Here is a 115,343-nt window from a genome sequence, read left to right as displayed (position 1 = left end):
GGCGAGGACCTGGGTCATGAACATCACCTGGATCAGCGCGGTGTTCCTCCTGCCGGTACGCAGGCCGGCCCAGATCAGCAGCGGATAGACCCAGGTCAGCCCCAGCGGCTCGTTGAGGGTGATGCCGGGCAGCCTCCAGCCGAGGAAGATGTTCTGCCCGACGACAAAGGAGAGCACCCACAACGCCCCCATTTCCCAGGTCCTGCGAACCTTGAAGAATCTCGACTGCTGCCTGGCGAACACCAGGATGATCGGGGCAACAAAAGCGATACCCAGGACGTCGGCCCGCCACCATTGCCACATGACGTCGTGCAGGATATCGCGGGTGACCATGCCCGATGCCAGCAGCCCCAGCGGGCTGAGCACGGCACTGATGAGGGACGGGACCACCCCGCCCAGCAGGATGAGCAGGTAAAGGTCGCGCAGGCGGCTCAAAGAAAGATCGAGATTGCCGTAACGCCTGATCAGGCTATAGCCTACGTAGGCCTTCAGCGTAGCCCCGACCGAGAATGCCGCAGCAAAGATCAGCGGCGCATGGATCATCACGGTGGTGAGGTAGGCCCCCAGGAATACCGCCGGCAGGTAGCGCCCGCCGCCCAGCAGCAACGCCACCAGCACCAGCCCGCCCGGCGGCCAGAAGATCGTGGCACTGCTGCTCACCGCGCCGAACACCAGGCCTATCTTGGCCAAGGCAAGGTAGGCAATGACCAGACCGGCAGATTTGGCAATGTATGGCACCTTCACCTCTCACGCTTCGACGTGCAAGTCCACACCACCCCTCCGACCACCTCTTCTTGTTTGACCAGCCACTGAGGTGTGGCCGGACTATATAAGCCAATGCCGTGCTTGTCCATGTCGGCCGGCATGCCAGGCCATGTGCGCCGGGCAGGACCAGGCATGCTGCCGTCCTGCCGGCGAGTTAGAATGCCATGCACACCATGCACGCAAGGAGAAGCGAACATGAGAAGACTGATCGCGATACTGATGCTGGCCTCGCTGGCGGCTTGTGCGACATTGCAGCACCAGGAATCCTACCGGCAGGCCGCACCCGCCAGGTACCCGCCCACCACGAACGTGCTGCTGTTCGAATACCGCAACGTCAACATCCGCGACATATACGAATTGCTCTACAGCGATTTCCTGATCATCGGCCGCTCCGAATTCAATGGCGCATACGAGGATCCGCGAGCCTCCGTCGGATTCGCCAAATCGATAGGCGCCGACGTGTTCGTGACCACCTCGCAGTTCAGGGGCAGGCAGACATCTTTCGTGCCCGCCATCGCCCCCACCAACAGCACCTCGTACGTCAGCGGCTTCAGCGGCAATGCACCGTTCTACGGCACCTCGTACAGTTACGGCACCACCACGACCATGATCCCCGTCCAGTACAACCGCTATGAACAGAGCGGCCTGTACCTGAAGAACGTGAACCACGTCGTGCCGCTATGGGAAAGAAAGAGCGCGGATTACAAGGAGACCGCCGCAAATGCGCTCAGCGGCATCTGGTACAACGAGGATTTCGACCTGAAGATCTATCAATCCGGGGCGCAGATGGTGGCCTTCTTCGATACCGCCCCCAGGAACGGGGGCAAGATCAGGGAATCCGGAACGGTCGACGAACTCAAGATGATCTTCAACCCGCAAACGGGGGCCGGCGTTTACCTGATGGCGGACCGAGCACCGCAACCCGCAGAAATCAAAGTGAACAAGTTCGGCTTCCTGCAGGTGGACATCGCGTCGCAAGGCGAACTGGTGTCGTTTGCGCGCAGGAAATGACCGCCAGGCTCAGAGGTTGCGGCTCTTCTTGATCAGGTCGTAGGCGACCTGGATCTCCTTGGCCTGCTCGGTCGCCATGGCGACCATATCCTCCGGCATGCCCTGCCCGATCAGCTTGTCGGGATGATACTGGCTCATCAGTTTGCGGTAGGCGCGCTTGATCTCGGTATCGCTGCTGTCTTTGCTCACGCCCAGCGCCTTGTAGGCATCGTTCAGCGCAGCGGCCGGGTCGGCCTGCTGGCCGGCAAAATGGCTCTGGTTCAACACCATGTCCATCATGCGGCGGAAGGTCGCCTGGTCGTAGCCGAGGCGTGCGGCGATGTCGATCAGCAACGCCTCTTCGGCCGGGTGGAAATGGCCGTCCGCCAGCGCCATCACGATCAGGTACACCAGCAGCACATCCTTCAGGTTCCGCGTGTGCCCGCAAACGGCCATGAACCGCGCATAGGTCGGCGCGATGTCGAAGGCCGGGTCGGCCCCCTGCTTGAACAGGGCGATCGCCTGCAGCCGATGCTCGGCGGACATGCCGAGCTTCTGCATGAACTGTTCGACATGGTCGATCTCATCCTGCGACACGTGCCCGTCCGCCTTGGCCAGCTTGCCCATCGAGATGAACACGGTCTCCAGGAACACCGCCTGGCGCAATGCGTTCTGCAGCGGATTCATGCCGCCCGAGCCGTACACCCTGACGCGATCGATGAATGAACCGATGAAAAATCCCAGCAGGCCGCCCCAGAAACCAAGCAGCCAATAACCCGCAACGACACCGATAAGTTTGAACAAGGCAACTCCAGAAATGAACGCGCGGCCGGCAGCCGCAAAAAGGGGGCGCATTATACCCTCGCCCCGGCGGGGCGGAGCCCATGCGCGGCTGCTACATCTTCTGCTTGATGGCCAACACCGCCTGGTTGCGCAGAGTGCGCAACAGGGACAACTGGCGCTCCGAGAGTTTCAGGCTGTTGGCCTGTTGCATGTCGGCATAAAACAGGCCGAGCGTCTTCTTGTTGATGACGATGGGCAGCAGGATGAAACTCTGCGCATCGATCAGTCCCCGGTACCATGCCGGCACCTTGCTCGCGATGCTCTCCGCGCGCAGGTCCTCGATCACGATATCGACGCCCTTGTCGACCGCCAGATGGAACACATCCGGTTCGAACGCCAGGTTGAAACGGAAACGCGGGATCACCGCATCGACATCCTCGCCGAGTCCCATGCGCGCCACCATGGCATTGCTCTTGTTGTCGCGGATACAGATGATGGCGCGCTTGAATCCCAGCCCCCGGTAGATGGTCTCCAGCACCATCAGCAACACATCGTTGAGATTGAAATCCTCCACCAGCGAATTGGTCACGTCCTGGATGCCGGCGCCCATCACGGTCTCGGGATCGGGTCTCGCAGATGCATCTTCCTGCGCCTCCGCGTTCAGGACCGACTCGATGCCATGCACACCGTTCATCCCTTCGCGCTGTTCCCTGTGTTCAGCGGCCGGCTGCTCTACCGGGAGCCCGCTCCATTGCCGAACCTTCTTCACCAGCGGGCTGCGCGCCGTGTTGATCTCCAGCGTCATCGCCCGGCGCGACAGTTCCTTCAACCCGCTTTCCAGCGCATCGTTCAGCTTGCGCTCGGAAATGTCGATGGCATCCTGGTAGCGCAAACGCAGCCGGTTCAAGGCCTGCGCCTTCTCCTGGGTCGCCGTCGCTGCGGCGATCACGCACAGTTCGTTCGCCATGTTCACCGTGGCTTTCATGTGTTCCGCCTCGGTCTTGGGCTTCTTCACCGCTTCGCCCTGCGGCAGCTTCTCCATGCCGTCCAGCAAGCGCTTCGGGAAACTCCAGCTCCTGGCCACCCCGATGCCGATCTCGTTATGGGTCAGCCCCAGCACCTTGATCGCAGCCTGCTCCTCCGTCAGCCCCTGTTCGATCAAGCGCGCGATCTCCTGGCTCTCTTCGAAGAAATAGTAGGTCACCAGCATGCGGCCGAGATTCTGGAACATCGCGCAGATCATCAGCTCCTCGGCATCGCGGATGTTGCGGCCCACGGCCAGCTGCGTCGCCACCACGCCGGCGAAGAACGCGGCGATCACCTCGTCCTTGAGCTGGTGTGCCAGCGACTTGTTCTGCATGAATTCGAGCATGATCAGCGACATCGCGATGTTGCGCACCGTCTCGAAACCCATGATCACCACGGCTTTGGAGATCGTGCTGATGTTGCCGCCGAACTGACCGTACGAGACCGTGTTGACCAGCCGCAGCAGCTTGTTGGTCAGCGCGAAATCCTGCAGGATCACGCGTGCCAGCTTGTTCGCGCTGTCCGATTCCGAAGCCACGATCTGGTTGATCTCTGTGATGATGTTGGACAGCGCGGGGAAATCGCTCTTGCTGCGCATGCGCCGCAACAGGAAATCCAGCGTGCTGTGGCTATCGTTGGCGGCCGCCTCGCCGATCCCGCCGAGATACTCCTTCAGTGCGGCGCGCATGGCAGCCGCATCCGGATAGCGCTCTTCCCTGCGCTTGCCGACCGATTTCAGAATGATGGCCTCCAGCTTTTCGTCCAGTTCGGCGTTATGGGCGGAGGGTGCAGCCACGGGTTCATGTGCGACGCGATTCAGTATCTGCATCACGTTCTCGCCCTGGAAGGCGACCACCCCGGTGACCATCTCGTACAGCACGATGCCGAGCGAATAGAGGTCCGAGCTGGCATTCACTCCTTCGCCGTTGATGCTCTCCGGTGCCATGTATTGCGGAGAACCGACCACCTCTCGGCTCGCTTCGCTCTGCCCCTGGATCAGCCTGGCGATACCGAAATCCGTCAGCATGGGCTGGCCGCGCTGTCCGATCATGATGTTGGCGGGCTTGATATCGAGGTGCATCACACCATGCTGGTGGGCATATTCCAGCGCATCCAGCAGGTAGCAGGCGATCTCGGCCGACTTCACCGCAGGCAAGGCCCCGTGCTGCAGCATGGTCGCCAGCGTGCCGCCTTCGATATAGGCACAAACCAGGTAGGCCGAACCATCGCTCTCGCCTGCGTCGTGCAGGGGCACGATATTGGCGTGCTGCAATTTGCTGACGATACGCGCCTCGCGCAACAGGATCTCGGTCTGTGCGGCGCCCGGACGCAGCGTCTTGATGGCCACCTGGCGATCCAGCTGGGGATCGTATGCGAGATAGACCGCTCCCTGGGCTCCCCGGCCAAGTTCGCGAATGATGGTGAAGCGACCTATTCTTTTTATTGTCATGTCAAACGATATCAACCCTGTCCCTGCCGCTATGATAACAGTTCTGTCGCAGGCCGCCGCGGGCGAACATGCCGGCACGTCCCCCGCTCGTTGATTGACACGGCACCGCCAACTCCCCTACAGTTCGTACACTTGCAAATCCGCCCCCCACGGCACATCTCATCGCACGTACGGTAAGAGGTCCGGGGCGGCATCCCCAGAACAGGAGCTGGCGCAAGGCGATGGTCCCGCAACAGCGGGACGCGGGGATCTGCAACTCTCCCCGCTGCAAATGGGGAAAACACTTGTCAGACAAAAAGATAGCGACACAGGCTGCACTGATCCGGCAAATGCTGGGCACGTGTCACGCATCCATCGTTACCAGCACCCTGCTCGCCGCAGTTCTTGCCTATGTACAGCGCGACGTGATCGCTCCTGGCGTGATCGTGGCCTGGCTCACCCTGGTCGTACTGGTCGCACTCGTCCGCGCCATGATGGCGGTGGTTTGCAAGCGCTCCGCACTGGACGAGAGCGCCGCCACATGCGCACAACTGAACAGATTCCGGCTCGGCGTACTCGCCGCCGGCATCGTGTGGGGATCGGCCGGCATCGTGATGTTCCCCGCCAACGACCCGTATCACCAGATTTTCCTCATCTTCATGCTGGCCGGCCTGACGGCAGGTGGCGTGATCTCGTACGCAGCCGACCTGATCGGCGCGACCGGATTCTCCATCGCCGCGCTGTTGCCGGCCATCGTCCGCCTGTTTGCCGCGGGAGACCGCACTTCCCAGGCGATGGGCATGGCCAGCCTGCTGTATCTCGCCTTCATGATCGTGAGCTTGCGCCACATGCACCGGCACATTCGCGAGAACATCGAATTGCGCCTTGCCGCCTCGACGCGCGAGGAAGCCGCGAGAGCCGAGGAAGAACGCTACCGTTTGCTGCTGAACCATTCACCCGTCGGCATCCTCCACTACGACCCCGACCTCGTCATCACCTATTGCAACCAGCGCTTCGCCGACATCCTGCACGCCCCGCTCGAACGCCTCATCGGACTGGACATGAAAACGCTCAGGGACCAGGTCGTCCTGCCCGCCCTGAAGCAGGCCCTGCAGGGGGAACTGGGTTATTACGAGGGACCTTATACCTCCACTCTCAGCGAAGTGCACAAGTGGGTGACCATGACCTGCGCTCCTTCGCGCAACGGCAGCGGCAAAATCGTGGGCGGGGTGGGCATCGTGCAGGACGTCACCGCCTTGCGCGAATCGCACCAGCGCATGTACTCGCTGCTCAACTCGATGGCGGAAGGCGCATACGGCGTCGACACCGACGGCAACTGCACCTTCGTGAACCGGGCGTTCCTGCGCATCCTCGGCTACGACCACGAAGACGAGGTCATCGGCAAGCATATCCATGAGCTGATCCATCATTCCCATCCCGATGGCAGCCACTACCCGGCCTCGGAATGCAGGATGTACAGCGCCTATCGCAACAATCAGGAGATCCACGCCATCGACGAGGTATTCTGGACCAGGGACGGCAAACCCATATCCGTGGAATACTGGTCGCAGCCCCTGCTGGAGAAGGGCGTCATGCAGGGGGCGATCGCCACCTTCGTCGACATTTCCGAACGCAAGCAGATGCTGGCCGAATTGCGCGAAAGCGAAGAGCGGTTCCGCCAGATGTTCGAACGGCACAGTGCCGTCATGCTCCTGATCGAACCCGGCTCCGGCATGATCGTCGACGCCAACCCCGCAGCAGCCAGATTCTATGGCTACCCGCTGGAAAACCTGCGCGGCAAGCTGCTGAGCAGCATCAACACGCTGTCGGAAACCGAGATCGCCCGCGAAATGCAGCATGCGATCGACGATCATCGCGATTATTTCGTCTTCGACCACCGCCTGGCGAATGGCGATATCCGTACCGTGGAAGTGCATTCGTCCTCGGTGCATTACAGGACCGCTCCGCTGCTGTTCTCCATCATCCATGACATCACCGAACGCAAGCTGGCGGAAGCCCAGATACGCAATCTCGCTTTCTACGATGCACTGACGCAACTCCCCAACCGTCGCCTGCTGAACGACCGCCTGGGCATAACGGCCGCCGCCAGCATGCGCAGCGGCCGTTATGCCGCAGTCATGTTCCTCGACATGGACAACTTCAAGCCGCTAAACGACATGTACGGGCATGCCGTCGGCGACCTGCTGCTGGTCGAAGTGGCAAACCGGCTGAAAAGTTGCGTACGCCAGATGGACACCGTCGCGCGCTTCGGCGGCGACGAATTCGTGATCGTCCTGAACGAACTGGATACCGGCAAAACCCAGTCGGTCGCACAGGCCCGCAGCGTTGCGGAGAAGATCTGCCGGGTCGTGTCCGAACCGTATACGATCAAGTTCCAGACCGACAAGGAACCGGAGAAGACCGTCACCCATCATTGCACCACCAGCCTGGGTGCGCTCGTATTCACCGGCAACAAGGCCACGCCGGACGACCTGATCAAGTGGGCCGACAAGGCGATGTACCTGGCCAAGGAAGCGGGTGGCGATTCGATCCGCTTCGTCGACTCCGAAGCCTGATCGCCCCGGGCGTCCGCGAAATCCGATCTGCAACACCGTTTCCGCCGCGCACAAAAAAGGCGGCCATACGGCCGCCTTCTGCTTTCCGCACAAAGCGAAAGTCACTGCAACGTCGCTTCCTCGATCAATACCTTGTAGGAGTAGCCCGCACCGAAATCCTTGTCGACACGGACGACGCCTTTGGCCGTCACGATATCGCCAGGTTTGGCTTCGTCCGCGGTCGTCACCAGGATGTCGTTGGTACCGTCGGCCGCGCTGCCCGAACCGTCGCGCAAGTGCACCCAGTTCCTGCCCATGATGCCGGGGTTGTATTTGACGACCTTGCCGCGAACCCGCACCGTCTTGTCCTTGAGTTTTGCCCCCTTGGTCATGACCTCGGCCACGCTCCACGCATTCTCCCCTTTTGCCCTGGCGACGTGTTCGTCGTTGATCGCATCCTGTTTCTTCGCAGGGAGCGTGGCGTAAGACGTGCCCAAGGCATTGGCCGGACGCTCGCCGCCCATGGCCGGCTCTTCGCCCATGCCCGCATCGGCAGCCCCCCCGGTACCGCCCAACCTGCCGAAAATGATCGACGGGAAGGTCTTTTTCAGCGACTTGCTTTCGAAATCGGTCATCACGATCGCGTGCTCGATCGCAATGGTATCGCCGACTTTCACCGGCGCCTTGATGATCGCAGCCCAGGTCTCGCCATCCTGCGTCTTCAGCCGCAGATAGGTGAAGTTCTCGACCTCCTTGACCTCAAGCACCTCGCCGTGGACAGTGCCTGTTGCTGGCGGGTTTGCGGCAGGCGCTTCCCCAGCCCAGGCGCAGTGGACTGCAACAAACATGAAGATCGCTAACAGGGCTTTCATGGTCTGGATACTCCCGTGTGATAAGGATGACGATTCTAGCAGTTGCAGCCGTACCGCTCGCATGCCATACGGCGCAGGTCGGCAAAACCACTATCGGCAGCAGTGACAATTGAATTAAGCACGATAAAAGCGTATGTTATGCGAGCAGTCGTCAGGAAAGGGGGATCGTCATGCCAAGTCCAGCATCCATTACAGCCGGTGCCAGTTCCTTGTGGCAGCAGGGCCAATCGCAGCAAGTCCAACGCGCTGCCGACCAGGCCGCCCAGACAGCACAGTCCCTGCAAGCACAAGCCAGAGATGCCAGAGCCGTTGCCGACCGCGCGCAAGACGACGCGCGCTCGCTTGAAATGAAAGCCGCACAGGCACAAGCCACAGCCACCCAGGCCAACCTCAGCGTCCAGACCAGCACTGCGTTCCAGAGCATGCAGGCGTCATCCAGCGACGTCTACACCGTCGTTCCCAAGTTGATCTCGTTCGACAACAAGCTGCCCGCCCAGATATCCACGCCCACCTCAAGCACCGGGCAAATAATTGGCAGCATGATCAACACGACCGCCTGACCGGGGCGACCGACGGTACCCTCCCGACAGGACGGGCGGCAGAATCAATCCCTGGATCTCCAGTCAGACGTTTGCCCGCAATTGAGCGGGTAAAACGCAATGTCATATTCAGCGATGACATAAAGGAGGTTCAACATGACATACCATGACAGCAATGACACCGAGAAAGAGGATGCCGCCTTCAGCGTGGCCTTGGGCTGGCTCGCAGCATTGGCCACGGTAATTGCCAGCATCGCCGGGGTGGTCAGTTTAGCTTGATGTCCATCCTTCTGGCTGGTTGCAACACGGAGGCGGTGAGAACCGCCTCTTTTCATTTCACGCGGCGACCTCCGGGGCGGAAAACATGCCAGGTTGGACAGGTCGCAACAGTAACCACTTCATCATCATTGACTTTGCCCGTATCCCTCCCTACAGTTCTTCCCGCTTGTGCGTCTGCCACAGCGTGACCGGCCGGCAAGCAGGCACCCCGTCAATGCGATACGGAGCGACCGGATGAAAAACCTCACATTGCTGCTGGTGCTGGTATCCGGCTTGCTGGCCGGATACCAGATCGGCGACTACCGCGGCAAGCACGCCCGCGAAGCTCTGCAACAGGCGATCGAAACCGGCAAGAGCCTGGATCTTGAACGCCGGACTGCACTCACCCGGCTCGAACACCAACTGGACGACATCAACGCCAACCACCGGCAGCAACTCGAAGCGATACGCCGCAACAGCGCCAACAGGGAAGCCGCATGGCATCGCGCCCGCAACGAACTGGGCGAACAGGCCACACGCTCGAAAGCACAACTCGCCGCAACCGACTCAAGACTGGAAGCCCTTACCGCCAGGCGCAATTCTGCAACCGGCGATGAGCAAGCCAGCCTCGATCAGCAGATCGCGCGCCTGCAACAGGAGCGCAACGAGCTGCGCAGCGAAATCGAGGGCAATGCATGCCTGCAAACCAGGGTACCGCATGGCGTAGCCGAGGCATTGAACGAAACCGCGGCAAACGGAGGCTGACGATGAATACACCACACACCAGGCGCTTTACCCTGCTGGCCAGCCTGTTCCTCTGTGCTTGCCAGGCCGTGCCCGTCGTCCCGCATGCCCTCAATTGCAACGTGGATGCGGCACTGCTCGACAGCACTTGCGCGCCCCCCAGACCGATCGCCAACGATGCCACCTACGCAGCGCTGGTCGACACCATGCAGGCCGATCGCAAGGCGCTGCAGGAGTGCGGCAGCACGACGGACGCACTGATTGCAGCCATCAAGCGCTGCAATCAGGCGACCGCCGCATACAACGACAGGATCGACGCCCTCAACAAAGCGCATTAGCCCGCCAACTTAGCCCTTGCGTGCAATGGGAACAGCCTGCCTTGCAATACCCATTTCCAGTGCAATCAGGGATTCCACTAATTCCCGCACCCCGCTGTTTTCTTAACGTTTTTTTGACAACACTGCTGATAGGATTACCGTCAATAAAAGCAAAGTTGTCGACGAAGAAAATTCGATCCGCAATGTGCAGGAACACGGCAGCAATTCATTGAGCGGCCGTGCTTTTGAATGTTAAAACCATTAGGGGAGTTGATACATGATGAATTACATCCTGGCAGCAGTACTGGCACTGGCGTCGGCGAATGCGATGGCCGATCGTGAAGTATCCGGCACGAACGGAAACAAGAAAGGCAGCAGCGAAGCCGAAGCTTGCGCCGCCGCCAAAGAGGATATCCTGGACAAGAGGACCTACAACGAACAAGTGGCAAAGTACATGCCGTGCAATTGCAAACAGAACGAAAAAGGGAACTGGTCCTGCACCGTCAATGCGACGCTGCAGAAAGTCCGCTAACCGTTCCTCTGACTCCGGCAAAGGCGACACCAGTCGCCTTTTCTTTGGACTCCCTGACGCACCTGTCGCAATGCCACTCATTCCCGGCATATCCGGGGCATATGGCAAGACCGGGCACGTGAATGCAAAGCAGGAGCATCGACTGTTGCAGAAGGCCAGAAGACTTGACGATCTGGCAAAAATATCGCGAAACGTTATCGACGATTTCTCTTCGGGTGATTGAGTGTCAGAACAGTACAAACGGATGATTGAGAACGCCCGCGACGGCTGCTGGTTGGTGGACCTGCAGGGCAGACTGCTGCATGCCAACCACATCTATGCGGCGATGTCCGGCTATTCGATCGACGAACTGGCAAACATCCACGTCACTGAGCTCGATGCGCAAGACGACCCACAGAAAGTGACAGCCCGCATCGAACGGGTGCTTACTCATGGTTATGACCGTTTCAGATCTCGGCATCGCCATAAAAACGGTCACCTTTTCGAAGTCGATGTGGCCATCAATCTCATACCTGACGCGAATCACTTTCTTGTTTCCCTTCGCGATATCTCCGAACAGATCAAATACGAGCAGGCTCTGCGCGAAAGCGAAGAAAAATACCGCCTGTTATTCGAGAACGCAGGCGACCTTGCCTACGGTACCGACCTGAACGGCGCATTTACCGCCGTCAGCGAATCGCTGCTGACCGTCACCGGCTACACGCGGGAAGAACTGATCCATGCCCCCATCAGCAAACTGCTGACACCAAAGAACTTGGAGCTGGCGCGCAGCATGACCGCAACCAAGCTCGCCGCGGAAAAACAGGTGACCCGCTACGAACTGGAGATCACCGACAAACAGGGGCGCCAGATACCGCTGGAACTCGTCACCACCCTGACCTACCGCGATGGCGTGCCGGTCGGCGTGCAAGGCATCGGTCGCGACATCAGCGAACGCAAGCGCCTGGAGAACGACATGCGCCTCGCCGCTGCCGCCTTCGAATCCCAGGAACCCATCGTCATCACCGACGCCAACAGCGTGATCCAGCGGATCAACAAGGCCTTCACCGAATCCACCGGCTACACCGCCGAAGAAGCGATCGGCAAGACGCCGCGCATACTCAAATCCGGCCTTCACGACGAATTTTTCTACCGTGCGATGTGGGAAAGCATCAATGAGACCGGAACCTGGCAAGGAGAGATCTGGGACCGGCGCAAGAACGGGGAGGTTTATCCCAAGCTGCTCACCGTCTCCGCTGTGAAAGGAACGGACGGCATCGTCACCCATTATGTCGGCTCGCACATCGACATCACCGAACGCAAGGTGGCCGAAGAGCGGATACGCCAACTGGCATTCCACGACCCGCTCACCCGCCTGCCGAACCGACAGCTGCTGCTCGACCGCCTGCAGCACTCGCTGGTCACCAATGCCCGCAACGGCAACAAAGGTGCCTTGCTGTTCATCGACATGGACAACTTCAAGAACCTCAACGACACGCTGGGACACGCCATGGGCGACCTGCTGCTGCAACAGGCCACCGACCGGTTGACCTCCTGCGTGCGCGAGGGCGACACGGTCGCCCGCCTGGGCGGCGACGAATTTGTGGTGATGCTGGAAGATCTGAGCAACCAGACCATCGAGGCCGCCGAACAGGCCGAAGCGGTGGGAGAGAAAATCCTGGCCACACTGAGCCAGCCATACCAGCTGGGTGCGCACACCTTCCGCAGCTCGGGAAGTATCGGTGCAACCATATTCAGCGGTGACCACCAGGACACTGAGGAACTGCTGAAACAGGCCGACATCGCCATGTACCAGGCCAAGAAGGCTGGCCGCAACACGCTGCGTTTCTTCGACCACAGGATGCAGCACACCATCAACACTCGCGCCGCGCTGGAAGGCGAATTGCACAGAGCACTCGATCAGCGACAGTTCGAACTGTATTACCAGATCCAGGTAGACCGCGACGACCGCATTCTCGGCGCCGAGGCGCTGATCCGCTGGAACCATCCGCTGCGCGGGCTGGTATCCCCTGCCGAATTCATCCCTCTGGCGGAAGAGACTGGACTGATCCAGCACATCGGTAACTGGGTACTGGAAACCGCCTGCGCGCAGCTCAAGGCCTGGGCGCACGACGCACACACACGCCACCTCGTGCTGGCGGTGAACATCAGCGCACGACAATTCCACCAGGCCGATTTCGCCGACCAGGTACGCGCAGCGGTGCAGCGCAACGCCATCGATTCGAACCTGCTCAAGCTGGAGTTGACTGAGAGCCTGCTGCTGGAGAACATCGACGACACCATCGCCACCATGAACGCACTGAAGGCTACCGGCGTCCAGCTCTCGCTGGACGACTTCGGCACCGGCTATTCTTCCCTGCAATACCTCAAACTGCTGCCGCTGGACCAGATCAAGATCGACCGCTCCTTCGTGCGTGACATCGCCACCGACGCCAACGATGCGGCCATCGTGCAGACCATCATCGCCATGGCCGAGACCCTGGGCCTGGACGTGATCGCCGAAGGCGTCGAGACCGAAGAGCAGCTGGAATTCCTCGACCTGCGCGGCTGCCATACCTACCAGGGATACCTGTTCGGCAAACCGGTACCGGCTGCAGAATTCATGTTGGCCCCGGTTTCGGCATGACCATTCATATAAGAGGGATACTAAAAACAGCTATACCTCATTGACACCGCGCGAACGCGTCCCATAAAGTTCGCCCCACCTTGCAAATCCGCCGCAAGTACATCGCACCCACGGTGCGGGACAGGCGGCGGAATCCCCGCAGAGGCCAGAGGGAGGTTGGCAGCAGCCATGCGGCCATTGCAAAGCAGCACGCCTCGATCCAACAACTAAAACATCGATATCTCAGGAAGGGAAACATGAAAAGAATCATCGCAATTTCGATCTTGTGCGCATCCGTCATGCCTGCAGCACACGCTGAAGAACAGGCAGAGAACTACGTCGGCGTATCGGCCAGCAAGCTCATCGCTACGCCCTCCAGCACCGGCGCCGGGGTCGTGCTCGGGCACCGCTACAACGAACACCTGGCTGCCGAAATCGCCTATGAAGACTCCGGCGCACTGAGTGCCGCTCCGGACAGGACCACCGCCCTCTCCGTCGCCGTCCTCGGCTTCGTGCCGCTGTATGGCGAGTTCGAGGGCTTTGCCCGCGTCGGCTATGCCTCCGCGCATTCCAAGGATGCCACCGGCGTCACTGCCAACCACGGCGATGTCACCTATGGCGCCGGCATCGAGTATCACCTGAACGACAAATACTCGGTCGATCTGGGCTGGAACCGTCTGCGCATCGGCGACAACGTCGGCATCCCGCGCGGCAACGAGAACTCCTATGTGCTGACCGTATTGCGCAGTTTCTAAGGCAACAACGATCCAGACAAGGCGACCATCCGGTCGCCTTTTTCTTTTCCCTTGAAACCGCGACATCGCCCCCGCTACAGCATATCCGCCTTGCGGCACATCACCTGTCGGGGTCGTTGACAGCCGCCGAACAAGTCCCATACAGTTCGCCCGGACAACAGCTTCACGCAGCCCTCGCCTACCCAACTCCACATGCAAAAGGAAATCGACAATGTATAACCTCTTCAAACCCGAACAACCCGTCGGCCTGATGGACTTCGTGCGCGCCGCCAAATCCTGCATCACCGAGATCACGCCGGCCGAGCTGAAGGCCAGGCTGGATGCCAGGGAAGACCTGTTGCTGGTCGACGTGCGCGAGGCTGCCGAGTTCGAGCATGGCCATATCGAAGGCGCCCATCTCGTCCCGCGCGGCATCATCGAAGCCGCTGCCGACACCAGCTACCCGAAGCACTACGCGCCGCTATCCGGCGCACGCGACCGGCAGATCGTCGTCTACTGCGCCACCAGCGGGCGTTCCGCGATGGCCGGCGCCGTGCTGCAAATGATGGGCTATAAAAAGGTGATCAACCTGGCCGGCGGCATCACGCGCTGGGAAGCCGAAGGCATGCCGCAAGTACGCGAAGCGGAGTATTGAATCAGGATTCGACCATTCCCGGAGAAATATCGCATCCAGAAAGCCAGTTCAACAAAGGGAAGCAACCATGCCCAGTGATTCATCAGCCCCACAAAAGAACGAGAATCATCAGTCTGTGATAAGGTTGGTACTCATCCTGATCGGGGCGGTATTCTTCATCGAACTCATTGTCATGGACCTGGTGCTTTCGTTCACGCACCTGTCCAAACTGGGCGAATCCCTGCTGGACGCCACGCTGCTGTCCCTGCTGCTGTTCCCCATCTTCTACTTTCTGATCTTTCGCCCCCTGGTCCGGAATATCGCCGAGCGCAAGCGGATCGAGGCGGACTTGCGCATCGCCGCCGTTGCTTTCGAGATCAAGGATCCAAGCCTGATCACCGATGCACAGGCCAACATCATCCGCGCCAACCAGAAATTCCTGGACAAGACCGGCTATCGCCTTGAAGAGATCGTCGGCAGGAATCCCCGCATCTTCAAATCCGGCATGCACGACAAGAAATATTACGAAAGGCTTTGGAAGCAACTGCTGGAGGACGGCAGCTGGAGCGGCGAGATCCGCATCCGCACCAGGGAGAATCGCATCCTGCATCCATTCTGGCTGACCATCACCGCCGTCAAGAACGATCGGCAGGAAACGACGCATTACATCGGCATCTACAATTTCTGAGAATCGACCGGAGTCGCTTAATTCAATCGAGCCGCGTTAAGCATCCATAAAAAAGAGTGGGCCCAGACGACCCACTCTTTATCGAACAAAAACCAAAATTACTGCGCTACCCGCTCTACCGAGTTGATTTCCACACGGCGGTTCTGCGCCCGACCGGCTGCCGTATTGTTGTCGCCAACCGGGTTTGCCGACCCCTTGCCCGAAGTTGAAATACGTCCGGCATCGACGCCTTTGTTGACCAGGTATGCTTTAACGGCTTCCGCACGCTGCGCGGAAAGCGTCTGATTGGCTGCTTCGCTTCCCCGGTTATCGGTATATCCCACGATCGCCAGATTGGCCTCCTTGTATTTCGCTGCGAATTCGACAACCGTATCCAGCTGCCTGAACGCAGCCGGTTTCAGGATCGCAGAACCCGAAGCAAAGTTGGCACCCTCAATCGTAATGGGCTTATCGGTGAAGATGGTCTTCGGCCCTGGTGCCGGGGCGGCTTCGGCAACGACCGGCGCAGGCGCTGGTGCAACTGCCTTGGGAGGCGCTGCCACGCGCTCGCTTGCCGTAACGCCATCGCATCCCGGCACCGCCATGGCAGGTGTCCAGGAGCCCGTATGCCAGCAGTCGCCATAATTATCCCTGACGATCACTCCGGATGAATTCACCACATATCCATCAGGGGCTGATGTTGCGGAAATTGCCTGCGTACTGAACATTGCGGATAAGGCAATGCACGAATAGAGCGCCACTGAGATTGTCTTCATTATTATTTCCTTTCAAAAGTTGACGAACACAAGGCTGCAACTTCATGCAACGAAGGCCAGGCGGGCAAGAAGCGGCAGCATCCAGAACTTCTGAGTTGCCAGTCGACATCGCGGACAGGAACTATCGAACATCACCTGAATGCAACGATACCCACATGGCAAGCAAGATACAAGCGCAACAAGATAGCTGGTTTGGCGGGACAAGGCAGTTCAGCCATGAATGAATCATTGCCGCAGCAAACACAACTCAGATGCGGCTCACCAACTCGACAGCGGCAACTTCATTGACACCACCCGCGCGACTCACATAAAGTTCGTCGCACTGCAGATCCGCCACACGCGCATCGCACTGCATGCATGATGCGCGGCCCGCAGCGGAATCCCCGGAACAGCAAGCTGGAGCAATCAAAGATGCCCGTGCAACAAGCTGCCTCGCCAAAAACACCACTTATCCCAAAGGGGAAGCAATGAAACAGATATCCTTTTCGCGCTTCAGGAAAAACCCGATGTCATTACCTGCCGACTGCGCACCAGAACCATGGAAATGAAGAAGATCAACTCCGGCAAACTGCGCGCCATCGGCTACGACGCGCGCTCACGCATGCTGCAGGTACAGCTCGATAACGGCGAAACGCTGCAATATAGCAACGTCGCAGAAGACCTATGGCGCAGGCTCGCCGGTTCTGCCTCGGCCTGGAGCATCTACCGCGACAATATCGAAGAACAATACACAGTGAAGCGGGTCGGCGCAGCCAACCCCACGGGCAAGAATCCGCTCGACGAACTGTTCAAATAAGCCGGGCGATGACCATGACTGAATACAACATCAGCGCAGACCAGCCCGTCGTCGAAGTGCTGCACCATGGCAATCCCGTCATCATTCGGCGCGAAGAAAATCCGTCCGCCACGATCCGCCCCGAATACGCAATCACCGCGCGCAAATGCCCGCCCTACTGCATCCAGCCGATGCAACTGGCACCGGGCGTGGAAACGCTGGGCGAACTGGAAGTGCTGGACTGCCTGAAGCGCATACGCAAAGGCGACAGCAGCCTGATCGTCGTCGATTCACGCACGCCGGACTGGTATGCCAAGGGCACCATCCCCGGTGCGGTGAATGTGCCTTATGCGCAGAATATGGCGGGCCAGGCCACCGACCTGCCCGGCGTGAAGCAGACACTGACCGAATTGTTCGGCGCCAAGGAAGCAGGCGGCGCTGGCGATTTCAGCACCGCCCGCACCTTGGCGATCTTTTGCAATGGCCCGTGGTGCGGCCAGACGCCGAACTACATCCGCACCCTGCTCTCGCTCCGCTACCCGGCCAACAAGCTGAAGTGGTACCGCGGCGGCATGCAGGACTGGTGCTCGCTGGGCCTGACCGTCGTCTGATCATTCGCCTCCGCTCACCGACAAGACAATAAAAAAGCGACCATCAAGCCGCTTTTTTACTACCCCAACCACTGGATTCCGGCCTGCACCCGCAATGGGTACGTCGTGGTTGTAAGAGACTAAAGCCCCAACAACACACGCAGCACCGGAATGGCGCGATTACCCCACCCACTTCCGCGCATTCTGGAACATGCGCAGCCATGCGCCGTTCTCCTGCCATTCCTTCGGATACCAAGAATTCTGCACAGCGCGGAACACGCGCTCCGGATGCGGCATCATGATGCTGAAGCGGCCGTCCGGCGTGGTGAGGCCGGTGATGCCCTGCGGCGAGCCGTTGGGGTTGAGCGGATAGGTGGTGGTCGCCTTGCCGTAGTGGTCGACATAGCGCAGCGAGACCAAGGGTTGCGCAGCATGCAGCCGCTTGGTGTTGCCGAAGTCGGCATAGCCTTCGCCGTGCGCGACGACGATGGGCATGCGGCTGCCGGCCATGCCGTCGAACAGGATGGAAGGCGATTGCTGCACTTCCACCATCACAAAGCGCGCTTCGAACTGCTCGGACTGGTTGCGCGCGAAGTGCGCCCAGTTTTCCGCGCCGGGGATGATCTCGTGCAGGTTGCTCATCATCTGGCAGCCGTTGCACACGCCGAGCGCGAAGGTGTCGTTGCGCTTGAAGAAAGCTTCGAACTCGTCGCGCGCACGCGGGTTGAACAGGATGGATTTCGCCCAGCCCTCGCCCGCGCCCAGCACGTCGCCGTAGGAGAAGCCGCCGCAGGCGACCACGCCCTTGAAGTCGGCCAACTGCACGCGGCCGCTGATGATGTCGCTCATGTGCACGTCCACGGCATGGAAGCCGGCGCGGACGAATGCGGCGGCCATCTCGACGTGGCCGTTGACGCCCTGCTCGCGCAGGATGGCCATCCTGGGGCGGGTCTTCAGCAAGGCGGGCGCGACGCTCTCGTTGAGGTCGTAGGTCAGCTTCACATGCAGGCCGGGGTCTTTGGCATCCAGCGTGCGGTCGAATTCCTGTTGTGCGCAGGCCGGGTTGTCGCGCAGCTTCTGCATCTGGTAAGTGGTCTCGCTCCAGATGCGGCGCAGCGCGATGGCGTTCTCGCTGTAGAGCGTGTTCTTGCCGCGGGTGATATTGATCATCCCCGTGGTGTTGAGGCGCGCCACTTCGTGCACATTGCCCAAGCCTGCATCGTCGCACTGCACGAAGATGTCGGCCAGGTCGGCACGGCGCACCTGCACCAGCGCGCCGAGTTCTTCGTTGAACAGGATGCCGAGGTCGTCGCCCTTGCATTCGTCCAGGCGGATATCCAGGCCGATATGCGAGGCGAAGCTCATCTCGCACAGCGCCGCCAGCATGCCGCCGTCGGAACGGTCGTGGTAAGCCAGCAGCTTGCCTTCGCGGTTGAGATGCTGGATCAGGTTGAAGAAGGCCTTGAGCTGCTCTGCGCTATCCACGTCCGGCGCCACATCGCCCACCTGCTTGTACACCTGAGCCAGCGCCGAGCCGCCGAGACGGTTTTTGCCGTTACCCAAGTCGAACAGCAGCACCACGGTATCGGTATCGGCCATCAGTTGCGGGGTAAGCGTCTTGCGCGCATCGCTGCACGGGGCGAAGGCGGAGATGATGAGCGACAGGGGGGCGATCACTTCTTTCTTCATGCTCAGGTCGTTTTGGTTTCGACTAACCTGCTGCGCAGGTGAGTCTCCACCGAAACCACTTGGTTCGTCGAACCAAGTGGTTTTCATCGACATGGAATCCTTGCCCACCGGGATGCTGATGCCCAGTTGCGGGCACAGTTCCATGCCCACCGCCTTGACGGTGTCGAACAGAATCGCGTCTTCGCCGTGGTGGCCGGCGGCAGCCATCCAGTTGGCGGAGAGCTTGATGTCGCCGATCTTGTCGATCTGCGCGGCGGCGATGTTGGTGATCGCCTCGCCGATGGCCATGCGCCCGGAGGCCGGCCCATTGAGCACGGCGATGGGAGTACGCTCGCCGAGCGCGAAGGCTTCGGCCAGATGGGTGTTGTAGCCCATCAGCGTGACGGCCACATCGGCCACCGGCACTTGCCACGGGCCGACCATCTGGTCGCGCGCGGTCATGCCGCCCACGGTGCGGTCGCCGATGCTGATGAGGAAGGTCTTGTCGGCCACGCTGGGCAGGCGCAGCACGCGGGCGATAGCATCCTTCAGCACGATGTTGCCGGTGTCGAACTTCGGCAGCTTCACCTGCTCGCGCTGCACCTTGCGCGTCATCTTGGGCGGCTTGCCCAGCAGCACGGAGAGCGGCATGTCCACCGCGTTGTTGCCGAACTCTTCGTCATGCACTTCGAGGCGGTCTTCGCGGATGGCGTGGCCCAGCACGGCGAAGGGGCAGCGCTCGCGTTCGCACAGCTCCTTGAATTCCAGCACGCGCTCCACCGGGATGGCCAGCACGTAGCGCTCCTGCGCTTCGTTGCTCCAGATCTGCATCGGCGACATGCCGCGCTCTTCGTTCGGCACCGAACGCAGCTCGAAGTGCGCGCCCTTGCCGCCGCCATGCACCAGTTCCGGCAGCGCATTGGAGATGCCGCCCGCGCCGACGTCATGGATGGAGAGGATGGGGTTGTTGTCGCCCATCTGCCAGCAGCGGTCGATGACTTCCTGCGCGCGGCGCTGCATCTCGGGATTGCCGCGCTGCACCGAATCGAAATCGAGGTTTTCGGCATTGGCGCCGGTATCCATGCTGGATGCCGCACCGCCGCCCAGGCCGATCAGCATGCCGGGGCCGCCCAGCTGGATCAGCACGGCGCCTTCCGGCAGGTCGTGCTTGTGGGTGTGCTCGGCCTTGATGTTGCCGACGCCGCCGGCGAGCATGATGGGCTTGTGGTAGCCGCGCACTTCGCCGTTCACCTGCTCTTCGAAGGTGCGGAAGTACCCCGCCAGGTTGGGGCGGCCGAATTCGTTGTTGAAGGCGGCGCCGCCGAGCGGGCCGTCGATCATGATCTGCAGCGGCGAGGCGATGCGCCCGGGCTTGCCGCAGGGGTTGGCTTCCCAGGGCTGCTCGAAACCGGGGATGTTGAGGTTGGACACCGAGAACCCGGTCAATCCGGCCTTGGGCTTGGAGCCGGTGCCGGTGGCGCCTTCGTCGCGGATCTCGCCGCCGGAGCCGGTGGCCGCGCCGGCGAACGGCGCAATGGCAGTCGGGTGGTTATGCGTCTCCACCTTCATCAGGGTGTGGGTGAGTTCGCGGCTGAAGGCGTAGCTGCCGTCCCGGCGCGGGTAGAAGCGCTCGATCTCGGCGCCCTCGATGACCGAGGAATTGTCGGAATAGGCGACCACGGTGCCTTCGGGGTGCAGCTTGTGCGTGTTGCGGATCATGCCGAACAGCGAGATGCCCTGCTGCTCGTCGTCGATGATCCAGTCGGCGTTGAATATCTTGTGGCGGCAGTGCTCGGAATTGGCCTGCGCGAACATCATCAGTTCGACGTCGGTGGGATTGCGCCCGAGCTTGCCGAAGTTCTCCACCAGGTAGTCGATCTCGTCGGCGGAAAGCGCCAGGCCCAGTTCGCGGTTGGCGGCTTCCAGCGCAGCGCGGCCGGCGCGCAGGATGTCCACGCTGGTGAGCGGCTGCGGCGTGCCATGCTTGAAGATGCGCTCTTCGATGCCGGTTGCGTCGGCGATGACGGATTCGGTCATGCGGTCGTGCAGCAGCGGCAGCACGGCCTTCTGCTCCGCCTCGCTCAGCGGCTTGCCGCTCTTGTTCTTCAGGTAATACACCACACCGCGCTCGATGCGTTTCACTTGCGACAGGCTGCAGTGGCGGGCGATATCGGTGGCCTTGGACGACCAGGGCGAGATGGTGCCGAGGCGCGGGATGACCAGCAGCGTCTGCACCTTGCCATCGCCCTGCGGCGCGCCTGCGCCCTTGTCCAGCCCGAGCAGGCGGTCCAGCAGGCCGGCTTCGGCGGACGTCAGCTCGGCGGACAGTTCGGTGAAATAGCAGTGGCGGGTGTCTTCGAGGGCGATGCCGGATTTCGTGGCATCCAGCGCGGCGCGCAGCTTGTCGAGACGGAAGGAAGAGAGGGCAGCTTTACCTATCGAGGTGCGGAACATGGCGAGATAGCGCGATGAAATAACGAGGCCGGATTATACTATGCGCACCCATTTAACCTAAGCAGTCGGCACCTGAAACATGCCTGACGAAACCCGAGAGCCCCCTTATGCCCACAGCCCGCCCCGCCACAATCACCCGGAAACAGGTCGCCGCCTTCCTCAAGCCCCGCCCCAAGGACAGCCACAAGGGCCAGTTCGGCACCGTCACGGTGATCGGCGGAGCCAATGGCATGGTGGGGGCCGCGATCCTGGCCGGACGAGCGGCATTCAAGATGGGCGCCGGATGCGTACACATCGGCCTGCTGGCGGACAAGATGCCGCTGGTGGACATGCGGATGCCGGAACTGATGCTGCACCCGGCCGCCGAGGCGCTGAGGACGGCCAAACCGGACGTCTTGCTCATCGGCTGCGGCCTCGGCCAGAGCCTGCCCGCGCAGAAACTGCTGTACGACGCGCTGTTGCTGGACGTGGCGCTGGTGCTGGACGCCGACGCGCTCAATATCATCGCCCAGCGCCCCGACCTGCGCGGCATGCTGCACGGCCGCAAGGCCCCCGCCGTGTTCACCCCGCACCCGGGTGAGGCCGCGCGCCTGCTGGGCTGCGGCATAGAAGACATCCAGGGCGACCGCCCGCGTGCGGCGCTAAGCCTGGCGCAGCGGCTGGGCGGCAGCGTGGTGCTGAAAGGCGCAGGCAGCCTGTGCGCCACGCGCGACGGCAAGCTGCATATCAACCGGACCGGCAACCCCGGCATGAGCAGCGCGGGCATGGGCGATGTGCTGGCCGGCATGATCGCGGCGTTCATCGCACAGGGGCTGGAGACGGACCAGGCGCTGCTGCTCGGCGTGCATCTGCACGGCGCGGCAGGCGACGAGCTGGACCAGCAGCAGGCCATGCTCGGCATGAGCGCCACCGAAGTCACCGAATGGGCGCGCTGGCTGTTGAACCGCATGGCACCGCGCTGATACATGGGTAGCCTCCTCTACCGCTATCTGATCGTCGTCGTGGCCTGCATCTCGCTGCTGGCCGGGCTGCAGGTGCCCAACTTCATCGACCAGTACCAGAAACGCGTCGATGCGCACCTGCGCGAGGTAAACATCAATTTGCAGCCATACCAGGAGATCGCCAACAAGTATTTCGGCGGCGACCTCGACAAGCTGATCGAGCTGCATCGCAACAGCGGCGAAAAGCCGTTCCAGGAAGAAGGCATGGCGATAGCCAAGATGGTGCAGCGCAAACAGCGTTTCGAGACCGACCTGGCGGCACTGAACGCCAGCCTGCCGCAGAAGGCGTTGAACGTGCTGCTGCACGGCGACCGCGAAATGATCGACGAGGCGCTGGGGCAATACAGCTATGCCGTGCCGCTGAACCAGGATGCGCTGGCATTCGGTGCCGGCGCCGCCATCGCCATCCTGCTGCTGGTGGAGATGCTGCTGGCGCTGGCACGCTACACGGTCAGGAAACTGTTCCGTCCCTCACATCCACTTTCATCGACCTGAACACCATGACTTACCCCATCGACATCAGTGAGGAAGGCGGTGTCCGCTTCCTGCATTTCGGCTCGCTCTGGATACAGGGCGCGATGCGCATCGCGCGGCCCTGGCACCTGGAGCTGGACTACACCAGGGAAATGATGGCCAGCCTGCTGCTGCGCGACGATTCGCGCTTCCCGCGCAAGGTGCTGCTGATCGGCCTCGGCGCGGCCTCGCTCACCAAGTTCCTGTACCGCAACTATCCGCTGGCCAAGCTGACCGTGGTGGAGATCGAGCCGCGCGTGGTGGCAGCGGCGCGGCAGTTCTTCAAGTTGCCGGAAGACCCGAAGCGGCTCAACATCGTGATCGGCGACGGTGCCCGCTTCGTCGCCGAGAACGACAAGACTTATGACCTGATCCTGGTAGACGGCTTCGACGAGAATGCGCGCCCCGGCGAGCTGGATACGCTGCCGTTCTACCAGCTGTGCCGCGCGCGGCTGAACGACGATGGCGTGATGGCGGTGAACCTGCTGGGTCGCAGCCGCGGCTACGCCACCAGCCTGGAACGCCTGCGCGACGCCTTCGACACGCGTGCACTGGCCTTCCCTTCCTGCGAGAGCGGCAACGTGATCGCACTGGCGGCGACGGGCGCCCCCATCCGCATCGGGCTGGACGACCTCAAGGAACAGGCCCATGCCCTGAAGGACAACACCGGCCTCAACCTGCTGCCGACCCTGGCGCGCATCGAACAGTCGCAGAGCTGTCCGGGCGGCGTGTTCTGTCTTTGAAACAATCGGGGCGGATACTGCGCTTCGCCGGCGTTTAGGTTTAGAATCCGGCGCAGGAGAACGGGATGCCTCGCCCTGTGAGGTTCATTTTGTGAAAGGTATGCATCATGGCCACATCCAGATCCACCACCGCAAAGAAGCCTGTCGCCACCAAACCCGCAACCGGGAAGACGACTGTGGCAGGCACCGGCAAGGGCAGCGCAAAAACAGCGACCGCCAGAACCGCGACCACGAAGAAGCCCGCAACGACCGTCAAGAAATCCGCCGCCGGCACCAGCAAACCCTCGGCCGCAGTGAAGAAAGCCGCACCGCGCGCCAAGGCCGCCCCGGCCAGGGGTGCGGCACCGACGCCGGAACAGCGTTACCGGATGATCCAGGATGCGGCGTATTTCATCGCCGAGAAGAACGGTTTCGCCAGCGGTGCGATGGATTACTGGATCGCGGCGGAAGCCCAGATCGATGCCCAGTTGTCGGGCAAGGGCAAGTAGTTATTTGCCTGCGGTGGCCTTGAACTCGACCGCATAACGCACATAGTGCAGTTGCAGCTGTTCCGCGTCGATGGCGGCGATCAGCCGATCCGCCTGTTCCGCTTCAAGGATGAACTCGACCGCAACCGCCAGTTCGCCCGCCAGCTCGAAGAAGGTCTCGTCGTGCATGTGGCGGTGCCGCCCGTATCCCGCGATGGCGCGGAAAGCCGAACCACCGGGCAATTCCAGCTGTTGCGCCAGGCGCAGCAGCCATTCATGCATCAATTCGCTGTGGTGATGCTGTCTTTCGCTGACATAGAACCTGATCACGACGGTCTGCATGTTGCCCTCCCCTTGTCCTATTGCTGTACCCATTTGAACGTATGCATCCCCAGTATCGTCATCAGCAGCGAGCCGCCCAGGTGCGCCGCAATGATCGTCGTACCCCAGGCATATTGCCCGCGCATCAGCAACGTGACGGTCTCGGCCGAGAAGGTGGAAAAGGTGGTCAGTCCGCCGAGAAAGCCGGTGATGGCGAACAGCCGCCATTCCGGCGACAGATTCGGGTAGTGCATGAAGAAGGCGACTGCCAGGCCAACCAGGTAGCCGCCGATGAGGTTGGCTGCCAGTGTCCCCAGCGGCAATTCCGGCAGCAGCGGGTTGAGCAACAACCCCAGGCCCCAGCGCAGCCAGGCACCAATGGCAGCTCCCAGTCCGATGGCGAAGAAGGCGTAAAGTGTCATGGCTCAGATTGTAGCAGGGGGAACGATGCCGCGCAGTTTGAAACAGCGCATGTTCGGCGTACCGTCCAGTTCATACTCGTTGAACTCGCGACAGGGGGTGGGACGGTTCTCGTAGATGGCACAGGAGACCTGTTTGCCCACCTCGCCGCGCAACGCCACGCAGCGGGGCGGATAGCTGTTGGTGCCCTTCATGCATACCATGTGCTGGTGCACCTTCTCGGTGTATTCGAGCGGGACGTAACCGCCCGGCGCCTCGCTGGATTCGCCCCAGTAGAACGAAATGCGGTAATGGGCGCAGCAGGCGCCGCAGCTTAAACAAGGATTCGCTTCACTCATGATCTGCTTTTACAAGCGATGACAGCCATCAGCTTACAATTTCGCCCCACAGATCATGCTCATCCGAATCGGTGATCCTCACGGTGACGAACTCGCCGACTTCCAGCTCTGCGCCGTTGATGTACACCAGCCCGTCGATCTCCGGCGCATCGGCGGCGCTGCGCGCCACCGAGCCCTCTTCATCCACATCGTCCACCAGCACGGTCATGGTCTGGCCGACCTTCCTTGCCAGCTTCTCGGCACTGATCTCTTCCTGCAGGTACATCAGGCGCGCCAGGCGGTCTTCCTGCACATCCGGGTCGACGTGCTCGGCCAGCGCGTTCGCTGCGGCACCTTCCACTGGCGAATACTTGAACGCGCCGACGCGGTCGAGCTGCGCTTCCTCGATGAAATCGAGCAGCTCTTCGAACTCCTCTTCCGTCTCGCCGGGGAAGCCGACGATGAAGGTGCTGCGCAACACGATGTCGGGGCAGGTCTCGCGCCATTGCTTGATGCGCTTGAGCACGTTCTCGCTGCTGGCCGGGCGCTTCATCAGTTTGAGGATGCGTTCGTTGGCATGCTGGAACGGGATGTCGAGGTACGGCAGTATCTTGCCTTCGGCCATCAGCGGGATGACCTCGTCCACACTGGGATAGGGATAGACGTAATGCAGGCGGGTCCATACGCCTAGGCTGCCGAGCGCACCCGCCAGTTCGGTCATGCGCGTCTTCAGCGGCTTGCCGTTCCAGAAACCGGTACGGTATTTCACGTCCACGCCGTAGGCCGAGGTGTCCTGCGAGATGACCAGCAGCTCCTTCACGCCGGACTCGACCAGTTTCTCCGCCTCGGCCATGACTTCATGAATCGGTCGGCTCACCAGGTCGCCACGCAGGCTGGGAATGATGCAGAAGGTGCAGCGATGGTTGCAGCCTTCGGAAATCTTCAGGTAGGCGAAGTGCTGCGGGGTGAGGCGCACCCCTTGCGGCGGCACCAGGTCGACGTAGGGATCGTGCAATCTGGGCAGGTGCTGGTGTACGGCGTTCATCACCGCATCGGTCTCGTGCGGCCCGGTGACGGCGAGTACCTTGGGGTGCGTCTGCTGCACGATGTCGCCCTTGGCGCCGAGGCAGCCGGTGACGATGACCTTTCCGTTCTCCTGCAGCGCTTCGCCGATGGCATCCAGCGATTCCGCCACCGCGCTGTCGATGAAGCCGCAGGTGTTGACCACCACCAGATCGGCCTCCTGGTAGCTCGGCGTGATGATGTAGCCCTCCGCCCGCATGCGCGTGAGGATGTGCTCGGAATCGACCGTCGCCTTGGGGCAACCGAGCGAGACAAAACCGATCTGGGGTGCTGTTTTTTTGGAAGTCATCGAATCAACCTGCAATCAGAAAATTGGCCGTGGCCACCGTGGTGATACCCGCCGCGATGAGCACCACCTGCTGTACGGTATCGCGCATGCGCGTGCGCTTGTGCAGGCCGGGAATCAGGTCGGCCACCGCGATGTAGATCAGGCTGGCCGCCGCCAATGCCAGCAGCGTCGGCACGACGGACTGCATGCCCTGCAGGGTGACATAGGCCAGCACCCCGCCGACCAGGGTGGCGAAACTGGAAATGAGGTTGAGCTGGAAGGCGCGCCGCCTGGAATAGCCGGAATTGAGCAGCACAGCGAAGTCGCCCACTTCCTGCGGGATCTCGTGCGCGATGATGGCCAGCGCGGTAACGATGCCGAGCTGCACGTCGACCATGAAGGCGGCCGCGATGATGATGCCGTCGATGAAGTTGTGGAAGGTGTCGCCGACGATGATCATGGCGCCACTGCGGCCATGGTCGTTCTCGCTGTGTTCGTGCGGCTCGTGCGCCTCGCAATGCTCATGGTGGCAATGACGCCAGATCAGCACCTTCTCCAGCGTGAAGAACAGCAGGATGCCCAGCAGCACGGTGGCGCTGACCGCGGTGATATTGGTCGTGAGATGCAGCGCCTCGGGCAGGATATCCAGGAACACCGCTCCCAGCAGGGCGCCGATGGCGTAACTCACCAGGGCGCCCAGATATTGCGCACGTGCATTGAGTACGAACAGCGCAGCGGCCAGCACGCTCAACAGGCCGCCCAGCAGGCTGGTGACGATGATCCACGCCAAGATACTCATGCTTGAAAACCGGAATTAAGACAGGGCGCGGATTATACCCAGTATCAATGCCTGGCGCTGAATTCCGGCTCCTTGTTGTAGTACTGGAAGCTTTCGCGCATACGCCTGGATATCTCGGTCGATACCTGTTCGAAGGCGACACCGCAGACGTATTTGTCGCCTTCTTTGCGTTGCCAGCTGATCTTGCCCCGCAGGTTGACCGGTTGCTGGCTCTCGTATTCCCTGAGGTTCTCTTGCGGCAGGTACAGCTGCATCTCGACCGGCTTGTTCTTCTGCAGCTCCTTGTTCATCTGCAGGCGGATACCGGTCATGCTGAAATCCAGGCTGCAGCATTCCTCCGACTGCTCTCCCTGCCGCACCTGCACCAGCAGGCGGTTCGCCGCCCGCGGGAAAGTGCGCTTTTCGTGCTGGGAGGGCGGGATGACCTGTACGTGATCGAAATTGAATTCGGCCATCAGCTGGTTGAGCTTGCCGGTGACCTTGTGCAGGCCGTCGCCGATGATGGCCGTCGTCTCCACCTTGTCCGAGCTTTCGTGCAGGGTGGAGAACAGCTCTTCCAGCGTCTTGCGCAGCACATCCACATTGCGTATCTGCGCCCCGCTCTCTTCCGAAATGCTGCTGTTCGCGCTGGCCGTTTCCGCGATCTCCGCAGAAATATGCTCGATCACCGCCGCCGTCTCGCCGGCCAGCTTCTGGTTCTCATGCACCTTGCCCACCACCACGCTCATCGAGGTGGTCACTTCTTGCACCTTGCCCGACAGCTGAGCGATGATGTTCGATATCTCGTCCGCCGATTGCGTGGTGCGCTCCGCCAGCTTGCGCACCTCGTCCGCCACCACGGCAAAGCCGCGTCCCTGCTCACCAGCGCGCGCCGCCTCGATCGCTGCGTTCAAGGCCAGCAGATTGGTCTGCCCGGCGATGTCCTGGATCGTGGTGATGATGTCATGGATCAGGGTGGCGGATCTCTCCAGTTCGGCGATCTTGGTGGCCGCCTGGTTCACTTCCTGCACCGTGTTCTCCATCTCGGAGATGTTCTTCTGCACGGTATTGATGCCCTCGCGCGCCTCGGCTTCCGTTTCCTGGGCCCTGACGGTCGCTTTCATAGTCTGCGCCTGCACGCTTTCCGAAATCTGGTGCAGTTGCCGGGTGGCATCGTTCACTTCTGCCGAACGGCTCTGTTCCTTGCGCCCGACCTCGGCGATCTCATGCGAAATCTTGGCGATCTGGAAGGCGGACTGTTCCATTTCCTTCCCGCTCTCGTCCACTTCGCGCATGATGTGGTTCAGCTTGGACAGGACGTCGTTGAAGCTCTTTTCCAACGTGCCGATCTCGTCGCGCGAACGGTTCTCCACGCCCTTGGTCAGATCGCCCGCTTCAACCGCCTTCAACGCATGGCACAGGGCCTGGATAGGCTTGACGAACAGGTTGGCGACGAAGGCAATGATGAAGAACTGCAGCAGGAATTCCAAGCCGGATTCCCAGAACGAATTGAAGATGTAGGAGGCATGATTGGCTTCGAGCTGCTGGATGACCTCCTGGTTGACGTTGCCTGCGCGAGCGATGTCGACCATTTTTCCCAGCTCGTGCGTGGCAAGCAGACGGTTATATACGGTGGTGATCATCGTCACCATGAAGAAGCCGATCTGCAGCTTCCAGCGTATGCTGAGCGAGTTGTACCAATTTCTCATTCCATTCCTCCGGGGAGACTGCGCACATCAATATAAATACGCAGTCGGCACGTCTATGACGACATCTGCGCGAAGAACTTTAGACCTGATCGATATATCCGGCAAAAATAAGGACTTAACGAGCGCCCCGGAAGGGCTCAATGCCCCAGCGGAACGTCGCGCGTCTCCGGCAGGAACAGCATGCCGATGACGGCGGCCACGAACAGCAAGCCGACCGGGTACCACAAGCCCGCCAGCGCATCGCCGGCCTGCACCGAGATCAGCGTCACCATGAACGGCGACAGCCCGCCGATCCAGCCCGCGCTGAGGTTATGCGGCAAGGCGGCGGCGGTATAGCGAGTCCGTGCCGTGAACAGTTCCGCCAGCACCGCCGTCTGCGGACCGGTGATCAGGGCAACGGCAATGACCGGAACGATGAGCAGCAGGAACAGCATGAACCGGTTCGCCTGCGCGCTGTCGGCCTGCTCCACCCAGCCCTTGGCCTTCAAGGCGGCGATCAGTTCGACCGGCTGGAAACCGGCGACTTCGCTGCCGCCGATACTGGCGACGACGCCCTGCCCCGCACGCGGCCCGCGCAGGTCGTAGGAGACGCCGTTCTTGGTGAGGAACTCCTGGTCACGTTCGCAATCGTTGGCCGCCCGGCGGAATGGACTGTAGCCGCAATCCGCCCCGTACAGCGACACGACGATCTCCTGCCTGAAGCGCTCCTGTGCCGGATTGCCGTAGTGCTGCAGGGCCTTGAACACCGGCATGATGGTGGTGGCCCCCAGGATCAGCCCGGCCAGCAGGATCGGCCTGCGCCCCATCCTGTCCGACAGCCAGCCGGCCAGGATGGTGAACGGAAACAGCAGCAGCGTGCTGCTCATCACCAGCGTGCTGGCGAGTTGCGCATCCAGCCGCACCACGCTCTTCAGGAACACGTTGGCATATACCTGCGAGGAAAAGAACAGCAGCGAACCGCCTGCGGAGATGCAGAAAAACAGCAGCGCCATGCGCCCCAGGGTGCGGCGGTCGCTCAGGCATTCGCGCAGCGGCGCCTTGGACACCGCCCCGGCCGCCTGCAGCTCGCGAAATACCGGCGACTCTTCCAGGCTCATGCGGCTCCTGATGGAAATGAACAGCAGCACGGCGGAGAACAGGAACGGGATGCGCCAGCCCCAGGCATTGAATGCCGCGTCGTCGAGAAACTGGTGCAGCAGCACGATCTGCAGGGTGGAGACCAGGATGCCCAGCGGCCCCATCAGTTGCAGCACGCTGGTGTACATGCCGCGCTTGCCGTGCGGCGCATGTTCGGTCAGGTACACCGCGACGCCGCCGATCTCACCCCCGACCGCCAAGCCCTGCAACAGGCGCAACAACAGCAACAGCAGGGGTGCCAGCAGGCCGATTGACGCATAGGTCGGCAGCAGTCCGACCAGGAAGGTCGTCACCCCCATCAGCGCAATGGTGGCGATGAAAACGGGACGGCGGCCGTATTTGTCGGCCAGCGAGCCAAACAGCGCCGAGCCCAGCGGTCGTACCACCATGCCGACGCCGAAAGTCGCCAGGCTCATCAGCAGCGCTGCGGTCGGGTTCTCCGGTGGGAAAAACAGCACGCTGAAATACGTCGCCAGCGAAGCGAAGGTCAGGAAGTCGTACCACTCGAGAAAGGTGCCGAAGCAGGCAGCGATGACGACTTTGCGTTGGACGGCGGAAATATCCATGAGGGCGGAAGTGGGCAGTCAGGCAAGCCAGATGAACGTGCCCATGCGCCCGGTCACGCCGTCGCGTCGATAGGAGAAGAACTTGTCCCGCTGGTGGAAGGTGCAGTAATTGCCGCCATGGATGCGTTCGATGCCGAGCATATGCAGGCGCTGGCGTGCCAGCAGATAGATGTCGGCATGGTATTTTCCATCATTCCCGTGCGCGATGAAGGCCTCGGCTGCTTGCGCCTGGTGGCCGACAAAAGCGGCGCGTACCTCGGCCCCCACCTCGAAGGCTTCCTGCCCGATGGCCGGCCCGAACCAGGCCAGCAGTTTCTGCGGCGCAACCTCCATCGCCCTGACCGTGGCTTCGATGACGCCGGCTGCCAGGCCCTTCCAGCCTGCATGCACCGCACCGACCACGGTACCCGCTTCATCGCACATCAACACCGGCAGACAATCCGCCGTCATCACCACGCACACCGAGCCGCGTTGCCTGGCGATGCAGGCATCGGCCTGTACGCGACAGGCAGCCGCATCGGCATTCGCCACGACGGTGCCGTGCACCTGTTCCAGCCACACCGGCTCGCTCGGCATGAACGGCGCCAGCGACTGGCGGTTGCGGTTCACGCGCACGGAATCATCGCCGACATGCAGGCCCAGATTGAGCGTGTCGTAGGGGGTGGCACTGACACCGCCCAAGCGGGTGGTCTGCAAGGCCTTGACGTTCGCCGGTGCAGGCCAGTTCGGCGTGATGCAATGATCAAGCAATCCCATGGCTGGCCTCGTCGATCTGATCCAGCAACTGTTCCATGTCTTCCGGCAGCGGCACCTCCCACTCCATGCGCTCACCCGTCACCGGATGTTCCAGTGCCAGCCTGGTGGCATGCAGCGCCTGGCGCGGAAAACCGTTCAGCAATTCGCGCAGTGCCGGTATGCATTTCTGTCCGCCTTTCTGGTAGACCGCATCGCCGACCAGCGGATGCCCGATATAGGTCATGTGCACGCGGATCTGGTGGGTGCGGCCGGTTTCGAGGCGGCAGCGCACCAGGGTGCAGCTGGGGAAATTGGCTTCCACGCTGTAGTGGGTGATGGCTTCCTTGCCGTTTTCGATGGCGGCCATCCTGGTGCGCTGCGAGGGATGCCGGCCGATCGGGATGTTGATGGTGTTATCGTAATCCAGCTCGCCCCACACCAGCGCCAGGTATTCGCGCTTCACGCTGCGCGCCTGCATCTGCCGCACCAGTGCGGTCTGCGCAACGAGGGTCTTGGCGACCACCATCAAACCGCTGGTATCCTTGTCCAGGCGGTGCACGATACCTGCGCGCGGCACATTGGCCAGCTCGGGTGCATGATGCAGCAAGGCGTTGAGCAGCGTCCCTTCCCAGTTGCCGCTGCCCGGATGCACCACGAGGCCGACCGGCTTGTTGATGACCAGGATGGCATCGTCCTCATAGACGATTTCCAGCGGGATATCTTCAGCCCGATAGGGCTGCTCGGAGGGATGTATCTGCGGTGTCACGCAGATGTTTTCGCCGCCCCACACTTTCTGCTTGATGCTGCCCGCCTTGCCGTTGACCGTGACCAGGCCCTGTTCTATCCAATCCTGCAGGCGACTGCGCGAGTACTCCGGCAGCAGCTTGACCAGCGCCTGATCGAGGCGCAAACCGCCATGTTCCATCGGGACACACATCTCAAGCAGGCCGGCAGAGTCGTCGTCTTTGCTATAATCGGGGAAATCTTCTTCGGGTTCTATCATGCGACATAGTTTAGCTGTTTTCTTCCTGCTCACGTTAGCTGCTTGCAGTTCCGATGCGCCCAAAACCGACGAGATGAAGAACTTCACCGCCGACGAGATCTACGCCAAGGCGCAAGAGTCGATGCAGGACAACAACTACGAAAAAGCGGTCAAGCAGTTCGAAACGCTGCAATCGCGCTACCCGTATGGCCGTTATGCGCAACAGGCGCAGATGGAAATCGCCTATGCCTATTACAAGCATAGCGAACCGGCGCCGGCACTCGCCGCCCTGGATCAATTCGCGAAACTCTACCCGATGAGCCCGCACATGGATTATGTGCTGTACCTCAAGGGCCTGATCAACTTCAACGAGAACATCAACAGCCTCTTCGGCACCTTGTTCAAGCAGGATCCGTCGGAACGCGATCCGGCCGCCCTGCGCGATTCCTTCAATTCCTTCAAGGAACTGGTGACGCGCTTCCCGGACAGCAAATACACGCCGGATGCCCGGATCCGCATGCAATACCTGCTGATCACGCTTGCCAACTCGGAGATCCATATCGCCGATTATTATCTGCGTCGCGGCGCCTATGTTGCCGCGGCAAACCGTGCCAAGGGCGTATTGACCGACTTCCCGCAAACACCGCAGACGCGCGATGCATTGCAGATCCTGGTGCAAGCCTACGACGCTATGGGAATGCAAGACTTGCGCGACGATGCACAGCGTGTGCTCGCGCTCAATATCGCGAAAGACGGGGCCCAGCATCCTGCGATCAAGGAAACGCCGCTGAACACCTCACCGTGGTGGAAGTTCTGGGAATGATAGCGTGAAGTTCTGCTCGGAATGCGGCGCCCCCGTCGAACTGTCATTGCCGCAGGACGACCACCGCGAACGTCACGTCTGCACCGTCTGCAACACCATCCACTACCAGAATCCCAAGCTCATTGTCGGGGCCATACCGGAATGGGAAGATGGGCGCATCCTGCTCTGCCGACGTGCCATCGAGCCGCGCCATGGCCTATGGACACTGCCGGCAGGATTCATGGAGAACGGCGAGACCACCGCCCAGGCTGCTGTGCGCGAAACACTGGAAGAAGCCAATGCCCATATCGAGATAATCCAACTCTATGCGATGTACAACTTGCCCTACATCAACCAGGTGCAACTGCTGTACCGCGCGAAACTGCGCGATCTGGATTTCTCGCCGGGAGTGGAAAGCCTGGAAGTCCAGCTATTCGCAGAAGACCGGATCCCCTGGGATACACTGTCTTTCCGGCCGATACGCTATACCCTGGAACACTACTTTGCCGACCGCAAGCGCGGAGAATTCATCTTCCGCAACACCGATCTGACTCCTCCGGCGCGCTGATTCACGCCTGCCACACACCGTAGCCCGCCTCGCGCAAACCGATCGCCAGCTCCACCTCCATATCGCGCGCACCGTCGTAGGGCAAGGGGTTATAAACTTCGTAGAGTTCGGGCAACAAACGCAACCCGAAGAGCCTGACGTATCGGTTGGACTGGATACCGGCCTTATGTTTATCAAAGCGGATGTCCGGGTCCAGCCCGGTCATACCGACATAGACACAGGGCTTTCCGACAACATAACCAGGATTGCATTTCCTGAACCGTCCTTCAGAAAGCACGTCTTTCGACAACTCGATGACATAGACATGGTAATGGTCGCGGCGTCCCATAGGTGCGGGCTGACGTGATACGCGCAATCCGCACGAACACTACGACAGCTTCAACTGTGCCTTCGATTTCCTGCCTGGCGTCGCAGGAGGAATATATCCGGAAATCCGGCAGCGTATACCCTCGATCTTTTTACCTTTCTCGAACCTGATCGAGAGACACGACATCACTTCACCTTTGGCAGTCAGTTCAGACAGATAGATACGCGTCTTGGCCAACGGGATTCCAGTCGCCTTGGATATCTCGGTATCAAGGCGTTCACCGCGCGTTTTAAGGTATTGAAGTATTTCATTCATAATTAATAAATAAAGACACCCGACGTTAAAATGACAAGAGGCGGTTCACACCGCCCCCTGCCTTACACTACCTTCCGAGAATCAGACTTCAGGCGAGACCAGCCCACGCAGCGATCGATGCAGCTGCTGCCGCAAGCCAACCGAAAGCCATATTGAAATCTGCTTCTTGGTTTCCAAAATTGCTGCCAGTTTTGTCGCTCATTCTGAATCTCCTTAATAATTGAACTACCATCACCCATCCGCTTAACTGCTCCTTCTCGCTCTGGGTAATCCTTCGACTGGAGATCCATGATTTAGTTCTACCGTTCATCCATCGAGCGCTGCCGCCGATCGGCAACTATCGACAACATATTGATTATAAATATATTTAAAGCGCACCCCCGCGATACAACCACCAGCAAATGTCCGGCCACATCAAATGTTGCTACTGAACGATAGCTGCCTATCATGACAGCAACCTGCCGCCACTGTAAACAGAATTCACCCGGACGGGTGCAATATGCCAGTTTTTCCTTCTATAATCCAAGCTGCGCTTACGTTCTGCACCATATACATGTCTTTGATGCGAATCTTCATGCTGCTCGCAAGCCTGCTACTGACTGCTTGCGCCACCACCAAACCCAGTTCGGATGCACAGCAAAAAGACCCGTTTGAGTCGTTCAACCGCAGCGTTTTCAAGTTCAACGACACCCTCGACAAGGCAGTGCTCAAACCGATCGCAAAAGGTTACAGCACGGTCACGCCGACTCCTGTAAAAACCATGGTCAGCAACTTCTTCTCCAATCTGGACGATGTGGTGGTGACCGTCAACGACATCCTTCAGCTTAAATTCAAGCAAGCGGCCAGCGATGGCGCTCGTGTGATATTCAATACCACGTTCGGCTTGTTCGGCTTGATCAATGTCACCGATCGCCTAGAGAAACATAATGAAGACTTTGGCCAGACGCTAGGCTATTGGGGCGTGCCCAGCGGCCCCTACCTGGTACTGCCAGTCCTGGGACCAAGCTCGATAAGGGATAGCACTGGACTCTACACGGATAGCTATGTCAGCGTCATCAGCAACACCAGGGACGTCCCCGCAAGGAACTCCGCGTGGGCAGCCGAGGGAGTGGATGCGCGCGCCAAACTGCTGGAACAGGAAAAAGTGCTGGATGAAGCGATGATCGACCGTTATAGCTTCTTTCGGGATGCATACCTGATGCATCGTCAAAGCCTGGTATATGACGGCAACCCGCCCCGCCAGAAGTTCGATGATGATGAATAGATAACGGCGGGAACTCCCGCCGCTATCGTCACTGCCACATCCCCAGATCCGCTTACTGAGCGGCACGCAAAGCCGCGATACGTTCCTCCAGCGGCGGATGCGTCATGAACAGCCTGGAGAAACCGCCCTGGCTCGAAATCGCCATCGCAGCCATATTCTGAGGCATCGCCGCCTGTTCGTGATTGATCTTCAGGCGCTCCAATGCGGCAATCATCTTCTGGCGCCCAGCCAGGCTTGCACCGCCGGCATCGGCACGAAATTCGCGCTGGCGAGAGAACCACATCACGATCATGCTGGCCAGAATGCCCAAGACGATCTGTGCGGCGATCTCGGCCACAAAAGCCCCTATACCCGGGCCATTGCGCGGATCGTTCTTCAGCACCACACGATCGACGAGGATACCAACGATCTTCGAGAAGAACACTACAAACGTGTTGACCACTCCCTGAATCAGGGCCAGCGTGACCATGTCGCCGTTGGCGACATGGGATATTTCGTGGCCAAGTACTGCTTCAGCCTCGTCGCGGCTCATGCTGTGCAGCAGGCCCGAACTCACCGCCACCAGTGCATTATTGCGGTTCCAGCCTGTGGCAAAAGCGTTCACATCCGGCGCGTCGTAGATTGCCACTTCCGGCATGCCGATACCTGCAGTCTGCGCCTGGCGGCGAACGGTATCCACCAGCCAGCGTTCGGTCGGGTCTTGCGGGTTTTCAATCACTTGCGCCCCGACTGACATTTTCGCCATCCATTTCGACATCAGCAGCGAGATGATGGAGCCGGAAAAGCCGATCACCGCAGATAGCACCATCAGCGCACTGAAATTGATCGCGCCGCTTTGCTCCAGCACCCGGTCCACGCCGAGCAGACGCAAGGTGATGTTGATGACCAGCAGAACCGCGATATTGGTCAAGACAAACAAAAATATACGTTTCATTGCGTTTTGACTCCAAAGTATAGATAGTTAGGCGGCGCGAAGTGTACCACCCTTGCACCGGCAGCTAACTGAGGGCGAATCCCGGCATTTCAAGCCCGCACGCAATGCCGGCGCGAGGATTGGAAATGCATCGTGGTGAAAAGTTTCATCGAGTGATGACGCGGCGGGTACCTCTGCTGCCCGCAACAAAACTGCGATTGACATATGGCGGGGCACTTCAATAGGATGCCTGCATGCATAAATGCGATCCGGCAAGGCAATCCAGATGAGCGTCCATTACACCAGAACCGCCATTACCCTGCACTGGCTGATCGCCTTGCTGATCTTTGCCGCATTCCCATTGGGGCTTTACATGCACGATCTGCCGCTCTCGCCGCACAAGCTGCGCATGTACAGCTACCACAAGTGGATTGGGGTCACTGTCTTCCTGTTCGCCGTTATCCGCCTGTCCTGGCGCCTCGGTCATCGGCCGCCAGCCCTGCCCGGCAGCATGGCAAACTGGGAGAAGTCCGTTGCACGCGGGATGCATTTCGCACTGTATGCCCTGATTTGCCTCATTCCCGTCAGCGGCTGGCTGATGAGTTCGGCAAAGGGATTTCAGACCGTCTGGTTCGGCGTGCTGCCGCTGCCGGATCTGGTCGGCAAGGACAAGGAACTCGGCAACACATTGCAGGAGGTTCATGAAATGCTCAATTTCCTCATGCTCGGCCTGGTGTTCGCCCATGCCGGGGCAGCACTGAAGCACCACTTCATCGAGCGGGATGATGTGCTTGCACGCATGCTGCCCTTCCTCGCTCCAAGGAAGTAGGCGCGCGACCCTTTGCGGATCGTCATCAACATTCATACGGAGAAGTGTCATGAACAAATCGTTGAACATGCTGCTCGCCCTCCTGTTCGTCACCCCGTCATACGCAGCCGACACCTACACCATCGACCCCACGCACACCTGGCCGGCATTCGAGATCAACCACCTCGGTTACTCGACCCAGCGCGGACGCTTCAACAAGTCCAGCGGCAAGATCTCCCTGGATATGGCCGCCAGGAAGGGCAGCGTCGATATCACCATAGAGACGGACTCTCTGGACATGGGTTTCGCCAGATGGAACGAACGCATGAAGGGGGAGGAGTTTTTCCACGTCGTGCAATACCCGACTATCCGTTTCATCTCGGACACTCTGATCTTCGACGGCGACAAGGTCGTCGGTGCTGAAGGGAAATTCACCCTGCTCGGCACAACGCGTCCGCTTACTCTGCACGTCGACAATTTTCATTGCTCGCCTTTCCCCCTCACGCGGAAGATGCATTGCGGCGCGGACATATCCGCCACCATCTCGCGCACTCAATTCGGCATGGCAAAATTCGTTCCCATGATCGGCGACGAAGTCAGGCTCTACTCCCCGATCGAGGCTGACAAGGACTGAGCCTGCCCAGCAGGGCCAGGATAGTTGGCCCGCTCTCAAGTAGAATAATCCGGTCATGAGGGAGGCCATTAATGATCACGCAAGGAAACATCTTGAAAAACCTGTCCGGATTACTGATATTGCTGATACTCAGCCCCGCCGTTTGTGCTGCAGAGTTATTTGGCACCGTAGACGCGCTCTCCGGCAGTGCCAGCCTGATCGACCAAGCCGGTCAGGCCACCTCCATTGCGATCGGCATGAACATCTATGAAGGCCAAAGCATCAACTCCGAGGCAGACGGCGAAGTGCACCTTGTCACAGAGGACGGTGGCATCATCGCCGTGCGCCCCAATACCGTATTTCGCGTAGACGAATATAAGGCCGATGGCGGTGCCGCGGACAAGATCTTCATGTCATTACTCAAAGGCACTATTCGGTCGATTACGGGCTGGATAGGCAAGTTCGACAATTCTGCCTATCGCATCACCACCCCTACTGCCACCATCGGCGTCCGCGGAACCGATCATGAAACCACCGTGATCGAGAAGGGAAACGGCGATGAACCCGGCACCTATGACAACGTCAACGAAGGCGTCACCGTCATGAAGACCCCTCAAGGCAGTGCCGAAGTAACTCCCGGCAAATTCGCGTTCGCCTCCAGGGAAAGACCTGCCCCGCCGTTCTTTTTAGCCCAACGGCCGCATTTTTTGTCGGATCGCAGATTGAAAATTGAAGACCGCATCCAGCAGCGCAAGGACATATTACGCGGTCGACTCAATCAGATGCGGGAAGAACGAATCAACCGGGTGAAATCTCTCCAGGGTAATCGCAGGTCAGCCAATGAATCGGGAATGAATATCCGCAACCAGCAACGCGAACAGAAGGCAGAACACCGCCGCGAACTTCGCGCTCAGCACTATGAACAGGCACGACAGCCGCAGGCACATCGTGCGGAGACAGCGTGGGAAAACCGCCAAGCACTGCAGAGAGGGAAAGGCACGCACAACATGCAACGCAGGGAAAACAGGCAAAACGATATCTACCCTGGAGAGAAAAACAGACACGCCGCGGAACGGAACCAACATATGAAAATGAGGCGCGAATAACGGGAAAAGCAGCGGCATCGACACAACCTTTTAACAATAAAAAAGCCGACTTGCGTCGGCTTTTTCTGGAGGTAGCCCCGAGTTACTTGGCCAAGCCGAGTACGAATTCAACCAACTCCTTGATCTCGCCTTGTTTCGTCCCAGCCGGATCATTGGGAACCATCGCAGCGGAACCCCAGTTACCATGTCCGCCCTTGGAAACCTTCATCATCAGGCCCTCAACCAGCGGATACTCCTTGGCATCAGGTGCGTTGGAACCGTTATTCGAATATTTGTACTTGGTTGCGCCCTTGTACTTTTTCGACACATCCATCCAAGCCGGCCCCACCACCTTGTGGTCGATTGCGTGGCAAGCAACACAGTTATTCTTCTTTGCCAGTGGCGGCATATCGACCGCCATTGCGCTACCTGCAACCATCATTCCTGCAACTACTGTCATGCTTACGATAATCGACTTCATATATTTCCCCCGTTGCGGTGAGTTTAAATGTGAAAACTACTTATCTTCCCTGTCTACTTATCCTTAAGAATATCTAAGGAGGAGACGTTGCATTTCTGGACAGCTTGATGCACTCACATCGTAACAACGCCTCCGTAAAGACAACGCGAACAGAACGTGAAAACACTGTTATGCAAAATAGCCACACTTACATACACACTACTGATGTCTTCAAAGACAAGTCCTCAAAACAAACAATGCCAAGTGAACCGCGCCATCCTTTGATCCGCACAATCTCTTTTTGAGTGTCTTATCGATCCGGCATCTTAAACTTGCTGCGGCGGCAAGAATAAAAAGGGCGGCCGAACCGCCCTTTTGCCAATCAAGTTGGCATAAGCCGACGCTTCGATTTAGCCCAGCGCGACGACCAACAGCAACGAGGCGAGTGCCAACGCCCCAAGCTCTGCATAGAATCTATCGTCATCCGACAAGTTGCCCCTGCCGTGATTAGATTTGAATGTCATATCCATGATTGAACCTCCTGTGACCACAGTTGGCTCGAGAAACGGCCCCAGCTTTACGGACCGCCACTTCCACCCCGAGCAGCAGAAATGTAATCAAACCCTGCCATAACCAAGCAAATAAGTCAAGCGCTATCGCTTTGATAACTCGAAGGGAACAACGAAGTTCTGGGAATCACCAGTCTTGAATTTGGCTTCATTTCCGCCAAGCCGAAATGAAGCATGAAGCACAGTGCAGTCGTTTCAAACCGGGAACTTCCAACGGCCATGCATCTGGAGCGTCTTCACTCGTCTATAAAAATTTATTCAGGAAACCATCCCTCATTTGAAGCAATCTGCCGGAAACTTTCCCGGCCCCAACAAGTCGGACTCCGCACAATGCATAACATGCGATACTGCAAACGTTGGAATCTTGAAAACGATAACAAGTACGCATCAGTACACACCCGCATTACATTCAAACCAGATACCACCCGAGGAGTCGATCTTGCCAGACAATCTTAATGAAGAGCTGTATACGCAACACAAGAAACAATCCGAAAAGTCCCTGAAGAAACTGATTGTCGTACTGGCCACCCTGTTTCTGCTGATCGTCATCGCTTCCTTCTTTGTGTGATCGGCACTTGATGGCATTCCAGCGACCGCTGTGCGAAGGTCGCCGCATCTATCCTGCCCATTAACCAAAACACATTGCCTATGATGCCCGTGCCTTCCAGGCCAACACTAAAGGGGGCTTTCTTGGCACGGCGGCAGGAATTTCTCCACTGGGCACGCCGACGATGATCGGCGCAATCACCGAGTACTCGCTTGGGACATCAAGCAGCTCCGTCTTGACCCTGTAGCCATTCAAGGTAACAACGGACGAACCGATGACACAACTGCCCAATCCCATTTCGCAAGCCGCCAACATCAGGTTCTCAGCCGCAAGCCAGCAATCGGCAGTTACAAATGGCGCCGAAGGCTTGGCGCAAATCACGATCAACGTTCCCGCGCCATGGAAAACATCCATATCAGGCTTCGTCACACTGCCAATAGGATAATTTGAACCATACGCGTCAGGACGATGTGCATCGTCAAGGACTCCTGCCAGAACAGCATCGGAGATTTGCTTCAGCAATCGCGTGTCCTGCACTACAACAAATGCCCATGGTTCTTGAAGCATCGCTGTTGGTGCATGCACGGCGGCTTCGAGCAGCGTTTCGATGGTCGTACGGGGCAAAGATTGCGGAGCATAAGCACGCACGCTGCGTCGTGCGAGAATGGCTTCGAACAAGCTCTTGCCGCGACGCCCCTCGCTAAAACAGTCCATAATCACCTCCCCAGAAACAGCAGTGCCGGAAAGTAGCATCGAGCACCCTGAACGGAAAATCCGTACGAGTACTTACCAACCATCAGTTCTGTTGCGATTGGGCGATCTGCACTATACGTGCAAGTTCGAGCAGATTCGTGGCCTCCATCTTATGCATGACATGAGCCCGATGAATTTCGACAGTACGAAAACTGATGGCAAGCCGCTGGGCGATTTCCTTGCTGGTAAGCCCTGCCACCGCCAGCAGCATCACCTCCTTCTCGCGTTCCGTAAGCGATGCAAAGCGAGAAATCACGATACGATATTCTGCCGACTGCTTCTTTATTTGCGCACTTTGCTGCAAGGCCTCTTTTACCCGATCGAGCAATATTGAACCCTTCACGGGCTTGGTCAGGAAGTCTATCGCTCCGGCCTTGATGGTACTCACCGTTGTCTGGATGGTGCCATGTCCGGAAAGGAAGATAACGGGAAGCTGCACGCCGCGCTGATGCAATTCATGCTGGAGCATCGGCCCGCTTATGCCAGGCATGCTGACATCGACAATCATGCATCCGGCACACTGGTTTACCGCAGCAGGTACGATGGGGCTGCTTTTATCGACAAAAGGACATTCCGCGCAATTCGGAATACACAGGCTGAGAAAATCCTCTGCACACGAAAACGCGGCGACAGAATAACCTGCGGTTTCGAGCAGTACAGTAAGTGCGTCACGCACATCTGCGTCGTCATCCACGATGAATACCCTGCCATGAATATTCATGATACCAATGACCTCAAAAAAATACCGGAAGCAATGCATGGCAAAGCAGCACTGATGCCCACCATGGAGACCCATCCCCCACCTGGCAAACGATCCACATGCACCGATCGGGCAGCCGAGTCGAACTGTTCCTTGAGATAGGCAAAGAGTTTGCGGGCAGTAACAGGCTCAACTGCTTTAGGCATGCTTCAGCTCCTTGAAGTCAGCAATCCATGAAATGTGCTTCAACTACCACATACTATTATGCCCTTACCTCGCATGAATACAGGCCTTCCGCCCACGCGATCCCCCATCCAGCGCGCAGGGGAAAATCATTTAATTATAAAAAGATTAACATGAAATCGGGTGCAGTCTCAGGAGCCGAAATTTCCAGCCAGGGTGGGCACCCGAACGAGTGCAGCTGCGACCTAATGCGCATTACATCGCAGTTAAGAAAAGGGGGATCAAACTTCAAAACTTGCGTTCAAAAATCAGGCTGGCTTTGTAGTGGAAAATTCGGGAATGCGATCCTGCCATACCCGATCACCGCTCTTCCAATGTGCTGTAACATAATGCCGCGGGAAGATGTGATGCATGAATTGATGGGGTGCTCTGAAAGTAAATGAAAATGCGGCGCCAGCGAACATCCATTGCGGCCTTATTGCTTGCTCTACTGGCAGGCGGCTGCGCCATCGACCCTCCTGAGGCGCCCAGCCATTTCACGCTAGCGCACGACGAGTTCTATGCCCGGGTCAGAACCATCGCCATCGCGCCGTTAGCTGCCCCTGAAGAGCTGACAAATTCCGCGCCGGTCGCGGAAAAATTCGAGCCGTTAATCGCGGGTATGTTGCGTGATGCCGGATACAAAGTCGTGCCTTCATACGAATACTCAGCACTATTCGAGCAGGAAAAAACCAGGCAGGGTGGATATTTCGATGCCTATACCGGGAAGCAGGACGATGCGAAGTATGATGCGGTACTCAAGGCCACGCGCGATGGATTGGTCAAGAAATTCAACATTGACGCGGTGCTCTTCCCCCGCATCCAGCCGGTCGATGCGCCCTGGCATGACCAATGGGCCACCTGGGATGGCATAACGGAAACGGTCCAGTCTGCCGTCGGCCTGGTAGGAAAAGGCGTTCTCAAGTTCGTGAACGAACCACATATGTACCTGCTCGAAGGGCCACATGAAGAAGGCACGATCAAGGCGTATTCGCTGGCAGTCTCGATTGAAGACGCGTCCGGGCAAAAAATGTACGCGAACCAGGGTGGAATTCAGGTCTTAAGCAAGATCACCGGGAACGCATTAATACCAGTTCCCAGCGAAGATCTCTTCACCGACGATGCGCGCAATGCAAAGGCAGTGAGCATCGCACTCGAATCTGTTTCGCGCGCCGGGTGCGAATCCGACTTCCAGACGTCGCCCTGCAATGGCCCAAGGATAAACGTCGAACCGGGAACCGCAAAACATCTCGTGTTCGTCGTTCAAGGCAGCAACCAATCCAAGGCCAAGGATTGGGAGCGCTTTCGCACCGAATGGAACAACACGATTGCCGCCTCCGCCGCCTCTCGCGGTCTTGAGGTCAGTATCAGCGACTCCTCTGCCACCGCTTCCTTGCAATCGGCAGTGCTCGCTGTCGTCACCATCAACGATTTTCGCTATATCAGTCAGGAAAGATACTACTGGGTGGGAGTGATGAGCGGGAGCCCGTACATTGATGCCGATGTAGATTTTTATAAATTGCCCGACAAAACGCTGCTCATCAGGAGGCAATACAAGGCAACGGCACAGAGCTACGCGACCTGCTCGCCGGGCGGAATCTGCACATTTCCGCCGATGACCGAAAAGCAAATCAAGATCATCTGCGACGCAATTGTCGCAGAATTGGTACGGCATTAGAGCGGACTGGCAGGGTATGCAGAACTGGCAAAGATGCAGAGTACACTGCTGTAATCAGCACGGCTGCTTCGGGGAAGCGCAATAGCAACGTTATCGTCTTTTCAAGGTTTGCAAAGTTGCCGTTCAAGCATCCCCAAACTCGGTTTCTCCATAGCTACATTAGGCTGAAAGCAGCCACTGCTCAAGTTGGTTGTAGAAACTGCGCCGAACTGAAAAAGCGGCCACGGAATAATGCCCGCCATGTTCGACAAAGCCTTATTCCAACCCGACATGGCTTCCCAAATTATTCCGGGAAGTATTTTTTCTTGTGCACGTAGATGAGCGTACCGAGAAATCCAAACACCCAAGCCCAAAGCAATGCCAATCCAACATAACCGCCCATTGTTTATCTCCCTGTTTCCGATAGATGAAAGTATCCGATTCCGCAATATCCGGTGAAGACCGCCTTGTCCATCCAGACTGACTTTGTCGCTTCCCTTCAACGATCCTACCAGCCAGACTCGCGTTCCGGCGTGGCAGTGATCTTGTGGATGCTCAGGTCAGCGCCGTTGAACTCCTCTTCCCTATCCAGACGGATACCGACCATCTTTTTCACCGAACCATAGACCACCAGGCCGCCGATCATGGCGATGGCCATCCCCATCAAGGTGCCGATCAGTTGGGACATCAAACTGACGCCGCCGATACCGCCGAACGCTTTCAAACCGAAAATGCCTGCTGCAATCCCGCCCCAGGCACCGCACAAACCATGCAGCGGCCAGACGCCGAGCACGTCATCGATCTTCCAACGGTTCTGCGTCAGGGTGAACATCCAGACGAACAGGCCGCCGGCCACACCTCCAACGATGAGGGCACCGATCGGATGCATCACATCCGACCCGGCACAAACCGCCACCAACCCGGCAAGCGGGCCATTATGCACGAAACCGGGGTCGTTCTTGCCGGCCCACAGCGCGACCAGCGTACCGCCCACCATGGCCATCAAGGAATTTACTGCGACCAGGCCGCTGATCTTGTCGATGGTCTGCGCCGACATGACGTTGAAGCCGAACCAGCCGACAGTCAAGACCCATGCGCCAAGTGCAAGGAATGGAATGCTCGACGGCGGATGCGCAGAGATGCGTCCTTCCTTGTTGTATCGGCCATGACGTGCACCCAGCATCAGTACTGCCGCCAGCCCTATCCACCCCCCAACCGCATGCACGACCACGGAGCCGGCAAAATCGTGGAACTCTGCGCCAAAACTGGCATTCAGCCAATCCTGTACGCCGAAGCGATGGTTCCAGGCAATGCCCTCGAAGAAAGGATAGACAAAACCGACGAGCACAAAGGTCGCGGCGAGCATGGGGTTGAAACGGGCACGCTCTGCCACCCCGCCGGAAACGATGGCCGGGATGGCCGCCGCGAAGGTCAGCAGGAAGAAAAACTTCACCAACTCATATCCGTTCTTCTGCGCCAGTTCTTCCGCTCCCGTGAAGAAATTGACGCCGTAGGCGATGCTGTAACCGATGAAGAAGTACGCCAAGGTAGAAACCGCGAAATCGGAAAGTATCTTGACCAGCGCATTGACCTGGTTCTTTTTGCGCACCGTCCCCAGCTCCAGGAATGCGAACCCGGCGTGCATTGCCAGCACCATGATGGCGCCCAGCAAGATGAATAATGCATCACTTCCGACCTTCAAGTTTTCCATGTTGTCTCCATAAAAGTGCAATCCGGCGGTACGAATGCAAGCTGCATGCCATCAATTACACGCATTGATTTATATGGAAATTTTATATTCAGGTGGTTTTTTTGGAGTGAAACATTCACCAGTTTGGTGCCCAAATGAATCCAATGCACCACAATGATGCCTTATTTGGGTGCGTCCCAGCCCCCGTTCAGAACCTTGTCCAGCCAGAACAAACCGACAATGGTTTTACTGTCGCTGATCTTGCCCAGACGGATCCATTCGATGGCTTCGCCCAGGGAGAGCTCGAACACTTCTAGGAATTCGCCGTCATCCAGCTTGCTGCCCTGGTGCGTCAATCCGCGCGCCAGAAAATATTCCATGCGCTCATCGGCATAGCCGATGCATGGCCAGGCCGTGGTGAGATGGATCCATTCGCGCGCCACATAACCGGTCTCTTCCAGCAGTTCGCGTTGCGCAGTAACGAGGATATCTTCGCCGCCATCGATCTTGCCGGCAGGCAGCTCGATGAATTCGCGGTGCAGCGGATAGCGGTATTGGCGCTCCATCACCAGATTGCCGTTATCGAGCAATGCCAGTACCGCGACCGCACCGGGATGGGTGATGTATTCGCGCGTGCTGGTACTGCCGTCGGGCAGCAGCACCGTATCCTTGAGCACTTCGAGGAAACCGCCGTTGTACATGACTTGGCTATCGAGCTGCTTCTCTGTCAGATCCATATTCATCCTCTCTAAATGAACACTCCCGCCGCAGCGGGAGTGTTCCGGTTCAAAACACCAGCCTGATCAGTGCAGCAACGACTGTTGCACCGAGACGGCGCACACCGACATCAGCGTATTGGGCAATATCCCGAGTATCAGCACGGCAAGGCCGTTGATGGATATCAACAGGCTGCTGTCCGGCTGGATGTAGAGTTTTTCATGGCTTTCCGGAGCATCGAAATACATCAGCTTGACGATACGCAGGTAATAGAAAGCGCCGATCAGCGAGAACAGCACCGCCATGACCACCAGCGGGAGGTGCCCCGCCTGGACCGCGGCGTTCAGCACCGAGAACTTGGCATAGAAGCCCACGGTAGGCGGTACGCCGGCCATGGAGAACATCAGCAGCAGCATCATGAAGGCGAGCCACGGGCTGCGCTGGTTAAGCCCCTTGAAATCGTTGAGCGTATCCGCCTCGAAACCTTCGCGCGACAACAGCATGATCATGCCGAAACCGCCCAGGCTCATCAGCACGTAGACCACCGCATAGAACATGGCAGAGCCGTAGCCCTCGATGGTTCCGCTGAGGATGCCGACCAGCATGAAACCCATATGGGCGATGGTCGAGTAAGCAAACATGCGCTTGATGTTGGTCTGCGCGATCGCCGTGATGTTGCCCACGGCCATGGACAGCACCGCCAGGATCATCAGCATGCCGGACCAATCGACCATCAGCGGCTGCATCGCTTCCACCAGGATGCGCATGACGAATGCGAACGCCGCCAGCTTTGGCGCGGAACCGATGAACATGGTCATCGCAGTCGGCGCACCGTGATAGACGTCAGGCACCCACATATGGAACGGTACCGCACCCAGCTTGAACGCCAGCCCGGCCACGACAAACGCCAAGCCGAACACCAGCAGCGGCTTGTTCGGCGTACCGTGGCGAATGACGTCGGCGACGTTGTTCACGTCCAGCGAACCGGTTGCCCCGTACAACATGGACATGCCGTAGAGCAGGAAACCGGAAGCCATCGCCCCCAGGATAAAGTATTTCATCGCCGATTCGGTAGCAATGGCAGAGTCGCGCTGCAACGCGACCAGTGCGTACAGGCTCAATGCCAGCAATTCCAGGCCCAGGTACAAAGACAGGAAGTTGCTGGCCGAGATCATCACCATCATGCCCAGCGTGGCGAACAGCACCAGCGCAAGGAACTCGCCGGTGAACAGCCCGCGCGCCATCAGGTAGCTGCGCGAATACACCAGCATCATGGACACCGACAGGTAGGTCAGCAGCTTGAGCACATCCGACATCAGGTCGTCCACGAACATGTGGTGGAACATATGCACGATGCCGTCTTCATGCGTCGCCACCGTGATCAGCGAACATCCCAGCAGGCTGATCTGCACCAGCAGATAGGTCAGGGTCTTGGTGTAATTGACGATGAACAAATCCACGATGAGGATCGCACTCACCATCACGAGCAGGAATATCTCTGCATAGGCCGGGGACAAGGACGAGAGAAGATTCATGTTTTCCTCAATTCAGAACTTTGGGGGTAGCCAGATGCACCAACAGGTCGTTCACCGATGCGTGCATGATATCGGCGAACGGCAGCGGATACAGTCCCATGCCCAGCACCGTGATGGCCAGAATGACGAAGACGAGCTTCTCGCGCGAACCGATATCGCGCAGATGGGCGACATGATCGTTGGCGACCGCGCCGAAGATCACGCGCTTGTACATCCACAGCGTATAGGCCGCGCCGAAGATCAGCGTGCTGGCCGCCGCGAAGGCAAACCAGAAATTGGCTTTCACCGCCCCCATGATCACCATGAACTCGCCGACGAAGCCGCTGGTTCCCGGCAAGCCGCTGTTGGCCATGGCGAACAGCATGAAGAAGGCAGCGAACACCGGCATCTTGTTGGCCACGCCGCCGTAATCGACGATCTGGCGCGAATGCACCCGGTCATACAGCACGCCGATACACAGGAACAGCGCGCCGGAGATAAAGCCATGGGAGATCATCTGCAGCAACGCGCCTTCCATGCCGTAGGCATTGAAGATGAAAAAGCCGAGCGTGACGAATCCCATGTGCGAAATGGAGGAGTAGGCCACCAGCTTCTTCATGTCGGCCTGGGTCAGCGCGACCAAGCCGATATACACCACCGCGATCAGCGACAACGCGATCATCACCGGAGCCAGATAGTGGCTGGCATCGGGCGTGATGGGCATGGAGAAACGGATGAAGCCGTAAGCGCCCACCTTCAGCATGATCGCCGCCAGCACCACCGAGCCGCCGGTGGGTGCTTCGACGTGCGCATCGGGCAACCAGGTATGCACCGGGAACATCGGCACCTTCACCGAGAACGCCATGAAGAATGCGATGAACACCAGGATCTGCGCGGTCAGCGACGGCATCGCCATGTGATGGAAATCGAGGATCTCGAAACTGCCGCCAGACTTGTGATACAGATAAAGCAGGGCCACCAGCATCAGCAGCGAACCGAGCAAGGTGTAGAGGAAGAACTTGAGCGCGGCATACACGCGGTTCGGGCCACCCCACACGCCGATGATGATGAACATGGGGATCAGCATCGCTTCCCAGAACACGTAGAACAACATCGCATCCAGCGCCACGAACACGCCGTTCACCAACCCGGACATGATCAGGAAGGCCGCCATGTATTGCGCCACGCGCTTTTCGATCACCTGCCAGCCGGCGATCACCACCAGCGGCGTGAAAAAGCTGTTGAGCAGCACAAACAATACCGAGATGCCGTCCACCCCGAGGTGGTAGTGGATGTTGAAACGTACGATCCAGTCCTTCATCTCGACGAACTGCATGTCGCTGGTCATGCGATCGAACCCGGTATACAGCGGGATCGTCACCAGGAAGCCCAGGACGGCGCCAACCAGCGCGATGATGCGCGCCATTCTTGCATTGCGGTCATTGCCGGTCGCCAGCACCAGCAAGCCGAAGAGGATGGGCAACCAGATGGCAGCGCTTAACAGGGGATATCCGAAAATCATGCTTGTTCCTTCAGCTCTTCTCTAGTACTGCCTTATTCGAACCATGTCCGCACTGTCAGCAATGCGGACACGCCGATGATCATCCAAAATGCGTAGTGATAGACGTAGCCGGTCTGGAAACCGCGCAGCACGCCGGAGAACATGCCGACCACTTTGGCCGAGCCGTTCACAAAGAAGCCGTCGATCAGCTTCACATCGCCGAACTTCCACAGCAGGCGACTGGTGCCGCGTGCGCCACCGGCGAAGAACCAGTCGTTGAAACGGTCGAAATAATATTTCTGGTCGAGCAGCGTATAGATTGCCGAGAATTTCTTCTGGATGGCAGCCGGGATATCCGGACGCTTCATGTAGAAGTACCAGGCGCACCCTGCCCCCGCAAAAGCGAACCAGAACGGCAGATCGGTCAAGGCATGCAACACCATGGCCACCGGGCCGTGGAACTCTTCGCGCAATTCTTCCATGGCAGGATGCGAGTGGCTGACATGGATCGCATCGAGGAAGAAATCGCCGAACAGCATCGGCTCGATGGCGACGAAACCGATGATCACGGACGGGATCGCCAGCAGGACCAGCGGCAGCGTCACCACCCAGGAAGTCTCGTGCGGTTTCTGTCCGGGTGCCAGGCCATGATGATGGTCATGGGAAGTTTCCTCGTCGGCATGATCGCCCTGATGGTCGTGGTGATCCTTGCCAAAGCGCTCTTCGCCGTGGAACACCAGGAAATACATGCGGAAGGAATAGAAAGCGGTGATGAACACGCCCAGCACGACGGCGACATAGGCGAAACCGGAGCCCGCCAAATTAGAGTGCTCCACCGCCTCGATGATGCTGTCCTTCGAGTAGAAACCGGAGAAGAACGGCGTGCCGATCAGCGCCAGGGAGCCGATCAGCGAAGTGATCCAGGTGATCGGCATGTACTTGCGCAGGCCGCCCATGTTGCGGATATCCTGGTCATGGTGCATGGCGATGATGACGGAACCGGCCGCAAGGAACAGCAGCGCCTTGAAGAAAGCATGCGTCATCAGGTGGAACACCGCCACCGAGTAGGCCGAAGCGCCCAGCGCCACGGTCATGTAGCCAAGCTGCGACAAGGTGGAATATGCCACCACGCGCTTGATGTCGTTCTGGATGATGCCGAGGAAACCCATGAACAGCGCCGTGATCGCCCCGATGACCATCACGAAGGACAGTGCCGTATCGGACAGCTCGAACAGCGGCGACATGCGCGCCACCATGAAGATACCTGCGGTCACCATGGTCGCGGCGTGGATCAGCGCGGAGATCGGAGTCGGGCCTTCCATCGAATCGGGCAGCCATACATGCAGCGGGAACTGCGCGCTCTTGCCCATCGCGCCGATGAACAGCAGGATGCAGATCGCGGTCAGCAGGCCCACCGAGATGCCGGGGATGGGCGCCATGTCATTCGCATAGTTATGCGCATTGGCGAACACCGACTGGTAATCCAGCGTGCCGAACACCATCAGCACGAGGCCGATGCCGAGCAGGAAACCGAAGTCGCCGACGCGATTCACCAGGAACGCCTTCAGGTTGGCATAGATCGCCGTGGGGCGCGTGTACCAGAAGCCGATCAGCAGGTAGGACACCAGACCCACCGCTTCCCAGCCGAAAAACAGCTGCATGAAATTGTTGGCCATCACCAGCATCAGCATGGAGAAGGTGAACAGCGAGATGTAGCTGAAGAAGCGCTGGTAGCCAGGGTCTTCTTCCATGTAACCGATAGTGTAGATATGGACCATCAGCGAGACGAAGGTCACCACCAGCATCATCATCACGGTCAGGCGATCGATCAGGAAGCCGACCTCGAAGCTGGTGACGTCGGAAGCCAGCCACTTGTAGACCGTGCCGTTGAACAGGTGACCGGCCATCACATCCCGGAAGATCGCCAGCGAAGCGAAGAAGGAAACGGCCACCAGCATGATCGTGATCCGGTGCGACCAGGTACGGCCCAGCACCTTGCCGAACAATCCTGCAGCGATGGCACCGAGCAACGGGGCCAGGGGAACCAGCAAATACAGACTCTGCATATCCATGCGCATCAACCTTTCAAGCTGCCGAGATCGTCCACATTGATGGTGCGCAGATTGCGGAATAGCACCACGAGGATCGCCAGGCCGATCGCCGCTTCAGCGGCAGCCACGGTGAGAATGAAGAAAACGAATATCTGACCCGCCGTGTCGTGCAGGTAATGGGAGAAGGCAACGAAGTTGGTATTGACCGCCAGCAGCATCAACTCGATCGCCATCAGCAGCACGATCAGGTTCTTGCGGTTCAGGAAGATGCCGACCACGCTGATGGCGAACAGCACCGCGCTCAACACCAGATAATGCGATAGACCCAGATTCAACATGTTCTCCCCTTTGCTTTAATCCGCAGTATGGCCATTCGGCACGGCAACGCCATCCTGTGCCGTTTCGGCCTTGCGCACGGACGGAACGGCAACGATGCGCACGCGGTCTTCCCGTCTGACCTTGAGCTGCTTGCCGATGTCCTGCCGTTTGGCATCGCGGCGTTTGCGCAACGTCAGCGCGATCGCTGCGACCATCGCCACCAGCAACAGCACCGCCGCCAATTCGAACGGATAGACGTAATCGGTGTAGATCAGGCGGCCCAGCTCCTTGGTGTTGCTGTAGTCGGCGGCGTGCTTGACCGGCGCCATTCCGGAGGAGATATCCCTGGCCCCCAGTACCCAGACCATTTGCACCCCGATCAATGCGGCCAGCAACAATCCCATGGGCAGCCAGCGCCAGAAACCTTCACGCAGGCGCTCGATGTTGATGTCCAGCATCATCACCACAAACAGGAACAACACCATCACCGCGCCCACATATACCAGCACCAGGGCGATGGCGAGGAATTCCGCTTCCAGCAGCAGCCAGATGCCCGCACTGCTGACGAAGGCCAGCACCAGGAACAGCACCGCATGCAGGGGGTTGCGTGCAGTGATGACGCGCAAGGCCGCCAGCACGGTCACGGTGGCGAAAAAATAGAACAATATCGTTTCAAGATTCATTGGTCTTCCTCATTTACCGATACTTGGCATCGGCAGCTCGATCCAAAGCGATCTGCTCTTCGTACTTCTCCCCCATCGCCAGCAGCATGGGCTTGGTGTAATAGAGGTCGCCGCGCTTCTCGCCGTGGTATTCGAACACCCGGGTTTCGACGATGGCGTCGACCGGGCACGATTCCTCGCAGAAACCGCAGAAGATGCATTTGGTCAGGTCGATATCGTACTGCGTGGTACGGCGCGTGCCGTCCTCGCGCTCGGCCACTTCGATCTTGATCGCCAATGCAGGGCATACCGCTTCGCACAGTTTGCAGCCGATGCAACGCTCCTCCCCGTTCGGGTAGCGGCGTTGCGCGTGCAGGCCGCGGAAGCGGAAACTCTGCGGCGTCTTTTCATCCGGATACTCGACGGTGATGTGACGCGCGAAGAAATAGCGTCCGGTCACCGACATGCCCTTGAGCAATTCAAGCAGCAGGAAACTCTTAAAGAAAGCGATGAGGTTTTTCATTTTATATCCTCGGGCAGTTACCAAAGCCACCAGGGCGTTTGCATCCACGCGGCGACCACCACCACCCAGACCAGGGTGAGCGGAATGAACACCTTCCAGCCCAGGCGCATCAACTGGTCGTAGCGGTAACGCGGGAAAGTCGCGCGGAACCACAGGAATATGAACAGCATGACCGACATCTTGCCCAGCATCCAGAGCAAGCCTGGAATATGGTCCGTCAATTCACCCAGCAACGGCCAGCCATGGAAAGGATTGAGCCAGCCGCCGAGGAACATGACCGAGGTCAGCGCGGCGATCAGGATCATGTTGGCGTATTCCGCCAGGAAGAACAGCGCGAAACCCATGCCGGAATATTCCACATGGAAGCCGGCCACGATCTCCGACTCGCCTTCTGCCAGGTCGAACGGAGCGCGGTTGGTTTCGGCCACGCCGGCGATGAAATACACCACGAACATCGGGAATAGCGGTATCCAGTACCAGCCGAACATGCCATAGGAACCCTGCTGACCGCGCACGATGTCGCCCAGGTTCATGCTCTGCGCCGCCAGCAGCACGCACACCAGTGCGAAGCCCATGGCCAGTTCATACGACACGATCTGCGCGGCAGAACGCAAAGCCCCGAGGAAGGCATATTTGGAGTTGGAAGCCCAGCCCGCGATGATGATGCCGTACACGCCGAGCGAAGTCATGGCCAGCAGATACAGCAATCCGGCATTCACGTTCGCCAGGATCATGCCATCGTCGAACGGCACCACAGCCCATGCCGCCAGTGCGGGCACCAGCGCCAGGACCGGCGCAGCGACGAACAGGAACTTGTTGGCTCCGGTCGGGATGATGATTTCCTTGAACAACAGCTTGACGCCATCCGCGATCGGCTGCAGCAGCCCCCAGTAGCCGACGCGGTTGGGGCCCGGGCGCACCTGCATGAAGCCCAGCACCTTGCGCTCGGCCAGGGTCAGGTAGGCCACCGCGCCCATGATGGGGAGGATGATTACCAGGATCTTGACCACGATCCAGGCCACCGGCCAGATCGGCTCGATGAATCCGCGCAGCACATCCCAGAGTCCGACCTGGCTCAAAAGCCATTGTATTAAATGCAGGGCCTGGGCTTCCATCATGCGCGCTCCACTGAAATCGTTCCAAACATGGCGCCCAGCGCCGCAGTTGCAGCATGGCCGGCCGCCACGCGCACCACCCCTTTGGGCAAGCTATCGTCGGCAACTGCGACCAGCTGCACTTTGCCCTGCCCCTGGCTGACGTTCACCATGGCACCGGACGGCACGCCCAGCTTCTTCAATTCCTCGCCATGCAGCCGTACCTGCGGCTGCGCGGCATCGGCCGTCGCCTGCAACGGCGCGGAACGGCGCACCACGGCATCCGTCGCGTAGATCGGCACATCGCTCACGCGCTGCAGGCCGCTTGCAGCCTGCGCCGCGCTGGCTTCCACCCCGCCGACTGCATTGTTCAGGCGGGTTGCCACATCCACGCCATGAAGCGCCTCGTCGCGCACCGCTTCCGAGGTGTCCTGGCCGAAACCTTCCACCTGCAAAAGATTGCCCAGCACGCGCAGCACCTTCCACGCCGGGCGTGCTTCGCCCAGCGGCTTGACCGCTCCCTTGAAGCTTTGCACCCGCCCTTCCGTACTGACGAAAGTACCGGAAGTCTCGGTGAACGGCGCGATCGGCAGCAGCACATCGGCATATTCCGTCGCCCGGTGCTTGTACGCGCTCATCGCGATCACCATGTCCGCCGCCTGCATCGCAGCGACAGCCTGCTGCGGATTGGCACAGTCCAGTTCCGCTTCGACGTTCAACAGCACATAGGCTTTGCGCGGGCTTGCCAGCATGGCGGCGGCATTCAGGCCCTTTGCCTTGGGCACGGCCTGGGCCAGATAGCCGCCGACGCTGTTTGCCGCCTCGCCGAGGAATCCGAACTTGCCGTTGCTCAACGCGGCGATCTGCTGTGCCAGCGCCTGCAGTTGCGCCGCTTGCGGATGTTGCTGGGCGAAATTGCCGAGCAGCACCGCAACCCGTTCGCCACTGGCGATACTCCGGGCGATGGCGGCGGCTTCTCCGCTGGCGTTCTGCGCGCCCTGTTTTTCTGCTGCCAGCGCCTTCGACACTTGCGTCAGGTTTTCCACCAGCGCATTCGGCGCAACGATGGCCTTGTTCGTCACCTTCATCAGCAAGTCGTCATCGGTGGAATGAAGAATGTTGACCTGGGCGCCCTTCTTCACTGCCTGGCGGATACGTGCCGCCAGCAGCGGGTGATCCTTGCGCAGGAAGCTGCCGACGATGAGGAAACGATCGGCGCGGCCGATATCGGCAATGGACATGCCCAGCCAGGGGGCGCCCTGCTGTTTGCCGTCGGCGCTGAAGTCGGACTGGCGCAGGCGGAAGTCGACATTCTCGCTGCCGATGCCGCGCATCAGTTTCTGCAGCAGGTAAAGCTCTTCCAGGGTGGAGTTCGCCGTCGCCAGGGCGCCGATCTGCTCGCCGCCGGCACCGTTGGCGATGTGGCGCAGGCCATTGGCCGCATACTCCAGCGCGACCTGCCATTCCACTTCCTGCCATTGGCCGTCCTGCTTGATCATCGGACTGGTCAGGCGGTCTGCAGCATTCAGGCCTTCATAGGCAAAGCGGTCCTTGTCGGACAGCCAGCATTCGTTGATATCCTCGTTCTCGATCGGCAACACGCGCAGCACGCGGTTGTTCTTGGTCTGCACCGCGAGGCTGGAGCCGAGACCATCGTGCGCGCTGACCGAGCGGCGGCGCGACAATTCCCAGGAACGCGCCTTGTAGCGGAACGGCTTGCTGGTCAACGCGCCGACCGGGCACAGGTCGATCATGTTGCCGGAGAGTTCGGAATTCACCGTGCCGGAGACAAAGGACATGATCTCCGCATGCTCGCCGCGGAACGCCTGCCCCAGTTCCATTTGTCCGGCGATCTCCTGGCCGAAGCGCACGCAGCGGGTACAGTTGATGCAGCGGCTCATCTCTTCCGCCGACACCAGCGGGCCAATGTCCTTGCTCAATACCACGCGCTTCTCTTCGTGATAGCGCGAATGTCCGGCACCGTAACCGACCGACATATCCTGCAGCATGCACTCGCCGCCCTGGTCGCAGATCGGGCAATCCAGCGGGTGGTTGATCAGCAGGAATTCCATCACGCCCTGTTGCGCCTTCACCGCCTGTTCGGAATGGGTGAACACCTTCATGCCTTCCGCCACCGGCGTGGCGCAAGCCGGCAGCGGCTTGGGCGCCTTCTCAACCTGCACCAGGCACATGCGGCAGTTGGCAGCGATGGAAAGCTTCTTGTGATAGCAGAAATGCGGGATGGTGATACCCGCCTGATGTGCAGCCTCGATCACGGTCGCGCCGTTTTGAGTCTGTATCTGCTTGCCGTCAATCTCGATATTGATCATTGCTCACCTATTCCATTCAGCCTCACACCAGGCAACGTTTGTGCTCGATGTGATATTCGAATTCCTTGCGATAGTGCTTGAGGAAACCCTGCACCGGCCACGCCGCCGCATCCCCCAGAGCGCAGATGGTGCGTCCAGCGATGTTGCCGCACAGGTCGAGCAGCAGGTCCAGGTCTTCCGGCTTGCCCTGGCCATGTTCGATGCGGTGGATGATGCGATACAGCCAGCCCGTGCCTTCGCGGCAGGGCGTGCACTGGCCGCAAGATTCCTCGAAGTAGAAATAGGACAGGCGCTCCAGCGCCTTGACCATGCAGGTCGTCTCGTCCATCACGATGATGGCCCCGGTGCCCAGATAGGAACCGGCCTTCTGGATCGAGTCGAAATCCATGTTAAGGCCCATCATGATCTCGGCAGGCAGCACCGGCATGGAGGAACCGCCGGGAATCACCGCCTTCAGCTTGTGCCCGTGACGGACACCGCCCGCCATCTCCAGCAGCTTCTTGAATGGCGTGCCCAGCGGCACCTCGAAGTTGCCGGGTTTGTTGACATGGCCGGAGATGGAAAAGAGCTTCACGCCGCCGCTGTTGGGCACCCCCAGATTGGCGAACTTCTGCCCGCCTTCACGGATGATGTAGGGGATGCTGGCGAATGTCTCGGTATTGTTGATGGTGGTCGGCTTGCCATACAGGCCGAAGCTGGCGGGGAACGGCGGCTTGAAGCGCGGCTGCCCCTTCTTGCCTTCGATGGATTCGAGCAATGCGGTCTCTTCGCCGCACACATAGGCGCCATAGCCCATGTGGTTGTGCAAGTCGAATTCAAAATCGAAGCCCATGATGTTCTTGCCCAGATAGCCGGCCTTGCGCGCCTCTTCGCACGCTTCCTCCATGCGCTCGTAGGCTTCGAAGATCTCGCCGTGCACATAGTTGTAGCCGGTCTTCACGTCCATGGTGTACGCCGCGATGGCCATGCCTTCGATCAGCAGGTGCGGGTTGTAGCGCAGGATATCGCGGTCCTTGCAGGTGCCCGGCTCGCCTTCGTCCGAATTGCACACCAGGTACTTGTCGCCCTGGTAGTTGCGCGGCATGAAGCTCCATTTCAGGCCGGTGGGGAAACCCGCACCGCCGCGGCCGCGCAGACCGGACGCCTTCACCTCGGAAATGATCGCTTCCGGCGACAACTTCTCGGCCAACACCTTGCGCAGCGCCTGATAGCCGCCCACCTTGAGGTAATTCTCCAGCGTCCACGGCTGGTCGAAATGCATCGTATTGAGAATGATGGGTTCGCTCATTGCTTATCCAGTTCCGCCAGAATCTGGTCGATCTTCTCGCTGGTCAAACGACCGCACAGTTTTTTATTGTTGATGGTGAACATCGGCGCATCCACGCAGGCGCCCATGCACTCGCCTTCGCGCAGGCCGTACCTGCCATCTGCGGTGACTTCGCCCGGACCGATACCGAGCCGCTTGTTGAGATGCGCCAGCGTATCGTCCGAACCGCATAACTGGCACGACAGGTTGGTGCACACGGTCAACGTATATTTGCCCATCGGCTTGAGCTGGTACATGTGGTAGAAGGTCGCCACTTCGTAAACCGCCATCTGCGGCATGCCGATGTAGGCGGCGATATCCGCCATGTCTTCCGGCGCGATCCAGCCCTTTTCATCCTGCACGAAGCGCAATGCCGCCATCACGGCAGATTGGCGCTGGTCGGCGGGGTATTTCTTCAGCTCTTTGTCGATGAGCGCGGTGATCTGTTGGGATAACATCAGCGGTCTATCTCCCCGAAAACGATGTCCTGCGTACCGATGATCGCCACCACGTCGGCGATCATGTGCCCGCGCACCATCTCGTCCAGGCCGGACAGGTGCGCGAATCCCGGTGCGCGAATTTTCATGCGATATGGCTTGTTCGCGCCATCCGATACCAGATAGATGCCGAACTCGCCCTTGGCGTGCTCGACGGCGGAATACACTTCGCCGGCAGGCACATGGAAACCTTCCGTGAACAGCTTGAAGTGGTGGATCAGCTCTTCCATGTTCTGCTTCATGGATTCGCGCTTCGGCGGCGCGAACTTGAGGTCGTCGGTCATCACCGGTCCCGGATTCTTGCGCAGCCAGTCTATGCACTGTTTCATGATGCGGTTGGACTGGCGCATTTCTTCCACGCGCACCAGGTAACGGTCGTAGCAATCGCCCTCGACGCCGACGGGGATGTCGAAATCCAGCCTGTCATAGACTTCATACGGCTGTTTCTTGCGCAGGTCCCACACCACGCCGGAACCCCGCAGCATTGGCCCGGTGAAGCCCATCGCCAGCGCGCGCTCCGGCGACACCACGCCGATGCCCACCGTGCGCTGCTTCCAGATGCGGTTGTCGGTCAGCAGCGTCTCGTACTCGTCCACGTATTTGGGGAAACGGTTGGTGAAATCCTCCAGGAAGTCGAGCAGCGACCCCTGGCGATTCTCGTTCTTCCGCTTCACCGCAGCTGCATTGTGGATCCTGCTTGCCTCGTACTGCGGCATGGAATCGGGCAGGTCGCGATACACGCCGCCCGGACGATAGTAGGCGGCATGCAGGCGCGCACCGGAAACCGCCTCGTAGGCATCCAGCAGGTCTTCGCGCTCGCGGAAGGTGTAGAAGAACATGGTCATCGCACCCAGGTCGATGCCGGAGGCACCGAGCCACAACAGGTGGTTCAGGATGCGCGTGATCTCGTCGAAAAGGACGCGGATGTATTGCGCGCGGATCGGCACTTCGATGCCGGCCAGCTTTTCGATCGCCATCACATAGGCATGCTCGTTGAGCATCATGGACACATAGTCCAGGCGATCCATGTAGGGAACGGCCTGCAGGAAAGTCTTGTGCTCGGCCAGCTTTTCCGTCGCGCGGTGCAACAGACCGATATGCGGGTCGGCACGCTCGACCACCTCGCCGTCCAGCTCCAGCACCAGACGCAGCACGCCGTGTGCCGCCGGATGCTGCGGTCCGAAGTTCATCGTATAGTTCTTAATCTCAGCCATAACGTTGCCTTCTTTGATTCTGTCAGGAGCGACCGTAGTTCTCTTCGCGCATCGTACGCGGCGTGATCTCGCGCGGCTCCACCGTCACCGGCTCATACACCACACGCTGCTGCGCAGCGTCGTAGCGCATCTCGACGGTGCCGGACAAGGGGAAGTCCTTGCGGAACGGATTGCCGACGAAACCATAGTCGGTCAGGATGCGGCGCAGGTCAGGATGCCCAACGAAGATGATGCCGTACAGGTCGAACGCCTCGCGCTCATACCAGTTTGCAGAAGGCCAGATCTCCGATACCGAATTCAGCACCGGCATCTCGTCATCGTCCGCGAACACGCGCACGCGCAGGCGAATGTTGTGCGTCACCGAAAGCAAATGATAGACGGCCGCGAATCGGGGACCTGCGCGCGGCGCTTCGGGCAGATACTTGCCGTCTTCGCAAAGTTCGCTGCCGTAAGTGGAATAGTCGATGCCGCATACGTCGACCAATTCTTCGAAGCGCAGGTCGGCGTCGTCGCGCAAGCGGGTGAAGACGCTGATCATGTCGCTGGAGCGGACCACCAGCGTGAGTTCGCCCAGACGCTCTTCCAGACTCACCACTTTGACAGAGAATGCCTCTTTCAGATTCGAGGACAGTATGTTCAGGTCAGTAGCCATATCATCCTAACGCGCAATGGTATTGGTTCGCTTGATCTTGTTCTGCAACTGGATGATGCCGTAGAGCAGCGCTTCGGCGGTCGGCGGGCAGCCGGGGACATAGATATCCACCGGCACGATACGGTCACAGCCGCGCACCACCGAATAGGAATAATGATAGTAGCCGCCGCCGTTCGCACACGACCCCATGGAGATCACCCAGCGCGGCTCGGCCATCTGGTCGTACACCTTGCGCAAGGCCGGCGCCATCTTGTTGCACAGCGTACCCGCCACGATCATCACGTCCGACTGGCGCGGACTGGGGCGGAAGGCGCCCGCCCCGAAACGATCCAGGTCATAACGCGGCAAGGCCGCATGCATCATCTCCACGGCACAACAGGCCAGACCAAAGGTCATCGGCCACAGCGAGCCGGTACGCACATAATTGATTACCGTATCTGCAGTGGTGGTGACGAAGCCCTTTTCAAGCACACCTTCTATTCCCATTCCAAGGCTCCTTTCATCCATTCGTAGATAAAGCCAACCACAAGGATGGCGAGAAAGATCATCATGGAAACAAAACCAAAGGTGCCGATCTCTTTCAGCACGATCGCCCAGGGGAAAAGGAAGGCGATTTCGAGATCGAACAGGATGAACAGGATGGCCACGAGATAGAAGCGCACGTCGAACTTCATGCGCGCATCCTCAAACGCCTCGAAACCACACTCATAGGGAGAAAGCTTTTTCTCGTCCGGACGGTTGGGGCCAAGCAGCTTGCCCAACGCCAAAGGCAGCACGCCCATCACAAAAGCGATGGCGATAAAAAGCACAACTGGAAAATAGTTTTCCAACATTTTTTGAGTCCCCTCCTCTGTATGCCCCGAACCACGGGAACGCAGAATGCTACTCTAATTTATTCGACCTTCGGCTTCGACACCGCGGTTCATGTGATCTGGCGCAGAGCAAGAAACCCGCCCGACATTCCAAAATATTATTGTTTTTATATTGCCAACTGGCCGATATTACCATTGGCACTACTGCAAAAAAACGTGCTAACCGCAAGTCACTCCGCAGCTAACCGACGGATTGTATATCACGTAGTCACGAAGTCGCAATTGCATCGACACATTCACGCTCAATTAACAGCAGCAATTGCTTATATATGCACATGCGCCTTTCGATTCCAAGCGGCTCGAAAGCCAACAATGTCGAATTGAAACTTCATCATTTCTCGAAATAGCCATAAATCGGTATCGGGAAATCACTGATTCAACAGCATATTGACCACCTGCACATCCGCTTCAGAAAGCACCCCAGCCGCAGCTTTCAGCTTTAATCCGGCAAGCAAAGTATCGGATCGTGCTTTCGCCAAATCGCGCTTCGAGGCAAACAATTGCTGCTGGGCATTGAGCACATCGCTATTGATACGCAAACCAAGTTTGTAGCCTGCCTGATTGCCCTTAACCGAACTCTCGCCTGACGCAACTGCCGATTGAAGCGCCTCTGCCTGCGATACGCCATTGATGATGCCGGCATAGGCCTGCTTTGCATCGGCACCTGCTTTGCGGCGCGCTTCTTCCAACTGTGCGCTTAGCTTGCTTTGGTTCGCGATCGCTTCCCTCGTATGCGAACTGTTTAGCCCGCCGGCGAAGATCGGCACCGAGAGCTGGATACCGGCAACACCAGATTTGACTCTCGACTCATAGCCCAGCGGCATCGCCACACTGCCGGATGAATAGTTCGCGCCATATGAACCCACGAAATCCAACGTCCAGAAATTCTCAGCCTTGGCCTTGGTAACCGCGTATCCGGCGGCCCGCAAGGAAGCAAACTGGGCCCGTACCGTCGGGTTGTTGTCCTTCGCCTGTTCGACCCACGCACCGATGTCAGACGGTTCAGGTTGCGGGATCACCACGGCTGGTTTCAGCCCTGCCAGGACGTCGATAGGCTTGCCTGTGAGTTTTTCGATCTCGGTGAGTTTGGCTTCAAGATCGTTCCTGGCCGCGATGAATTGCGCACGCGCCTGTTCCGCCTTCGACTTGGCCTCATGCGAATCGGTAATGCTGGCGGTACCCAATTCGAAGCCGCGCGCGGCTACCACTTCCTGCTCCTGCATGGCCTGCAGCTGCGCTTCAGCCGTGGCAACCGTTTCCTGCGCCACCAACGCATCGAAATATGCCTGCGCCACGCGCAGGATCATATCCTGCTCTGCCTGTGAGAATTCTGCCTGAGCCGCATCGACCTGCGCTTCGGATTCATAATAGGCAAGAATGTTCTGCGGACGCATAATGGGTTGCGTCAATTGCAAGGTCCATGTCCATGCGTAGATACCTTGTCTTGAAGGCGTCGACCCATTGAAGCTAGCCTGCGCATCGGTGTAATTCCGCCCCCCGGTCAGATTGACCGTAGGCAGATTGCCAGCTCTGGCCTGGGGGGATTTCTCCTGCGCCGCTTCGTATCCGTGACGCGCCGCCTCGAAGGTCGGATCGTTTCCCTGCGCCAAGTGATAGATTTCAAGCAAATCCGCGGCCTGAACCGGGGCACCGACACCGAATAGCAACGCCAGCCAGACAACACGCCGCAGTAGCACCATACGGAACTCAATGCTCACCGCTCGTGCCCGCTCTCATCAAAAGTCTTGATGACGGGCGACAACAGGTACTGCAATACGGTTCGTCGCCCCTGATTGATCTCGGCCACCACCTGCATGCCGGCAACCAGTTTATGCTGCTTGCCTTCTGCTTCGAGCGTTTGTTGATCGAGGGCGACGATGGCTTTGTAGATGCTTGGTTGTTGCTGTTTGCTGCCATTGCCATCCTTGCCCTGTTGCTGCTGCGAGTCTGGCGCTGAGGCATCGGGACCGATGTGGATGACCTCGCCGTCCAGCATGCCGTATTCCTCGAAGGGATAGGCGGCCAGTTTCACCTTGACCCGTTGTTGCGGGTACACAAAACCGACATCGTCGTTTTTGACGCTGACCTCGGCAACCAGTGCTTCGTTCTTCGGGACAATCGACAACAGCACGGTGCCGGGCGACACCACCGTACCGACGGTATGAGTGGCCAGATCATTGACGATTCCAGCCTGCGGTGCCCGGAGTTCAAGCAGCTCGTTCTTGTGTTCCTGCTTGACCCAGTCCTGCCCCAGCTTGCGGTATTGTCCTTCAGCATCCATCCGCTCGTTGCGCAGATCGCTGCGATACTTGGAGGTGATCATGTCGATCTGCTTTTGAGCCTGGTTGATGGCTGCTTCCAGGCCGGCAACGGTCGCCTCCTGCGCGCGCAGGTCCTGGGCTTTTTCCAGATACTCGCGCTGCTTGTCGCGCACCGTCACTTGCGGCGCATAGCCTTCCTTGCCCATGTCCGCATAGGCCTCCGCCTGCTGCTTCAGGATGGGAGTGGTTTCAACCAGTTTGGCCAGCACTTCCTTTGCGGAATCGTATTCGCGCTGCGACTTGCTCAATGCAGCCTGCGCCTGTTCCAGTGCATCCAGATAGGATTGCCGATGATCGCGGTATTGAGCCTCGACATGCCTGAACAGGTCGTCCGGATCGCCCGTTTTTTTGAGTAAAGGCTTGCCGCTCAGTTCGGCATCGATGCGACGCAGCTGCAACGAGCGTATGGCCAGATCGTTGCCGATAGTCTTCGCGTCGGCCTCGGCCAACTTGGTATCCATGCGCATCAACACCTGCCCCGCCTGTACCGCTTCGCCTTCCTTGACCAGTATCTCCTGCACAATGCCCGCATCGGCAGGCTGCACGATCTTGACGTAGGTCTGCGGCACCAAGCGGCCTTCCGCGCTGGCAATAACGTTCAACTTGCCGAACACCGACCACAGCACAAGGATGGCAAACAAGCTGCTTACCGTATACATCACGGCACGCGGCAGGCGTGCCGGCGGACTTTCCTGGATGGCCAGCAGCCCCGGGGCAAAATCCAGTGCCTCCGGAGACAGGACGGGTGACTTGTTCGTCATTGTTTACCCCAATTTTGCCGTTGTGGTCTGCAGCCCCGCAAAAGGATGAAGTTGTTGGGGTATACCACCGAAGTTGGCGTCATTGATGGCCGTCTGCGATGAGGCTAGAGCTATGCCCGCCCAGCTCCCGTTCTGATTGAACTGGTTTGCTAGGTCGCCACCCAGGGCCGAAGAGTCGCAGCCTTCCAGATGTGCGCTCAGCAAGGCATCGGTCATGCTCCATGCATTCAGTGCCGGATTGGTCGCCAACGCCTGGTCAAAGGCATTGACCACCGCAGTGAAGTCGAATTGCCGGATCGACAAATGATCGTCGTGCTCGCCGTGGTGATTGTCTTCACCAAAGCCGGACATCGCATTGGAGATGATCTCCAGGTTCAGCACGCTCTTATGGTTGACGCTGGTGTCATACCAGTTCCTGAAGGTAATCTGGGCGCTGTTGCCGGATTCAAGGATGAGGTCGTTACCCTGTTTGGAGAGTGCGATATCAGCCGTCTGGATACCACCACCTAGCACCACGGTGTTGTCGGTACCGATGCCGCCATAGACTGTGTCTTGGCCATAGCCACGCTTGAAGACGATGGTGTCGGCACCGTTACCGGTGTGGATGATGTCGTTCACCGAACTGCCGGTGATGATCTCGTCCTGGGTGGCGTCGACTGGCAGCGCATGATCGTCATGGCAATTGTCGCGATGTTCTTCGTGACGATCTTGCCCTGCGCTCAGGTTGAAGACTTGCGAGACACTGGCGCCGGCCCGGTCGGTGGCCGTCAGCAGGATGTCCCAACTGCCGGAACCCTCGGCCCTGCCGCTGAAGGTGCAGGTGGCCGCATCAAACTTGAGCCAGCATGGAAGCTTTTCTCCATCCGCCATGGTGGCGCTGTAGGTGAGACTGTCGCCATGGACGATATCCCAGTCGTCAAAAGTGTTGGCTGGCACGGCGAAGCTGAAACCGTAGTGGTCATCACAATGGCTCTCGGCAATATGCTGGTCAGCGATGTGGCTGAGCATGATCGGCGCATCGTTGACGTTCTGCACATCGAGCGTAAAGGTGTCAATTGCCGAAAGTCCGCCGGTATCGGTCGCAGTCACAGATACATTGAACACACCCACATCCCAGTTGGAAGGCACGCCGCTGAAGGTCAGTGTGGTTGCATCGAACGTGAGCCAGTCGGGCAGTACGGAGCCATCGGACATCGTGGCGTGGTATGTCAGCACGTCGCCTTGGTCGATATCGGTAAAGGTATCGGCTGGCACCTGGAAGTGGAAGAGCTGGTCTTCCAGTGTGCTGGTGTCGGACAGCGGTACGGCCACTACCGGCGCATCGTTGGTGCCAGTAATGCTGACAGTCAGAGTGGATGGCGTTGCAACAATGCCATCGGTCGCCTGATATGCGAAGGTCTCGGCAACCACCTGACCTTGTGCCAACGATTGGACACCGATGGAAGCATTGTCGAGTGCGTAGGTGTAGCTGCCATCAGCATTCAGCGTGAGCGTGCCGTACTGGCCCGTGTATACCCCAGCATTTGCCACTTGCAATACTGTGCCTTGATCGACATCGGTATCGTTTGCAAGAACATTACCGGTCGCAGTGATAACGAGGTCTTCCTGCATCGCTGCACTATCCACTGTCATAACCGGTGTATCGTTGGTGCCGGTGATGGATACGGTAAGTGTCGAGGGGGTTGCGACGATGCCATCGGTCGCTTGATACGCGAAGGTCTCGGTAACCACCTGACCTTGTGCCAACGATTGGACACCGAGCGAGGCGTTGTCTAGTGCGTAGCTGTAACTGCCGTCTGCGTTCAGTGTGAGCGTGCCATACTGACAAACATAGGTTCCGGCATTGGCAACACTGAGCACAGTGCCTTGATCGACATCGGTATCGTTGATCAGCACATTGCCGGTTGCAGCGATACTCAGGTCTTCCTGCACGGCTGCCGTGTCTGCAGCAACTACCGGAGCATCGTTTGTACCGGTGATGCTGATGGTCAGCGTTGATGGCGTGGAAGTGATGCCATCTGAAGCTTGGTACGCACAAGATTCTGTTACCACTTGGCCTTCGGCGAGCGATTGAACAGCGAGCGCATTGTCCAGCGCATAGCTATATGTGCCATCGGCATTCAGAGTCAACGTGCCATACTGGCGGACATAAACACCTGCGTCGGCAACTTGCAGGACGGCACCCTGATCCACGTCGCTGTCATTGGCAAGGATATTTCCAGTTGCAATAAGAGTCGCATCTTCCTTCACCGCTGCCGTATCCACCGTAGTCACGGGGGCATCGTTGGTGCCGGTGATGGCAACGTTCACCATGGCAGTAGATGTGGCACCCATCAGATCGACGATCGTATAACTGAAGCTGTCGGTAGCAACCTGTCCTTCGGACAGGGATTGATAACGATCACCAATGTCCAGCATCAGATCACCATTGGTTCCCTGCATTACCAAGTTTCCATTCGCGATCACGCCATCAAAACCACTCAGTGTCAGCACATCTCCCGCATTCGGGTCAGTGTCGTTGGCAAGCAGAGTGGCAACCGGAATGATGGTTTGTACAGCATCCTCGTTGGTAATGATGTTGTCGGCATTAGCGACGGGGGGCTGGTTGTTCGGAGCCACATCCAACTTAAGGGTGGCTGTCGCAGCCAGACCGCCTGTATCGGTCGCCGTCACCAAGACATCAAGCGTTCCGGTATCGCCGTGCCCTGGAGTACCACTGAAAATGCCAGCGGACGGATCGAAGGTGAGCCATGAAGGTAATGCCGAGCCATCCGCCAGCGTCGCACTGTAGCTGAGACTATCCCCATAAATGGTATCTGCGTCAGTGAATGTGTCCGCGGGAATCGTATAGCTGAATGGCGTATTCTCCTTTGTCGCCTGATCTGCCAGCATCATTGAAACAACTGGTGCATCGTTAACGTTGAGCACATTCAAAACGAATGTTCCGCTAGTTGATAAACCTGCGCTATCCGTAGCTGTCACAGACAGATTGATACTGCGCACGTCCGCATTGGACGGCGTACCGCTGAATGTACGCGTAGCGGGGTCGAACTGAACCCAGGCAGGCAAGGCTGTGCCATCTGCCATGGCCACCTTGTAGCTCATACTGTCGCCGTTCGGATCAGCAAAGACAGTGTCCGGTATCTGGTAAACGAAAGCCAAATCCTGCGTCGCATTCTGATCAGCCAACGAACCCGATAGCGTCGGCGCCAGATTGTTGCCATCACCACTTGGCAAATGAGCAATGACTGCCCACTCATCCCATGACGTGCTGTCCGCGAACTGGATCGTTTGAACGGAAAATGCGCCGGGTTGCCCGAGATAGACACTACCGCCATCGGCCATATTCAAAACGATGCTGCCAGTATCAGCATTGAAGCTCACCGAAACGTTGGACTGGTCGATGCCTGCACCTAGCTGAAGCGTATTCTCGTCAGCCGCCAGGACATTACCATTCCAGTGCCAGCCCTGGTCGATGATGGTATCCGCACCATCCCCGAGGTTGTGCACGTAGGTATCGCTTCCTTCACCACCCCGGAGAATGTCGTTCCCTTTTCCACCGATGATTGTGTCATTGCCGTCAAGCGCGCCAATCCGATCATTGACAGCCGTTCCTTCGATGACTTCCGAAGCGGCGGAACCCTGTATATCAATTCCGCGTGCCAGAATTTGATCATAGGTAAGCACCGTACCATCGGCAAACTTGAAGGAATCTATCGAACAGGAAGCTTGTGGGTCATTCGGGTCGAATTCACTCAAGCGGATCGTCGCGCCATTATCAAAACTCAGGGCCAATCCACCTTCGTTCGAAAGCGTAAAGTTCGAAACTGCATAGTTCCAAGCGAATTCAACAGCATTGTTACCGCCGCTAACACCGCAAGCATCCGTGATGGTGTAATCGCCCGGTTCGCTGATCACGTAGGTGTCGTTACCCATACCGCCGGACAGCACAGAGTTGTCTGCGTGCGCAATGATACGATCGTTATATCCCGTTCCTGTCACAAGTGCCGATGTCGCATCTTCCACGATGTGAGTGGCGTGGGCCATGATGTCTTCGTAATTCCATACAACCCCGTTGGCAAATTCGATCTTATGGATGCCCTGTACGGTTTGCGCCTCGCCACCCCACCAATCCCAGGCACTTGGAAGCGAGCCGGGAAGCTGATTCTGCCCCGCCTGGAATGTATAGGCATCCTGAATGAATACCTGATCCCCCTGATTGCCATAATTGATACTGATGTCCTGTGAATCCAGCCCAATTTGGCCCGTTTGCCAATTCCAGAGGCTGCCGGTGTTTTTCTTTTCAATGACTTCAATATTGAAAGAAGCGTCCGGCGTAATCCCCGTTCCAAACAACAACGTCATTCCGGAATCACTATATGAGCCACCCCAACGTTTAGTTTGGATCGTGTCCTGACCATCACCCACGTTGAACAGGAAGGTACTGTTTGAGCCGTACATGATATCGTTACCCTTGCCGCCCACAACAATTGTAGTTCCCGAAAAGGATGTCACATCCGAATTGATTGTGTCATCAGCACTCGAACCCATCAGCAAACCGGAGTTATACGAATATAGCGACTTGGACGTATCCGGTGTAACGGGCGGCAACCCACCTTGTTGCGCCAGCAATTGATCGAAAGTAATTGCTGTTCCATCGCTGAAAACAAAGTTCCGGATTATCCCCTGCTCGCCATTGGCGATCGCGATCGAGTCGCCATACGGCTCCACATTCAGAGTAAACGGCGTCGCACTGGCCGGATCGTAATTCCAGGTTATGTCCTGGGCTGTGATTCCCGCCCCGAATCTGATGTTATTCCAGCCCCCCAAATCTGCAATGACATCCTGTCCATCGCCAAGGTTGAAGGTATAGGAATCATTTTGATCACCGCTGATGATAATGTCGTTATCCATTCCGCCATTGAAAACTGCGGACGTCCCGACGCCGTCCAACGTGGACGCCCTCCAGGGATCGTTGATCGTGTCATTGATAGTCGGCAACCCTGCATCCTGCCAAGTGATCAATTCATTTAACGTAAACTCAGATCCGTCTGCGAATTTAAATTTGCCGCTGGCATTCATGCCAGACATCACCTGAATCGCATCGCCCTGTGCACCCACAGAAATGGTCATCACTTGGCGGGTATTTTCGTTCGGGGCCAAGTCAACTGCGGTGGAGGGGAATGATGGCGTATTGCCATATCCCGTGCGCCAGGCATCGGCTGCCTGAACGACATCCACATTGAAGGTAAGCATATCAGGCGTAATTCCGGCGCCGAACATGATCGAATTATCGGTTGCGGGCTTGCCCAAACCCGACAGTTCATAAATCTGATCCACACCATCACCTGGATTGAACAGGTATGTATCGTTACCGGTGCCACCGATCAACGTATCGTTGCCTTGTCCGCCTGCCAGCGTATCGTTCCCGGCACTGCCGGTCAGCGTGTCGTCAGCTGCGGTACCCACAATGGGTACATCCGCAAACGATGCTTCCATGGCACGCAAATCGAGTGAAGTTCCATCGTCAAAATTCAGCGTCTCAATCGAGTTGCCCGCGAACCAATCCACCACACGGATACCATCTGCGCCATTGGAAAGATTGATTTGCAGATCGGAGCCGAACTTACTGAAGGTCACATCGGAAGCAAAAATTCCTGCACCGAACTGCAAAGTGTTGCTGCCCTGGTTATCGATGATGCGGTCCTGACCATCGCCCCAATTGAACACATAGGTATCGCTTCCTGCGCCACCATATAACGCGTCATAACCTGTGCCACCTTGCAAAGTATCATTGCCGCCTTCACCGCTCAAAACGTCGTTACCGGCAGCGCCATCCAAAATATCATTCGCCGCACCAGCCATCAAAGCATCGTTGCCATCCCCCCCGAACATATAATCGGCCGCACTGGAACCCAGGAGCACATCGTCGCCAACTGTACCATCGACATTGATACCAAGATCGATCAGCTGTTGCGCTGTCATTACGGTGCCGTCGGCAAACTCGAAGCGCTGTATGGACAAACCAGCAAGCAGATCATTCCTGTTGAACCCACCGATCACAACCGCATCGCCATTGCCGAAATCCAGCGTCAATAATCCATTGTCTTGAGTCGTAGCGAGACTCAGCGTCGGCACTGTCAATCCGGCACCCAGCCGCAGCGTATTGATCTGCCCTGCAGTATTTGAATCAGCTATCAGATCAACGCCGTCACCCTGGTTGAATATATATGTATCGCCTCCTTCGCCGCCGAAGAGCGTATCGCTTCCCGTACCACCCGTCAGCACGTCGTTGCCATAGCCGCCGACCAATTGATCGTTTCCGGCACCACCGTTCAACGTGTCGTTCCCCAGTCCGCCGTCCAGCCTGTCGTTCCCATCCCCGCCATCCAATATGTCGCTCCCGCTGCCGCCCGACAAGCTGTCGTCACCGGCACCACCTTGCATCCGATTGCCCCAGTTTGCAGCGCCTTGCAAAACGTCGATCCCATCTCCACCGATGACATCAAGCCCTTTTTGGGCGATCAATTCAAAAGGAGTGATCGTTGTTCCATCGGTAAATTGCAACTGCTGGATGGAAATGCCATTCATATCGTTCGTGGCCAAATCGATCTGGCCTATCGTAATGCTGTCGCCGCCACCCAAATCAAGAGTGACATCACCGAATTCACCATCGAGTTGTACCGATATCATGTCGGCCGTAATGCCTGCGCCAAAACGCAACACATTGACGCCGGAACCCTGCGCCACATCACGAGATCCTGTATCGATAATATTGTCGATCCCGTCCCCAAGGTTGAAAACGTAGGTGTCGCTCCCACGCCCGCCTATTAATAAGTCGTTACCGGTTCCACCGATCAAAATGTCGCTATAGCTTAATGAGTTGCTTCCATACAATACATCCGAACCGTTGGTTCCAACCTCAGTCAATGATTTCTGGCTTATGAAATCATTCAGATTCACGATTGAGCCATCTGCGAACTTCAATTGTTGAATAGCCAATGCATCTGCAGTACCCACATTGATGGAATCGCCGTTGCCCAAGTCCAGGACAACTGCGTTTATGTTGATGTCATACCGAGGTATAACCATGTCGGCCGTGATACCTGCACCAAAACTCAAAGTATTGGTTCCTGCCACCCAGCCAGAAGCGGTCTGCGCCCCGCTGGGATAATCAATAATCTGATCGGCACCATCTCCAATGTTAAATATATAAGTATCGCTGCCCGCCATCCCGATCAGTACATCATTCCCTGTTCCACCGCTCAAAATGTCGTTACCTTCTGTACCGGTCACCGTGTCATTCCCACCCATTCCCTGCAGATTGTTGCCGTAGAAATGATTGAATCCGGTCAGGCTTTCCGCGGCGGCAGTGCCGTCCAGATAGAACTTGTTGCGGTGCAAAATTTGGTCGATAGTGAAAATCGAACCATCTGCAAACTGGATAGTTTGAACAGATAGGTTATAGCTACTACTTGCTTGATCACCGTTGCCGACATTGATGGCGTCGCCATTTCCAAGATCGAATACGATTGAACCGGTATTTCCTGTTGGGTCGGCGGGGTCGGGCATGAAACGTATCTTGAGCATGTCTGCTGTGATGCCCGCACCGAAGCTGAGCGTATTGACATCCGGCGTCATCCATCCTCCCCCCCCTTGTGGATGAGTACCAACCACGTCAATGATCTTGTCCGCACCATCGCCCAGGTTGTACACACAGGTGTCGTTTCCACCTCCACCGGACAAGGTATCACTGCCCGTACCGCCGATGAGAATGTCGTTGCCGCTTTGGCCGTACAATGTGTCGTTGCCCGCACCACCATCCAGCGTATCGCCGCCTGCCCCGCCATAGAGTGTGTCGTCTCCTCCCACCCCCTGTATCGAATCGCGGAAGAGTATCGAGTCTGAACCCGTCAGCACATCGTTGCCTTCGGTACCTACTTGGGTCAATGTCTGTTGCGCAACCAGCGCATTCATATTCAATGTGCCGCCATCGACAAACTGCAATGTCTGGATCGCCATATCATCCGGTGTGCCGATCTCGATGGTGCCGCCATTGCTCAACACCAACGTTGCCGCCTGCGTCACGCTGTCGTAGCTCACAGATAACATGTTTGCGGTAATGCCTGCGCCGAAAGACAATGTATTGTTTTCCGCACTACGGAACTGATTTGTCCTCCAGTCGTATGAAGCGCGCCCGTAATCTGTGATCCGATCCGAACCATCGCCCAGGTTGTACACGTAGGTATCATTGCCAATACCGCCGCTCAATACGTCGTTGCCTGCCCCGCCGGTGAGCACATCATTGCCGGAACCTCCGTTCAGCGTATCGTCCCCCGCCCCGCCATTGAGCACGTCTGTGTAGCCAGAGTCTGAGCCTTGCAGGGTGTCCGCACCGTCCGTGCCGTTCTGTACGAGGTTGCGTTGCTTGATCAGGGTATCGACATCCAGCGTACTGCCGTCAGCCAGCTGTATCGTCTGCACAACCAGGTCGTTGGGGTTACCGATGTGGATGCTGTCGCCATTGCCCATGTCCAGCAGCACGGTACCGGTTGCGCTGTCGTAGGTCACAAACAGGTTGTCTGCGGTGATGCCTGCCCCCAGTTGCAGGATGTTGGTATCCGTGTGCCAGTTGCTGCTGTCGATGATGGTGTCCGTACCATCGCCTTTGTTGTAGACATAAGTATCGCTACCGCTGCCGCCTTTGAGAATGTCGTTACCCGTCCCTCCAGTGAGAACATCGTTGCCCGTATCGCCATTCAGGGTGTCGTCACCTGCCCCGCCATCCAGAATATCGTTTGCCCAGCCACCATCTAATGAGTCGTTGCCATCCCCGCCACGCAAAGTGTCGTTGTACCAGCCGCCCTTGAGTACGTCATCCCCTGCACCGCCGTCTAGGATGTTGGTGGCAAGCGTTCCGCCATTAATCACATCGTCACCCGCACCGCCAATCAGGATGTTGTTTCCGTAATACCCACCGTTCAGCACGTCGTTGCCTGCATTGCCTACGAGCACACTGCCATTCCATGCCGCATTGAGGGTGCTCCCATCGGCTTTGGCGATCTGCACTTCTGCGTTGGATTTGAAGTTGGCTTGGCCGTCCATGCGGATGTTGAAGTCAGCGAGGGTTTTGAGGATGGCCGGAGACAGGGTATGTGCAGGATCGGTCAGTGCGATGTCGTTGAGGGTGTCCCCCAGCAATTGCCATCCCTGAGCTTCCCAGTCGCTGCCCTGGAAGTAATCCTTGCCGTAGCGGTCGAATTCAACGAGATCAGCGATGGCTTTATCTGGATTGGCGAGTATCTGTGCCTGGAAAAGCTCCCGCACGTTTACAAAGTCATACACCAGATCGCCACCCTCTTGTTTCAAGCCAACTGCGTCGAGATAAGGAAGCAAACGCGTTTGTGGTAACAAGGCTTGATACACGGCATCCCGCAAAATGGCATAGGTATCATCCAGCATCTTGGTTTGCTGAAAGCGGGTAGATAGGTCTATACGGATGTGCTTGGGGTTACCGTCGTAGCCGACTGTCATGCCTTGTGATGCACCCATAGCTCCTGAGTTGCCTTCCCACGGCATACGAAAATAGCTGCTGCCGGTAAATTGCTCCAGTACGGAAAGATGAGCTTGCTGTGCCGGCGTAAGACCGGCATAAACCAAGGTGTACCCGTTTGCTGCCGCTCTGGTTTGCATATCGGCAAAGCCACTGCTCTTGCCCCATTCCGCAATCAGGTTGTCGATCAATGCCAGTTGTTCTTCGCGTGTGCCTGCGTTGCTGTATTGGGTAAGTACTGCTTCAAGAGTGCTGCTCAAGCTCACGGCTTCGCTCAGGTCGCGCACGCGGCCAGAGCCTTGCATGTCGGACAGTTGTTCTGCGGCGGGGGTGAGTGGTACGGGAGTGACGAAGGTGCGGTGGAATGTGTCCAGTGCGAGGTTAATGTCTGCCATGTTGCTGACGCTGCCGGTACTTCCCGTTGGGCCATCGGCATAAGTGAAGCTGCCGATGTCGGCCATCTGGTTGCCGCTGGGCAGCATCTGGCTGTGTTGGGTGGCGGATACGTTGATGCTGGTGATGTTGAGGTCGTCGGCCAGGTATTTGAGTTCGCCTGCTTGCGAGATGCCGTCCTGGTTGAGGTCTTGCCACACTTGCAGGTTGTAGAAGTTGGCATCCTGCGCATCCACAACCCCATCGTGGTTGGTGTCCAGCTGTGCGAGTGCATCGAAACCATCCTTGGCTTTGCCGATGACATTTCCATTTGCATTAAGAATTGGGGTGCTGTCACCGCAGAGTTCGGTGCCATTGTCGATTGTGCCGTTGCCGTTTCTGTCCAATACAAGGAAGCCGTCATCCGGCGCGATCCAGCCGGTGCCGGTCTTGATGCCTGAACCAGTGTGGTCGAATAGGATTGGGGGGGGCGCGAGCGGAACAGTGTTGATGCCGTCGCCGTTGAGGTCGAGAGTCAGCGGGTCACCGAAGCGCTGGACGAATTTCTTAGTATTGTTAACACCGGTGTTGATATTGTCAGGGATAGATGGTTTTGGATCAGGAGGGCAAGTATTTGTGATTTCGCCTGTATCCCAATATTCCACCGGATCAGTCACTCTTCCACTCTGATCTCTTATAGTGTAATGAACATGCTGATCTTTAATACCTGGCCCTTTATTCCCCATGTTCCCAATTTGCGAACCAGCCTGAATGTTTGCATTTGCGTAATCCCCTGCCTTGTATGCTTCATATGCGTTAATGACGGCATCGCTTAAGGCATCAAAATGTCTAAGTTCGTGAACTAGGCCATTGGCATCGCGAATAATTACTCCATTATCGGCAGGCTGAATACCGATTACCGTACCTTCCACAGGAGAGTAAATGGCTGGATGCGTCCAGTTAAGACCCATAATATTCTGCCCCTGACCGGCATAATTTATATCAACACCAAAGTGAATCTGTCTTAGAGGAATGTGCCGTATACGAGGATCACAAAAACCATTTGCTCCTCCACTTGAAATACCTGCCGTTACAGTCTTACCGAATGGAGTTGCACCTTCGTGTGGAGGGAGCATACGGTTCATTATGTCCTGGAAGTTCATGAGATTCTCCAAAAAATGGTTAAAACCAAAAACGTCAATTTAGCTTAATTTTTTTATATGAAACCTTTTCCTTGAATTTGTCGGACACACTACAAGTATGTGGAACTGATATAGTTTCGGCGGTTTGTTCATCCAACAAACTGAAGTCAAGCTCTACTCCCTGACATCCAGTGTGGTCTGGTTTTTCTAACCATCCGCTTTCCTCTTTATGCAAGATGACTATATTGCAGTTTGATGTTAGTTTGAAAAAAGCGACCATGTCCCAACCACTTATATCCATTTCATCTCCATCTCCCCCGGAAGCTCTTATCCCTATCAAATAGCCCCCATTGGCCAGTGCCATAACTTTCATCGAGGTCCAATCAGCGTTGTAATGACTGTCCCTATTCATCAGATTTATGCCTCGATAACATGCAGGCATTTCAAATTTGTCATTGTCAAACCTGGCAATAATTACATTGCCTTTGTAATCGTTATTTCTCGGCCAATCGAACAATGCAATGGTGTAAGGCTGATTTTCTACCTTCATCACCATCTGAATATTTGCCAAACCCACGATATTTTCCTGAATACCATCGACAGCTTCATGAGGTGTTAGCGTGATATTTGAATTGCCGTTGTGAGTAACTAAGTAATTTCTGTCATTAATGGCGCTATAAACCCTTAGCGTATCCAGTATTTCCTTTGGCAAACCCTGCGCCCCATCCAATTCAGCCAACAACAATTTATTTCTATCGAACAATGCTTTTGTCAGGTTTGCGCCTTGTAGATCAGTTAAATATAGACTCGCAACACGCAGATCAGTACCTCGAAGATCTTTATTACTTAAGTCCTTTCCTTCAAATCTGCAGTGCCTTAAATCCGTATATGGCTTAGGGTCTGCGCAATTTCCTTTGGGTAAAGGCACCGCAGTGGCTGAGCCCATGATTGTGATAAAACTAAAAAACAACCCCACTGTAATGGATGTACTGTTAACTTTCTTCATGCTCTTTCCCTCCACATTTCATTGTTCGCAACCGCTCTGGTTTGCATATTCGCCCTTGCGACTCTCCGTTCCACATTGTTTCCAACAATTCCGCTCTCACTTATATGCTAACCATGTACCCCTCCCTCAACTCCCTGCTTGGTCTGATCGTTTAAATCACTCACCGCACTCAATGATCCCTGCCCTATCCACACCACTTCATCCACCAGCAGGTTCTTCGGCATTGCGTGGGTGATGAACAGCATCGAGACTTTTCCCTTGAGCTGGTTAATGGTCGTGGCGAAGTGTTCGGCGGTGTTTGAATCCAGGCTGCTGGTGGCTTCGTCGAAGACGAGTATCCTGGGTTGCTTGATCAGTGCGCGTGCGATGGAGAGGCGCTGCTTCTGCCCACCGGAGAGTCCGACACCGCGTTCGCCGATCTCGGTCTGGTAGCCTTGCGGTAGTGCCTCGATGGCGCTGTGAATCTCGGCCATCTTGCAGCACTGCACGATCTGGTCGAAGGTGGTGTGCGGGTTGGCCATCATGAGGTTGTCGTAGATGGTGCCGGAGAAGAGCACGGTTTCTTGCAGCACGACGCCGAAGTAGTGGCGCAGTTCGTTGGCTGACAGGTAGCGGATGTCGTTGCTATCGATCTTGATGGTGCCGCTGGCAGGCTGGTAGAAACCCTGCAGGAGTTTGGTGAGGGTGCTCTTGCCGGAACCCGATGGCCCCATGATGGCAACGACCTTGCCTGGAGCGACCTTGAGATTGAAATTCTGGTACAGGAAAGGCCTGTCTTCGGCATAGCGGAAGCTCAGGGCTTCGATGTCGATATGGCCTTTGCCTTCGCGCATGCGGCTGGGCAGCACCGAATAGGGTTCAACCGGGGCGTTCATGATGTCGCCGAGACGTTGCACGGACATGTTGGCCTGCTGGAATTGTTGCCACAGCCCCACCAGCCGCAGCATGGGTTGGGAGATTTTGCTGGCGTACATCTGGAAGGCGATAAGCATGCCGATGGAGAAGTCGCTGCTGTTCATCACGGTATAGGCGCCCACGACCAGGATGAGCAGGGTCATCATTTGTTCGAGGCCATTGGAGACGACGTTGTAGGTGTTGCCGATCTGGCGGACGTTGAAGCCGCAGCGCAGGTATTCGGCCAGGTAGTCGCTGTAGCGCGCATTGAGCTGGGGTTCCATCTGCAGGCTCTTGACGGTTTCCAGTCCGCCAACGTATTCGGTGGTGAAGGCTTGGTTGCGCGCACCAAGCATGAATTGTTCGTTCAGTTTGGTTCTAAACATTGGCGCGACGATGATGCTCATGATCACGATCAGACTCATGATGGCCAAGGCGATGCAGGTCAACAGCAAGCTGTAGTAAAGCATCATGGCGAGGAAGATCAGCAGGAACGGAAAATCCAGGATCAGCGTGACGGCGGCACTGGCAATGAATTCTCGTATGGTTTCGACGCCGTGCAGGCGGGCGGCGATGACGCCGGTCGGACGCTGTTCGAAGTAACGCGGCGGCAGCTTGAACAGGTGCTCGAACACTGCATGACCCAGCACGGCATCCACCCGGTTTCCGGTATGCAGGATGAGGTACTGGCGGACCCAGGAGAGCAAGGCAGAGAAGACCATGAACACGGCCAGTGCGATGGCGATAGCGATCAGGGTGCTCTGAGTGCGGTGGACGACGACCTTGTCGATAATCGCCTGGGTGAATAGCGGCGTCACCAAGCCCAACAGCTGAATGATGAGGGAAGCGATAAGCACGTCGCGCCAGATGCGCTTGTGCTTCAGCAGTTCCGGGATGAACCAGTTGAAGCCGAATTCGGCTTGCTTGTTCAGTATGCTATCGGGATCCATGATGCCCTTGGTTTCGAGAGCTAGTTGGAAGGCTACACCTGCAAAACGTGTAGCGAACTCCACCTGAGTCATAGCCTTGGGAGTGTTGGTACCGACCTCGAACAGGATCAGGCTCTCGGTAGTCATCTGCACGACAATGGCAGGATGGAATTTACGCGGTAGGCTAGATGGTTCTATTGGCGACATGCGGGCACCTGCCCCTGCTGTGCCGGTTGACACTTCTATCTTGATGTGCGGCGCGCTGAGTTGTTCGTTCGCTTCAGGCTGAACGTCTTCGTCGAATGACTGCTTGACCTGTTCGACCTCGTTCAACACGACAAGGCATGGCATGTTTAGGACGGGCAACGTAGCGCTATCGCAATCGCGGCGCTTGATGCGGAATCCCAAAGCACGTGCAGCATGGATGAAAGAATCCGAGGTATAAGGTGGGGGAAATTGCTTGGCTAGCAGTTCAGCATCGAAGGGCTTGCGGTTCAGGGCGCAAAAGCTGCCCATGACCCAAACTACATCTTCCAGCCTGAAGATTAACTTAGGCGCATGGCAGGAGGGTTCCCGCGACAGGCTATTAGATACGATCTTGAGCAGCCGGCGCGGCATAAGATAGTCACTTCATGAGCGATGCAAATGACATAAGAAACTTTGATGGCTTTCACCATAGGGTCTCTCGACAAATTTATATGTATACACGCTCACACTCCCGCCCTTAAAAACCATTTCAGAATAATGGCAATACCTTACCCGAACACAATTGTTAAAACAACGTTAAATTTTGCATATGCATTTTCCTTTTTCGTAGCTGAGTAAATAGTAAAAATCCTTATGAAATAAGGATTAAATAGGATATAGACCACTTATGAGCATTCCCGATCAAACTACACGGGAACCCGATAGCATCTAGCAAAGCAATACAGCGGTATTAAGTCAGTTGAATTGTTACAACAAATAAAAGGTATCCGGAACTTGTGATTGGTAAGTCTGTTTTCCCATCGCCTTGCAATTAAATGAAAAAGCGGAATTAGTGACTGATGCGAATTCCCTTATCAAGTATATTGGTTCGGAATATTTACAACCTTATGTAGTAACTGCGCAAAAGGATGGTTTGCAATTTGATATACCAAGTGAGTACGAAAAATTGACATTGCATCACGGCTGAGCTTGACAATATTAAAGCAGCACCTTAATATTAAAAAGCTGCTTTAATATTTAGGTGCAGATTTAATATTTACATGCTGATTAATAATAATGAAGATTATCGTTAAAGCCCGTGTTGGCATATCGAATGTTCGCGATCTGCGCGCAGATCTGCTGACTGCCGCTTATGAATACATCGAAGGCAAAACCGGTACAACATTGATTCTCCAGGGCTGCAAGCTCTCCCCAAACAGGTTGAGCGAAGAGCGAAGGCTGTTTGCAATGTTGGCTCCCGAGGCCGCTGAACACGTTAGCATCTTAGTCCAAGACGAAAACAATAAGATCGATGTGGCGTCCGGCCTTTTGAAAGATGGGAGTTCGCAAGAGATTAATAATATTTCGATTCGACCAAAGCGAGCGCCAGGAGTTGGGCGCCACAACGTCAACAACATCTTGCTGCTCAATTGGCTCGATGGACTTGGGCCGCAGACGATCAAATCCATCTCTGAAGCGAGTGGCACGAGCTATCCAACAACGGCTGCAGCCATCAGCATACTCGCCGATCAAGACTTACTCAATGTGAAAAAGGACCGCAGCATCTCGCTCAAGTATTTTCCTATCGAACAGTGGCGACAATGGATCGCCAGCGGGTTTGAGCACAGAAAATCAGCACGCTTTATCGACCGGAGCGGACAGCCTCGACCGCCAAGCAGCTTGATTAAACGTTTGCAGAAACTCGGACGGGATGACATTGCGATATCTGGGATTGAGGGCGCTCGCTTCTATTATCCCGATCTCGATCTGTCAGGTTCATTGCGCCTCGATTTGGTAATCAATGGCAACCATGGGTCTGACCTGGGGTTTGTAAAGAAGATAGACCCCGCACTAGAACTCTCGAACAACAAATTCCACAAGGCCGATCTTGTTATCCACTTTCTTGATCGTCCAAAAACGCATTTCAAGCAGAATGGCGAACTATTGATTGCCGACCCTTTGGAGTGCCTCGCCGATTTGTACAATATGAAGCTGGACCAGCAAGCTGATCAAATGCTCCGTTTTCTGAGCGAACGTAAGAAGGTAGTCCATGCATAGCATTTCCCCAGATCATGTTTTGTGGCAGATATCTAAATCACTTCAGCCGGAAGATTTAAACTCTATCATCGTTGTAGGAAGCCTCGCGGCGGGATATCACTTTTTCGGCGAATCCCCGGAAGGACAGTTACGTACAAAGGATGCCGACTGCATGGTCTTGACAGAAAAAGCTGTCATCGTTGCAACAAATATCGCCGACAAGCTTTTTGCCAATAAGTGGAAATTGCGGACTGATGGTGATTTCGGCACGCCGGGCAACGCCGACACGCCTGACGATCAGCTACCTGTTGTGCGTTTATATCCGCCAAACGAAAAGGAATGGTTCCTCGAATTATTGTCCTGCCCGAGTGATGGCACTATCAGCAAAGGACGCGAATTTAAGCGTCTGGTGACTTCGCAAGGTCACTTCGCACTTTGCGCCTTCGGCTATTTTGCGTTGCTCGAATACGAGCCATTGGAAACCCAATACGGCATCCGGCTTGCCAGTCCTGAGATGATGGCGCTCTGCAACTTGTTGCATCACCCGACAATCGGACCAGTAATCATGAAAGAGGAGTTTTACGGACGTTCGATCAAGAGGTCAAACAAAGACCTTGGACGTGTACTGGCGTTGGCTTACCTGACAAACGAACGCGATCCGGACGCACTTCTTGAGTGGGCAGACAAGTGGCGTAGCGCATTGATCGAAAAATTTCCGTCAGACGCAGCCGAGTTGATGATGCGTGCTGGCAGTGGCATTCGCGCACTACTCGCCAGTGATGTCGATCTGGCTGATGCACTTTTCACCGCCGAAGTTGGGTTGTTGGCGTCAAGGAAAGTCGATCTCGAAGCCTTCAGAGTAACCGGCGAGCGCGTTATAAGCGACGTGATCGACCGAATCGAATACCTCTCAAAGGTGCCGATCCCAAAATGAGCACGCTGATACTTCATCAAACTGCTCTGTTTGCGCAATTGCAACATAAGACCCGTATGCGCTCAGAAGCAGACATAGAATCATTTGCAAATGGTTACACTAAGGGACGCCAACCGGCCAATAGCCGTCGTTCGCGGGTGTCCTCCAATTAGGATAAATATGAACGATAAAAGAAGTCTATGCGCATGCTGGCAATGAAAATACGAACATTCGTTGTGTTTACATTCCTGTTCTGCGGACTGATTTCAGCAGTCAGCGCCACGGTACCCTATCTTTTTCAGAAAAGATATAGACCTTTTAAATGACGCTTCGCGTTATCTTTCTTGGTGCGGATTCCGGACATTCGATCCACTGCCGCGAATCGATCTGCATATCATTTGAGATTCATGCATGATTTTCAGCGCGGTCAGGTGCGCTCTGCTTCGCTATTTGGATGGCCAGCGCAACGCCCGGAACGACGACGCGCTCACGTAACTCAACAACTGGAAACCGGAAGTAATCGAGGAAGTTGCAAGAAAGAATACCCGGCGAGCGAAGCGAACTACTCTTGCAAAAAATAAAGCACAGGAAAAATTTCCTGTGCTTTATTTTAACTTGCCGATATCAATTTTAAATTTGATCAAGCCATTGATACCGATGACTTGATTAACATGGTGCGGAGCAAGGGACTCGAACCCTCACGTCCTTACGGACACAGCCACCTCAAGGCTGCGCGTCTACCAATTCCGCCAACCCCGCATGTTTCTAGAATCTCTTGTTATTTTGGTATTTGCTGCGATTTGGAATCATTCGATTCAGCTGCAGGAGCAGGTGCTGCCTGCTGTTGCAGCGTTTTTACGTCCACCTTATCGATCACGCCCTGCTCTTTAGAGGGGCGCGAATACAAATAAGTCAACGACAGACTGGTGATGAAAAATATCGTCGCCGCCACTGCCGTGCTACGGCTTAAAAAATTGGCAGAACCGCTGGAACCAAACAGACTGCCGGCAGAGCCGGAACCGAACGCCGCGCCCATGTCTGCACCTTTGCCGTGCTGGATCAGCACCAGGCCAATCAACACAACTGCAGTCACTACATGTACCACCCAAACTAAAGTTTCCACACACCACCCCGGAACAATTGAATCATTAAATATCCTGCTACTGGCCTGCGCGACAGATGCCCAGGAATTCCTCGGCAATCAATGCTGCGCCACCGATCAATCCGCCATCGATGTCAGCCTTGGCGAACAGCTCCGGCGCGTTAGCCGCTTTCACGCTGCCGCCGTACAGTATGATCAGGTTTTGAGCCACCAGTGCGTCGTGCCCTGCCACACGCTGCCGAATAAAGGCATGCACCGCTTGCGCCTGCTCGGGCGAAGCCGTTTTGCCGGTCCCGATCGCCCATACCGGCTCATAAGCCACGACCGCTTTTTGCAACGCTTGTGCGCCGAACAAGGCAATCACCGCATCCAGTTGTTCTGCAACCACTGTTTCGGTTGCTCCGCTTTCGCGCTGCTCCAGCGTCTCACCCACGCACAGAATGGGAATCAACCCGGCCTGCTGAGCCGCAGCGAACTTTTCCGCGACCAGGCGACTGCTCTCACCATAGATATTGCGGCGCTCGGAATGACCGACGATCACATAAGCGCACCCGAAATCCGCCAGCATGGCTGCGGACACCTCGCCCGTAAAAGCACCCTTTTCAAGCTGGTGGACGTTCTGAGCCCCCCATTTAACTGGCGAACCTGCTAATTCCTGCTGTAGTTGCGCCAAGTAGGGAAAAGGCGCACAGACGGCGACATCCACACGGGATAATTGCGCCACACCACTCTTCAAGGCGGAGAGCAACGACCCGTTCTGAGCCAGCGAGCCATGCATTTTCCAATTACCGACCACCAATTTACGACGCATCAGAGCTAACTTCCGCCTTTGACCGAAGGCGGCGATACTACCGATGAAAACTTAAATGGTCAATCCGAACGCTACGTCATTGAATTGCCATAGGGTTCCCTCTCCAGCCCATCGCATCGCTGTATTGCGTCACAATATGTAATAATTGTGTAACAAACGAACACTAAGATTCGACTCGGCCACAAACCTAACGAACATTTTACTTTGGGAGAATCCGAAATGAGCAAACTGAGTCAAATTTTAAGTGGCATCGGCCTGTCGGCAGCCCTGCTGACAGCCGGTGTTGCATATGCCGGCGACATCACCGGCGCAGGTGCAACTTTCCCTTACCCGATCTATGCCAAATGGGCAGAAGCCTATAAGGCACAAGCCAACATCGGCATGAACTATCAGTCCATCGGTTCCGGTGGCGGCATCAAGCAGATCGAAGCCAAAACCGTTGATTTTGGCGCATCCGACATGCCCCTCAAGCCGGAAGATCTGGAAAAGAATGGCCTGATGCAATTCCCCACGGTGATGGGCGGCGATGTGCCGGTATACAACCTGAATGATGTTGGCGCAGGTGAGCTCAAGTTCACCGGCCCTTTGCTGGCTGATATCTTCCTCGGCAAAGTCACAAAATGGAACGATCCGGCCATTGCCGCCATCAATCCTGGAGTAAAACTGCCAGATCAAGACATTACGGTTGTTCATCGCTCGGATGGCTCTGGCACCACCTTCATCTGGACAAACTATCTGTCTAAAGTCAGCTCGGAATGGAGCAAGAAGGTCGGCGAAGGTACTGCGGTGAACTGGCCTGTTGGTACCGGCGGCAAGGGTAACGAAGGTGTTGCCTCGTATGTGATGCGCCTGAAAGGCTCCATCGGTTACGTAGAATACGCCTATGCATTGCAAAACAAGATGGCCTATGGCCAGCTCAAGAACAAGGATGGGCGTTTCGTCAAACCGGAAGACACTTCCTTCAAGGCTGCCGCTGCAAATGCGGACTGGAGCAAGGCACCTGGCATGTACCTGCTGCTGACCGAGCAGGCCGGCAAAGACAGCTGGCCCATCACTGGCGCAACCTTCATCCTGATGCACACAACCCAGGACAAGCCGGATTCCGCCAAAGAAGTGCTGAAGTTCTTCGACTGGGCTTATGAGAATGGCGACAAGCTGGCTGCGGATCTGGATTATGTCCCCATGCCGGATAGCGTCGTGAAGCTGATACATGCCGCCTGGAAAGCACAGATCAAGGATGCCTCCGGCGCAGCACTCTGGAAGTAAGCCACACGTTCTAAGCTATAATTGCGGGGGCTATAAACGCCCCCGCAATTTTTCAACCTCCACTATATTGAATTATGTCGACGTTCCTACGTGAAACGCACTTTAAGCGACAAACCGTGTTCGATCTGCTGTTTCGCAATCTGACGCGACTTGCTGCGTTCACCGTATTGGCCTTGCTGGCGGCCATCATCGGTTCGTTGATCGTTGGCAGCATGCCTGCCATCCATGCCTTCGGTTTCAACTTCCTGTTCAGTGCCGACTGGGACCCGGTCAACGACAAATTTGGTGCGTTGATCCCCATCATCGGTACACTAATTACTTCGGGTATCGCGCTAGTGATCGCGATCCCGGTCAGTTTCGGCATTGCCATCTTCCTGACTGAACTTTCTCCCAACTGGCTACGCCGCCCGCTGGGCATCGCGGTCGAATTGCTGGCCGGCATCCCCAGCATCATCTACGGCATGTGGGGACTGTTCATTTTCGCCCCCTTGTTCGCCGATCACGTCGAGCCGTGGATCAACAAGCATATCGGCACCCTGCCGCTGATCGGCCCATTCTTCTCCGGCCCGCCGATGGGCATCGGCATGCTCACCGCTGGGATCATCCTGGCGATCATGGTGATCCCGTTCATCGCCTCGGTGATGCGGGACGTATTCGACGTCGTGCCGGCGATGCTGAAAGAATCGGCCTACGGCCTGGGCTCGACGACCTGGGAAGTGATGTGGAAAGTCGTATTGCCCTACACCAAGATCGGGGTGGTCGGCGGAATCATGCTCGGCCTGGGCCGTGCGCTGGGCGAAACGATGGCGGTAACCTTCGTCATCGGCAATGCACACGATTTCACCAAATCCCTGCTGATGCCCGGCAACAGCATCTCCTCGGCTCTGGCCAACGAATTCACCGAGGCGGTTGGCAGCTTGTACACGTCCTCGCTCATCGAGCTCGGCCTGATCCTGTTCTTCATCACATTCGTTGTCCTTTCGCTCGCCCGCCTCATGCTGCACAAACTGGCGAAGCGCGAGGGTCATGGGGCCTGACATGCTGGATCTGTATACTCGCCGCCGCATCATCAACGCCGTCAGCCTGGGCATCTCGGTGCTGGCGATGCTGTTCGGACTGTTCTGGCTGGTCTGGATATTATGGACGCTGGTGGACAACGGCTTGCCCAGCCTGCTGGGCATGCATGTGTTCACCCAGACCACGCCACCGCCCGGCAGCAGCGGCGGATTGATCAATGCCATCTGGGGCAGCGTGATGATGACTGTTGTCGGAATCCTGATGGGCACGCCGATCGGCATCCTTGCCGGCACCTATCTGGCCGAATTCGGCCAGCGCGGCTGGCTGGCCCCGGTCACGCGCTTCATCAACGACATCCTGCTGTCCGCACCTTCCATCGTCATCGGCCTGTTCGTATATGAAATGTACGTGGTCAAGGTTGGCCACTTCGCGGGTTGGGGCGGCGCGTTCGCACTCGCCATCCTCGTCATCCCGGTGGTCATCCGCACCACCGAGAACATGCTGCGCCTGGTACCGAACAGCTTGCGCGAAGCTGCCGCCGCCCTGGGCACCCCGCAGTGGAAAGTCATCAGCTTCGTCACCCTGCGCGCCGCCCGCGCCGGGATATTGACCGGAATATTGCTGGCCATCGCACGCATCAGCGGAGAAACCGCCCCGCTGCTGTTCACCGCCTTGAACAACCAGTTCTGGAGCAACAACATGAACCAGCCGATGGCCAATCTGCCGGTGGTCATCTTCCAGTTCGCCATGAGCCCCTATGAAGACTGGCAACACCTCGCGTGGGCAGGCGCACTGCTCATCACCCTGAGCGTGCTGACACTGAACATCGTTGCTCGCGTATTATTCCGCCAGAAGGCGAATACACAATGAGGATCCAAGAAATGACAGCCGATCAAATCATCTCCGCACCCAAAGTGATTGTGCGCGATCTGAATTTCTACTACGGTGCAGACCGCGCGCTGAAGGATATCAACCTGGTCATCCCGGAGAAGATGGTCACCGCGTTCATCGGCCCCTCCGGCTGCGGCAAATCCACCCTGCTGCGCACGTTCAACCGCATGTACCAGCTCTATCCCAAGCAACGCGCCACCGGCGAAATATTGCTGGATGGAGAGAACCTGCTGGACAAGAAACAGGATCTGAACACCCTGCGCGCCAAGATCGGCATGGTGTTCCAGAAGCCGACCCCTTTCCCGATGTCCATCTACGACAACATCGCCTTCGGCGTGAAGCTGTACGAGAGCCTGAGCGGCCACGAGATGGAAGAGCGCGTCGAATGGGCGCTGAAGAAGGCGGCACTCTGGAATGAGGTAAAAGACAAGCTGAAGCAAAGCGGCACCGGACTCTCCGGCGGCCAACAGCAGCGTCTTTGCATCGCCCGCGCCATCGCCGTCAAGCCGCAAGTGCTGCTGCTGGACGAACCGACCTCGGCGCTCGACCCCATCTCCACCGCGCACATCGAAAAGCTCATTGACGAACTGAAGAAGGACTTCACCATCGTCATCGTCACCCACAACATGCAGCAGGCGGCCCGCATCTCCGATTTCACCGCCTACATGTATCTGGGCGAACTCATCGAGTTCGGCGACACCAGCAACGTGTTCACCAATCCGAAGCGGAAAGAGACGGAAGACTATATTACCGGCAGGTTCGGCTAATCACCCGCCCCGGTTAATGCAGTTCAAACAGGAACGCCGAGCAATGCTCGGCGTTCCGCTTTTCATCTCCAGGTTCTTCCTGTTGCGAATACCTACCCTGCGACTCCCCTGACCGCTTCGGCGATCCTCTCCGCCCACTGCTTCACCTGCACACCATCCTCCCCTTCCACCATCACCCGCAGCAACGGTTCGGTCCCGGACGGACGCAGCAATACGCGCCCTTTTCCTTCCAATGCGCGTTCGGCTTTCGCCACTTCGGTCTTGACTGCCTGCCGCTCCATGAGCTCGGCCGCCTTGCCTGCGATCTTCACGTTGATGAGCACTTGCGGATACATGTGCAGGTCGCCAGCCGCTTCGGCCAATGTTTGCTGCTTCATGCGCAGGGCACAAAGCACCTGCAGTGCAGAAACGATGCCGTCGCCGGTACTGTGCTTGTCCAGGCAGATGATATGCCCGGAGTTTTCGCCGCCAAGCTGCCAACCCCGCTGTTGCAACAGCTCCATCACATAGCGATCGCCCACCTTGGCGCGCGCGAACGGGATGCCCAGCTTCTGCATGGCATGCTCGAATGCCAGATTGGTCATCAACGTGCCCGCCACGCCACCGTGCATCGTGCCCAGTGCCTGGCGATGTCTGGCGATAATATAAAGCAGCTGATCTCCGTCGTAGAGCTTGCCGGCAGCATCTGCCATGATGAGGCGGTCGCCGTCGCCGTCGAGGGCCAGACCGATGTCGGCCTGGTGTTCGACCACGGCTTTTTGCAGGTTCTTGGGGGCCGTCGCGCCATAGCCATCGTTGATGTTCTTGCCGTCCGGCTGCGCACCGATGGCAACGACATCCGCACCGAGTTCGTGGAACACATTGCGCGCGATATGATAGGTCGCGCCGTGCGCGCTATCCACCACGATCTTGAGGCCGCGCAGGTTCATGTCCGCCGGGAAGGTGCTCTTGCAGAATTCGATGTAGCGTCCGACCGCATCATCGATGCGCTTGGCCTTGCCCAATCCTTCCGACGGGTTGGTCAGCATCGGGTTGTCCAGTTCGGCTTCGATTGCCGTCTCGACTTCGTCCGGCAACTTGGTGCCGCTGCCGGAGAAGAACTTGATGCCGTTGTCGTCGAACGGGTTGTGCGAAGCTGAAATGACGACGCCGGCTTGCAGGCGCAGTGCGCGCGTCAGATAAGCCACCGCCGGGGTCGGTATCGGGCCGCCCAGATAGACGTCGATGCCCGCAGCGATGAGCCCTGCTTCCAGTGCCGATTCGAGCATATAGCCGGAGATCCGCGTGTCCTTGCCGATCAGGACCGCCGGACGCTCGCTCTGGGAATGCTCGGCTTTCGCCAGTACCTTGCCTGCGGCGTAGCCCAGGTTCATCACGAATTGCGGCGTGATGGGATGGACCCCCACCCGTCCGCGCACGCCATCGGTGCCGAAATACTTTCTGCTCATCGTTCGCCCTCGTTCACTGCATGCCAGATCTTCAATGCGTCCACCGTCTCTCGTACATCATGCACTCGCACAATGGCTGCGCCGCGCTGCACTGCCAGCAATGCCGCAGCCACACTCGCCGCCAGGCGTTCATTCACATCGCGTCCGGTAATCGCCCCCAGCATGGATTTGCGCGACAGTCCCGCCAGCAAAGGCACCCCGAGCGACGCAAATCCGGACAATCCCCGCAGCAGTGCCAGATTATGCGCCAGCGTCTTGCCAAAGCCAAAGCCCGGGTCGACCACGATACGCTCGCTCGGCACGCCAGCCGCCTGCAGCAGCGCAACGCGTTCGCGCAAAAAGGCATGCACCTCAGCGACGACATCCGCGTAATGCGGCTGTTGCTGCATGCTCCGCGGCTCGCCTTGCTTGTGCATCAGGCACACTGCCGCATCGCTTCCGGCCAACACCTCCAGCGCCCCGTGCGCCTGCAAGGCGTTCACATCGTTGACCAGGCTCGCACCGGCCGCCAGCGCAGCTCGCATCACGCCGGTTTTGCAGGTATCGATGGAGATCGGGACCGGAATGCCCCGCAATCCTTCGATCACCGGCAGCACGCGATCCAGTTCCTGCTGTTCGCTCACAGCATCAGCTCCCGGTCGTGTGGATTCGCCACCGATATCCAGGATATCGGCCCCATCCGCCACCAGCTGTTGCGCATGCTCGATGGCGGCATGGACCGACGCGTGGCGCCCGCCGTCGGAAAACGAATCGGGAGTGACATTCACGATGCCCATCACCAGCGGGCGCGCGAGATCGAACTGGAAGTCTTTGCAACGAAGCATAAAAGAACGGGGGCGAAAGCCCCCGTGGTCTGGTTAAACGCCTTCGGCGTGCTGATTGGTCGCCGGCGCCGTAGGGGTCTCGTCCTTCGGCGGCTCTGCCGCCTTGCTGCTCTGGGTCGGCTTGGGAGGACGCGGCGCATTGCCGGCCATGATGTCGTCGATCTGATCGGCATCGATGGTCTCCCATTCCAGCAGCGCCTTGGTCATGGCTTCAATCTTGTCGCGGTTCGCCTCGATCAGGCTGCGCGCGAGCGTATATTGCTGGTCGATGATACGGCGTATCTCCGCATCCACCTTCTGCATGGTCGCCTCGGAGATGTTCTTGTGCGTGGTCACCGAGCGGCCAAGGAACACCTCGCCTTCGTTCTCCGCATATACCATGGTCCCCAGTGCCTCGGACATGCCCCACTGGGTAACCATCTTGCGTGCCATGTCGGTGGCACGCTCGAAGTCGTTGGAGGCCCCCGTGGTCATCTGGTTCATGAACAGCTCTTCCGCAATACGTCCGCCGAACAGCACCGCAATGGTGGACAGCAGGCGCACCTTGTCCATGCTGTATCGATCTTCCGACGGCAGCTGCATGGTCAGGCCCAGCGCCCGGCCGCGCGGGATGATGGTAACCTTGTGCACCGGATCCGTCTTGGGCATCAGCTTGGCCACCACCGCATGGCCGGACTCGTGGTATGCCGTGTTGCGGCGCTCTTCTTCCGGCATGATCACCGATTTGCGCTCGGCGCCCATCATGATCTTGTCCTTGGCCGATTCGAAATCGTCCATCTCGACAAAGCGCTTGCTGCGGCGTGCGGCAAACAGGGCGGCCTCGTTCACCAGGTTGGCGAGGTCGGCGCCCGACATGCCCGGTGTGCCACGCGCCAGGATATCGGCCTTCACATCGGAAGCCACCGGCACTTTGCGCATATGCACCATCAGGATCTGCTCGCGGCCGCGAATGTCCGGCAACGGCACTACCACCTGGCGGTCGAAACGGCCCGGGCGCAACAGGGCCGGGTCGAGTACATCGGGACGGTTGGTGGCGGCGATGACGATCACACCGCTTGCGCCCTCGAAACCATCCATTTCCACCAGCAAGGCGTTCAGCGTCTGTTCGCGCTCGTCGTTGCCGCCCCCCAGGCCCGCACCGCGCTGACGGCCCACCGCATCGATCTCGTCGATGAACACGATACAGGGCGACTGCTTCTTGGCCTGTTCGAACATGTCGCGCACGCGCGCTGCGCCGACGCCGACGAACATCTCGACGAAATCGGAGCCGGAGATGGAGAAGAAAGGCACCTTGGCTTCACCTGCGATGGCCTTGGCCAGCAAGGTCTTGCCGGTACCCGGGCTACCCACCATCAGCACGCCGCGCGGGATGCGGCCGCCCAGATTCTGGAACTTGGAAGGATCGCGCAGGAAATCGACCAGCTCGGAAACTTCTTCCTTGGCCTCGTCGCAGCCGGCCACATCGGCAAACGTCACGCGCTCTTTGGCATCATCCAGCATGCGCGCCTTGCTCTTGCCGAACGAGAATGCGCCGCCGCCCTTGCCGCCCTGCATCTGGCGCATGAAGAACACCCATACGCCAATCAACAGCAGCATGGGGAACCATGATACGAAGATGTTCATGAGGAAGGACTGCTCCTCTTCGGGTTTGGCTTCGATCTTCACACCGTTCTTCAGCAGATCGGAGACCAGCCAGAGGTCGCTGGGTGCATAGCTGGTGATGCGCTTGCCATCGGTGGTGGTCGCCTTGAGCGCCCGGCCCTCGATGGTAACCTTTTCGATGTGGCCAGCTTTCACTTCCTCGAGGAACTGCGAATAATCCAGCTGCGCCTGCGCAGTCGACTGCTGGCGCGCATTGAATTGATTGAAGACGGTCATCAGCACCAGGGCCACGACCAGCCAGATTCCTACACTTTTGAATAGATTATTCACACATGCTCCTCATGAGCGGCAATACGAAGTTGCATTAAACACCGTCCGGGGTTATTACTCAAGCTTCCCCAACCCCACCAGATACTGCTCGCTGCTGCGATCGCGCGAGGCTTTAGGCTTGCGCACCACCACCTTGGCGAAGTGGCTGCGCATCAATTTCAGGTATTCCTCGAAACCGACACCCTGGAACACCTTGACCAGGAAGGCCCCGCCCGGCGCCAGATGGTTGACAGCGAAATCAAGCGCCAGTTCAGCCAGATGCATGGCGCGGGCCTGATCTGCAGAACTCACGCCGCTGATATTGGGCGCCATGTCGGAAATTACAAGGCCGATCCTGCGCCCTTCCAGCTTTTCTTCGAGCTGGGCCAGCACCCCGTCTTCCCGGAAATCCCCCTGGATGAACTCCACCCGCGGCAGCGGATGCAGCGGCAGCAAGTCCAGCGCGATGATGCGCCCCTGCGGTCCCAGCTTGCCGGCAACCACCTGGCACCAGCCGCCCGGCGTGGCGCCCAAGTCCACCACCACCATACCCGGCCTGATCAGATGGTCTTTCTCGTCGATCTCCAGCAATTTGTAGGCGGCACGGGAACGGTAGCCATCTTTCTGCGCCTGCTGCACATAGGGATCGCTCACATGCTCACGCATCCATTGTTTGCTGGTTTTGGAAGCCTTCATCGTTTAGAATCCGCGCCTTAAATCAAGAAGGTCAATATGTTGAATCTTTCCGTATCACAACGCCTCGAACTCAAGGGGCGCGCCCATGCCCTCAAACCCGTCGTCATCATTGGCAACGCCGGGTTGACACCTGCCGTGCTGGACGAGATAGAGCGCAGCCTGAAAAGCCACGACTTGCTGAAGATCCGCGTGATGAACGATGACCGCGAACTGCGCGAATCCATGCTGCAGGAGATTTGCGAGGTGCTGAAAGCCGGTCCGGTGCAGCATATCGGCAAGATGCTGGTGGTGTACCGGCCACTGCAGACCCCCATCGCCAAAACGCCCAAGCGCCCGAAAGGCAAGCAGCTCACCAAGAAGCAGCTCGCCAGCCGCAACTAGATATACTGCACATCGACGACTTCGTACTCCCGTATCCCGCCCGGCGCCTGCACTTCGGCAATATCTCCGCTGACCTTGCCGATCAGTGCGCGCGCGATGGGCGAGCCGATCGATATCTTGCGTTGCTTGATGTCGGCCTCGTCTTCCCCCACGATCTGATAGGTCACCACATCGCCGTTGTTGGTGTCCTCCAGGATCACCGTCGAACCGAACACGCAGCGGCCATCGGCATTGAGCGTCTTGGGATCGATGACCTGCGCGCTGCCCAGCTTGAATTCCAGTTCGACGATACGTCCTTCGATAAAGGACTGGCGTTCCTTGGCTGCCTCATATTCGGCGTTCTCCGACAGGTCACCCTGCGCACGCGCTTCCGAGATGGCGTTGATAACCGAAGGCCTGTCGACCGTCTTCAGGCGGTGCAACTCCTGGCGCAACAACTCCGCGCCGTTCACTGTCAATGGAACCTTACTCATGCTGCCCTTCCCCTCTTTTATTTTTCCAGGCGACGGTGCAGGGACTGCACGTCGTAGACCTGCAGCTCGGCCAGATGCTGCATGCCCAGACAGGCAGCGCGCGCGCCGGCGAGCGTCGTATAGTATGTCACTCGGCCTTGCAGTGCGGCATGACGGATCGAATACGAGTCACGCATCACCGACGGCTTGCTATCCACCGTGTTGACGATGAGATTGACCTCGCCGTTCTTGATCATGTCCACGATATGCGGACGCCCTTCGGCGACCTTGTTCACAATGCTCACGTCCACACCGGCAGCGGCGATGACCGAGCCGGTCCCGCGCGTCGCCAGGATGGTAAAGCCGAGCTGCTTCAGGGCACGTGCGACCTCCACCGAACCTGTCTTGTCCTCCTCGCGCACGCTGATGAACACCTTGCCGCTCTTCGGCAATTTCACGCTGGCGGCGAGTTGCGATTTCACGAACGCCTCGGCGAAGGTCTCGCCCACGCCCATCACCTCGCCGGTGGACTTCATCTCGGGGCCGAGGATGGTATCGACGCCGGGGAACTTGATGAACGGGAACACCGCCTCTTTTACCGAGTAATACGGCGGGATGATTTCCCGGGTCACGCCCTGCGCAGCCAGTGTCTGTCCGGCCATGCAGCGCGCAGCGATCTTCGCCAGCGGCACGCCGGTGGCCTTGGACACATACGGTACGGTGCGCGAAGCACGCGGATTCACTTCCAGCACATACACCGTCTCGCCCTGGATGGCGAACTGCACGTTCATCAGGCCGACCACATTGAGCGACTTGGCCATCGCCACGGTCTGGCGACGCAACTCGTCCTGCAGCCTGGCGGACAGCGAATACGGCGGCAGCGAACACGCCGAGTCGCCGGAGTGCACGCCGGCCTGCTCGATGTGTTCCATGATGCCGCCGATGATGACCTGCTTGCCGTCGGACACCGCATCCACGTCCACCTCGATCGCATCGTTCAGGAAACGGTCGAGCAGGATAGGCATGCGCTCGGGGTAGGTCTTGGACATCTCTTCGGCTTCGCGCATGTAGCGTTCGAGATCGGGTTGCGCATGGATGATCTCCATGGCGCGACCGCCCAGCACGTTGGAGGGGCGCATCACCAATGGGTAGCCGATCTCGGCTGCGCCGGCGACCGCATCGGCCACATTGCTGGCAGTACGGTTGGGGGGTTGCTTCAGTTCCAGTTCGCGCAACATCGCCTGGAAGCGTGCGCGGTCTTCCGCCATGTCGATCATGTCCGGCGTGGTGCCGATGATGGGCACACCGTTCCTGGCCAGACCGTGCGCCAGCTTCAGCGGTGTCTGGCCGCCGTACTGCACGATCACGCCGACGGGATTCTCCACCGCCACCACCTCCAGCACGTCTTCCAGCGTCAGCGGCTCGAAGTACAGGCGGTCGGAAGTGTCGTAGTCGGTCGAGACGGTCTCGGGGTTGCAGTTGAGCATGATGGTCTCGTAACCATCCTCGCGCATCGCCAGCGCGGCATGCACGCAGCAATAGTCGAATTCGATGCCCTGGCCGATACGGTTCGGCCCGCCGCCCAGCACCATGATCTTCTTCTTGTCGGAAGGCTGCGACTCGCATTCTTCCTCGTAGGTAGAATACATGTAGGCGGTGTTTGTGGAAAACTCGGCAGCGCAGGTATCCACGCGCTTGAACACCGGGCGCACGCCCTTCGCATGGCGATAGGCACGCAATGCCGCGTCATCCGTACCCAGCAACTTGGCCAGGCGCGCATCGGCGAAGCCGCTGCGCTTCAAGGTGCGCAATTCATCGGTAGACAGGCTTTCCAGCGTGCGGCCGGCCAATGCCTGCTCTTGGCGGATCAGGTCGGCGATCTGCACCAGGAACCAAGGGTCGATCTTGCTGACGTTGAACACCTCTTCCACGCTCATGCCGAGACGGAAGGCATCGCCCACCGCCCAGATGCGGTCCGGCCCCGGATTGCCGAGTTCGGACACGATGGCTTCGCGTTCGCCGTATTTGCTATCCAGGCCGTTGACGCCGACTTCGAGGCCGCGCAGCGCCTTCTGGAAAGACTCCTGGAAAGTGCGGCCGATGGCCATCACCTCGCCCACCGATTTCATCTGCGTGGTCAGGCGGTCGTTGGCCTGCGGGAATTTCTCGAAGGCAAAACGCGGAATCTTGGTCACCACGTAGTCGATGGTCGGCTCGAACGAGGCCGGGGTCGCGCCGCCGGTGATGTCGTTCTTCAGCTCATCCAGCGTGTAGCCGACAGCCAGCTTGGCCGCGACCTTCGCAATCGGGAAGCCGGTCGCCTTGGAGGCCAGTGCCGACGAACGCGACACGCGCGGGTTCATCTCGATCACCACCATGCGCCCGTCTTGCGGGTTGATGGAGAACTGCACGTTGGAACCGCCGGTCTCGACGCCGATCTCGCGCAGCACTGCCAGCGAGGCGTCGCGCATGATCTGGTATTCCTTGTCGGTCAGCGTCTGTGCCGGGGCGACGGTGATGGAGTCGCCGGTATGCACGCCCATCGGGTCGAGGTTCTCGATGGAGCAGACGATGATGCAGTTGTCGTTGCGGTCGCGCACGACCTCCATCTCGTATTCTTTCCAGCCGAGCAGCGATTCCTCGATCAGCAACTCGCGCGTGGGCGAAGCCTCCAGGCCGCGCTCACAGATCTCGACGAACTCTTCGCGGTTGTAGGCGATGCCGCCGCCGCTGCCGCCCATGGTGAAGGACGGACGGATGATGGTGGGAAAGCCCATCATCTGCTGCACCTGCAGCGCCTCTTCCATGCTGTGCGCGATGGCCGAACGGGCCGAAGCCAGTCCGATACGGGTCATCGCCTGCTTGAATTTCTCGCGGTCTTCCGCCATGTCGATGGCCTCGCGCGAGGCACCGATCATCTCGACCTTGTATTTCTCCAGCACGCCATGCTTGGCCAGGTCGAGCGCGCAGTTCAGCGCGGTCTGCCCGCCCATGGTCGGCAGGATGGCATCCGGCTTCTCCTTGGCGATGATCTTTTCCAGCATCTGCCAGTTGATCGGCTCGATGTAGGTCGCATCGGCCATGTTCGGGTCGGTCATGATGGTGGCCGGATTCGAGTTCACCAGGATGACGCGGTAGCCTTCTTCGCGCAGCGCCTTGCAGGCCTGTGCGCCGGAGTAGTCGAACTCGCAGGCCTGGCCGATCACGATGGGACCGGCGCCAATGATCAGGATGCTTTTGATGTCTGTACGCTTCGGCATTTACTTCTTCTCCATCATCGCCACAAAGCGATCGAACAACGGGGACACGTCGTGCGGCCCCGGGCTCGCCTCGGGGTGGCCCTGGAAACAGAACGCGGGCTTGTCGGTCAGTTCGAAGCCCTGCAGCGTGCCGTCGAACAGCGAGACATGGGTAACGCGCGCATTCTTCGGCAGCGTCGCGCCGTCCACCGCAAAGCCGTGGTTCTGGCTGGTGATCATCACGCGTCTGGTCTGCATGTCCTGCACCGGATGGTTGGCGCCGCGGTGACCGAACTTCATCTTCACAGTCTTGGCGCCGCAGGCCAGGCCCATGATCTGGTGCCCCAGGCAGATGCCATACAGCGGAATGCCCACTTCGAGGAACTTCTTCGTCGCCGCGATCGCGTAATCGCACGGCTCGGGATCGCCGGGGCCGTTGGACAGGAACACACCGTCCGGCTTCATCGCCAGCACGTCCTCCGCCCTGGTCTTGGCCGGCACCACGGTGATACGACAGCCGCGCTCCGCCAGCATGCGCAGGATGTTGCGCTTCACGCCGAAGTCGTAGGCCACCACATGGAATTTCGATTCGACCGCATCGCGATAGCCGTCGCCCAGCTTCCATTCGCGTTGCTTCCATTCGTAAGGCTGGTCGCAAGTCACCACCTGTGCCAGATCCATGCCGGCGAGACCGGCGAAGCCGCGTGCGGCCTTCAATGCCGCCTCGACATCGTCGCCGGTGGCGATGCAGCCGTTCTGCGCACCCTTGGTACGCAGGATGCGCGTCAGCTTGCGCGTATCGATGCCGGCGATGGCGACCACATTGTTGGCCTTGAGGTATTCCGGCAGCGATTGCGTACTGCGGAAGTTGCTTACCGTCTGCGACAGGTCGCGGATGATCAGGCCGCTGGCAAACACCTGGCGCGACTCCACGTCTTCCGGGTTGCAACCGACGTTGCCGATATGCGGGTAGGTCAGCGTGACGATCTGCCGGCAATACGACGGGTCGGTCAGGATTTCCTGGTAGCCGGTGATGGAGGTATTGAACACCACCTCGCCGACACTGCTGCCGGAGGCACCGATGGCAGTACCACGAAACACTGTCCCATCGGCTAAAACTAGAATGGCAGGACTTGTTTGCGGCACCGGATGCTCCCTTGAACTGGACATAAAGAAGCGGGACGAACCGTGGTTCATCCCGCTTTTGGATTGCCGCGCATTATAGCCGAAACCGGCTATCCCATCAAATCGACCGCACCATCAGGCCCTCCACAGCATCCGTGCGGCGACTACAGGATCCTCGGCGTGGGCACACCGAGGTGGAAGCCTTGCGCGTAGTTCACCCCCATCTCCCGCAATGCGGTCATGACCTCTTGCGACTCGACGAACTCCGCCACCATCATCATGCCCAGATCGCGGCACATGCAGCTGAGGTTCTTCACCAGCGCGTGATCGATCCTGGAAACCAGGATGTTGCGAACGAAATCCCCATCCAGCTTGACGAATTCGAAATGCAGTTCGCGCAAGTAGTGGAAGGAGTTGTAGCCGCTGCCGAAATCGTCCAGGGCGAATGAGAAGCCGCTACGGCGCAATTCCGTCAGGAACTTGCGCATATGGGTCATGTCGCCGATGGCATCGCGCTCCAGCAATTCGAACACGATGTTCTGCGGAGGGATGCCCAGTTCCTGGCACAAATTGTCGGCGTACCCCAGCACGCCCCTCCCCTGTATCTCCTGCGACGACAGGTTGATGAACAGCTTGCGCGGGGCGCCGTTGCCGGTGATGTGCACCTTCAGGGTTTCCAGCGACTTCCGGATCATCACGCGATCCAGCTCGCGTCCCATGCCGTACTTCTCGATGGTCTCGATGAAGGCACCGGCGGAAATGGTTTCCCCGTTCGGCTCGACCAGCCGCGCCAGCGCTTCAAAGGCAAAGATCTCCCCGCTCTTGCAATCCAGGATGGGCTGGAAGTAAGGCTGGATATACCCCTTGTGCAAGGCCTCGCGCAGCTTTTCGGCATGGTCGCGCACGTGACGGCCCGTCTGTATCTTGTCCTCGACCTGCTCCACCGAGCATACGCTGTCCTTGCCGATGGACTTGGCGCGATACAAGCCGATATCGACCCCGGCCATCAGGTCGGAGATGTTCTGCGCATCCTTGGGATAGGCGATCAAGCCGATCGACGTAGTGATGTGGAATGTCTTGCCGTTGGGCGCTTCGAACTTGTGGTCGCGCAAGGCCATCCGCAATTTTTCCGCCACCTCGCGCGCGCCATCCTGGCTGGTCTCGGTGAGGATGATGGCGAATTCGTCGCCGCCGATACGCGTGGTGAGGTCGCCCTTGCGCATGGTGCCGCGCACGATTTCGGACACCGCCCGCAGGGTGGCGTCGCCGCACGGATGGCCATAGGTATCGTTGATATCCTTGAAATCGTCCAGGTCCAGCATCAGGATGGAAAATTCGTGCCGGTGCCGCTCCGAACGGTCGATCTCGTATTCCAGCATCTCGTTGAAATGACGCCGGTTGTGCAAGCCGGTCAGCGGATCGTGCGTGGAGTAATACTCCAGTTCGGCAAGCGTCTTGCTCAGCGCCTTGCTGGAACCGACCACCATCACCATCACGGCGAGGATGGAACGAATGACGCTGGCCTCCTGGGCCGTCAGTTTCTGCAGCGAGCCGTATGCCACACCCAGCACACCGGCCAGATTGAGCGCGTCGAGTTCCGGCACGCGCACGGTGATGAGGTCGATATCGCTCAGCGAATCCACCTTGGCATGCGCCGGCATCTCGAATTCCTCGGTGTCGATCAGCGTGTCTTCCGGCAAGCCCAGTTTGGCAAGCATCTCGCGCATGAGTTTGCCGCGTACGGATTCTTTCACTTCATGCGAATACTCCCCCAGGAAATACAGGTAGAGCGACAAGCCATGCTCTTCGGCAAAAGCGATGAAGAAGAAGTTGAACGGGAAGATGGAATGGAAGCTGGACAGGATCTCCTGAACGAACAGGCGCCACTGCGACACCTTCTCGTGCGAAATGATGATGTTTTCCAGCACATGGCTCTGCCGTTCCAGCAGATCCTTCTCCACCAGCGTGCCGGCGAGATTCTCCGCCGTCCTGTTGAAGTCGAGCATTACCCGCCTCAGGTGCTCGTCATTCACGTCCCATTGCCGCCGCCGCTCGCCCAGCAGCAGTTCCAGGGTCTTGTCCAGCCGCCCGGCCAGCGCCATGTCGCTGCGCAGGCGCGACTGGATCGCATCGCGATCCGCCTGGCTGATGTCGATCTTGTCCAGCAGCTGGATGCTTTGCGCATGTCCCGCATTGATCTCGGCATTGACGTCGTGCACCAGCGCACCGATGTTTTCCGCGAACAGCTGGGTGCGCGTCTGGTTTTCGATCAGTGCAGCGAAACGCTCCAGCACCTGCTGGCGCATCCCTTCGAGGTTCTGGGGCACCACGGAAAAGATGGGCAGCATGTCAGACCTGCCCGTCACCGGTCATCAGGTCGACGCCACATTGCAGCTCCTTGAACCAGGCCAGGAACTCCTTCACCGCCTTGCCGCGATAGACGGGACCGTGCTGTGGCGCGATCATGTCGATATCCAGCCTGGAGACACGCTCCACCCAGATGCGCGCTGCCCGGTTGGAACACATGTAGCGGCGATGAAAACCTTCGATGTAACGCAGGTGCGCGGCAAAATCGTCCACGAAGACATAATCCTTGTCCATCGGCAGCATGGCCGCACCGATATCGCCGCTGAACAATATCTTCGATGCCGGGTCGTAAACGTTGATCTGTCCTTCCGAATGCAGGAAGTGCGCAGGAACCAGTTTCAGTTCAAACCCGGGGCCGACTTCCCAATCCATGCCCCGATCCGGCACGCCCACGAACCGGCTCATGCCCTTGATGCCATAGTGGGGCAGGAAACGCAGCCATATCTCGGAAACATAGACCGGCGCCCCGGTCAGTTCCAGCCAGGTCGCCAGCCCGCCGACGATATCCGGATCCTGGTGCGAAAGCACGATCCCCTTCAACTGGGTGGGCGAGAGGTAGCGCAGCAACTCGGCCAGCACGCGCGGCATCACGCCGAATCCACCCGGGTCCAGCATCACCCCGGCATCCCCATGCTGGATCAGGTATTGATTGGAACGTACGCCGCCTTCCTCCCCCGGCTCGCTCTCGTTCAACAGGATGAAATTGTGATCCTCGCTACCGAACAGCACGATGTTGCGCATACTTCCCCCTATTTGAATGCCGCTTGTATTCGCGGTCTATTTCGAACTTCTCACATCCTCTTGCAACCCGTTCTCAATCTGCTCCACACGCGCCGGACTCTCCCAACCCTGGCAGCGAACTATCCGCCCAACGCCGCGCCACACCGTTTGCAGAACTTGTCCGCCTCCTCGCAGCTCGCGCCGCAACCGGCACAAGTGCGAGCCGGCTCCGCCGATCTGCGCTCGGTGAACAATGCGGTCAGCGACGCAGACTGATTCAGCACTGCCATGACCAGCCAGCCCGCGCACCCGAGGATGGCGACGATGAATATCCAGTTGTAGATATTGTGCAACGCAGTGTCCATCAGCGGTTTGAGCAGCAGGAGCATGACCGAGTAGGCCAGTGCGACGGCAACCAGACTCACCGCCGGCAGGATCAGATGCTGCATGAACGACCATTTCCCTTCATGCCGTTGCACGGCCATGGTGGCGCGCTGCCCGAGCACCCAGAACGCCGCCAGTGCCATGCCATACCCCAGGAACTCGACGATGTGGGAAGCGTTCAGTTTGCCTTCTATCGTGGTCTTCACGAACAAGTCCATATTGCCGAGCGCTGTCGCAAGGATGAGCGACAGCACGATCACAGCCACATAACGCCCCACCCAATCCCAGCCGGCAGCCGGCAATTTGTCTTTTTCCATGACGCATCCTTTTATTTCAGATCAAGTACGTCCTGCATGTCGTACAGGCCGGCCCCGTTAGTCTGGAGGAAGCGGGCCGCACGCAAGGCGCCCAGCGCAAAGGTGGCGCGGCTGCTCGCTTTATGGGTGATCTCGATACGTTCGCCGATGCCCGCATACAGCACCGTATGATCGCCGACGATATCTCCGCCGCGGACGGTGGCAAACCCGATCGTGGACGGATCGCGCTCGCCGGTGACGCCTTCGCGGCCATACACTGCGCATTTTTCAAGGTCGCGTCCCAATGTCCTGGCGATCACCTCCCCCATGCCCAGCGCGGTACCGGAGGGTGCATCGACCTTATGTCGATGGTGCGCTTCGATGACCTCGATGTCGTAGCCATTGGCCAGCACGCGCGAGGCGGTCTCCAGCAACTTGAACACCAGGTTCACGCCGACGCTCATATTGGGCGCGAACACGATGCCGATATCCTGGGCAGCCGCGCCCAGCTGGGCCTTTTGCTGCGCATTCAGGCCGGTGGTGCCGATCACCATATTGACGCCGTGTCTGCGGCAGATCTCCAGGTGGTGCAGAGTGCCTTCCGGCCGGGTGAAATCGATCAGCACATCGGCACCTTGCAGCGCCTGCTCGGCATCTGCCGTGATCGGGATTCCCGACGTGCCGCCAAGCACGGCAGCATCCTGCTTCAGCAATGCACTGCCGCCATGCTCCAGTGCGGCATGCAGCAGCAAATCGTCGGCCTGCGCCACGCACTCCAGCAACACCTTGCCCATGCGCCCGCCACTGCCGGCGATGGCAACCCTAATCTTTCCCATGATCGACCTCCTTCTTGGCCGCATCGGAGGATTCCAGCGGAGTGACATCGTCGATGCGCGTCAGCAGATCCTTGTCAAAATACAGGGTCAGGCGCTGCTTTTCCGTCACTTCGCCCCCCTGCCGGAGGCTGTAGTAATAATCCCAGCGATTGGCATGGTAGACGTCGGCGATCAGTGGTGCGCCCAGCAGCGCCTTCACCTGCGACTGAGTCATGCCGGGCTTGAGCTTGGCCCGCATCTCCTGAGTGATGAGGTTGCCCTGCCGTATCTCGACCTTGTAGGGCGTCAACTTGGGCAGGGAACCGGAACTGCACGAGGCGAGCAGCACGGAAACAAGAACGATATGGATACGCATGTGGGCTCTGATTTCGATCTGGCTTACATATTTAGAGGGCGGCATGATACCTCAAGCGGGAGCGCCGAGAAGCTCGGCCGCATGCTTGCGCGTGGTTTCCGTGATCTTCACCCCGCCCAGCATGCGCGCGATCTCTTCGATGCGCTCCGGCTCGCTCAATACACGGATGCTGCTCAACGTCTTCCCCGCATGCGCCGCCTTGCTCACCTGCCATTGCGCATCGGCCTGGGCCGCCACCTGCGGCAGATGCGTGACGCACATGACCTGGTGGCGCCTGCCCAGTTGCTTCAGCAGACCGCCGACGATCTCCGCCACGCGCCCGCCGATGCCGCTGTCCACTTCATCGAAGATCAATGTCGGCACGGTTGCCGCACGACTGGCCGCAACCTGGATCGCCAGGCTGATGCGCGAGAGTTCGCCGCCGGAAGCGACCTTGGCCAGGCTGCGCAAGGGCGTCCCCTGGTTGGCCGCCACCTGGAATTCCACCATTTCCAGGCCCTGGGCATTGCCTTCGTTCAATGGCAGCAAGGCCACGGAAAACTGCCCGCCCTGCATCGCCAGCGTTTGCATGGCGGCCGAGATCTCCCCGGAAAGGATTTGTGCCGCCGCGATGCGCGCTTCGCTCAGTTTCGCCGCCACTCGCAGGTATTGATTGCGCGCGGCTTCGTCCTGCCTGGCCAGTTCGGCCAGGTCGGCGCTGCCGCCGAGCTCGTCCAGGCGAGCAGCGATCCTTGCCAGCGCCTCCGGCAACTGCTCCGCCGGCACGCGGTATTTGCGTGCAGCCTCGACCACGTCCGCCATGCGCTGTTCCTGCTGCTGCAGGCGTTGCGGGTCTGCATCCAGCTTTTGCTGGTAATGGCGCAGCGCATACACCGCTTCCTGCAATTCGTTCTGCGCACTCTCCAGCATGGTCAGCGTGTCCTGCAGCCCGGCATCGAATTCCAGTCCGCCGCGCAAGCGCGAGGTCAATGCATTCAGCTGGGCCAGGCACGCCGTGTCGGATTCCGACAGCACCTCCACGCCAAACTGCGCCGTCTCCAGCAGGCTCGCTGCATGCGACAGCCGCGCATGCTCCGCTTGCAGCGCCTCCCATTCGGTGACGGTAAAATTCAGCGTTTCCAGTTCGCGCCGCTGGAACGACAGCAGTTCACGTTCGGCCGCGACTGCTTCGGCGTTCTGCTCCAGCTGCAGACGGCGGCGATGCAATGCCTGCCATGCTTTGAAAGCAGCAGCTACCTCTTCGGCCAACTTGCCCAGCCCCGCATGACTGTCCAGCAGATCGCGCTGCGCGTCGGCGCGCAGCAGCGATTGGTGCGCGTGCTGGCCATGGATATCCAGCAGCATCTCGCCCGCTTCGCGCAATTGCTGCAGCGTGGCGCTGCGCCCGTTGATGAAACCGCGCGAACGTCCGGCGGCATCCAGCGTGCGGCGCAACAAGCACGAGCCTTCGTCGCCGTCCAGTTCCTGTTCGCGCAGCCAGGCCTGCAGCAATGGCATGCCGGACACATCGAACTCCGCGGCAATCTCGGCACGCTCGCACCCCGCCCGCACCATGCCCGCATCGCCCCGTTCCCCGAGCGCCAGTGACAGGGCGTCGATCAGGATGGACTTGCCTGCCCCGGTCTCGCCGGTCAGCGCCGTAAAACCGGGGGGGAAATCGAGTTCGAGCGAGTCAACGATGACGAAATCGCGGATGATGAGATGGTTGAGCATTTATAACGTCTGGTTCCAGAGCAGTTTCTCGCGCAGAGTGCGGTAATAGCTGTGCCCTACCGGGTGCAGCAGGTGGACAGGCTCGATGTATCGCGATACGACCACCTGGTCGTGGCAGTTGAGATCGAAGTGCGTATGCCCGTCAAAGCGCACGCGCGCATCGGTCGCCCGATGCATCGATATCTTCAGCACCGAATCGCTCTTCAATACGATCGGGCGGTTGCTCAGGGTGTGCGGGGCAACCGGCACCAGCGCGATCAGGTCGAGCGAGGGATGCAGGATGGGGCCGCCGGCGGACAGCGCGTATGCGGTGGAACCGGTCGGTGTGGTCACGATCAGGCCGTCGGCACGCTGGTTGTAGAGATATTCGTCGTCGATGCGCACTTCGCATTCCAGCATGCTGCTGTTGTTGCCGCGATGTATGACCACGTCATTGAAAGCGAGCGAATCGAACATGTGCTTCTCCTCGCGCATGACGGAGGCGCTCAGCAGCATGCGTTTCTCGGTGACGAACTCGCCGCGCAGCATGCCGGATATGGTGCGCTGCATGGTGTCGATGGAAATGTCGGTCAGGAACCCCAGGCGCCCCTGGTTGACCCCGACCAGCGGGATGCCGAACGGCGCCAGCGTGCGAGCGACGTCGAGCAGGGTCCCGTCGCCGCCCAGCACGATCGCCAGATCGACCTTGCCGTTCATTTCCGCGAGCGTCAGCACGCCATAGGAATGATGCTCGATATGCTCCGCGGTCAGGCTATCCACCAGCACGTTCAACCCCATGTGCGCCAGAAAATCGGCCAGCTTGAGCAAAGGTTCGGCAATCTGCGGCGATTTGTATTTGCCGATCAGCGCGACGGTCTGGAATTGGGATTTCATGATGGCGGATTAAACCATAGGCGCGATTTAATGACAAAGCAGCAATGGTAGAATACGCGCCATGTTGAACGACCGCGCACAGATATTGCTCAAGACTCTGGTGGAACGCTACATCAGCGATGGCCAGCCGGTCGGCTCGCGCGCCTTGCAGCAGTTCTCCGGCCTGGAAGTCAGCCCGGCCACCATACGCAACGTGATGGCCGACCTCGAAACGATGGGCCTGGTCGCCAGCCCGCACACTTCTGCCGGTCGCGTACCCACTGCATTGGGTTACCGCCTGTTCATCGACAAGCTGATGGTGGTGCAGCCCCTGTCCGAGGCTCGCGTACAGCAGCTGGAAAGCCAGCTGCAACCGAGCAGCCCGACCCGCCTGCTGACGCAAGCCTCCAACCTGCTCTCCGACCTCACCCGCTTCGCCGGTGTCGTTGCCACGCCCAAGCGCGCCAGCATCACCGTGCGCCAGATCGAGTTCCTGCGCCTGTCCGAAAAGCGCGTGCTGCTGATCATTGTCATGCCCGACGGCGAGGTGGAGAACCGCGTGCTGGTGACGCACAAGGATTACAGCCAGGCGCAGCTCACCGAAGCCGGCAACTTCCTCAGCCAGCACTATGCCGATCTCGCCTTCGGCGACATCCACCAGCGGGTGCAGAACGAGTTGCGCCAGTTGCAGCACGACATGACCGCACTGATGAGCGCTGCGATGGCAGTCAGCGACGAAGCCATCGCGCGCAAGAACGAGGATTACGTGATCAGCGGCGAACGCAACCTGCTGCACATCAACGACCTTGCCGCGAACATGAACCAGTTGCGCAACCTGTTCAATGTGTTCGAAAAAAAGACCGAATTGTTGCAATTGCTGGATGCCGGCCGCCATGCGCAGGGAGTCCACATATTCGTCGGCAACGAATCCGGCCTGGCCGGCCTGGACGAATGCAGCGTGGTGAGCGCCCCCTACACGGCCGACGGGCAGATCGTCGGCACGCTCGCCGTGGTCGGCCCCAAGCGCATGAACTATGAGCGAGTCGTCCCCATCGTGGATATCACGGCAAAACTGCTCAGCAACGCCCTCTCACAACACTGAATCGATGATGCGCTACCACACGGAACCCACCCATACCCACGGCACACCGCAAAAAACCGGCATCCTGCTGGTCAACCTCGGCACCCCGGACGCACCCACACCGCAGGCGGTCCGTAGCTACCTCAAGGAATTCCTCAGCGACCCGCGCGTAGTGGAGATCCCCAGGCCGATCTGGTGGCTCATCCTCAACGGCATCATCCTCAACACCCGCCCCAGGAAATCCGCAGCCAAGTATGCGACGGTATGGATGAAAGAAGGCTCTCCGCTCCGCGTCCACACCGAAAAACAGGCCGCCCTGCTGCAGGGCTACCTTGGCCAGCGCACCCAAGCGCCGCTGGTGGTCGAGTTCGCCATGCGTTACGGCAACCCTTCCATCCCCAGCGTGCTGGACAAACTCAAGCGGCAGAACTGTCAGCGCATCCTGGTGGTGCCGATGTATCCGCAATACGCCGCCAGCACGACGGCCACTGCGAACGACGTGGTATTCGATGCACTGAAGCTGATGCGCAACGCCCCGGCCTTGCGCACCATCAGGAACTTCCACGACCGCCCCGGCTACATCAACGCGCTGGCAGGCAACATCAATGCATACTGGATGAAGCACGGACGCCCGGAAAAGCTGCTGATGAGTTTCCACGGCCTGCCGCAATTCACGCTGGACAAGGGCGACCCGTACCATTGCGAATGCCACAAGACCGGCCGCCTGCTGGCGCAGGAGCTGGGACTCACGCCGGAGCAATACGCAATCAGTTTCCAGTCCCGCTTCGGCAAGGCGGAATGGCTCAAGCCCTATACCACGGCCACGCTGAAAGAATGGGGCGCCTCGAAAATCCGGCGGGTGGATGTGGTCTGTCCCGGTTTCGTCGCCGATTGCCTGGAGACCCTGGAAGAGATCGCCCTGGAAGGCAAAGAGGATTTCCTGCATGCCGGCGGGGGCGAATACCACTACATCCCCTGCCTGAACGAGAGCGACGCCTGGATGCGGGCGCTGACCGAGCTGGTGATGGACAACCTGCAAGGCTGGCTAATCGAGCCGGATGCGGCCGAACTGGAGCAGAGCAGATTGCGTGCACTCGACCTGCAAGCCAGGCAACAGATCAGGTCAAATTGATCTTTTCAGCTTCGAGCTGGATCAGGTAGCGCTGGATGACGTTGGCCGCCGCCCGGCTCAGGCCTTCGAATTCCAGCCCCAGGCGATGCACCTGCTCGCCGCTCTTGGTCTTGATCGATGTCCAGATCCCGCGCACGCGCAAATTCATTGGAACAACGCCGATCACCGGAAGCTCGACACTGCATCCTTCCAGCAGCGCATCTGGCGCAAAGACCTCGTACGGCCCGCCCCTGACAGATATCCCGATCCCGCCCAGGCTCATGTCCACGATGTTGGCCTCGATGGCCCCGTCGCCGTTCGGTATCCTGCAAATGAGCGCCTTGCTGCCCTGAGGGGTGCTTAACCTGAAATATTCCCGGCGCTGGATGCGCTCGATCACTGCCGGGACATGCATGGAGAATGCATTGCCATCCTGCAACTCAACGAGATGCAGATGCGTCGCATGCCAGCGGACCTTGACGCCCGTCTGCGTGACAAAAGACACATATTTGCTGTGCGTGATCCGCTCGTTGATCCTGTCGTCCGGACTGATGTCCATATAGACGTGGTTTCCTTCCGAGTTGACACCCAGGACAGAAGTCACCAGCCCCACCCCCTCGGGGGTATCGAGATTGACGGGCGTACGGTGTTTCGCCAGGTCTTCCAGGACGAACACGATCTCCTTGCGATTATGTATGGCGAATTCGGGGTTTTCTGCCTGATGCGTCATCTTCACTTGCCGATCAAATTCATCCATTCCGGGACAACATTGCATGCCGTCCGCATCCATGCCTCAGCCGCCAGCATTTCCCGGATGGAATTATACTAGGCAAAGAACCTGTAATTGTTCCTGCCGCTTTCCTTGGCCGCATACATGGCATCGTCGGCATGCCTGATCATGGTTTCGTCGTCGGACGCATCGTCCGGACAGATGCTGATGCCGATGCTGAATGTGATGACCAGCTCCCGGCCCTCGATCTGGTGCGGCTGTCCCATCGCGGCGACGATCTTGCGCGCGACCTTCTCGGCATCTTCCGCCATGCCGATCTCGGGCAACAGGATCATGAATTCGTCGCCGCCCTGGCGGCAGATCGTATCGGATTCGCGCACGCAGGACTGCAAGCGACGGGCGACCGACTGCAACAGCAGATCCCCGGCCAGATGCCCCATCGTGTCGTTCACGAACTTGAATTTATCCAGATCGAGGAATAGCAGGCCCGTCTTCTTTTTATTGCGGACACCGGTCACCAGCGCATGCTTGAGACGTTCTGCGAACAACGCCCGATTGGGCAGATGCGTGAGCGAATCGTAGTGCGCCAGATGCTCTATGCGTGCCTCCGCCTCCTTGCGCCTGGTGATGTCCGAAAACAGGGCAATGTAGTTGATGGTCTCGTTCTGCGCACTCTTCACCGTGCCGATGGACAGCCATTCCGGATAAAGCTCGCCGCTTTTGCGCCGGTTCCATATCTCCCCCTGCCACAATCCGGTTTCATTGATGGTATTCCACATCGATTCGTAGAACTTCGCATCCTGGCGTCCCGAACTCAATATCCGCGGATTCCTGCCAAGGACCTCTTCTTCCGCATATTCGGTGATCTTGCAGAATGCGGGATTCACCGCAACGATCCTCCGCTGCGCATCCGTGATGAGGATGGCCTCGCTGCTATTGTCGAACATCTTGACGAACAACTGCAGACGTTCGTTGGCATGTTCCAGCTTTTCGACAAGGCGATTGAAATTCTGTGCCATTTCGCCGATGTCGGGATTGTTCTCCCCCACATCGGCACGCCTGGACAGGTCCATGTCGCTCCGTATCTCCGCCATCGCGGCCTGCAGGCGCTTGATGGGACGGGTGATGTTGCGCACGATGACGACACGCACGAACATGGAGATGATCACCAGGAGCAGCAGCTGCATTACAACGAGGCCGGCCCATAGCCACACCTTGATCTCGGCAAGCTGCGATTCCTCTTCGGAAAGGTCGATGGTCACACTGGCCGCCCCATTGACGCCGCCATCGGGCGTGTGATGGCAGGCAAGGCAATTCGTGCCGCGGAAGTTCTTCTGGGCGATGAAAGGCACCATCACCCGCAACGCCGGATGCCCATTCCGGTTTTCCATCTTGCGGAACAGGGTCTTGCCGGTATTCAGGACCTCCCGGTCCATCTCGTCGATTGCCGCCTCTGTCGGCAGACCGGGACCGAACTGCTCGATGACCGCGCGTCCGCGAATGATGCGCAATTCGGCCACGCCGCGCAATTGCGACATCTTGCTCAACAGTAATTTCCGGTTATCCGGGTTGGATATCTGCCCGGTCAGCATGAGCATGTTCATGCCGTTGATCAGCCCGTCCGCCGTATCCTGGGCGCGGGATTCGGCAGAACGTTCGATCTGCTTCTCGAAACGGTCGGTCGCCTGTTCCAGCAGGACGAAGAAGAGGATCATCAGTACGCCCTGGATCAGGATGTGCAGCTTTCCCTGCACGCCCGTTGCGCGCCAGCCCTTCCTGAGTACGTTCATCGCTCCCCCGCGCCCATCCAGTCCATGCCGGCGGGCTTATTATCGTTACAGCCTGATGAAATGCTCGCGATAATGTTTCATTTCCGCGATGGATTCGTAGATGTCCGCCAGCGCCTCGTGCTTGCCGTGCTTCTTGATCCCGTTCGCCACTTCCGGTTTCCAGCGTTTCGCCAGTTCTTTCAGCGTGCTGACGTCCAGGTTGCGGTAGTGGAAATAATCCTCCAGCTTCGGCATCCAGCGCGCGAGGAAGCGGCGATCCTGGCAGATGGAATTGCCGCACATCGGCGAGGTGCGCGTCGGCACATGCTCCTGCAGGAACGCCAGCATCTGCGCCTCCACCATCGCATCGTCCAGCGTAGAGGCCTTGACCTTGTCGATGAGGCCGGATTTGCCATGCGTCGACTTGTTCCAGTTATCCATGCCGTCGAGCACGCTGTCGGGCTGGTGCACCACCAGCACAGGGGCTTCGGCGACGGTATTCAGGTCGCTGTCGGTCACCACCAGTGCCACTTCGATGATGCGATCCGTATCCGGAGAAAGCCCTGTCATCTCCATGTCTATCCAGACGAGGTTGTTTTGATTTTGTGCCATAATCCACCGCAGTTATTTATTCGAAGTCCGGCGCATTGTCGCACAGCCGCGCTGCTCTATCCAACGACCATGACCGCAACCCAATTCACCGCCCTGTTCGTGTTCGCCCTCGCCGCGAATGTCGCGCTCAAATTCTGGCTGGCCTACCGTCAGCTCGGCCATGTCGCCGCACATCGCGCAGAAGTCCCCGCCGCCTTCCACGGCAAGGTCGACCTCGCCGCACACCAGAAGGCGGCCGACTACACTCGTGCCATGGTGCACCTCGACATGCTCTCCGTCCTGTTCGAAACGCTGGTGCTGTTCGCCTTCACCCTGGGCGGCGGCATCCAATGGCTCCACACCTGGGTGTCCGGCACCCTCAGCGGCCCCCTGCTGCAAGGCACCGCCCTGATCGTCTCGGTGCTGCTGCTGCAGACACTGCTGGAAGCGCCGATCGACCTGTACCGCACCTTCGGCATCGAGGCCCGCTTCGGTTTCAACAAGATGACGCTCAGGCTCTACCTGCTCGATGCGCTCAAAGGCGTGCTGCTCGGCGCCGTGCTCGGCCTGCCGCTGCTGCTCGGCGTACTGTGGCTGATGGAACGCATGGGCGATCCGTGGTGGCTGTACGTATGGGGCGTATGGGTGGCGTTCAACCTGCTGGTCCTGTTCATTTATCCCACCTATATCGCCCCGTTGTTCAACGACTTCGAGCCGCTGCAGGATGAGGCCGAAAAAGCGCGCATCGAAGCGCTGCTCAAGAAATGCGGCTTCGCCGCCAGCGGCCTGTTCGTGATGGACGGCAGCAAGCGCAGCACCCACGGCAACGCCTACTTCACCGGCTTCGGCAAGACCAAGCGCATCGTATTTTTCGACACGCTGCTGCAGCGCCTCTCGCCGGGCGAGATCGATGCCGTGCTGGCACACGAACTGGGGCATTTCAGGCATCGCCATGTGGTCAAGCGCATCCTCATCAGCTTCGCCGTCAGCCTGGGCTTCCTCTGGCTGCTGGCGCAGCTGCTGCATGCCCCCTGGTTCTACCAGGGGCTGGGCATCGCCGGCGAATCCACCGCGCTCGCATTGTTGCTGTTCTTCATGGTGCTGCCGACATTCACCTTCCTGCTGCATCCCATCACCTCGGCCTATTCGCGCAAACACGAGTTCGAGGCGGATGCTTATGCCGCACAGCAGACCGATGCCAAAGAACTTGTCAATGCGCTGGTCAAGCTGTACCAGGACAATGCCAAGACACTGACCCCCGATTCGTTGTACGCTATCTTCTACGAATCGCACCCCCCCGCGCCGATACGCATTGCGCATCTGCAACAACTTGGAGCACACAAATGAAGAAATACCTGTTCCTGCTGGCCTTGGTCGCCGGTACCGCACATGCCGACCCGTTCGCCACCGGCAATCCTGCCAGCGGCAAGAAACTGTTCGCCAGATACGAGTGCGACAGCTGCCACAAAGGCAAGGTGGGCGGAGACGGCAGCGCCATCTTCACCCGTCCCGAACGCATCGTGCGCGAGGCGAGCCAGCTCGTACCGCGCATCAAGTTCTGTTCCGGCGTCGTCGGCGCCAACCTTTCCGCCCAGGACGAACAGGATCTTGCCAGCTATCTGAACCAGAACTACTACCACTTCAAGTGAGGTCGCCATGGCTACCGTCTGCGATTTGACCAACAAGCAATGCAAACCTTGCGAAGGCAGCGTACCGCCGCTGAGCCAGGATGAGGCGAAGGATCTGCTGCGGCAGCTCGACGGCTGGGAATTGACCGGCCAGCGTATCGGCAAGACCTTCGAGTTCAAGAACTACTACCAGGTGCTCGCCTTCGTCAACGCGGTGGCCTGGATGACGCACCGCGAGGATCACCATCCGGACATGACGGTCGGCTACAGCAAGTGTCGCGTGGAATATTCCACCCATGCCATCGGTGGCCTGTCCGAGAACGACTTCATCTGCGCCGCGAAAGTCGACGCGCTGTTCAAGCTTTGAGCGACCAGCGACGGGGGCTGGTCATCGCCGCCCATGGACGCCACTATCTGGCGGAACTGCCGGGCGGCGAGATCATGGAATGCGTGCCGCGCGGCAAGAAGAGCGAGGTCGCCTGCGGCGACACGGTCGAAGTGGCAGCCACCGGCAGCGGCCAGGGCGTCATCGAAAGCATTTCGCCGCGCAGCAGCCTGCTCTACCGCTCCGATGCCTACAAGCAGAAGATCATCGCGGCCAATGTCACCCAGCTCGTCGTCGTCGTCGCCACCGAGCCCTCGTTCAACGACGAGCTGCTGACCCGCTGCCTGCTCGCCGGGCAAGAACAAAACCTGGACATCCTGATCGTACTGAACAAATGCGACCTGCCGAACGTCGCGGCGGCGCGCGCCCAGCTTGCCCCCTATGGCGCCGCCGGCTACCGCGTGCTGGAACTCGCCGCCAGACAGGACGCAGCCCCGCTGCTGCCCTACCTGCATGGCCATACCAGCGTGCTGGTGGGACAATCCGGCATGGGCAAATCCACGCTCATCAACGCGCTCATCCCCGAGGCAAAAGCAGCCACGCGCGAGATCTCCACCGTGCTCGATTCCGGCAAGCACACCACAACGCATGCGCAGCTGTATCACCTGGATGCGCACAGCCACCTCATCGACTGCCCCGGCGTGCAACTGTTCGGCCTGCATCACCTGGACTTCGCCGCGCTGGAAAAAGGCTTCCCAGAATTCCGGCCCTATCTCGGCCACTGCCGCTTCGCCAATTGCAGCCACTCGCACGAACCGGATTGCGCGGTACGCAAGGCAGCCGAAGCCGGCAAGATCGACGCAAGGAGATTGAAGTTGTTCCAGCAGATCGCCCTGCCGGGGCAGTGAACAGTTCGACACCTGCCCGGATCCGGGAATGACGTTTGCGTCAGCCCAGCAGGTTCGCCACGGTCAGCAGCAACAGCATGAAAAGCCAGAACACCAGCGCACGCCATACCAGGCCGATGGCGCTTTGCATGAAATCGGCATCGGCCTCGTCGCCCACCCCCAGCTCCGCACGGAACACGGGCTGCTGGTCCTGCACGATGGTCTGGCCCAGCTTCACGCCCAGTGCACCGGCGCCGCTGGCCAGGATGATGCCGGCTTCCGGGTCCAGCCAGCTCTCGGCCTGGGTACGCCAGCAGTAGATGGTGTCTTCGAAGTTGCCGACGATGGCGAAAGTGGCCGCAGTGAAGCGCAATGGCAGCCATTCCATGAAGTGGTAGGCTTGCCGGGCGAACTGGCCGAACGCGCCGAACTCGGCCTCGTCCTGCGTGCCCCAGCGGTTGTTCAGAAACAAGGCCAGCCGGTACAGAATGGCCCCGACCGGCCCCAGCCCCAGCATCATGAGGACCACAAACCAGAACACCACGCCGAAGACATTGCGATGCGTACACAGCAAGGCCTGCTCGATGGTGACGCGCGCCACCTCTTCGTGGCTCAGGTCGCTGCAGGATTTTCCCAGCCACTCACCCAGCAGCTCGCGCGCCCGGTCCAGCTGCCTGTCGCGCAGCGCCTGATGGATATCGGTGTAGTAGTGGCTGAACTGGCGGAATCCCATGGTGAGATAGAGCACCAGCACGCTGAACGCCCACGCGAAGATCGGATGCGCGTGCAGCAGCAGGAAGTGCACCGCAATGACCAGCACCAGCGGCCCCCCGATGGCCAGCATCCATGCGATCCGCCCCTGCTTCAGCTGGCCGGCATTGAAGTTGCGCTGGAAGAACTCGACATAGCCGGAGAGCCACACGTACAGGTATTTGCGGGAAGACAGGGGGTGCAGTTGCTCCAGCAACAGCGCGGTGATCAGTGAAAGCAGGCTCATGGCTTCTACGTGGCTATCAAACTCGGACAGCGGGAAAGATACCACAGGCATACGCAATGGACGACCCGAGCCTGATGCAAGTGCAACTTTGGCGCGACACCCGGCCCGGGCCGGATGTCGCGCCGCAAACGAACCCTGCAAAAACCCGCTACGCGATCATGCCGGCCGCTACCGTGTTATTGCTCGCCTCGTCGATGACGATGAAGCTGCCGGTCGCCCGGTCTATCCCGTAGCTGTCGAACACCAGCGGCTGCTGGGTCTTGATCGCCACGCGCGCGATGTCGTTCATGTTCAGCCTGTCGGCCGCATGCTGCTCCAGCGTGTTCACGTCTACCCGGAAATCCAGGCGCGAGAACAGGCATTTCGCCGTACGCGTGGTGTGCTTGACCAGGTACTTGCGGTTCCTGTCCAGCGGCGATTCCGACAGCCAGCACAACATGGCCTCAATCTCCTTCTCCACCCTGGGCGGATGGGCGGACGGCACTCCCGCATCCGTCGCATTCGCGCACCGTGTCGTGCCGTCCCTCTTCACCAGCATGTCGCCGCGCGAAATATCGATCTCGTCCGCCAGGGTGATGGTCACCGACTGCGGTGCAAAGGCGGTCTGCAGATTGCCGTCATAGGTGACGATCTCCTTGACCGTCGTGGTGCGGCCGGAGGGCAGCACGGTCACCTCGTCGCCCACCGACACTTCGCCCGCTTCGACGCGCCCGGCAAAACCGCGGAAATCGTGATGCTCCTCGGTCTGCGGGCGGCAGACCCACTGCACCGGGAAACGAAAATCGCTGGTGTTCACATCGTGGTCGATCTCGACCGTCTCCAGCAGTTCCAGCAGGGTCGGGCCGAGGTACCAGTCCAGCCGGCCGCCGCGATCCACCACCATGTCGCCGTTCAGCGCGGACAGCGGGATGCAGTGCACGTCGTGCAATCCCAGTTGTGCGGCGAACGCCCTGTATTCGGCCACGATCTGGTCAAAGCGCGCCTGCGAGTAGCCCACCATGTCCATCTTGTTCACCGCCAGCACCACATGCGGCACCCCCAGCAGGCTGGCCAGATATGAGTGGCGGCGCGTCTGCGTCAGAACGCCCTTGCGCGCGTCGATCAGGATGATGGCGAGATTGGCGGTGGAGGCCGCGGTCACCATGTTGCGCGTGTACTGCTCATGTCCCGGCGTATCGCCGATGATGAACTTGCGCCGGGGCGTGGCGAAGTAGCGGTAGGCCACGTCGATGGTGATGCCCTGTTCGCGCTCGGCCTGCAGTCCGTCGGTGAGCAGCGAGAGGTCGACCGCTGCCATGCCGCGCTTCTCGCTGGTCCTGGCGATAGCCGAGAACTGGTCTTCGAAGATGGACTTCGAGTCGTGCAGCAGGCGGCCGATCA

The 115,343-nt window shown here is 58.4% G+C and carries 101 protein-coding genes and 1 tRNA gene (2 of these 102 running past the window's edge); 38 read left to right on the top strand and 64 right to left on the bottom strand.

Translation table 11 applies throughout. The annotated features are described in order from the left end of the window. A protein-coding gene (locus tag L6418_RS05250) for a diguanylate cyclase domain-containing protein (RefSeq protein WP_237248426.1) crosses the window boundary here: on the bottom strand, positions 1 to 738 show its 5' portion. 1,005 nt of this gene lie to the left of the window's left edge; the window shows 738 of its 1,743 coding nt (coding positions 1-738); the start codon lies at positions 736 to 738; its stop codon lies off the left edge, out of view. A 222-nt stretch (positions 739 to 960) separates the two neighbouring features. On the opposite strand from L6418_RS05250, the gene L6418_RS05245 reads away from it, so the two are divergent. After that, positions 961 to 1,776, top strand: a complete 816-nt coding sequence (locus L6418_RS05245) for a hypothetical protein (protein WP_237248425.1) — start codon at positions 961 to 963, stop codon at positions 1,774 to 1,776. A gap of 9 nt (positions 1,777 to 1,785) precedes the next feature. On the opposite strand, the gene djlA is transcribed toward L6418_RS05245, so the two are convergent. Beyond that, positions 1,786 to 2,559, bottom strand: coding sequence for a co-chaperone DjlA (djlA, locus tag L6418_RS05240; RefSeq protein WP_237248424.1), 774 nt, complete (start codon positions 2,557 to 2,559; stop codon positions 1,786 to 1,788). 91 nt (positions 2,560 to 2,650) lie between these two features. Next, positions 2,651 to 5,014 (bottom strand): serine/threonine protein kinase, encoded by a 2,364-nt coding sequence (locus tag L6418_RS05235; protein WP_237248423.1) that lies wholly within the window; start codon positions 5,012 to 5,014, stop codon positions 2,651 to 2,653. A gap of 284 nt (positions 5,015 to 5,298) precedes the next feature. Between L6418_RS05235 and L6418_RS05230 the strand changes: the two genes are divergently transcribed. Next, positions 5,299 to 7,569 (top strand): bifunctional diguanylate cyclase/phosphodiesterase, encoded by a 2,271-nt coding sequence (locus tag L6418_RS05230; RefSeq protein ID WP_237248422.1) that lies wholly within the window; start codon positions 5,299 to 5,301, stop codon positions 7,567 to 7,569. A 101-nt stretch (positions 7,570 to 7,670) separates the two neighbouring features. On the opposite strand, the gene L6418_RS05225 is transcribed toward L6418_RS05230, so the two are convergent. Continuing rightward, positions 7,671 to 8,420, bottom strand: coding sequence for a nucleotide-binding protein (locus L6418_RS05225; protein ID WP_237248421.1), 750 nt, complete (start codon positions 8,418 to 8,420; stop codon positions 7,671 to 7,673). 170 nt (positions 8,421 to 8,590) lie between these two features. Here L6418_RS05225 and L6418_RS05220 point away from each other — a divergent pair, with 170 nt between their 5' ends. The 9 genes from L6418_RS05220 to L6418_RS05185 all read left to right on the top strand — a co-directional run bounded on the left by L6418_RS05220 (position 8,591) and on the right by L6418_RS05185 (position 15,471). Further along, a complete protein-coding gene (locus tag L6418_RS05220; RefSeq protein ID WP_237248420.1) occupies positions 8,591 to 8,980 on the top strand; it encodes a hypothetical protein in 390 nt (129 codons plus the stop codon). 135 nt (positions 8,981 to 9,115) lie between these two features. Beyond that, positions 9,116 to 9,238 (top strand): hypothetical protein, encoded by a 123-nt coding sequence (locus L6418_RS13445; RefSeq protein WP_269807828.1) that lies wholly within the window; start codon positions 9,116 to 9,118, stop codon positions 9,236 to 9,238. Between the two features lie 234 nt (positions 9,239 to 9,472). Then, positions 9,473 to 9,982, top strand: a complete 510-nt coding sequence (locus tag L6418_RS05215) for a hypothetical protein (RefSeq protein WP_237248419.1) — start codon at positions 9,473 to 9,475, stop codon at positions 9,980 to 9,982. 2 nt (positions 9,983 to 9,984) lie between these two features. After that, positions 9,985 to 10,299, top strand: a complete 315-nt coding sequence (locus L6418_RS05210) for a hypothetical protein (RefSeq protein ID WP_237248418.1) — start codon at positions 9,985 to 9,987, stop codon at positions 10,297 to 10,299. A 256-nt stretch (positions 10,300 to 10,555) separates the two neighbouring features. Then, positions 10,556 to 10,810: a hypothetical protein gene (locus L6418_RS05205; RefSeq protein ID WP_237248417.1), complete on the top strand. Its 255-nt coding sequence runs from the start codon at positions 10,556 to 10,558 to the stop codon at positions 10,808 to 10,810. A 223-nt stretch (positions 10,811 to 11,033) separates the two neighbouring features. Continuing rightward, a complete protein-coding gene (locus tag L6418_RS05200; protein WP_269807827.1) occupies positions 11,034 to 13,436 on the top strand; it encodes an EAL domain-containing protein in 2,403 nt (800 codons plus the stop codon). A 236-nt stretch (positions 13,437 to 13,672) separates the two neighbouring features. Further along, positions 13,673 to 14,170, top strand: a complete 498-nt coding sequence (locus L6418_RS05195; protein WP_237248415.1) for an outer membrane beta-barrel protein — start codon at positions 13,673 to 13,675, stop codon at positions 14,168 to 14,170. A 211-nt stretch (positions 14,171 to 14,381) separates the two neighbouring features. After that, the gene (locus tag L6418_RS05190; RefSeq protein ID WP_237248414.1) at positions 14,382 to 14,804 is read left to right on the top strand and encodes a rhodanese-like domain-containing protein; all 423 of its coding nucleotides are present in this window, start codon (positions 14,382 to 14,384) and stop codon (positions 14,802 to 14,804) included. A gap of 115 nt (positions 14,805 to 14,919) precedes the next feature. Further along, complete coding sequence (locus tag L6418_RS05185; RefSeq protein ID WP_237248413.1) at positions 14,920 to 15,471, top strand: PAS domain-containing protein; 552 nt, start codon at positions 14,920 to 14,922, stop codon at positions 15,469 to 15,471. A 98-nt stretch (positions 15,472 to 15,569) separates the two neighbouring features. Here L6418_RS05185 and L6418_RS05180 read toward each other — a convergent pair whose 3' ends face one another. Continuing rightward, positions 15,570 to 16,211, bottom strand: a complete 642-nt coding sequence (locus L6418_RS05180; protein ID WP_237248412.1) for an OmpA family protein — start codon at positions 16,209 to 16,211, stop codon at positions 15,570 to 15,572. A 559-nt stretch (positions 16,212 to 16,770) separates the two neighbouring features. Between L6418_RS05180 and L6418_RS05175 the strand changes: the two genes are divergently transcribed. Then, a complete protein-coding gene (locus tag L6418_RS05175; RefSeq protein ID WP_237248411.1) occupies positions 16,771 to 17,022 on the top strand; it encodes a KTSC domain-containing protein in 252 nt (83 codons plus the stop codon). Between the two features lie 14 nt (positions 17,023 to 17,036). After that, positions 17,037 to 17,612, top strand: coding sequence for a rhodanese-like domain-containing protein (locus L6418_RS05170; RefSeq protein WP_237248410.1), 576 nt, complete (start codon positions 17,037 to 17,039; stop codon positions 17,610 to 17,612). Between the two features lie 159 nt (positions 17,613 to 17,771). On the opposite strand, the gene purL is transcribed toward L6418_RS05170, so the two are convergent. Further along, positions 17,772 to 21,713, bottom strand: coding sequence for a phosphoribosylformylglycinamidine synthase (gene purL, locus L6418_RS05165; RefSeq protein WP_237248409.1), 3,942 nt, complete (start codon positions 21,711 to 21,713; stop codon positions 17,772 to 17,774). Between the two features lie 107 nt (positions 21,714 to 21,820). On the opposite strand from purL, the gene L6418_RS05160 reads away from it, so the two are divergent. The 4 genes from L6418_RS05160 to L6418_RS05145 all read left to right on the top strand — a co-directional run bounded on the left by L6418_RS05160 (position 21,821) and on the right by L6418_RS05145 (position 24,458). Then, a complete protein-coding gene (locus L6418_RS05160; protein ID WP_237248408.1) occupies positions 21,821 to 22,675 on the top strand; it encodes an NAD(P)H-hydrate dehydratase in 855 nt (284 codons plus the stop codon). Between the two features lie 3 nt (positions 22,676 to 22,678). Next, the gene (locus tag L6418_RS05155; protein ID WP_237248407.1) at positions 22,679 to 23,209 is read left to right on the top strand and encodes a DUF2937 family protein; all 531 of its coding nucleotides are present in this window, start codon (positions 22,679 to 22,681) and stop codon (positions 23,207 to 23,209) included. Positions 23,210 to 23,214: 5 nt separating this feature from the next. Next, positions 23,215 to 23,970, top strand: a complete 756-nt coding sequence (locus L6418_RS05150; protein WP_237248406.1) for a fused MFS/spermidine synthase — start codon at positions 23,215 to 23,217, stop codon at positions 23,968 to 23,970. A gap of 107 nt (positions 23,971 to 24,077) precedes the next feature. Next, complete coding sequence (locus L6418_RS05145; RefSeq protein ID WP_237248405.1) at positions 24,078 to 24,458, top strand: DUF2934 domain-containing protein; 381 nt, start codon at positions 24,078 to 24,080, stop codon at positions 24,456 to 24,458. On the opposite strand, the gene L6418_RS05140 is transcribed toward L6418_RS05145, so the two are convergent. From L6418_RS05140 to rluD, 9 genes are all read right to left on the bottom strand, one after another. Beyond that, entirely contained in the window at positions 24,459 to 24,779 is a 321-nt protein-coding gene (locus L6418_RS05140; RefSeq protein ID WP_237248404.1) for a DUF190 domain-containing protein, read from the bottom strand. It abuts the gene before it with no gap. Between the two features lie 17 nt (positions 24,780 to 24,796). Further along, positions 24,797 to 25,180, bottom strand: coding sequence for a fluoride efflux transporter CrcB (gene crcB, locus L6418_RS05135; protein WP_237248403.1), 384 nt, complete (start codon positions 25,178 to 25,180; stop codon positions 24,797 to 24,799). A 3-nt stretch (positions 25,181 to 25,183) separates the two neighbouring features. Beyond that, the gene (locus L6418_RS05130; RefSeq protein ID WP_237248402.1) at positions 25,184 to 25,516 is read right to left on the bottom strand and encodes a YkgJ family cysteine cluster protein; all 333 of its coding nucleotides are present in this window, start codon (positions 25,514 to 25,516) and stop codon (positions 25,184 to 25,186) included. A 28-nt stretch (positions 25,517 to 25,544) separates the two neighbouring features. After that, entirely contained in the window at positions 25,545 to 26,867 is a 1,323-nt protein-coding gene (rimO, locus tag L6418_RS05125; RefSeq protein WP_237248401.1) for a 30S ribosomal protein S12 methylthiotransferase RimO, read from the bottom strand. A gap of 4 nt (positions 26,868 to 26,871) precedes the next feature. Continuing rightward, a complete protein-coding gene (locus tag L6418_RS05120; protein ID WP_237248400.1) occupies positions 26,872 to 27,645 on the bottom strand; it encodes a ZIP family metal transporter in 774 nt (257 codons plus the stop codon). Positions 27,646 to 27,689: 44 nt separating this feature from the next. After that, entirely contained in the window at positions 27,690 to 29,333 is a 1,644-nt protein-coding gene (locus L6418_RS05115) for a methyl-accepting chemotaxis protein (RefSeq protein WP_237248399.1), read from the bottom strand. Between the two features lie 137 nt (positions 29,334 to 29,470). Next, positions 29,471 to 31,036: an MFS transporter gene (locus tag L6418_RS05110; RefSeq protein ID WP_237248398.1), complete on the bottom strand. Its 1,566-nt coding sequence runs from the start codon at positions 31,034 to 31,036 to the stop codon at positions 29,471 to 29,473. 18 nt (positions 31,037 to 31,054) lie between these two features. Further along, entirely contained in the window at positions 31,055 to 31,792 is a 738-nt protein-coding gene (pgeF, locus tag L6418_RS05105; RefSeq protein WP_237248397.1) for a peptidoglycan editing factor PgeF, read from the bottom strand. Continuing rightward, positions 31,779 to 32,774 (bottom strand): 23S rRNA pseudouridine(1911/1915/1917) synthase RluD, encoded by a 996-nt coding sequence (rluD, locus tag L6418_RS05100; RefSeq protein WP_237248396.1) that lies wholly within the window; start codon positions 32,772 to 32,774, stop codon positions 31,779 to 31,781. Before rluD ends, pgeF begins: the two co-directional genes overlap by 14 nt. On the opposite strand from rluD, the gene L6418_RS05095 reads away from it, so the two are divergent. Together L6418_RS05095 and L6418_RS05090 are read left to right on the top strand one after the other, a co-directional pair. Further along, the gene (locus L6418_RS05095) at positions 32,773 to 33,576 is read left to right on the top strand and encodes an outer membrane protein assembly factor BamD (RefSeq protein WP_237248395.1); all 804 of its coding nucleotides are present in this window, start codon (positions 32,773 to 32,775) and stop codon (positions 33,574 to 33,576) included. The genes rluD and L6418_RS05095 overlap by 2 nt on opposite strands. 4 nt (positions 33,577 to 33,580) lie before the next feature. Further along, positions 33,581 to 34,123 (top strand): NUDIX hydrolase, encoded by a 543-nt coding sequence (locus L6418_RS05090; protein ID WP_237248394.1) that lies wholly within the window; start codon positions 33,581 to 33,583, stop codon positions 34,121 to 34,123. 1 nt (position 34,124) lies between these two features. Here the strand turns inward: L6418_RS05090 and L6418_RS05085 are convergent, their stop codons facing one another. Further along, complete coding sequence (locus tag L6418_RS05085) at positions 34,125 to 34,451, bottom strand: hypothetical protein (protein WP_237248393.1); 327 nt, start codon at positions 34,449 to 34,451, stop codon at positions 34,125 to 34,127. Between the two features lie 868 nt (positions 34,452 to 35,319). Here L6418_RS05085 and L6418_RS05080 point away from each other — a divergent pair. Next, positions 35,320 to 36,009 carry a VacJ family lipoprotein gene (locus L6418_RS05080; RefSeq protein WP_237248392.1) on the top strand — a complete coding sequence of 230 codons (690 nt, stop codon included), beginning with the start codon at positions 35,320 to 35,322 and terminating at the stop codon, positions 36,007 to 36,009. Positions 36,010 to 36,061: 52 nt separating this feature from the next. Here the strand turns inward: L6418_RS05080 and htpX are convergent, their stop codons facing one another. Continuing rightward, a complete protein-coding gene (htpX, locus tag L6418_RS05075; protein WP_237248391.1) occupies positions 36,062 to 36,943 on the bottom strand; it encodes a protease HtpX in 882 nt (293 codons plus the stop codon). 265 nt (positions 36,944 to 37,208) lie between these two features. Here htpX and L6418_RS05070 point away from each other — a divergent pair, with 265 nt between their 5' ends. The 3 genes from L6418_RS05070 (at position 37,209) to L6418_RS05060 (ending at position 39,449) form a co-directional block, all read left to right on the top strand. Beyond that, on the top strand, positions 37,209 to 37,751 hold the full coding sequence (locus tag L6418_RS05070) for a cytochrome b (protein ID WP_237248390.1): 543 nt from the start codon (positions 37,209 to 37,211) through the stop codon (positions 37,749 to 37,751). Between the two features lie 49 nt (positions 37,752 to 37,800). Then, on the top strand, positions 37,801 to 38,364 hold the full coding sequence (locus L6418_RS05065) for a YceI family protein (protein WP_237248389.1): 564 nt from the start codon (positions 37,801 to 37,803) through the stop codon (positions 38,362 to 38,364). A 71-nt stretch (positions 38,365 to 38,435) separates the two neighbouring features. Further along, entirely contained in the window at positions 38,436 to 39,449 is a 1,014-nt protein-coding gene (locus L6418_RS05060; protein ID WP_237248388.1) for a FecR domain-containing protein, read from the top strand. A gap of 82 nt (positions 39,450 to 39,531) precedes the next feature. Here the strand turns inward: L6418_RS05060 and L6418_RS05055 are convergent, their stop codons facing one another. Further along, positions 39,532 to 39,909 carry a c-type cytochrome gene (locus L6418_RS05055; protein ID WP_237248387.1) on the bottom strand — a complete coding sequence of 126 codons (378 nt, stop codon included), beginning with the start codon at positions 39,907 to 39,909 and terminating at the stop codon, positions 39,532 to 39,534. A gap of 987 nt (positions 39,910 to 40,896) precedes the next feature. Between L6418_RS05055 and L6418_RS13440 the strand changes: the two genes are divergently transcribed. Then, positions 40,897 to 41,025 carry a hypothetical protein gene (locus tag L6418_RS13440; protein ID WP_269807826.1) on the top strand — a complete coding sequence of 43 codons (129 nt, stop codon included), beginning with the start codon at positions 40,897 to 40,899 and terminating at the stop codon, positions 41,023 to 41,025. 78 nt (positions 41,026 to 41,103) lie between these two features. Here L6418_RS13440 and L6418_RS05050 read toward each other — a convergent pair whose 3' ends face one another. The 3 genes from L6418_RS05050 to L6418_RS05040 are packed head-to-tail and all read right to left on the bottom strand — an operon-like array spanning position 41,104 to position 42,663. Then, positions 41,104 to 41,757 carry a nitroreductase family protein gene (locus L6418_RS05050; protein ID WP_237248386.1) on the bottom strand — a complete coding sequence of 218 codons (654 nt, stop codon included), beginning with the start codon at positions 41,755 to 41,757 and terminating at the stop codon, positions 41,104 to 41,106. Between the two features lie 43 nt (positions 41,758 to 41,800). After that, positions 41,801 to 42,478 carry a response regulator transcription factor gene (locus tag L6418_RS05045; protein WP_237248385.1) on the bottom strand — a complete coding sequence of 226 codons (678 nt, stop codon included), beginning with the start codon at positions 42,476 to 42,478 and terminating at the stop codon, positions 41,801 to 41,803. Beyond that, positions 42,475 to 42,663 carry a hypothetical protein gene (locus tag L6418_RS05040; RefSeq protein ID WP_237248384.1) on the bottom strand — a complete coding sequence of 63 codons (189 nt, stop codon included), beginning with the start codon at positions 42,661 to 42,663 and terminating at the stop codon, positions 42,475 to 42,477. The genes L6418_RS05045 and L6418_RS05040 overlap by 4 nt, the downstream gene beginning before the upstream one ends. A gap of 416 nt (positions 42,664 to 43,079) precedes the next feature. Between L6418_RS05040 and L6418_RS05035 the strand changes: the two genes are divergently transcribed. Beyond that, a complete protein-coding gene (locus L6418_RS05035; RefSeq protein WP_237248383.1) occupies positions 43,080 to 44,357 on the top strand; it encodes a hypothetical protein in 1,278 nt (425 codons plus the stop codon). A 487-nt stretch (positions 44,358 to 44,844) separates the two neighbouring features. Here the strand turns inward: L6418_RS05035 and L6418_RS05030 are convergent, their stop codons facing one another. The 21 genes from L6418_RS05030 to L6418_RS04930 form a co-directional block, all read right to left on the bottom strand. Next, positions 44,845 to 46,047 (bottom strand): ammonium transporter, encoded by a 1,203-nt coding sequence (locus tag L6418_RS05030; RefSeq protein WP_237248382.1) that lies wholly within the window; start codon positions 46,045 to 46,047, stop codon positions 44,845 to 44,847. Between the two features lie 161 nt (positions 46,048 to 46,208). Next, complete coding sequence (locus L6418_RS05025) at positions 46,209 to 46,763, bottom strand: NUDIX hydrolase (protein WP_237248381.1); 555 nt, start codon at positions 46,761 to 46,763, stop codon at positions 46,209 to 46,211. Between the two features lie 66 nt (positions 46,764 to 46,829). Further along, complete coding sequence (gene nuoN / locus L6418_RS05020) at positions 46,830 to 48,278, bottom strand: NADH-quinone oxidoreductase subunit NuoN (protein ID WP_237248380.1); 1,449 nt, start codon at positions 48,276 to 48,278, stop codon at positions 46,830 to 46,832. Positions 48,279 to 48,285: 7 nt separating this feature from the next. Continuing rightward, positions 48,286 to 49,779: an NADH-quinone oxidoreductase subunit M gene (locus tag L6418_RS05015; RefSeq protein ID WP_237248379.1), complete on the bottom strand. Its 1,494-nt coding sequence runs from the start codon at positions 49,777 to 49,779 to the stop codon at positions 48,286 to 48,288. 32 nt (positions 49,780 to 49,811) lie between these two features. Beyond that, a complete protein-coding gene (gene nuoL / locus L6418_RS05010) occupies positions 49,812 to 51,830 on the bottom strand; it encodes an NADH-quinone oxidoreductase subunit L (RefSeq protein WP_237248378.1) in 2,019 nt (672 codons plus the stop codon). A 5-nt stretch (positions 51,831 to 51,835) separates the two neighbouring features. Continuing rightward, on the bottom strand, positions 51,836 to 52,147 hold the full coding sequence (gene nuoK / locus L6418_RS05005) for an NADH-quinone oxidoreductase subunit NuoK (RefSeq protein WP_237248377.1): 312 nt from the start codon (positions 52,145 to 52,147) through the stop codon (positions 51,836 to 51,838). Between the two features lie 15 nt (positions 52,148 to 52,162). Further along, on the bottom strand, positions 52,163 to 52,810 hold the full coding sequence (locus tag L6418_RS05000; RefSeq protein WP_237248376.1) for an NADH-quinone oxidoreductase subunit J: 648 nt from the start codon (positions 52,808 to 52,810) through the stop codon (positions 52,163 to 52,165). 13 nt (positions 52,811 to 52,823) lie between these two features. After that, positions 52,824 to 53,312, bottom strand: coding sequence for an NADH-quinone oxidoreductase subunit NuoI (gene nuoI / locus L6418_RS04995; protein ID WP_237248375.1), 489 nt, complete (start codon positions 53,310 to 53,312; stop codon positions 52,824 to 52,826). A 17-nt stretch (positions 53,313 to 53,329) separates the two neighbouring features. Then, a complete protein-coding gene (nuoH, locus tag L6418_RS04990; RefSeq protein ID WP_237248374.1) occupies positions 53,330 to 54,430 on the bottom strand; it encodes an NADH-quinone oxidoreductase subunit NuoH in 1,101 nt (366 codons plus the stop codon). Further along, complete coding sequence (gene nuoG / locus L6418_RS04985; RefSeq protein WP_237248373.1) at positions 54,427 to 56,736, bottom strand: NADH-quinone oxidoreductase subunit NuoG; 2,310 nt, start codon at positions 56,734 to 56,736, stop codon at positions 54,427 to 54,429. The genes nuoH and nuoG overlap by 4 nt, the downstream gene beginning before the upstream one ends. Positions 56,737 to 56,758: 22 nt before the next feature. Further along, positions 56,759 to 57,997: an NADH-quinone oxidoreductase subunit NuoF gene (nuoF, locus tag L6418_RS04980; RefSeq protein WP_408641573.1), complete on the bottom strand. Its 1,239-nt coding sequence runs from the start codon at positions 57,995 to 57,997 to the stop codon at positions 56,759 to 56,761. Positions 57,998 to 58,020: 23 nt separating this feature from the next. Further along, complete coding sequence (gene nuoE, locus L6418_RS04975) at positions 58,021 to 58,500, bottom strand: NADH-quinone oxidoreductase subunit NuoE (RefSeq protein WP_237248371.1); 480 nt, start codon at positions 58,498 to 58,500, stop codon at positions 58,021 to 58,023. Further along, a complete protein-coding gene (locus tag L6418_RS04970) occupies positions 58,500 to 59,753 on the bottom strand; it encodes an NADH-quinone oxidoreductase subunit D (RefSeq protein ID WP_237248370.1) in 1,254 nt (417 codons plus the stop codon). The genes nuoE and L6418_RS04970 overlap by 1 nt, the downstream gene beginning before the upstream one ends. 22 nt (positions 59,754 to 59,775) lie before the next feature. After that, positions 59,776 to 60,405: an NADH-quinone oxidoreductase subunit C gene (locus tag L6418_RS04965; protein ID WP_237248369.1), complete on the bottom strand. Its 630-nt coding sequence runs from the start codon at positions 60,403 to 60,405 to the stop codon at positions 59,776 to 59,778. Positions 60,406 to 60,411: 6 nt separating this feature from the next. Then, on the bottom strand, positions 60,412 to 60,891 hold the full coding sequence (locus tag L6418_RS04960) for an NADH-quinone oxidoreductase subunit B family protein (protein WP_237248368.1): 480 nt from the start codon (positions 60,889 to 60,891) through the stop codon (positions 60,412 to 60,414). Beyond that, positions 60,882 to 61,238 carry an NADH-quinone oxidoreductase subunit A gene (locus L6418_RS04955; protein WP_237248367.1) on the bottom strand — a complete coding sequence of 119 codons (357 nt, stop codon included), beginning with the start codon at positions 61,236 to 61,238 and terminating at the stop codon, positions 60,882 to 60,884. The genes L6418_RS04960 and L6418_RS04955 overlap by 10 nt, the downstream gene beginning before the upstream one ends. A 407-nt stretch (positions 61,239 to 61,645) precedes the next feature. Continuing rightward, on the bottom strand, positions 61,646 to 62,995 hold the full coding sequence (locus L6418_RS04950; protein ID WP_237248366.1) for a TolC family outer membrane protein: 1,350 nt from the start codon (positions 62,993 to 62,995) through the stop codon (positions 61,646 to 61,648). Then, entirely contained in the window at positions 62,992 to 64,359 is a 1,368-nt protein-coding gene (locus L6418_RS04945) for an HlyD family type I secretion periplasmic adaptor subunit (RefSeq protein ID WP_237248365.1), read from the bottom strand. Before L6418_RS04945 ends, L6418_RS04950 begins: the two co-directional genes overlap by 4 nt. A 3-nt stretch (positions 64,360 to 64,362) precedes the next feature. Beyond that, positions 64,363 to 75,447 carry a putative Ig domain-containing protein gene (locus L6418_RS04940; protein WP_237248364.1) on the bottom strand — a complete coding sequence of 3,695 codons (11,085 nt, stop codon included), beginning with the start codon at positions 75,445 to 75,447 and terminating at the stop codon, positions 64,363 to 64,365. A 34-nt stretch (positions 75,448 to 75,481) separates the two neighbouring features. Then, a complete protein-coding gene (locus tag L6418_RS04935) occupies positions 75,482 to 76,432 on the bottom strand; it encodes a pentapeptide repeat-containing protein (protein ID WP_237248363.1) in 951 nt (316 codons plus the stop codon). Positions 76,433 to 76,539: 107 nt separating this feature from the next. After that, entirely contained in the window at positions 76,540 to 78,771 is a 2,232-nt protein-coding gene (locus L6418_RS04930) for a peptidase domain-containing ABC transporter (protein ID WP_332875553.1), read from the bottom strand. A 747-nt stretch (positions 78,772 to 79,518) separates the two neighbouring features. On the opposite strand from L6418_RS04930, the gene L6418_RS04925 reads away from it, so the two are divergent. Both L6418_RS04925 and L6418_RS04920 read left to right on the top strand, forming a co-directional pair. Next, on the top strand, positions 79,519 to 80,499 hold the full coding sequence (locus L6418_RS04925; RefSeq protein WP_237248361.1) for a hypothetical protein: 981 nt from the start codon (positions 79,519 to 79,521) through the stop codon (positions 80,497 to 80,499). Continuing rightward, on the top strand, positions 80,492 to 81,412 hold the full coding sequence (locus L6418_RS04920; protein WP_237248360.1) for a hypothetical protein: 921 nt from the start codon (positions 80,492 to 80,494) through the stop codon (positions 81,410 to 81,412). The genes L6418_RS04925 and L6418_RS04920 overlap by 8 nt, the downstream gene beginning before the upstream one ends. A 651-nt stretch (positions 81,413 to 82,063) precedes the next feature. Here L6418_RS04920 and L6418_RS04915 read toward each other — a convergent pair. From L6418_RS04915 to tpiA, 3 genes are all read right to left on the bottom strand, one after another. Further along, positions 82,064 to 82,150 (bottom strand) — tRNA-Leu (locus L6418_RS04915). Positions 82,151 to 82,169: 19 nt separating this feature from the next. Continuing rightward, positions 82,170 to 82,514: a preprotein translocase subunit SecG gene (secG, locus tag L6418_RS04910; protein ID WP_237248359.1), complete on the bottom strand. Its 345-nt coding sequence runs from the start codon at positions 82,512 to 82,514 to the stop codon at positions 82,170 to 82,172. Between the two features lie 37 nt (positions 82,515 to 82,551). Next, a complete protein-coding gene (gene tpiA / locus L6418_RS04905) occupies positions 82,552 to 83,304 on the bottom strand; it encodes a triose-phosphate isomerase (RefSeq protein WP_237248358.1) in 753 nt (250 codons plus the stop codon). Between the two features lie 219 nt (positions 83,305 to 83,523). Between tpiA and pstS the strand changes: the two genes are divergently transcribed. From pstS to pstB, 4 genes are all read left to right on the top strand, one after another. Beyond that, a complete protein-coding gene (gene pstS, locus L6418_RS04900) occupies positions 83,524 to 84,570 on the top strand; it encodes a phosphate ABC transporter substrate-binding protein PstS (RefSeq protein WP_237248357.1) in 1,047 nt (348 codons plus the stop codon). A gap of 74 nt (positions 84,571 to 84,644) precedes the next feature. Further along, positions 84,645 to 85,607, top strand: coding sequence for a phosphate ABC transporter permease subunit PstC (pstC, locus tag L6418_RS04895; protein ID WP_237248356.1), 963 nt, complete (start codon positions 84,645 to 84,647; stop codon positions 85,605 to 85,607). Between the two features lies 1 nt (position 85,608). Beyond that, positions 85,609 to 86,457, top strand: a complete 849-nt coding sequence (gene pstA / locus L6418_RS04890; protein ID WP_237248355.1) for a phosphate ABC transporter permease PstA — start codon at positions 85,609 to 85,611, stop codon at positions 86,455 to 86,457. Positions 86,458 to 86,468: 11 nt separating this feature from the next. After that, on the top strand, positions 86,469 to 87,245 hold the full coding sequence (gene pstB / locus L6418_RS04885) for a phosphate ABC transporter ATP-binding protein PstB (RefSeq protein WP_237248354.1): 777 nt from the start codon (positions 86,469 to 86,471) through the stop codon (positions 87,243 to 87,245). A gap of 92 nt (positions 87,246 to 87,337) precedes the next feature. On the opposite strand, the gene glmM is transcribed toward pstB, so the two are convergent. From glmM to rlmE, 4 genes are read right to left on the bottom strand one after another with little or no spacing between them, the layout of a single operon-like run. Then, the gene (gene glmM, locus L6418_RS04880; protein ID WP_237248353.1) at positions 87,338 to 88,693 is read right to left on the bottom strand and encodes a phosphoglucosamine mutase; all 1,356 of its coding nucleotides are present in this window, start codon (positions 88,691 to 88,693) and stop codon (positions 87,338 to 87,340) included. Further along, positions 88,690 to 89,517 carry a dihydropteroate synthase gene (gene folP / locus L6418_RS04875; RefSeq protein ID WP_237248352.1) on the bottom strand — a complete coding sequence of 276 codons (828 nt, stop codon included), beginning with the start codon at positions 89,515 to 89,517 and terminating at the stop codon, positions 88,690 to 88,692. Before folP ends, glmM begins: the two co-directional genes overlap by 4 nt. 33 nt (positions 89,518 to 89,550) lie before the next feature. Then, complete coding sequence (gene ftsH, locus L6418_RS04870) at positions 89,551 to 91,449, bottom strand: ATP-dependent zinc metalloprotease FtsH (RefSeq protein ID WP_237248351.1); 1,899 nt, start codon at positions 91,447 to 91,449, stop codon at positions 89,551 to 89,553. Between the two features lie 54 nt (positions 91,450 to 91,503). Beyond that, positions 91,504 to 92,124, bottom strand: coding sequence for a 23S rRNA (uridine(2552)-2'-O)-methyltransferase RlmE (rlmE, locus tag L6418_RS04865; RefSeq protein WP_237248350.1), 621 nt, complete (start codon positions 92,122 to 92,124; stop codon positions 91,504 to 91,506). Positions 92,125 to 92,160: 36 nt separating this feature from the next. On the opposite strand from rlmE, the gene L6418_RS04860 reads away from it, so the two are divergent. Then, a complete protein-coding gene (locus L6418_RS04860; RefSeq protein ID WP_237248349.1) occupies positions 92,161 to 92,505 on the top strand; it encodes a YhbY family RNA-binding protein in 345 nt (114 codons plus the stop codon). Here the strand turns inward: L6418_RS04860 and greA are convergent. The 10 genes from greA to L6418_RS04810 all read right to left on the bottom strand — a co-directional run bounded on the left by greA (position 92,502) and on the right by L6418_RS04810 (position 104,865). Further along, complete coding sequence (gene greA, locus L6418_RS04855) at positions 92,502 to 92,978, bottom strand: transcription elongation factor GreA (RefSeq protein WP_237248348.1); 477 nt, start codon at positions 92,976 to 92,978, stop codon at positions 92,502 to 92,504. The genes L6418_RS04860 and greA overlap by 4 nt on opposite strands. Positions 92,979 to 92,995: 17 nt before the next feature. Continuing rightward, entirely contained in the window at positions 92,996 to 96,217 is a 3,222-nt protein-coding gene (carB, locus tag L6418_RS04850) for a carbamoyl-phosphate synthase large subunit (RefSeq protein ID WP_237248347.1), read from the bottom strand. Continuing rightward, entirely contained in the window at positions 96,218 to 97,342 is a 1,125-nt protein-coding gene (gene carA / locus L6418_RS04845) for a glutamine-hydrolyzing carbamoyl-phosphate synthase small subunit (protein ID WP_237248346.1), read from the bottom strand. Positions 97,343 to 97,485: 143 nt separating this feature from the next. Further along, entirely contained in the window at positions 97,486 to 99,669 is a 2,184-nt protein-coding gene (locus L6418_RS04840) for a bifunctional diguanylate cyclase/phosphodiesterase (RefSeq protein ID WP_237248344.1), read from the bottom strand. 1 nt (position 99,670) lies between these two features. Then, positions 99,671 to 100,429, bottom strand: a complete 759-nt coding sequence (locus L6418_RS04835) for an MBL fold metallo-hydrolase (RefSeq protein WP_237248343.1) — start codon at positions 100,427 to 100,429, stop codon at positions 99,671 to 99,673. Positions 100,430 to 100,548: 119 nt separating this feature from the next. Continuing rightward, positions 100,549 to 101,109, bottom strand: coding sequence for a hypothetical protein (locus tag L6418_RS04830; protein WP_237248342.1), 561 nt, complete (start codon positions 101,107 to 101,109; stop codon positions 100,549 to 100,551). A gap of 11 nt (positions 101,110 to 101,120) precedes the next feature. After that, on the bottom strand, positions 101,121 to 101,924 hold the full coding sequence (gene dapB, locus L6418_RS04825; RefSeq protein ID WP_237248341.1) for a 4-hydroxy-tetrahydrodipicolinate reductase: 804 nt from the start codon (positions 101,922 to 101,924) through the stop codon (positions 101,121 to 101,123). Further along, positions 101,911 to 102,279 carry an outer membrane protein assembly factor BamE gene (locus tag L6418_RS04820; protein ID WP_237248340.1) on the bottom strand — a complete coding sequence of 123 codons (369 nt, stop codon included), beginning with the start codon at positions 102,277 to 102,279 and terminating at the stop codon, positions 101,911 to 101,913. The genes dapB and L6418_RS04820 overlap by 14 nt, the downstream gene beginning before the upstream one ends. A gap of 51 nt (positions 102,280 to 102,330) precedes the next feature. Further along, positions 102,331 to 103,992 (bottom strand): DNA repair protein RecN, encoded by a 1,662-nt coding sequence (gene recN, locus L6418_RS04815; RefSeq protein WP_237248339.1) that lies wholly within the window; start codon positions 103,990 to 103,992, stop codon positions 102,331 to 102,333. Beyond that, positions 103,993 to 104,865 (bottom strand): NAD kinase, encoded by an 873-nt coding sequence (locus tag L6418_RS04810; RefSeq protein WP_237248338.1) that lies wholly within the window; start codon positions 104,863 to 104,865, stop codon positions 103,993 to 103,995. It abuts the gene before it with no gap. A 61-nt stretch (positions 104,866 to 104,926) separates the two neighbouring features. On the opposite strand from L6418_RS04810, the gene hrcA reads away from it, so the two are divergent. Together hrcA and hemH are read left to right on the top strand one after the other, a co-directional pair. Continuing rightward, positions 104,927 to 105,946 carry a heat-inducible transcriptional repressor HrcA gene (hrcA, locus tag L6418_RS04805; protein ID WP_237248337.1) on the top strand — a complete coding sequence of 340 codons (1,020 nt, stop codon included), beginning with the start codon at positions 104,927 to 104,929 and terminating at the stop codon, positions 105,944 to 105,946. A gap of 7 nt (positions 105,947 to 105,953) precedes the next feature. Then, a complete protein-coding gene (hemH, locus tag L6418_RS04800) occupies positions 105,954 to 107,057 on the top strand; it encodes a ferrochelatase (protein ID WP_237248703.1) in 1,104 nt (367 codons plus the stop codon). Here hemH and L6418_RS04795 read toward each other — a convergent pair. The 3 genes from L6418_RS04795 to orn form a co-directional block, all read right to left on the bottom strand. Beyond that, complete coding sequence (locus tag L6418_RS04795; protein WP_237248336.1) at positions 107,044 to 107,766, bottom strand: flagellar brake protein; 723 nt, start codon at positions 107,764 to 107,766, stop codon at positions 107,044 to 107,046. The two genes, hemH and L6418_RS04795, sit on opposite strands and share 14 nt — an antisense overlap. 95 nt (positions 107,767 to 107,861) lie before the next feature. Next, positions 107,862 to 109,556 (bottom strand): diguanylate cyclase domain-containing protein, encoded by a 1,695-nt coding sequence (locus L6418_RS04790; RefSeq protein WP_237248335.1) that lies wholly within the window; start codon positions 109,554 to 109,556, stop codon positions 107,862 to 107,864. Between the two features lie 45 nt (positions 109,557 to 109,601). After that, entirely contained in the window at positions 109,602 to 110,147 is a 546-nt protein-coding gene (orn, locus tag L6418_RS04785; protein ID WP_237248334.1) for an oligoribonuclease, read from the bottom strand. A 69-nt stretch (positions 110,148 to 110,216) separates the two neighbouring features. Here orn and L6418_RS04780 point away from each other — a divergent pair, with 69 nt between their 5' ends. From L6418_RS04780 to rsgA, 4 genes are read left to right on the top strand one after another with little or no spacing between them, the layout of a single operon-like run. Then, positions 110,217 to 111,473, top strand: a complete 1,257-nt coding sequence (locus tag L6418_RS04780; RefSeq protein ID WP_237248333.1) for a M48 family metallopeptidase — start codon at positions 110,217 to 110,219, stop codon at positions 111,471 to 111,473. Beyond that, entirely contained in the window at positions 111,470 to 111,775 is a 306-nt protein-coding gene (locus L6418_RS04775) for a cytochrome c (protein WP_237248332.1), read from the top strand. Before L6418_RS04780 ends, L6418_RS04775 begins: the two co-directional genes overlap by 4 nt. Positions 111,776 to 111,782: 7 nt before the next feature. After that, positions 111,783 to 112,121 carry a 4a-hydroxytetrahydrobiopterin dehydratase gene (locus L6418_RS04770; RefSeq protein ID WP_237248331.1) on the top strand — a complete coding sequence of 113 codons (339 nt, stop codon included), beginning with the start codon at positions 111,783 to 111,785 and terminating at the stop codon, positions 112,119 to 112,121. Next, positions 112,118 to 112,987: a ribosome small subunit-dependent GTPase A gene (gene rsgA, locus L6418_RS04765; protein ID WP_237248330.1), complete on the top strand. Its 870-nt coding sequence runs from the start codon at positions 112,118 to 112,120 to the stop codon at positions 112,985 to 112,987. The genes L6418_RS04770 and rsgA overlap by 4 nt, the downstream gene beginning before the upstream one ends. 40 nt (positions 112,988 to 113,027) lie before the next feature. On the opposite strand, the gene L6418_RS04760 is transcribed toward rsgA, so the two are convergent. Both L6418_RS04760 and cysN read right to left on the bottom strand, forming a co-directional pair. Next, a complete protein-coding gene (locus L6418_RS04760; RefSeq protein ID WP_237248329.1) occupies positions 113,028 to 113,963 on the bottom strand; it encodes a CobD/CbiB family protein in 936 nt (311 codons plus the stop codon). A 148-nt stretch (positions 113,964 to 114,111) separates the two neighbouring features. Then, positions 114,112 to 115,343, bottom strand: the 3' portion of a protein-coding gene (gene cysN / locus L6418_RS04755; RefSeq protein WP_237248328.1) for a sulfate adenylyltransferase subunit CysN. It continues 67 nt past the right edge of the window; the window shows 1,232 of its 1,299 coding nt (coding positions 68-1,299); its start codon lies off the right edge, out of view; it ends in the stop codon at positions 114,112 to 114,114.

It is taken from the genome of Sideroxyarcus emersonii, assembly GCF_021654335.1.
In the GTDB taxonomy this organism is placed as follows: Bacteria; Pseudomonadota; Gammaproteobacteria; order Burkholderiales; family Gallionellaceae; genus Sideroxyarcus; species Sideroxyarcus emersonii.
The sequence above is the reverse complement of the archived record's forward strand: the minus strand, read 5'-3'. Positions and strand labels throughout refer to the sequence as shown.

Excerpts from the sequence above, each read along its gene's own strand:
- L6418_RS05245 (WP_237248425.1), top strand. The coding sequence starts at position 961 with ATGAGAAGACTGATCGCGATACTGATGCTGGCCTCGCTGGCGGCTTGT.
- L6418_RS05235 (WP_237248423.1), bottom strand. The coding sequence starts at position 5,014 with ATGACAATAAAAAGAATAGGTCGCTTCACCATCATTCGCGAACTTGGC.
- L6418_RS05225 (WP_237248421.1), bottom strand. The coding sequence starts at position 8,420 with ATGAAAGCCCTGTTAGCGATCTTCATGTTTGTTGCAGTCCACTGCGCC.
- L6418_RS05220 (WP_237248420.1), top strand. The coding sequence starts at position 8,591 with ATGCCAAGTCCAGCATCCATTACAGCCGGTGCCAGTTCCTTGTGGCAG.
- L6418_RS13445 (WP_269807828.1), top strand. The coding sequence starts at position 9,116 with ATGACATACCATGACAGCAATGACACCGAGAAAGAGGATGCCGCCTTC.
- L6418_RS05215 (WP_237248419.1), top strand. The coding sequence starts at position 9,473 with ATGAAAAACCTCACATTGCTGCTGGTGCTGGTATCCGGCTTGCTGGCC.
- L6418_RS05210 (WP_237248418.1), top strand. The coding sequence starts at position 9,985 with ATGAATACACCACACACCAGGCGCTTTACCCTGCTGGCCAGCCTGTTC.
- L6418_RS05205 (WP_237248417.1), top strand. The coding sequence starts at position 10,556 with ATGATGAATTACATCCTGGCAGCAGTACTGGCACTGGCGTCGGCGAAT.
- L6418_RS05195 (WP_237248415.1), top strand. The coding sequence starts at position 13,673 with ATGAAAAGAATCATCGCAATTTCGATCTTGTGCGCATCCGTCATGCCT.
- L6418_RS05190 (WP_237248414.1), top strand. The coding sequence starts at position 14,382 with ATGTATAACCTCTTCAAACCCGAACAACCCGTCGGCCTGATGGACTTC.
- L6418_RS05175 (WP_237248411.1), top strand. The coding sequence starts at position 16,771 with ATGAAGAAGATCAACTCCGGCAAACTGCGCGCCATCGGCTACGACGCG.
- L6418_RS05170 (WP_237248410.1), top strand. The coding sequence starts at position 17,037 with ATGACTGAATACAACATCAGCGCAGACCAGCCCGTCGTCGAAGTGCTG.
- purL (WP_237248409.1), bottom strand. The coding sequence starts at position 21,713 with ATGTTCCGCACCTCGATAGGTAAAGCTGCCCTCTCTTCCTTCCGTCTC.
- L6418_RS05160 (WP_237248408.1), top strand. The coding sequence starts at position 21,821 with ATGCCCACAGCCCGCCCCGCCACAATCACCCGGAAACAGGTCGCCGCC.
- L6418_RS05155 (WP_237248407.1), top strand. The coding sequence starts at position 22,679 with ATGGGTAGCCTCCTCTACCGCTATCTGATCGTCGTCGTGGCCTGCATC.
- L6418_RS05150 (WP_237248406.1), top strand. The coding sequence starts at position 23,215 with ATGACTTACCCCATCGACATCAGTGAGGAAGGCGGTGTCCGCTTCCTG.
- L6418_RS05145 (WP_237248405.1), top strand. The coding sequence starts at position 24,078 with ATGGCCACATCCAGATCCACCACCGCAAAGAAGCCTGTCGCCACCAAA.
- L6418_RS05140 (WP_237248404.1), bottom strand. The coding sequence starts at position 24,779 with ATGCAGACCGTCGTGATCAGGTTCTATGTCAGCGAAAGACAGCATCAC.
- crcB (WP_237248403.1), bottom strand. The coding sequence starts at position 25,180 with ATGACACTTTACGCCTTCTTCGCCATCGGACTGGGAGCTGCCATTGGT.
- L6418_RS05130 (WP_237248402.1), bottom strand. The coding sequence starts at position 25,516 with ATGAGTGAAGCGAATCCTTGTTTAAGCTGCGGCGCCTGCTGCGCCCAT.
- rimO (WP_237248401.1), bottom strand. The coding sequence starts at position 26,867 with ATGACTTCCAAAAAAACAGCACCCCAGATCGGTTTTGTCTCGCTCGGT.
- L6418_RS05120 (WP_237248400.1), bottom strand. The coding sequence starts at position 27,645 with ATGAGTATCTTGGCGTGGATCATCGTCACCAGCCTGCTGGGCGGCCTG.
- L6418_RS05115 (WP_237248399.1), bottom strand. The coding sequence starts at position 29,333 with ATGAGAAATTGGTACAACTCGCTCAGCATACGCTGGAAGCTGCAGATC.
- L6418_RS05110 (WP_237248398.1), bottom strand. The coding sequence starts at position 31,036 with ATGGATATTTCCGCCGTCCAACGCAAAGTCGTCATCGCTGCCTGCTTC.
- pgeF (WP_237248397.1), bottom strand. The coding sequence starts at position 31,792 with ATGGGATTGCTTGATCATTGCATCACGCCGAACTGGCCTGCACCGGCG.
- L6418_RS05095 (WP_237248395.1), top strand. The coding sequence starts at position 32,773 with ATGCGACATAGTTTAGCTGTTTTCTTCCTGCTCACGTTAGCTGCTTGC.
- rluD (WP_237248396.1), bottom strand. The coding sequence starts at position 32,774 with ATGATAGAACCCGAAGAAGATTTCCCCGATTATAGCAAAGACGACGAC.
- L6418_RS05085 (WP_237248393.1), bottom strand. The coding sequence starts at position 34,451 with ATGGGACGCCGCGACCATTACCATGTCTATGTCATCGAGTTGTCGAAA.
- L6418_RS05080 (WP_237248392.1), top strand. The coding sequence starts at position 35,320 with ATGCTGCTCGCAAGCCTGCTACTGACTGCTTGCGCCACCACCAAACCC.
- htpX (WP_237248391.1), bottom strand. The coding sequence starts at position 36,943 with ATGAAACGTATATTTTTGTTTGTCTTGACCAATATCGCGGTTCTGCTG.
- L6418_RS05070 (WP_237248390.1), top strand. The coding sequence starts at position 37,209 with ATGAGCGTCCATTACACCAGAACCGCCATTACCCTGCACTGGCTGATC.
- L6418_RS05065 (WP_237248389.1), top strand. The coding sequence starts at position 37,801 with ATGAACAAATCGTTGAACATGCTGCTCGCCCTCCTGTTCGTCACCCCG.
- L6418_RS05060 (WP_237248388.1), top strand. The coding sequence starts at position 38,436 with ATGATCACGCAAGGAAACATCTTGAAAAACCTGTCCGGATTACTGATA.
- L6418_RS05055 (WP_237248387.1), bottom strand. The coding sequence starts at position 39,909 with ATGAAGTCGATTATCGTAAGCATGACAGTAGTTGCAGGAATGATGGTT.
- L6418_RS05050 (WP_237248386.1), bottom strand. The coding sequence starts at position 41,757 with ATGCTACTTTCCGGCACTGCTGTTTCTGGGGAGGTGATTATGGACTGT.
- L6418_RS05045 (WP_237248385.1), bottom strand. The coding sequence starts at position 42,478 with ATGAATATTCATGGCAGGGTATTCATCGTGGATGACGACGCAGATGTG.
- L6418_RS05040 (WP_237248384.1), bottom strand. The coding sequence starts at position 42,663 with ATGCCTAAAGCAGTTGAGCCTGTTACTGCCCGCAAACTCTTTGCCTAT.
- L6418_RS05035 (WP_237248383.1), top strand. The coding sequence starts at position 43,080 with ATGAAAATGCGGCGCCAGCGAACATCCATTGCGGCCTTATTGCTTGCT.
- L6418_RS05030 (WP_237248382.1), bottom strand. The coding sequence starts at position 46,047 with ATGGAAAACTTGAAGGTCGGAAGTGATGCATTATTCATCTTGCTGGGC.
- L6418_RS05025 (WP_237248381.1), bottom strand. The coding sequence starts at position 46,763 with ATGGATCTGACAGAGAAGCAGCTCGATAGCCAAGTCATGTACAACGGC.
- nuoN (WP_237248380.1), bottom strand. The coding sequence starts at position 48,278 with ATGAATCTTCTCTCGTCCTTGTCCCCGGCCTATGCAGAGATATTCCTG.
- L6418_RS05015 (WP_237248379.1), bottom strand. The coding sequence starts at position 49,779 with ATGATTTTCGGATATCCCCTGTTAAGCGCTGCCATCTGGTTGCCCATC.
- nuoL (WP_237248378.1), bottom strand. The coding sequence starts at position 51,830 with ATGGATATGCAGAGTCTGTATTTGCTGGTTCCCCTGGCCCCGTTGCTC.
- nuoK (WP_237248377.1), bottom strand. The coding sequence starts at position 52,147 with ATGTTGAATCTGGGTCTATCGCATTATCTGGTGTTGAGCGCGGTGCTG.
- L6418_RS05000 (WP_237248376.1), bottom strand. The coding sequence starts at position 52,810 with ATGAATCTTGAAACGATATTGTTCTATTTTTTCGCCACCGTGACCGTG.
- nuoI (WP_237248375.1), bottom strand. The coding sequence starts at position 53,312 with ATGAAAAACCTCATCGCTTTCTTTAAGAGTTTCCTGCTGCTTGAATTG.
- nuoH (WP_237248374.1), bottom strand. The coding sequence starts at position 54,430 with ATGATGGAAGCCCAGGCCCTGCATTTAATACAATGGCTTTTGAGCCAG.
- nuoG (WP_237248373.1), bottom strand. The coding sequence starts at position 56,736 with ATGATCAATATCGAGATTGACGGCAAGCAGATACAGACTCAAAACGGC.
- nuoF (WP_408641573.1), bottom strand. The coding sequence starts at position 57,997 with ATGCATTTCGACCAGCCGTGGACGCTGGAGAATTACCTCAAGGTGGGC.
- nuoE (WP_237248371.1), bottom strand. The coding sequence starts at position 58,500 with ATGTTATCCCAACAGATCACCGCGCTCATCGACAAAGAGCTGAAGAAA.
- L6418_RS04970 (WP_237248370.1), bottom strand. The coding sequence starts at position 59,753 with ATGGCTGAGATTAAGAACTATACGATGAACTTCGGACCGCAGCATCCG.
- L6418_RS04965 (WP_237248369.1), bottom strand. The coding sequence starts at position 60,405 with ATGGCTACTGACCTGAACATACTGTCCTCGAATCTGAAAGAGGCATTC.
- L6418_RS04960 (WP_237248368.1), bottom strand. The coding sequence starts at position 60,891 with ATGGGAATAGAAGGTGTGCTTGAAAAGGGCTTCGTCACCACCACTGCA.
- L6418_RS04955 (WP_237248367.1), bottom strand. The coding sequence starts at position 61,238 with ATGTTGGAAAACTATTTTCCAGTTGTGCTTTTTATCGCCATCGCTTTT.
- L6418_RS04945 (WP_237248365.1), bottom strand. The coding sequence starts at position 64,359 with ATGACGAACAAGTCACCCGTCCTGTCTCCGGAGGCACTGGATTTTGCC.
- L6418_RS04940 (WP_237248364.1), bottom strand. The coding sequence starts at position 75,447 with ATGAACTTCCAGGACATAATGAACCGTATGCTCCCTCCACACGAAGGT.
- L6418_RS04935 (WP_237248363.1), bottom strand. The coding sequence starts at position 76,432 with ATGAAGAAAGTTAACAGTACATCCATTACAGTGGGGTTGTTTTTTAGT.
- L6418_RS04930 (WP_332875553.1), bottom strand. The coding sequence starts at position 78,771 with ATGGGCAGCTTTTGCGCCCTGAACCGCAAGCCCTTCGATGCTGAACTG.
- L6418_RS04925 (WP_237248361.1), top strand. The coding sequence starts at position 79,519 with ATGAAGATTATCGTTAAAGCCCGTGTTGGCATATCGAATGTTCGCGAT.
- L6418_RS04920 (WP_237248360.1), top strand. The coding sequence starts at position 80,492 with ATGCATAGCATTTCCCCAGATCATGTTTTGTGGCAGATATCTAAATCA.
- tpiA (WP_237248358.1), bottom strand. The coding sequence starts at position 83,304 with ATGCGTCGTAAATTGGTGGTCGGTAATTGGAAAATGCATGGCTCGCTG.
- pstS (WP_237248357.1), top strand. The coding sequence starts at position 83,524 with ATGAGCAAACTGAGTCAAATTTTAAGTGGCATCGGCCTGTCGGCAGCC.
- pstC (WP_237248356.1), top strand. The coding sequence starts at position 84,645 with ATGTCGACGTTCCTACGTGAAACGCACTTTAAGCGACAAACCGTGTTC.
- pstA (WP_237248355.1), top strand. The coding sequence starts at position 85,609 with ATGCTGGATCTGTATACTCGCCGCCGCATCATCAACGCCGTCAGCCTG.
- pstB (WP_237248354.1), top strand. The coding sequence starts at position 86,469 with ATGACAGCCGATCAAATCATCTCCGCACCCAAAGTGATTGTGCGCGAT.
- glmM (WP_237248353.1), bottom strand. The coding sequence starts at position 88,693 with ATGAGCAGAAAGTATTTCGGCACCGATGGCGTGCGCGGACGGGTGGGG.
- folP (WP_237248352.1), bottom strand. The coding sequence starts at position 89,517 with ATGCTTCGTTGCAAAGACTTCCAGTTCGATCTCGCGCGCCCGCTGGTG.
- rlmE (WP_237248350.1), bottom strand. The coding sequence starts at position 92,124 with ATGAAGGCTTCCAAAACCAGCAAACAATGGATGCGTGAGCATGTGAGC.
- L6418_RS04860 (WP_237248349.1), top strand. The coding sequence starts at position 92,161 with ATGTTGAATCTTTCCGTATCACAACGCCTCGAACTCAAGGGGCGCGCC.
- greA (WP_237248348.1), bottom strand. The coding sequence starts at position 92,978 with ATGAGTAAGGTTCCATTGACAGTGAACGGCGCGGAGTTGTTGCGCCAG.
- carB (WP_237248347.1), bottom strand. The coding sequence starts at position 96,217 with ATGCCGAAGCGTACAGACATCAAAAGCATCCTGATCATTGGCGCCGGT.
- L6418_RS04840 (WP_237248344.1), bottom strand. The coding sequence starts at position 99,669 with ATGCTGCCCATCTTTTCCGTGGTGCCCCAGAACCTCGAAGGGATGCGC.
- L6418_RS04835 (WP_237248343.1), bottom strand. The coding sequence starts at position 100,429 with ATGCGCAACATCGTGCTGTTCGGTAGCGAGGATCACAATTTCATCCTG.
- L6418_RS04830 (WP_237248342.1), bottom strand. The coding sequence starts at position 101,109 with ATGGAAAAAGACAAATTGCCGGCTGCCGGCTGGGATTGGGTGGGGCGT.
- dapB (WP_237248341.1), bottom strand. The coding sequence starts at position 101,924 with ATGGGAAAGATTAGGGTTGCCATCGCCGGCAGTGGCGGGCGCATGGGC.
- L6418_RS04820 (WP_237248340.1), bottom strand. The coding sequence starts at position 102,279 with ATGCGTATCCATATCGTTCTTGTTTCCGTGCTGCTCGCCTCGTGCAGT.
- recN (WP_237248339.1), bottom strand. The coding sequence starts at position 103,992 with ATGCTCAACCATCTCATCATCCGCGATTTCGTCATCGTTGACTCGCTC.
- L6418_RS04810 (WP_237248338.1), bottom strand. The coding sequence starts at position 104,865 with ATGAAATCCCAATTCCAGACCGTCGCGCTGATCGGCAAATACAAATCG.
- hrcA (WP_237248337.1), top strand. The coding sequence starts at position 104,927 with ATGTTGAACGACCGCGCACAGATATTGCTCAAGACTCTGGTGGAACGC.
- hemH (WP_237248703.1), top strand. The coding sequence starts at position 105,954 with ATGCGCTACCACACGGAACCCACCCATACCCACGGCACACCGCAAAAA.
- L6418_RS04795 (WP_237248336.1), bottom strand. The coding sequence starts at position 107,766 with ATGACGCATCAGGCAGAAAACCCCGAATTCGCCATACATAATCGCAAG.
- L6418_RS04790 (WP_237248335.1), bottom strand. The coding sequence starts at position 109,556 with ATGAACGTACTCAGGAAGGGCTGGCGCGCAACGGGCGTGCAGGGAAAG.
- orn (WP_237248334.1), bottom strand. The coding sequence starts at position 110,147 with ATGGCACAAAATCAAAACAACCTCGTCTGGATAGACATGGAGATGACA.
- L6418_RS04780 (WP_237248333.1), top strand. The coding sequence starts at position 110,217 with ATGACCGCAACCCAATTCACCGCCCTGTTCGTGTTCGCCCTCGCCGCG.
- L6418_RS04775 (WP_237248332.1), top strand. The coding sequence starts at position 111,470 with ATGAAGAAATACCTGTTCCTGCTGGCCTTGGTCGCCGGTACCGCACAT.
- L6418_RS04770 (WP_237248331.1), top strand. The coding sequence starts at position 111,783 with ATGGCTACCGTCTGCGATTTGACCAACAAGCAATGCAAACCTTGCGAA.
- L6418_RS04760 (WP_237248329.1), bottom strand. The coding sequence starts at position 113,963 with ATGAGCCTGCTTTCACTGATCACCGCGCTGTTGCTGGAGCAACTGCAC.